Below are 111,152 nucleotides of genomic sequence, written 5' to 3'. Positions count from 1 at the left end.
TCATCATGCTCACCGCGCGCGGCGAGGAGAGCGAGCGGGTGCGGGGACTTGCGACCGGCGCCGACGACTACATCGTCAAGCCGTTCTCGGTGCCGGAGCTTTTGGCGCGCGTGAAGGGCCTGCTTCGCCGCGCCAGTCCTGAGCGACTCGCGACAGTGCTGGCCTATGGCGACATCGAGCTCGACCGCGACAAGCGTCGCGTGGCGCGCTCGGGCCGGCCGATCGATCTCGGTCCGACCGAATATCGCCTGCTGGAGTTCTTCCTGGAGCATCCGGGCCGCGTGTTCTCGCGCGAGCAGCTGCTCGACAGCGTCTGGGGCCGCGACATCTACATCGACGAGCGCACCGTCGACGTCCATATCGGCCGCCTGCGCAAGCTGCTCAATCTCGGCCGCGAGCAGGACCCGATCCGCACCGTCCGCGGCGCCGGCTACGCGCTCGACGATCGCTTCGCGAAGGCGGAGCAGACGTAAGGTTTGCAGGCGTTGGGGTTTGGTGGGCTGCCGCCACATTCTCCGGTGTCGTCCCTGCGAAAGCAGGGACCCATAACCACAGGCAGTGGTTTGGCGAAGACTCGGAGTGACCATCTCGCGCAACAACAGCGCCCTGTGGTTATGGATCCCCGCGTTCGCGGGGATGACACCGAGTTGGTTGAGGCGCCGTCGTGTGACGGCTGCCGTCTTTGCGATCAGCTAAATCCGCTCACCGCGGACCCGGCTTTGCCGGGGCACGCCGGCGATCCGCCGCCGGCTGATACGCCACGCGCGAGTGCTGGGCGCAGTAGGGCAGGCCGGACAGCGCCCTGCCGCCGCAGAAGAAGAAATCCGGGCTGGAGGGATCGCCGACCGGCCAATGGCAGGTGGCCTCGTTCAGCTCGAGCAGCGACAGCCGCTGGCTCATTGGCACCACGTTGTCGTAGGTGACCGGTTCGGCCTCCACCTCGACCTCGAAGGCCTGCGCCAGCGCGGTGTTGCCGCGCGCAATGGGGCGGGTCACCCGCATCATGTGCTGCGCGGGACGCGCCTTGCGCGGCCGGGGCGCTGCCGATGAAGGGCTCTTGGCACGGCCGGACAGACCGAGCCTGTGCACTTTGCCGATCACGGCATTGCGGGTCACATTGCCGAGTTCAGCTGCGATCTGGCTGGCCGAAAGTCCGGCCTCCCAGAGCTTTTTCAGCTGCTCGACGCGATCGTCGGACCAGGTCAAAACCGTCATTGCACCCTTTCCCTCGCTACGCGCCGCCATCCTGGGGCCTCGCAGCGATTGCCTAAGCCTTCAAAAACCCGTGCCGTCAGAATCCCTTAAGGCTCGCCGGGCGCGTGACTGACGCCCGAACGTTTACGCCGGTACATGAGGACTCTTGGGATCAGAACCGCTGCACGAGATGTCGTATCTGACAATCCAAACGCTACAATATGGCGTGACTCCCGCGCAAGAGTCCGCCGACTCGCTTCCACATGTTCCGTGGTGAAAACCCGCAAAATCGGCACCGCAAGACTACGGATTCAGCGTTTCGCGAGGCTTTCCGGGCGGCATTGACACCCGTCTTGCCAGGCATAAGATAGTCGCGCGTGCCGCCCTTAAAAGGCGGCACGTTTCGTTTTCCGGGCCGGTCGATGGTGCGTTGCGCAATGCACGCGTCACACCGTCCGCAACATTCAAGTGACATCATGACTAACAGCGCAGCGCCGCATTTGCTCCCCGTTTTCGCCAGAGCCGACCTCGGCTTCGAGCGCGGCGAAGGCTGCTGGCTGATCGCGACCAATGGCGATCGCTATCTCGATTTCACCTCGGGCGTGGCTGTGAATGCGCTCGGCCATTGCCACCCGCATCTGATCAAGGCGCTGCAGGAGCAGGCGACGAAGCTCTGGCACATGTCGAACCTGTTCCAGAGCCCGGATGGCGAGAAGCTCGCCAACCGGCTCTGCAACGAGAGCTTTGCCGACTTCGTGTTCTTCTGCAATTCGGGCGCCGAAGCGCTGGAGGGTGTGATCAAGCTGGTCCGCCATCATCACTTCTCCAAGGGTCATCCGGAACGTTATCGCATCATCACCTTCGAAGGCGCCTTTCACGGCCGTACGCTGGCGACGCTCGCCGCGACCGGATCTGCAAAATATCTCGAAGGCTTTGGCCCGCCCATGGATGGCTTCGACCAGGTGCCGCATGGCGATATCGAGGCCGTCAAGAAGGCGATCGGCCCGCACACCGCCGGCATCCTGATCGAGCCGATCCAGGGCGAGGGCGGCGTGCGCTCGGCAACGCCGACCTTCCTCAAGGCGTTGCGCCAGCTCTGCGACGAGAAGGGCCTGCTGCTCGCCTTCGACGAGGTGCAGACCGGCATGGGCCGCAGTGGCGATCTGTTCGCCTATCGGCGCACCGGCGTCACGCCGGACGTGATGTCGCTGGCGAAGGCGCTTGGCGGCGGCTTCCCGATCGGCGCGGTGCTGGCGACCGCGGATGCGGCCGCCGGCATGGGCCCCGGCTCGCACGGCTCGACCTTCGGCGGCAATCCGCTGGCGATCTCCGCGGCCAATGCGGTGCTCGACGTCATGCTCAAGCCCGGCTTCTTCGATCACGTGCAGAGAATGTCGCTGCTGCTGAAGCAGAAGCTTGCCTCCGTGATCGACCGTCATCCCGATGTCGTCAGCGAAGTGCGCGGCGAAGGCCTCCTGATCGGCATCAAGGCCGTGGTGCCCTCCGGCGATCTGGTCGCGGCCCTGCGTCACGAAAAGCTGCTCACTGTCGGGGCCGGCGACAATGTCGTGCGTTTCCTCCCGCCGCTGATCGTGACCGAAGCCGAGATCGAGGACAGCGTCGGGCGGCTCGAGCGCGCCTGCGCCGCAATCTCGTCCAGCCAGACCAAGCGGGCGGCAAGCTGATGAGCAAGTCCCCCAATAAAACTCCAAAGCACTTCCTCGATATCAATGAGCTGCCGCTGTCGGAGCTCAAGCGCATGCTTGCAGCTTCGTCCGCGATGAAGGCGAAGCAGAAGGCGCAGCAGCCGGTCAGGCCGCTCGAAGGCAAGACGCTGGCGATGATCTTCGAGCGCCCGTCGACCCGGACACGCGTGTCGTTCGACGTCGCGATGCGTCAGCTCGGCGGCGAGCCCATCATGCTCACCGGTGCCGAGATGCAGCTCGGCCGCGGCGAGACCATCGCCGACACCGCGCGCGTGCTGTCGCGCTATGTCGATGCCATCATGATCCGCATCCTCAACCACGACGCGTTGCTGGAGCTCGCGGCCAACGCCACCGTGCCGGTCATCAACGGCCTGACGCGGCGCTCGCATCCCTGCCAGGTGATGGCCGACCTCATGACCTATGAGGAGCATCGCGGCCCGATCGAGGGCAAGACGGTGGCCTGGACCGGCGACGACAACAACGTGCTGGCGTCCTGGGCTCACGCCGCCGAGCGCTTCAAGTTCCAGCTCAATGTCGCAACCCCGCCGGAGCTCGCGCCGAAAAAAGCGATGCGCGACTTCATCAAGGCGACCGGCGCGCCGATCATGCTCGGCACCGATCCGGAGGCCGCCGTGCGCGGCGCCGACTGCGTCGTCACCGACACCTGGGTGTCGATGGGCGACAAGGAAGGCGAGCATCGCCACAACGTGCTCAAGCCCTATCAGGTCAACGGCAAGCTGATGTCGCTGGCCAAGCCCGACGCGCTGTTCATGCACTGCCTGCCCGCCCATCGCGGCGAGGAGGTCACCGATGAAGTGATCGACGGTCCGCAATCGGTCGTGTTCGACGAGGCCGAAAACCGCCTGCATGCGCAGAAGGGCATTCTGGCCTGGTGTTTTGACGCGGTGAAGTAGCTTCGCTGGAGGCCCGGCGATCACCTCACATACGGTGTCGTCCCGGACAAGCGCAGCTTCTGGCAACGCGTAGCGTTGTCCAGAACGGAGCGCCGATCCGGGACCCATAGCCACAGGACTGAGTTTGGCGAGGACTCGGAGTTGTCAGCTCGCGCCATCACGTCATCCTGTGGTTATGGATCCCGGGCTCGCGCTTCGCGCGCCCCGGGACGACACCGAGTTTGAGGTTGCTTCGTTCAGTTCGACTTGTATCCGGAACATACCACCGCCGCCGCCCCCTTCCATTTCCGCCCTCCGACCCCAGATAACGCCCCATGGTTTCCCAATCCCCTGAGATGAAAGCCGGCCCCGAAGGCCCGGTTCGCGCGCCATCAGCGGTTCCGATCGATGACGCCGTGTTGCCCTACGAGGTCGACGCGCTCGACGTGCGCGGGCGCCTGGTGCGGCTTGGCCCGGCGCTCGACGAGATCCTGACCAAGCACGATTATCCGGCGCCGGTCGGCAAGCTGCTCGGCGAGGCCATCGTGCTGACGACGCTGCTCGGCACCGCGCTGAAATTCGAGGGTCGCTTCATCCTGCAGGCCCAGACCGACGGCCCGGTGTCGTTCCTGGTCGTCGACTACATGGCGCCGGATCGCCTGCGCGCCTATGCGCGTTTTGATGCCGCGCGTCTCGGCGATACCAGGGATTCCGGCACGCTGCTCGGCCGCGGTCATCTCGCCATGACCATCGACCAGGGCCCCGACATGAGCCGCTACCAGGGCCTGGTCGCGCTCGACGGCGGCAGCCTGGAAGACGCCGCTCACGAATATTTCCTGCGCTCCGAGCAGATCCCGACGCGCGTGCGCCTCGCGGTCGGCGAGGAGTGGCGTTCGAACGACGGCGGCAAGCATCGCTGGCGCGCCGGCGGCATGCTGATGCAATTTCTGCCGAAGGCGCCCGAGCGCGCGCGGCAGGCCGATCTGCATCCCGGCGATGCCCCCGATGGCGTCGAGGTGCACAGCGTTGCCGAAGACGATGCCTGGGTCGAGGCGCGTTCGCTGATCGAGACCGTCGAGGACGTCGAGCTGATCGATCCCGAGCTCTCCGGCGAGCGGCTGCTGTTCCGCCTGTTCCACGAGCGCGGCGTACGCGTGTTCAATCCGATGGTGCTCAAGGCGCAATGCTCCTGCTCGCGCCATGCGGTCGCCTCGATGCTGAAGAGCTTTTCGCCCGACGATCGCGCCGCGATGGTGAAGGACGACAAGGTCGTCGTCACCTGCGAGTTCTGCTCGTCGGTGTACGATTTCACGCCGGACGAGGCCGGCGTGGAGGACGCGTAATTCGCAGGCGCTTGGCGAGCTCTCGTAGCTTCGTAGGGTGGGCAAAGCGAAGCGTGCCCACGATCTGCGTGTGACTGGGAGAATTCGTGGGCACGTCGCGCAAGAGCGCGCCTTTGCCCACCCTACGGCACCGCGCGTGTGTCGCCCTCTGTCAATCCTCGTCGCCGAAAATATTCCACTTTGCCGAAATTCGGTTTCGGCGTATGAATTGCGCATCCCGGCTCACCAAGAGGGGCGATCATGTGTCGTCACGCATCGCGAGCCGGGCTTGCGGTGGACGCGGCAGCGTCGGCACGAGAGGTGCGGGCAGGGCGGGTAGTCCCTGTGAGTCCGAGGCTTCGTGCAGACGACGGCGCTGCTAGGCTTCGTCTCGTCTGTAAGTTTCCGGCTTCGTCGACGGGGCCAGGAAAAACTGCGGCGAAATGGCGGGCCGTGCGTACGGCAAAACCGTGTGGTCCTGGCCGTCGTTGCCACGGTCAAGTCTTGCGAAGGTGCGAGCGAGCCCAACCGGGCAGACTGCATCATCCAATTCGCGGGGCGCGGGAGGCCAGAAGGAATGGTCGGCTCCCGGGAGATCACGGCATAAGCCGTCCAGCCACTGCGCAGGGAAGGCCGAGTGTTCGGCACCACCTGTATGCTGCTGTGCGGTTCTTCTTGCGCGTGCATTTCGCGCAGCGGACCGCGGGTGCGAGCCGGCACCCGGTCTTCCCTGCGCCCTCTTGGCTAATGAGGGTGAGCGATGAAGCAAAGCTCGGGCGAATTGAGCCGCGAGGCCGCGAAGGCGTGTCTGCAAGCCGAGCTGCCTGCCACAAGCTCAATCTCGTTCGTGCCCACGTCTTTGTTGCTTATCGATGGAGATCGTGGGCACGGCGCTTAAGCGCCTTTGCCCACCCTACGGCACTGCCGCTGGGATCTGCATTGGAGCATCGCAACGACGACGTGGAGAATGCGTGCGCCACACTCTGCTCTCGTGCCCCGGACGCAGCGCAGCGCTCCCGGTGATGCGAAGCATCGTCCGGTGCGGTGCGCTGCAGAGCCGGGGCCCATCTCGCCGCGTGCCGGGCCGCCCCTGGGTCCCGGCTCTGCGCAGCAACGCTTCGCGTTGCGGCGCGTCCGGGACACGAGCGAGGCCCTAATTCAACACCCGCTTGTTGTCGGGACTATCAAGCGAAAACGCGGGAACGTCGATCTCGAAGCGCTCGCCGCTTTCGGTGACCATCTGGTAGCGGCCGGTCATGAAGCCGGAGGCGGTCGAAAGCGGGACGCCGGAGGTGTATTCGAAGCGCTCGCCGGGGGCCAGGATCGGCTGCTCGCCGACCACGCCCTCGCCCTTGACCTCCTGCTGGCGGCCGGAGGCATCGGTGATGATCCAGTGCCGCGTCTTGAGCTGCACGGTCTCCTCGCCCGAATTGACGATGACGATGGTGTAGGACCAGAAGTAGCGGGAGCGGTCGGCCGACGACTGCTCCGGAACAAAGTTCGGCTCGACGGTCACTTCGATCTGGCGGGTCACGGCGCGGTACATGGTTGCTATCATACCGAAATCCAGCGCTGGAACCAAACGCCGGAGGCGGCTTTGGCGACATCGTCCCGCCAGAATTCGAGGGGAATGACACCCGGACGTGATCCGGCCGCTTTGCGAGACGACGACCGGACCGGTACACTTCTCGACGTCGCGATTTGCGCAAGGGTTTTTAAGCCCCGATGACCATTGCCGACCAAGTGACGGGATCGACGATCGCGGGAACCGCCAAGCCCGCGGGGGCGAAGCCGCGCGCGAGGGCGCCGGCCATCACGCTGCCCGCCATCGGCGAGCGCGAGCTCCGGCTCGACCTGTTCCGCGGGCTGGCGCTGTGGCTGATCTTCATCGACCATCTGCCGCCGAGTCTGCTGACCTGGTTCACGATCCGCAATTACGGCTTCAGCGACGCCACCGAGATCTTCATCTTCATCTCCGGCTACACCGCCGCCTTCGTCTACGGAAGGGCGATGCTGGAGAGCGGCGTCGTCATCGCCACCGCGCGCATCCTGCGCCGGGTCTGGCAGATCTACGTCGCCCACGTCTTCCTGTTCACGATCTTCCTCGCCGAAATCTCCTACGTCGCGACCAGGTTCGAGAACCCGCTCTACACCGAAGAGATGGGGATCATGGATTTCCTCAAGCAGCCCGACGTCACCATCGTGCAGGCGCTGCTGCTGCGCTTCCGTCCCGTCAACATGGACGTGCTGCCGCTCTACATCGTGCTGATGCTGGCACTGCCGCTGATCCTGTGGTCGATGAAATGGCGTCCCGACGTCACGCTCGGCCTCTCGGTCGCGCTCTACGCGGTCACCTGGGAATACGATCTTTACCTGTCGGCCTATCCTAACGGCTTCTGGGCCTTCAATCCCTTCGCCTGGCAATTGCTGTTCGTCTTCGGTGCATGGTGCGCGCTCGGAGGTGCGCGACGGATGTCGCGTATCCTGGCTTCGCCGGTGACGATGTGGATCTCGATCGCCTATCTCGCCGCGGCGTTCTACGTGACGCTGACCTGGTACGTGCCGCAGCTCTCCCAATTCATGCCGAAGCGGGTCGAGCAGTGGATGTATCCGATCGACAAGACCGATCTCGACGTGCTGCGCTTCACGCATTTCCTGGCGCTGGCCGCGCTCACCGTGCGCTTCCTACCCCGGGATTGGCCGGGCTTGAAATCGCGCTGGCTGCGACCATTGATTCTATGCGGCCAGCATTCTCTCGAGATCTTCTGCCTCGGTGTCTTCCTGGCCTTCGCCGGGCATTTCATTCTCGCCGAAGTCTCCGGCGGGGCAGCCATGCATGCGCTGATTAGTCTCTCCGGGGTCCTGATCATGTGGGGCGTGGCCTGGGTGATTTCGTGGTACAAGCGCGTGGCTGACAAGAGCGGTGCGAAAACCAAAAACGCCGTCGGCAACGCCGATCTGGCGGGAGGGGGCTGATGAAGGCGAAGGTTCTCCTGAGCCTGGTCCTGCTATGCGGTAGCCTCGCCGCGCCTGTGGCGCGGGCGGGCGATGCTGCGCCTGGCGCTGCCACCGCGCCCGCGGCGTGCGAATTGCCGTCCTATCTACTTACCAGCGAAAGCCAGCTTCCCAAGGTCGCCGAGGCCATCAAGGCCGGCAAGCCGCTCGAAATCCTGGTCATCGGCAGCCGCTCGACCACGATTCCGTCCTCGGAGGGCAGCTCCTATCCGGCGCGCATGGAAGCGATTCTGAAGGAAAAGCTGCCGCCGTCGGAAGCGGTGCACGTCTCCGTAGAAATACAGAGCAAGCGAACGGCGGAGGAGGCCGCCTCGACCTTCGTTAAGCTGATGGAAGCAAAAACGCCTACTTTGGTCGTCTGGCAGACCGGGACCGTGGATGCCATCCGATCCATCGATCCCGACGAATTTCGCAGCGCAGTCACCGAGGGGGTTATTGCGTTGCAAAAGGCAGGGGCCGACGTCGTCTTGATGAATTTGCAGTACAGCCCGCGTACCGAAACGATGATCTCGGCCCAGCCATTTCTCGACAATATGCGCGTCGTGGCGCAGGAGCATGATATTCCGCTGTTCGATCGCTTCACGATCATGCGGCAGTGGAATGATCAGGGTCAGTTCGACCTGTTCAGCCCGTCCCGCGGGCCCGAACTGGCGAAGCAGGTTCATGATTGCCTTGGCCGGGCGTTGGCACAGTTCGTGATCGACGCAGCCCATCTGGAGCCGGCCCAGCAGCAAAATTGAGGTCTAGCGTTAATGAGTTCTCTCCGCCCTTTTTGCCTGACGGCATGGCTGGCCGCGCCTGCAGCAGCAGTGCTGTTGTTGCTGGCGCCGGCCCCGCAGTCCCATGCGCAGACGCAAGCCGCACAGGCGACGCCCGCACCCGCGCAGTCGGCTGATCCCGCGCCCGCCTCGCCCTCACAGACCAATGTCGCCGCAACCTCTCCCGAACAGCGCGGCATCACCGCGCGCGCCATCGACAAGGTGAAACAGGTCGCCAAATCCGCCGGCGACGTCTTCAACCGCGTGCCCTGCCTGCCGCCGAAGGGCGGCTCCAAGGCGATGGGCTCGCTGCCGCATGTCGCGGGCAAGCTCGTCGCCGGCCAGCCCGTCCTCATCGTCGCGTTCGGCTCGTCGTCGACCGCAGGATTCGGCGCGAGCTCGCCGGAGTTCAATTATCCGAATCGTCTTGCCGCCCAGCTGCGCCGCCATTATCCGACCGCCGACATCACCGTCGTCAATGCCGGCGTCGGCGGCGAGGATGCGCCCGAGATGATGAAGCGTCTCCAGACCCAGGTGATCGACGTGCATCCGGATCTCGTGATCTGGCAGGTCGGCACCAACGCGGTGCTGCGCAATCTCGATCCCGGCGACACCGCCAAAATGGTCGAGGACGGCATCAGCCGCATCCAGGCCGCCGGCGCCGCCGACATCGTGCTGGTCGATCCGCAATATTCGCCGGCCGTCAACCAGCGCGGCGAAAGCGCCGGCAAGATGGTGAAGCTGCTCGGCAAGGTCGCCGAGCTTCGTCACGTCGGCATCTTCCCGCGCTTCGAGGTGATGCGCGACTGGCACGAGAACCAATCGATTCCGGTCGAGAGCTTCGTCATCGCAGACGGCCTGCACATGAACGATTGGGGCTATGCCTGCTTCGCCCAGCTGCTCGGCGACGACATCATCCGCTCGGTGGGGCAGATCAAGCTGGGCGTGAACGTGCCGGGGGATGTGCGGACCTATCGGCCGATGTAGGCACGCTGCCGTAGGGTGGGCAAAGGCGCAAAGCGCCGTGCCCACCACCTCGTCGTTGTAATCGAGAACGGTGGGCACGCTTCGCTTTGCCCACCCTACGATTGCGAATACGTGGCTACGCCTTCTCCAGCGCCGCGGTCAGATCCTCGATCAGATCATCGGCATGCTCGAGCCCCGCGGAGAAGCGGATAAAACCTTCGCTGATGCCGAGCGCGGCGCGGTCCTCCGGCTTCAGACGCTGATGCGTCGTGGTCGCCGGATGCGTGACGAGGCTCTTGGCGTCGCCGAGATTGTTCGAGATCTTCGCCAGCTTCAATTCGTTGAGCACACGGAACGCCGCAGCCTTTCCGCCCTTGACCTCGAAGCCGACCAGCGTCGAGCCGCCACGCATCTGCTTCTTCACCAGCGCTGCCTGCGGATGATCGGCGCGGCCCGGGAAAACCAGGCGCGAGATCTTCGGATGGCTCGCGAGCACGTCGGCGATGCGCGCGGCGGTGTCGGTCTGCGCGCGCACGCGTACGCCCAGCGTCTCCAGGCCCTTGAGCAGGACCCAGGCGTTGAACGGCGAGATCGACGGGCCGGTCTGGCGCATGAAATTGTGGATGTGTTCGGCGATGAAGGCTTCCGACGACAGGATGATGCCGCCGAGGCAGCGACCCTGGCCGTCGATATGCTTGGTCGCGGAATAGACCACGACGTCGGCCCCGAGCGCGAGCGGGCTCTGCCAGATCGGCGTTGCGAACACGTTGTCGACGACGAGCCGCGCGCCGCCCTTGTGCGCGATCTCGGCAATCCCGGGAATGTCGAGCACGTCGAGGGTCGGGTTGGTCGGGCTCTCCAGGAAGAACGTCTTGGTGTTCGGCCTCACGGCGCGCTGCCATTGGTCGAGATCGAGACCGTCGACCAGCGTGGTCTCGATGCCGTAGCGCGGCAGCAGGTCCTGGATGACGTAGAGGCACGAGCCGAACAGGGCGCGGGAGGCCACGACGTGGTCGCCGGCCTTGAGAGGCGCCAGGATCGCCGTCGTCACCGCGGCCATGCCGGTCGCCGCCGAGCGGGCGGCTTCGGCGCCTTCGAGCTCGATCATACGGCGCTCGAACATCGCGATGGTGGGATTGGAGTAGCGCGAATAGATGAAGCCCGGATCCTCGCCCTTGAACCGCGCCTCGCATTGCTCCGCGGTGTCGTAGACGTAGCCTTGCGTCAAGAACAGCGCCTCCGACGTCTCGCCATATTGCGAGCGCAGGGTGCCGGAATGGACCAGGCGGGTTTCGGGACGGTAGTTGGTGGTCGACTTCGACATAGGTACCTCCGACATGACCGTCTCGTCGAAAACGGTCACAAAAAAACCGGCCTGGATATATCCACGGGCCGGGATCACAGAGGTCCCCGGCCTGTTTAGCGACTTATTTAACGTGGCTGCAAGCCGGCCGGCTCAAATCACCACGGGATAAGTGATGCTCATATTCCGCAATGCCCTTTCCGTCAAGGCGTCCATCGGATAGCCGTAAAAGACTTGTATTTCCGGCATGTCCGGATGCATCTGACCCCTGATGAGGACCCCCGGTTGACGTTCACGGTCGCGCCCGACGCCAATGGTATCCTGCCCGACCGCATGATCGCGGCGATGGCGGCGGCGGGTCTCATCCTGCCCGCCTATGACTTCGTCGAGAGCCAGATCCAGCCGGCGAGCCTCGATCTGCGTCTCGGCGACATCGCCTATCGCGTCCGCGCCAGCTTCCTGCCCGGTCCCGGCGCCACCGTCGCCGAGCGCATCGACGAATTGAAGCTGCACGAGTTCAGCCTCGCCGACGGCGCGGTGCTGGAGACCAACTGCGTCTACATCGTGCCGCTGCTGGAGAGCCTCGCGCTGCCGCCGGAGATCGTCGCGGCCGCGAACCCGAAGAGCTCCACCGGCCGGCTCGACGTCTTCACCCGCGTCATCGCAGACGGCACCCGCCGGTTCGACATGATCGGCGCCGGCTATCACGGCCCGCTCTATGCCGAGATCAGCCCGAAGACGTTTCCGGTGCTGGTCAGCGAGGGCTCGCGTCTGTCGCAGGTGCGCTTCCGCACCGGTGACGCCATCCTCAACGCCGACGAACTCGATGGCTTGCATGCCGCCGAGCGCCTCGTCGACATCGACGATGCCGATCTCTCCGGCGGCGTCGCCGTCTCCGTCGATCTCTCCGGCGAGAAAGCGAACGGCTTCGTCGGCTACCGCGCCAAGCGCCACACCGGTGTGGTCGACGTCGATCGTCGCGCCGGCTATTCCGTCGAGGACTTCTGGGAGCCGATCTCGGCCCGCCCGGACGGCAGTCTGATCCTCGATCCCGGCGAGTTCTACATCCTGGCCTCGAAGGAAGCCGTGCAGGTGCCGCCCGACTACGCCGCGGAGATGGTGCCGTTCGATCCGCTGGTCGGCGAATTCCGCGTGCACTATGCCGGATTCTTCGATCCCGGCTTCGGCTATGCCGGCGCGGGCGGGCTAGGATCGCGCGCCGTGCTCGAAGTGCGGTCGCGCGAAGTGCCGTTCATCCTCGAGCACGGCCAGATCGTCGGCCGCCTCGTCTACGAGAAGATGCTGGCCCGTCCCGACGCGATGTACGGCCAACGCATCGGCTCGAACTATCAGGCCCAGGGCCTCAAACTATCGAAGCATTTTCGGGTGTAGCCCGATCCTGTAGCCCGGATGGAGCGCAAGCGTAATCCGGGGCAGTCTCACTCGTGGCACGATCCCGGATTACGCTCCGCTCCATCCGGGCTACATGCGAGGTGACGACATGAGCAACCCATCCGAACTCGACGCAAAGATCGCCGAAGACGTCGCGGATGCGCTGATCTATTCGGACCGCTCCGGCACGATCATGCGATGGAACCGCGCAGCGACGGCCCTGTTCGGCTTCTCCGCGACGGAAGCGCTCGGCCAGAATCTCGACCTGATCATTCCCGAGCATTTGCGCGCCGCGCACTGGAAAGGTTTCGAGGCCGCACTCGCGAGCGGCAGCATGAAGCTTGCGGGCAGGCCGACACTGACCCGCGCGCTGCACAAGAGCGGTCGCAAGCTCTACATCGAGATGACCTTCGCGCTGGTGCGGGATTCCGGCGGCAACGTCCTGGGATCGGTCGCGATGGCGCGCGATGTCACCGAACGGGTCGAGCGAGAGCGCGCGGCCAAGACGCCACCGCAAACTTCGTGATGCGGAATTGGCGGGTGGCCACGCAGGGCGCTCTGCACGGGCGTCATGTTGCCTGCCGGAAGGTGCGGTGACACACTCGATCGCAACATGATCGGGAGCGAAACGAATGACCGCCGCAGCTGACGCCGCGCAGGAAGCTCAATGGAAGCGCTGGCGTGCGGTCGCCGACCTCTACCACGCCTATTTCACCGGCCTCATTCTCACCGTCGTCACGCGGCGCGGCACTGCGGATGCAGCGGAGTTCGTCTTCCGCGTGTTCCGCCGCCAGCAGCAGGAGCGCTTCCTGCCGGGGCTTAGGAAGCTCGGGATCGATCATCTGCCGCCGGCGGTGGCGGCCGCGCAATATCACTATCTCTCGAACTGGATCGGCGGCGTGCATGTCGAATACATGTATGAGAGCGATGCCAAGGCCTGGATCCGCTATCCGCCGCCGCGCTGGATCTGGAAAGGCACGGCGATCTGCGGCGTGCCGGGCGAGGTTTCCCGCGCCATGCTGCGGGGATGGCACGCCAATAATGGCGTCGCGCTCGGCGATCTCAGGCTCGGCTTCGTCTGCACCAAGCAGAGCGTCGACGGCCAGGACGGGCTGGAAGGCTACTACCACCAGTACGATCATCCGCTCGAGCTCGATCAGCGCCTGGTGTTCGCGCGGCATCTGGAAGCGCCGCTGTTCGATGCGAAGACTGCGCCGGCTTTGCCGGTTGCGAGCTGGCCGAAACCGCGCCTTGAAAAAGCCTATCGCAACTATGCGATGGAATATGTGCGCACGGCGGCGCCCGTGATGGTGCAGCTGTTCGGCCCGGAAGACGCCGGCTATCTGCTGCACCTCACCGGCAAGCTGATCGGCATGCAATATTTCGACGAGGTCGCGGCGGCACTGGCGATGAGCCGCGGCGGGGCAAGCGAATTCGCGTCGTTCCTGAACGCGCTGTTCGCGGCGCAGGATGACACGGCCGAGACCTCGCAATCCGAAGGCGCGTTCGAAATCCGCCAGCAGAGCTGGAAACTGATGGACGACGTCGCCGACTATCACGGCGCCTGCGCCAGGGTGCTGGAGGGATTGTTCGAAGGCCTGGCTGCGGGATGCGGGCGGCACATCGGCGTGCGCATGCGCGCTGCTGCTGGCGGCCGCGCGCCGCTGGTCTGGACGATCGAATAGCCTTCATCCATCGAAATGCGCTGCCGCAGGGCACGCCTGCAGCTGGCGCAGGTGGAATCGCTGCGAGCCGTGCTAACAAGCCTCTCGCCGCGCCTTCTGCGCGAAGAAAATAATCGGCACACCTACGCATTGCCGCGCCGCAAATGGCGCCCCCTGCCCCGGAGAGGACATGTCCGACATCGCCGAAATCCCGGTCGATGAGCAAGAGCGTCCGCTGCCGCCGCCCCCGCGGCCGCTACGAAGCGCGCTTGTAGACGGGCCGATCCTGCGCACGTTGCTCTCTCTCGCCTGGCCTAACGTGATCGCGCTCTCGGCCGGCACCTGTACGGTGATCGCGGAGACCTCCTATATCGGCCGGCTCGGCGTCGAGGCGCTGGCGGCGATGGCGCTGGTGTTTCCGACAATCATTCTGACCATGACGATGTCGGGCGGCGCCATGGGTGGTGCGGTGGCTTCCGCCATTGCCCGCGCGCTCGGCGCCGGGAACCGCGAACGCGCCGCCACGCTCGCCGCGCATGCGATCCTGATCGGCATCAGCTTCGGCCTCGTCTTCATGCTGGGCATGCTGATCCTCGGGCCGCGGGTGCTGGAAATGCTCGGCGGCCGCGGCGACGTGCTGACCCACGCTGTCGCCTACACGCAGGTATTTTTCGGCGGCGCCGTGCTGCCCTGGCTGCTCAACACCATGGCCGGCGTGCTGCGTGGCACCGGCAACATGAAGCTGCCGTCGTTCCTGATCCTCAACTCGGCGGCCTGGCAGATCGTGCTCGGCGGCACGCTGGGCCTCGGGCTCGGGCCGGTGCCGCAGTTCGGCATGCGCGGCGTCGCGGCCGGCGCGCTGATCGCCTATTCCATGAACATCGGCATCATGGGCTGGTACCTGTTCTCCGGTCGCGCGCGGGTTACACCGAAGCTGCGCGGCCTGCGCATTCAGTGGGCGATGTTTTTCGACATCCTGAAGGTCGGCGCCATCGCCTGCTTCTCGCCGCTGCAATCGGTGCTGACGATCTCGATCTTCACCCACATGCTGGCGAAGTTCGGCACCACGATTCTCGCCGGCTACGGCATCGGCGCGCGGCTCGAATTTTTGCTGACCTCGATCGCGTTCTCGTTCGGCATCGCCTGTGTGCCGATGGTGGGCATGGCGATCGGCGCAGGCAACATCGCGCGTGCACGGCGCGTCGCCTGGATCGCCGGTGCATCCGCATTCGTGGCCGTCGGCGCGCCGGCCTGCGTCGTTGCGATGTTCCCCGATCTCTGGATCAACATCTTCACCGACAGCGCGGCCGTGCGCGCGGCGAGCCATCAATATCTCTCGACGGTCGGACCGTTCTACGCCTTTTTCGGCATTGCCACGACGATGTATTTCTCCTCGCAAGGCGCGGCCAAGGTGATCGGGCCGGTGCTGGCGCAGACGGCGCGGCTGATCTACATCTCGGCGGCCGGCTGGTGGCTGTCGACACACGGGGCGACCGCGCAGAGCTTCTTCTGGCTGGCCGCAAGCTCGATGGTCGTGCTCGGCCTGCTCTCATTCTCCAGCGTGGTGCTGACGCGCTGGGGACCGCGCGCGAACAAGGCTGCGATCAGGCCGGCTCACTCTCGCGCCGCCGATTAGCGATGCCTGTGGCGGCGATGGCCGCTACCGCCGCCGACATTGGCGAGCCGCATCAATTGCGGGATCATCGCCATCATGTCGCGGCCTCCGGCACCACCGAGCATGCCCATGATGTCGCCGCCACCAACGCCGCCATAACCGGCCGGCATGGTGCCGCCCCCCATCGGGGTGTAGCCGCCGTAATTGGGTGCGCCAAAGCCGCCGCCGAGATGGCCGCCGGACAGGCCACCGAGGCCGCCGCCGCCGTTCTCCATCCTGCGGCTCATCATCGGGCCCATGGTCTGCATCATCATGGCGAAGCGGCGCTTGCCCATCTTCGCCTTCATCATCTCCAGCATCGGGGCCATCTGGGTCATCATGTCCTCGCCGCCGGCACCTCCGCCGCCGAGGAACTGCGCCTTCGCCGGCGAGCTCGCGACTGAAAACAGCAGCAGCACGGCGGCCGCCTGGCAAATCACCTTGTCCGCACCTCGCATGGCATGCTCCTCGCGTGCGTCGCGCCGCCGGGAGAGCGGAGCCAACCGGACGCACGCCGCGATGGTTAAGGCTGGCGAGGGCGGAGCTCTGTGAGAAAACTCACAGAGCCGCGTGGACCGCCGCTAAGCTGCAGCGGGCGGAAACGCTTTATGTATCGCAACGACGGCGTCCTTGGTCTGGCCCTGGACGTAGGCTGCAAGCTCGTTCGGCAGCATGTCGATGATCCACACCAGGCGGCTTCTCCGGTCGCCGTCGGCGATCACCTGCACCGAGGCGCTGTAATGCTGCAGCCGCTCGTTGTTGATGGCATAGACGAGGCGCTGCCGCGCGTCGTCGCAATCGACCAGCACTTCGCGCGCCACCGAACCGTTGGCGAACGTGACGATACGCGCATCGCCGTCGATCGTGCAGGCGGTGACGAAGCCGGGTGCCAGCCGTTCATGCAGCGCGCCGAAATCGCGCACCGCATCCCAGACGTCGCGTGCCGGGGCATTGATGGAGATGTCGTTGTGGATGGAGGCCATCGGGGAATTCCTATGATGTGGAGTTCGTAGGGTGGGCAAAGGCGCGCTCTTCGCGCGCCGTGCCCACCATTCATCGGCGCTCTCGCACGCGATGGTGGGCACGCTACGCTTTGCCCACCCTACGAGTGCTCGTGCGCCGCGGCTTCTACACACAAACCGCCTCGACATTATTGCCATCGGGATCAATCAGGAACGCCGCGTAGTAGGTCGGGCTGTAATCCTTGCGCGGCCCGGCGCCGCCATTGTCGCGGCCGCCGCTCTTCAGGCCTTCGCTGTGGAACGCCTTGACCGCGTCATGATTTCCGGCGCGGAACGCGATGTGCGCGCCGTCGGCCTTGCGGCCCTTGTTCAGGTGCAGCCACAGCCCCGGCTCGCCCTTCGGCCCGAAGCCGGCATAGCCGTCGCCGCTGGAGCACAGGACGTAACCGAGCGGCGCCAGCACCGCGGTGTAGAAGCGCGTCGCGGCGTCGAGATCGGCAACGCGAAGCCCGATGTGGTCGTACATGGTCGTCTCCATTTGCAAAGCGCGCCGAAAATGGCGCGCGCCCGGAGACGACCCTAGTCGGGGTGGAGCGGGCGGCTCTTGGAGAATCTTGCGCTCGGCAGCCGGCTAATTCGCCGGAACCTCCGACTGCCACCGGATCACCCGTTTCAGGTGATAGACGTGAACCCACATGTTCGTTCCGATCACGCTGACCGTTGCGACGATCAGGGCCGTGAGCTTCTGCGGGTCATGAAGGGCGAGGACGAGCAGGAACGCGGACAGGGCCGCCGTGACGCCGAAGCTGAACCAGAGCCCGATGAGGCGTGGTGCAAACCAGGCCGGCTGACCGTCGGTGCCCCATTGCATCGGAATCCTGCGCGAGGTGATCTGGCGGCCATAATAGACGGCACAGCCGGCGATGAAGGCAAGACCAACGGCAAGCGCGATCAGTGTGGCCGCAATCACATCACTCGGGGCACTGTTCATCTGCCGGGTCGCCGCATTTCAAAGAGCGTTGGTTCGCTCTTTGGTTGTAATATCGCGCGGCGTTCCGTAAGCCCAGTACGACGCGCCCGTCTGGTCAACAGACTATTACCCCACCATGCGGCCGACCTGTCTCAGTTGAGGACGAGGCGTTCGGCGAAGACGCTGCGCTCCCCGCGCGAGGCCTGGCGGAATTTGGTCGGCGATACGCCGGCAGCGCGGTGGAAGGTGCGGACGAAGTTGGAGAGATCGCCGAAGCCGACGTCATAGGCGACATCGGTGACCGCAATGTCGTCATCCGTGAGCAGCCGCGCTGCGTGCCGCAGCCGCGACCGCACCAGATATTGATGCGGGGTGACGCCGAGCACGCTCGAGAACTGCCGCAGGAAATGGAACGGGCTGAGGCCCGCCTGCTTTGCGGCCTGTTCGAGATCGACCTCGGCATGCGAATTGTCGTCGATCCAAAGTGCGGCCTCGACCGCGCGGCGGCGGTCGCGCGCGGTGGGGGTGGCCGGCTTGCGCGCCTTGCCCGAAACGACGTCGACAAAACGGCCGGCCAGGATCTGGCCGACCTCGTCGAGGCCAATATCGCTATTGCCATCTGCCGCCGTCTGGGCGAGCTCGCCCAGCACCATCAATTCGGGTAGCGGCGGCGTGGCGCCGACCTGCCAGACCTCGCCCCGCCCGCCGAGGGCATCGACCATGTCCGAGCTGAGGAAGAACGACAGGCAGACATCGCCGCTGACATGCTCATGCGTGCAGGTGTATTCCTCGCCGGGCGCGCCGACCAGCATCGAGCCCGCCACCAGTTCGAAGAAACCGGCGCGGCAATGGCAGCCAAAGCTGCCCGAGCGGACATAGGCGATGGAATGCCCAGTGCGGCATTCGGCAAATGGCGTATCGCCCGGTCCCGCGTCGCAGCGAAACTCGGAAACGATCATCGATTGTGACGTCAGCAGTGTGGTCGCGTCCATGCCGCCTTATCTAGGTGGACGGCCTTGGTGGGGCAACCGGCAGCAGCACCTCGAACAGCGTCTTGCTGGCGACGGGATGGGCGCCCTCGAGTGCCAGGAGCCGCCGCTTGGAGATCACCCCGCCATAAGGAGAGAGCCGATCGGTGTAATTGCCGGCCTCCAGTACCCGGTGGCAGGGCACGATCAGCATGTAGGGATTTCTGGCGATCGCCTGTGCCACCGAATGTGCCGCGCCTGAAGCCCCCAGCGCCTTGGCGACCTCGTGATAGGTGCGCGTCTCCCCGCGCGGAATGGAACAGGCGAACTCGTAGACGCGGCGGTTGAAGCCGGGCACCCCGCCGGCATCCAGGCTGACCTCGGAAAAATCGGGATCGTTGCCCTGCAGCAGGCTCACGATGCCGTCGATCGCAAGCTCGGCATTGTCGGAGGGGCGCTGCTCGCGCGCCTCGGGATGGACCGCAAAGATGCGGCGGCGGGTGTCGATCTCCCGCGCCCCGGGCAATTGCACGGCCACCACGCCGGTGCCGCTCCAGATGATGCCGCAGCGCCCGATCGCCGTGTCGAATATTGAATAGCCACGCCCCACCATGCACACGCCCCACTCAGTGCACGTCTCTCCCCAGACACGAGATCATAACACCGCCACAATCCGGCGCACCCAAAATCTTGCCAAGACGTTAATAACCGGCCGGCTGGCTGCGCCAAACTGCTTGGCGGGAGGCGCCGTCTCGGCTAATCAGGACGGGCGCGCAAGCCGCGCATAAGCGGGCGTAGTTCAATGGTAGAACGGCAGCTTCCCAAGCTGCATACGAGGGTTCGATTCCCTTCGCCCGCTCCAAGCTTCCGATTGAAGTTTTCCATTCCGATCGATCTGGCAGGCGCGACCGCGTATTCGCGCGGTGCGTAAAATTCCAATATATTAGCCGCTGTCTCCGGCGCTTGCTGGTCCCTTGGCCTAAGCTCCTCACGCTTTGGCGGGTGCGGTCTCTGGCCGGGCAACGTTCCATGGACCAGCAAAAACTCGATCGCGCGATCGGGCGCCGCCTGAAGACGCTGCGGACGCAGGCCGGCATGACGTTGAACGAGCTCGCCGCACGCTCCGGCGTCAGCCGTGCCATGATCGGGCGGGTGGAGCGGGCGCAGAGCAGCGCGACGGCTGCGCTGCTGGGACGACTCTGCGCGGCGCTCGACGTGTCGCTCAGCGATGTCGTCGCGCTCGCCGAGAAGCCGCCGGAGCGCTTGGTGCGGCTTGCCGACCAGCCGCATTGGCGCGATCCCGACAGCGGCTATCGCCGCCGGCACGCCTCGCCGACGGATGCGGCGAGCGGCATCGAGATCATCGTCGTGGATTTGCCGGCCGGCGCGCGGGTGCCGTACAGCCCCTGGGGCCGCAACGCCTTCACCCAGCAATTGCTGATGCTGGAGGGCGCGATCGCCGTGCACATCGACGCCAAGGCGGTGCGCCTGCGCGAAGGCGACTGCCTGGATTTCGACGTGATGCGCGCGGTGATCTTCGAGAATGAAACCAAGCAGGACGCGCGCTACGTCATCATCACGCGGCGCGGCGCCTCCTACGGGAAGATGTGAGATCAGGGCAAGCCTGTCATGGCCTGTCGACAAGTCCGGTCAATGCTCAGGCCAATTGCGGCAGCGGCTGGACCCGCTCGCCGGCCCAGGAGCTGAGCATTTTGATGATAGAGCGTCGCGGACTGCCACAGGACGCGTTGATAGAGCCTGCCTTTGTCCGAATCCCTGGCGATATCGCCGCGCGCGCTCATGATCTTGCCGCGAACGCTCGTTGTGGCGCCGTCGGTGAACGGCAACCATAGACAAGGCGGCGGGCCGCGCGTCCAGCGTTCGAGCGAGACGCGGGTCGGGCAGGGGCGTGTCTACGGCTGTGGTTACAACCGTAATTTGAGGCTCGGCGATGACGGTCCTCAAAATGAGTTGCGCACCTCAAAACACCTCTGCTAACCTTCAACGATGGCTGACACCCTCGCCGCGACCGCGCTGACGCTGAAGGACATCGCCCGCGAGGCGGGCGTCAGCCTGGCGACGGTCGATCGCGTGCTGCACAACCGCCCGGGGGTGCGGCCGGACACGGTGCGGCGCGTCAAGGCGGCGATCGAGCGCAACGCGTTCCAGCCGCATGTCGCCGCCGCCGAACTCGCCCGCGGCCGCGCCCGCCGCTTCGCCTTCGTGATGCCGTCGGGGCCGAATCCCTTCATGCAGCAGATCGAGGCCTATCTCGGCGAGATGTCGGCCTGGCTCTCGGTTCGCCGCCTCAACGTCGAGATGGTCGCGACCGACGTGTTTGACCCCTCCGTGCTCGCGGCCTCACTGGAGGCGCTGTCGGGTGACTACGACGGCGTCGCCGTGGTGGCGCTGGACCATCCGGGCGTCCGCGCCGCGATCAACGATCTCGTCGATGCCGGCACCAAGGTGGTGACGCTGGTTTCGGACGTGCCGTCCTCGCGCCGCCACCATTATGTCGGCATCGACAACATTGCCGCGGGGCGCACCGCCGGCGCGCTGGTCGGGCGGCTGGCCGGCCAAAGGTCCGGCAAGGTCGCGATCGTCGCGGGCTCGCAGGGCCTGCGCGACCATGCCGAACGCATCTTCGGCTTCAACCAGGTGATGGCTTCGGAATTCCCCGGCCTCAGCGTGCTGCCGGTGCTGGAGGGGCGCGACGAGGACGATCGTTCCGAACAGGTGCTGGCGCGGCTGCTCGGCAAGCATGCCGACATCGTCGGCCTCTATAACGTCGGCGCCGGCACCCAGGGCGTCGCCAAGGCCTTGAGTGACAAGGCGTTGAGCTATGCCGGCCGCGACAAGGTCGTGTTTGTCGGTCATGACGTCACCGTGCTGACCCGCCGGCTGCTGCTGCAGGGCGTGATGGATGCCGCGATCTCGCAGAACCCCGGACATGAAGCGCGCGCCGCCGTGCGGGTGCTGCTCGCGCTCGCCCGCGGCGAGCCGATCCTGCGCGAACAGGAGAAGATCAGGATCGACATCGTGATGCGGGACAATCTGCCTTAGCGGCAGATGAATATGGAACGGCCTGGCGGGAAGGCGACGCAAGCTCGCGCACCGCAATGGGTAAATGGGAGGACGATTTGTATCTCGGACTGGACATCGGCACCTCCGGCGTGAAAGCGGTGCTCGTGAGCGAAGCCGGCGCGATCCTCGCGACGGCGGCGCGCGAGCTTGCGCTGTCGCACCCGGCGCCGCTGTGGTCCGAGCAGGACCCCGATTCCTGGGTCGATGCAGCCATCGGTGCGGTCGACGATCTCGCCGCCCGCCATCCGCGCGAGGTGGCGCGGATCCGCGGCATCGGCCTGGCGGGCCAGATGCATGGCGCGACGCTGCTCGACGAGAACGGACGGCCGCTGCGTCCGGCGATCCTCTGGAACGACGGCCGCTCGCAGGCCGAATGCGCCGTGCTGGAGCAGCGTTGCCCCTCGCTGCACGCGATGGCAGGCAATCTGGCGATGCCCGGTTTCACCGCCCCGAAGCTGTTGTGGGTCGCGCGGCATGAGCCAAAAATCTTCGCGCGCGTCGCAAAGGTGCTGCTGCCGAAGGCCTATGTGCGCTATCGCCTGACCGGCGAGTTGATCGAGGACATGTCCGATGCGGCCGGCACGCTGTGGCTCGATGTCGGTCTGCGCCGCTGGTCGCCCCTGCTGCTGCATGCCACCGGGCTCGATCTCCACCACATGCCGCGTCTCGTCGAGGGCAGTGAGGCGAGCGCGATGCTCGCACCGGAATTAACGCGGCGCTGGGGCATGGCGAAAGATGTCGTTGTCGCCGGGGGCGCCGGCGATAACGCCGCGAGCGCGATCGGGCTCGGCGCGATCGCGCCGGGCGATGCGTTCCTGTCGCTCGGCACGTCAGGCGTGGTGTTCCGCGTCACCGACCGGTTCGCGCCGGCGCCTGAAACGGCGGTGCATGCCTTCTGCCACGCGCTGCCCGGCCTCTGGCACCAGATGGGCGTGATGCTCTCGGCAGCGGCCTCGCTGGCCTGGCTCGCCGGCGTGATGGAGACGCCGGCCGCAGCGCTGCTGGCGCCGCTCGGCGAGCGCGTCGACGGGCCGAGCCCGATCAGATTCCTGCCCTATCTCGACGGCGAGCGCACGCCGCACAACGATGCCGCGGCGAGCGGCGCCTTCGTCGGCCTGCGCGGTGCGACCGGGCGGACGCAGATCGTGCAGGCCGTGCTCGAAGGCGTGGCATTCGCCGCGCGCGACAATCTGGCGGCGCTGAGCGCGGCGAGCGGGCCTGTTGCCGAGCTCGATCTCGTCGGCGGCGGCTCGCGCTCGCCGCTATGGGCGCAGATCTGCGCCGATGTGCTCGGCATTCCCGTTCACCGCGTCGAGGAGGGCGAGGTGGGGGCGGCCCTCGGCGCCGCGCGGCTCGGCCGGCTCTCTGTGACCGGCGAGACACCGGCAGCGGTCTGCACCCGCCCGCGGCGGCTCGCGAGCTTCACGCCCCGCGCATCCGTCACTGAGGCCTATGACGAGGCCTATCGGCGATGGCGCGCGCTTTATCCCGCATTGAAGGAGTGCTCTTAAGTGAACGCGTCAGCCAAATTCTTCGATGCAACTGCACCTGTCGCCTTCGCCGGCAAGGATGCGGGACAGGCGCCCGCGTTCCGCTGGTACGACAAGGATCGCCTCGTGCATGGCCGCAGGCTGGAGGATCATCTGCGCTTTGCGGTCTGCTATTGGCATTCGTTCTGCTGGCCGGGCGGCGATCCCTTCGGCGGCGAGACGTTCCTGAGGCCGTGGCACCGGGGCGGTGACGCGATGGCGCAGGCGCGGGCCAAGGCCGACGTCGCCTTCGAGCTGTTCCGCCTGCTGGACGTGCCCTACTTCACCTTCCACGACGTTGATGCCGCGCCGGAAGGTAGCTCGCTCGCCGAGTCCGTCGCCAATCTCAATGCGATCGCCGATCTGTTCGAAGCGAAGATGGCCGCGAGCAAGGTGCGCCTGCTCTGGGGCACCGCCAACCTGTTCACGCATCGTCGCTACATGGCGGGCGCGGCGACCAATCCGGATCCGGAGATCTTCACCTACGCGGCAGGCCAGGTCCGCGCCGCGCTGGAGGTGACGCACCGGCTCGGCGGCCAGAACTATGTGCTGTGGGGCGGACGTGAGGGCTACGAGACGCTGCTCAACACCGATCTCAAGCGCGAGCTCGACCAGCTCGGCCGCTTCATCTCGCTGGTCGTCGAGCACAAGCACAGAATAGGCTTCAAGGGGCCGATCCTGATCGAGCCGAAGCCCAAGGAGCCGACCAAGCATCAATATGATTTCGATGTCGCCACCTGCTACGGCTTCCTTGCGCGCTATGACCTCCTGAAGGACGTCAAGCTCAACATCGAGCAGAACCACGCCATCCTCGCCGGTCACTCCTTCCACCATGAGGTGGCGCTGGCCGAGGCGCTCGGCGTGTTCGGCTCGCTCGACGTCAACCGCGGCGACGATCTGCTCGGCTGGGATACTGACCAGTTCGCGATGAACGTCCCGGAGCTGGCGCTGGTGTTTCACGAGATCCTGAACCGTGGCGGCTTCACCACCGGCGGGCTCAATTTCGACGCCAAGATCCGGCGGCAGTCGATCGACCCTGATGATCTGATCCACGCCCATGTCGGCTCGATGGATGCCTGCGCGCGCGCATTCCTCGCCGCCGCCGATATGCTGGACGCCGGCGCCCTCACGGCGCCGCTCACCGAGCGTTACGAAGGATGGGCTGGGACTGAGGGCCGCGCCATTCTCGGCGGCCAGCGTTCGCTCGCCGATCTCGCCGACCGCGCGCTTCGTCCCGGTTTCGACCCGCAGCCGCGCTCGGGCCGGCAGGAATATCTGGAATCCCTGGTCAACCGCTATGTCTGAGCGAGGCTGCTGATGGCAAAGGCTGACGCGACACCGGTCCTCGAGCTGACCGGCATCGGCAAGGAGTTCGGCGCGATCCGCGCGCTGCATGGCGTCGACATGCAGGTCATGCCGGGCGAGGTTGTCGGGCTGATGGGCGACAACGGCGCGGGCAAGTCGACCCTGGTCAAGATCATCGCCGGCAATTTCCGCCCCAGCCATGGCGAGATCCGCTTTGCCGGCAATGCGGTCCATTTCAGCCGGCCGGTCGATGCCCGCGCCGTCGGCATCGAGGTCGTCTACCAGGACCTCGCGCTGTCGGACAATCTCACGGCGGCGGCCAACGTGTTCCTTGGCCGCGAGCTGAAGCGCAGGTTCGGGCCCATCGCATTGCTCGACCACAAGGCGATGGCAGCGCGCGCGCTGGAGCTCTTCGGCGAGCTGCGCTCGGAGACGCGCCCCGACGATCTCGTCAAGCAGATGTCGGGCGGCCAGCGCCAGGCGGTCGCGATCGCGCGGACGCGGCTCTCCAATGCCCGGCTGGTGATGATGGACGAGCCGACCGCCGCGATCTCGGTGCGCCAGGTCGAGCAGGTGCTCGGCCTGATCCACCGGCTCAAGGAGCAGGGTGTCGCCGTGATGCTGATCTCGCACCGCATGCCGGATGTGTTCGCGGTGTGCGACCGCGTCATCGTCATGCGCCGTGGTGAGAAGCGGGCCGACAAGCCGATCCACCAGACCTCACCAGAGGAAGTCACCGCCCTCATCACCGGCGCGAAGGAGGCGGCGTGATGGCCATGCCCATGGAATCCCCGATCAGCTTCACCAATGTCGGCAAGATCAGGTGGTGGCAGCGCGGCATCTTCGCCTCGCAGACTGGTTACGTTCTGCTCGCGCTGGCGGTGCTGCTGGTGATCATGCATTTCGCCAGCCCCTATTTCTTCACCGAAGGCAACATGCAGAACGTGGCGAAGAACTTCTCGTTCATCGCCATCGCGACGCTCGGCGTCACCTTCGTCATCATCACCGGCGGCATCGATCTGTCGGTGGGATCGATGATGTGCTTCTCCGCCATGATCACCTCGATGGTGATGACCGAGCTGTCGGCGCCCGGCTCGCCAGCAGGCGCCTTGTTCGTGCACATGGCGGCCGACGGCAAGACCGTAATTGCCAACGTGTCCGGCTTGATCCTGCTGATCTCGATCCTCGCCGGCCTCGGCGTCGCGCTGATCGCGGGTCTCGTCAACGGCTTCTGCATCGCGGTGCTCGGCCTGTCGCCCTTCGTCACCACGCTCGGCATGCTCTCGATCATGCGCGGGCTCGGCTATGTCGTCTCCAACGGCCGCGGCAGCTTTCCGGGTGGGCCCGACGCCGATCGATTCTACGCGCTCACGTCGGGTGACGTGCTCGGCGTGCCCGTGCCCTTCATCTATCTCGTGGTCCTCGCGCTGACGATGGCCGTGGTGCTGCATCACAGCGCGTTCGGCCGCCACGTCTTCGCGCTCGGCGGCAACGAGAAGGCGGCTGAACTCACCGGCATCCCGGTCGTGCGGGTGAAGATAGAGGTCTATGTGATCTGCGCGCTCGCAGCCGGCCTGCAGGGCATCATCATCTCCGGCTGGCTCGGATCGGCGCCGGCCAACATGGCGACGTCCTACGAGCTCAACGTGATCGCGGCGGCTGTGATCGGCGGCGCCAATCTCGCCGGCGGCATCGGCGGTCCGCTCGGGGCCATCGTCGGCTGCGTGCTGCTGGAGGTGATCCGCAATGGCCTCGTGCTGGCGCAGGTCTCCTCCTACTGGCAGCAGACGCTGGTGGGCGTGATCATCATCCTGGCCGTGCTGGTCGACCGCATCCGCTCGCGGATGAGCTGACGTAACGTCGCTTCGGGAAGACAAATAAAATGTTGCCTGTCCGCTTCCCGGGCGCTTTCGAGAGGATAGGCACCAAACAAGGGTGGAGGAGACAATGAGGAAACTTCTTCTTGCCGGCATCGCCGTCGCAATGATGGCAACGCCGGCGTTGGCCGCGAACTACCGCTTCGTCATCGTGCCCAAGGCGATGAACAATCCGTTCTTCGACTTCGCGCGCGACGGCTGCCTGAAGCGAGCCAAGGAGCTCGGCAATATCGAGTGCATCTACAAGGGACCGGTCGAGCATGAGCCGGCGACGCAGGCCCAGATCATCCAGGACTTCGTCACCCAGAAGGTCGACGGTCTCGCCATCTCGGTCGCCGACGTCGCGGCCATGACCAAGTCGATCGAGGCGGCGACGGCCGCCGGCATTCCCGTCATCACCTTCGATGCCGACGCGCCCGGCTCCAAGCGTATCGCCTATATCGGCACCAACAACAAGGAGTTCGGCGTCGCGCTCGGCAAGCAGCTGGTGAAGATGCGCCCCGACGGCGGCAAATACGCCATGGTCTCGGGCGGCCCCGGCGCCAAGAACCTCGCCGAGCGCGTCGACGGCGTGCGCGAGGCGCTGAAGGGCTCGAAATGGACGGAGGTCGCGGGCTCCCCGACCTTCTGCAACGACGATCCGGCACTCGCGGTCCAGCAGATGACGGATATGCACACCGCGACACCTGATCTCGCCGCCATCGTTCCCATCGGGGGCTGGCCGATGTTCGCGCCCGAAGGCTTCAAGGCCTTCGCCAGCAGGAACAAGAAGGACATCGATTCCGGCAAGTTCACGCTCGTCGTCGCCGATACGCTGAAGATGCAGCTCGAGCTGCTGCGCGACGGCTATGCCAACGCGCTGGTCGGCCAGCGTCCGTTCGAGATGGGCGAGAAGGCGATGGACACGCTGCTCGCCATCAAGAAGGGCGAGAAGGTGCCGGAGATCGTCTACACCGGCCTCGATCTCGTCACCAAGGACAACGTCGCGCAGATGTTGAAGTAGGAGCGTCCGCCAGCCCCGCGCTCCTGCGTGCCTCCCCCGCTTGCGGTTTTTGCAAGCGGGGGAGATGATCTGGACTGTTGGAATGAAGATAAGGCAATGGGAATGAAACGGTCGCGGCTTGGTTCGCTCGACGTCACTTCAATCGGTCTCGGTTCTGCCCCGCTGGGGGGATTGTTCACCCCCGTGAGCGATGCCGATGCTGAAGCCACGATCGCGCGCGCCTGGTCGCTCGGGGTGCGCTTCTTCGATACGGCGCCGCTCTACGGCTTTGGCCTCGCGGAGCGGCGATTGGGGGCCTTCCTGCGGCAACAGCCGCGCGACTCCTACGCCATCTCGACCAAGGTCGGCCGCCTGCTGCGCGCGCCAGATGGCGGCGCCACCGAGGACGAACACTATAAGGGCACGCCGCGCGAGCGGCCGGTGTTCGATTTCAGCCATGACGGCGTGCTGCGCTCGGTCGAGGAGAGCCTGGTCCGTCTCGGGCTCGACCGCGTCGACGTGCTGCTGGTGCACGATCCTGATGATCACTATGACGACGCCGTCGCCGGGGCCTTCCGCGCACTCCAGCGCCTGCGCAGCGAGGGCACGGTGAAGGCGATCGGCGCCGGCATGAACCAGTCGGAGATGCCGGTCCGTTTCGCCGAGGCCGTGCCCGTCGATTGCTTCCTGCTGGCCGGGCGCTACACGCTGCTCGACCAGGGCGCCCTGGATGCGCTGTTTCCGCTCTGCACGGCGAAAGGCATCGGCATCCTGCTCGGCGGCATCTACAACAGCGGCATCCTCGCCAATCCGCACACCAGCGCGAAGTTCAACTATCAGGACGCCGATGCTTCGCTCGTCGCGCGGGCGCTGGAGCTGGACGCGCTCTGCCGCAAGCATGGCACCGAGCTGAAAGCCGCCGCGCTCCAGTTCTGCATGGCGCATCCGGCCGTCACGGTCGCCGTGATGGGCGCGCGCAACGCCGCGGAGGTTTCCGACAACATCGCGATGTCGGAGACAGCGGTGCCGGCTGCCTTCTGGCAGGAGCTGCGGGCTCGAAACCTCGTCGATGCGCGCGCGCCGCTGCCGGGTGGGGCGTAGGCCATGATCATCGATGGGCATCAGCATTTCTGGGACCCGGCGCGCGCGGACTATCCCTGGATGGCAGCGGACGAGTTGACGCCGATCCGCCGCGCCTTCGGTCCGGCCGATCTTGCACCGCTGCTGAAGGCGAACGGCGTCGACGCCAGCATCGTGGTGCAATGCCGCTCCTCTCTGGAGGAGACCGAGGAATTCTTGCGGATAGCGCACGAAAATCCCTTCGTCGTCGGCGTGGTCGGCTGGGCTGATCTGACGGATGGTGCGCTCGGCGAAACGCTCGATCGGCTTCGTGCTTCGCCCGGCGGCGACAAGCTGGTCGGAATCCGCCACCAGGTCCACGACGAAGCCGATCCCGATTGGCTGCTGCGCGAGGACGTTCAGCGCGGCCTCACCGCTGTGTTCGCCCGCGATCTCGCCTACGATTTCCTCGTCCGCGCCCGCGAGCTGCCGTCGGCGATCGCATCCGCGCAGGCCTTTCCGCAAGCGCGCTTCGTGCTCGACCACACCGCCAAGCCGCCGATCGCCGACGGCGGCAGCGAGGTGTGGGCCGATCGCATCGCCGCGCTCGGGGCTTGCGACAATGTCTGGTGCAAGATCTCTGGGCTTGCGACCGAAGCGGTCTGGAATGATTGGGATGCGGAACGCCTGTTTCCGTTCGTCGCGCACGCCGCGAGGTGTTTCGGCGAAGACAGGCTGATCTTCGGCTCGGACTGGCCGGTGTGCTTGCTCGCGGGGAGCTATGGCAAGATCAAGAGCGCGCTGGAGGCTTGTCTGGCGAAGCTTGGCCCGCAGCTGCGGGCCAAGGCTTTTGGTGTGAATGCGACGCGGGCGTATCGGCTGGCTATCGCAAGTTAGCGTCTGAGCGCGCTCTTGCTTCATGCCTCTCCTGGCAAAGCAGAAGAGGGGAAGCAGCGGCGTGCGCTCTTGTCTACTCGGACATCGGCTTGTCGGAGATGTCCCAGTCCTTGCCGGTGAAGGTGGAGATGAAGAGCGTCTTCATCGGCGTGTAGTCCTCGGGCGTGTAGCTGTAGGTGACGCCGTCGAGGAAGTAGGGCGAGTGGAAGCCCGCCAGCGTCGAAGCCTGCTTCAGCACGTTGGCGCGGGTGAGGTCGTCGCCGCAGCGGCGCAGGATCTCGCCCATGGTCACGGCCTGGCCGTAGCCGGCGAAGGCGATGGTGTTGTCGGGGTCGATGGCCGGGGTGTACTTCTTGCGCAATTCCTCGAACGCCATCACGTCGGGGTCCTTCTCCCATTTGGGCAGGCCGACCTCCTTGTTATAGCGGATGGCGACGATGCCGGTGGCGTTCTCGAGGCCCGCGGCATTGAGGATCGAGCGGCCGGTCGAGCCGGCGGAAAGAAGCTGCAGCGGCTTCCAGCCGAGCTCGGCGACCTTCCGGATCGACTGCGACGAGGCCTTGCCGGTCGAGATGTTGTAGAAGACGTCGGCGCCCGACTTCGAGAGGTTGATGAGCTGGGAATCGACGGTCGGCTCGGTGAGATCGTAGGTCTGCTCCATGATCACCTTTGCGGTGCCGCCGGCGTCCTCCAAAACCTTCTTGAAGGGACCGAGGAAGTCGCGGCCGAAATCGTCGTTCTGGTAGAGGATGCCGATCTTGGCGTTCGGCTTCACGCTGACGACGTGACGGGCCAGGATGCGCGCCTCGGTCGGATAGAGCGGCAGGCCCGCCATCGTCCATTTGAACTCTTTCGGATTGTTCCACTTCGACGCGCCGGTGTTGAGCAGCAGCTGCGGCACGCCCTTGGAGTTCAGATATTTGTGCACGGCGGTCTGCGGCGCGGTGCCGAGCGAGCCGTACAGCGCGAGCACCTCCTCCTGCTCGACCAGGCGCCGCGTCGCCTCGACGCATTTCGGCGCGCTGTAGGCATCGTCCATGGTGAGAAACTTGACCTTGCGTCCGTTGATGCCGCCCTTCTCGTTCAGCATCTGGAAATAGGCCTCGCCGATGCGCCCGAGCACGCCGTAGAGCGAGCCGGGGCCGGAATGCGGCACGGTCTGGCCGATCTTGATCTCGGTGTCGCTGGCGCCCGCATCGTATTTCTTCTCCGCAGCCCAGACGTAAGGGGCGGGCAATGTGGATGCGGCGATGGTGGCGAGCGCGGCGGCGCTGAAATCGCGTCGCGATGGATTCTTCGTCATTATTTGTTTCTCCCTGGCGAGGGCATTGTGCTGGCATCGCAGCTTGGCTCGCAAGTGGGAAGTCACGGCTTTGCGACGCAATGACGCTCAAATCACGGGGCGTTAGCGCCTAGACTCAAGTTTTCTCGGCCACGATCACGAGGCCGCGCACCGGCTCGTCATTCTCGATGCGCGGCGAGGCCGGCTCCAACGTCAGCAGCTTGAGGCCCGCCTTGGCGAGGGCGCCGCGCACATATTCCGCGGAGTGGGCATAACGCAGGCCTTCGCCGAGCACGATGCCGCTGCCATCATGCGTCTCCAGCGTGAAGGCGAGCACGCCGCCGGATACGAGCACGCGCCTGGCTTCGCTCAGCACCGGCGCGAGATCGGAGAGATAGACGAAGACATCCGCGGCGACGACGAGGTTCGCGCATCCATCGCCCTTGCTCCGCAGGCCTTCGATCATGTCGGCGACTTCGAGCTCGGCGTAGAGCTCGGTCGCGCGCGCCTCCTTGATCATGCCGGGCGACAGGTCAATGCCGATGAAATGGTCGACCTGCTTCGAGAATGCGGCGGCCGCAAGCCCGGTGCCGCAGCCGAGATCGATGGTGCGTTTGAAGAAGGCCGGCTTCTTCGCGGCGACCCGCGCGGCCACCACCGCCTTGAAGATCAGCGCCGGGGCGCGATAGTCGAGATCGTTGACCAGCGTGTGCTCGAAGCGCGGGGCGTACTGGTCGAACAGCGCCTGCACATAGGCCTTGGGCATCTCCGACATCTCGGCGTCGCCGAGCCGCATCAGATGCAGGCCAGCGCCGTGCTGGTCCTCGGGATCGGACCGCCGCGCTTCTCGAAATGCGGCGATCGCCTTGTCGCGCTCGCCGAGCTGCTGACGGATTTCGCCGAGCGTGAACCAGGCCGAGGTGAAGTTCGGCGCGAGCTCGATCGCCTGCTCTATGAGGTCAGCGGCGGCGGGCAGATCGCCCTTGAGCTGGAGGTCGCGTGCGAACTCGAAGCGGCGGTCGGCGATGAGATCGCCGGAAGTCTGGAACAGGCGGAGCGGCATTGGGAACCATCTCTTCATTGCCGGGCTTGACCCGGCAATCCATCAAAAAGAGGACTCTTTAAGAGGATGGATGCGCGGGTCAAGCCCGCGCATGACGGCTTAATTTGGAGCAGCCCCTTCCTATATGTCTCACATGCGTCCGCAAGACATCCTGCTGCCAGTTGCTGCCGGCCTGTGCTGCAAGCCCGGCGGCTTCCATATCGATCCCGTCCGCCCGGTCGAGCGGGCCGTGATCACCCACGGCCATTCCGACCATGCCCGCGCCGGCCATGGTGCGGTGCTGGCGACGCAGGAAACGCTGGACATGATGCGGCTGCGCTATGGCGAGAATTTCGCCGGGTCGACGCAAGCCATCAGCTATGGCGAGGAGATCCGGCTCGGCGATGTCTGCGTGAAATTCCACCCGGCCGGCCATGTGCTGGGATCGGCGCAGATCGCGGTGACCTGCAAGGACACCTGCATCGTCGCCTCCGGCGACTACAAGGACGCGCCCGATCCGACCTGCACGCCGTTCGAGCTGGTGCAATGCGACGTCTTCATCACCGAGGCGACGTTCGGGCTGCCGGTATTCCGGCATGGCGATGCGAGCGACGAGGTCAAGAAGCTGCTCGCCTCCGTCGCGCTGTTTTCCGAGCGCGCGCATCTGGTCGGCGCCTATTCGCTCGGCAAGGCCCAGCGCGTGATCGCGCTGCTGCGCGCGGCCAGCTATGACGCCCCGATCTATCTGCATGGCGCGATGGAGAAGATCACCGAGTACTATCAGAGCCGGGGCATCGATCTCGGCGAGCTCAAGCCGGTGAAGGGCGTGAAGAAGGCGGCGCTCGCCGGGACCATCACGCTGGCGCCGCCCTCGGCGACCTCCGATCTCTGGACGCGGCGCTTTCCCGATCCGGTCACTGCGTTCGCGTCAGGATGGATGCGCGTGCGCGCCCGGGCGCGGCAGCGCGGCATCGAGCTGCCGCTGGTGATCTCCGACCACGCCGACTGGGACGGCCTCACCGCCACCATCGCCGCGACCGGTGCCGGCGAGATCTGGGTCACGCACGGCCAGGAAGATGCACTGGTGCATTGGTGCCAGAGCAAAGGCCTGAAAGCGCAGCCGCTCGACCTCGTCGGCTATGGCGACGAGGAGGAGAGCGAGACGGCGCTTCAAGACGAGGCCGAAGCATGAACCGCTTCGCCGAGCTGCTGGACCGTCTCGCCTACGAGCCCGGCCGCAACAACAAGCTGCGGCTGCTCACCGGCTATTTCCGCGAGGTCGGTGACCCCGACCGCGGCTACGCGCTGGCTGCGCTCACCGGCGCGCTCAGCTTCAAGCACGCCAAGCCGGCCCTGATCCGCGATCTCATCGCATCGCGTACTGATCCCGTGCTGTTCGGGTTGAGTTACGATTACGTCGGCGATCTCTCGGAGACGGTGGCGTTGATGTGGCCGAAGACGCAAGACAATGCGCAGTCTTTTCCGGGCCCCCCCTCTCCCCCGCCCTCCCCCACAAGGGGGGAGGGAGCGCAGCGGAGTGGGGCGCTGTCAGCGAGCACAATATCTCTTGGCGATTCCCAAAGTGAGGGACGCACGAGCTTCTCCGTTCCCTCCCCCCTTGTGGGGGAGGGGCAGGGAGGGGGGTACTCCGGGCGAGATGCTGATGAGTCCCGTCACGCCCGCAACCACAACAACCCACCGCCGCCGGCCCTAACCGAGGTTGTCACCACGTTGCGCACCCTCGGCAAGACCGAGCTGCCGAAACAGCTCGAGCGCTGGCTCGACGAGCTCGATGAGACCGGGCGCTGGGCGCTGCTGAAACTCGTCACCGGGGCGCTGCGCATCGGCATCTCTGCGCGCCTCGCCAAGACCGCGGCGGCCGCGCTCGGCGACAAGGACCCGCACGAGGTCGAGCTGATCTGGCCGGGGCTCGCGCCGCCCTATCTCGACCTGTTCGCCTGGCTGGAGGGCCGTGGCGAAAAGCCGGTCAACCGCGATCCCGCACCGTTCCGCCCGGTGATGCTGGCGCATGCGATCGAGGACAGCGATTTCGCCGCGCTCGATCCCGCCGACTACATCGCCGAGTGGAAATGGGATGGCATTCGCGTGCAGGCCGTCGCCGGCCGGGACGAGCGCGGCCACACCACGGCGCGGCTCTATTCACGTACTGGCGAGGACATCACGGGGAGCTTTCCGGATCTCGTGCCGTCGCTGCGCCTTCCGGGCGCGATCGATGGCGAGCTGCTGATCCTGCGTGAGGGCCGTGTGCAAAGTTTCAACGTCCTGCAGCAGCGGCTCAACCGCAAGGTCGTCTCGCCCAAGTTGATCAAGGAATTTCCGATTCACCTGCGCGCTTACGATCTGCTCGGCGACGACGAGAACGATTTGCGCGAGCTGCCGTTCGCGGAACGGCGCGAACGGTTGGAGACCTTCATCAAGAAGCTCGGCGATCCCCGCATCGATCTGTCCCCCACCGTTGCCTTCTCCAGCTGGGAAGCTTTGACTGCCGCACGCGCCGATCCCGCAAGTGCCGGTGCCGGCGAAGACGCGGACGCCGTCGAAGGCGTGATGCTGAAGCGACGCGATGCGCCTTATCTGCCCGGACGTCCCAAGGGCCAGTGGTGGAAGTGGAAACGCGATCCGCACATCATCGATGCCGTTCTGATGTATGCGCAGCGCGGTCACGGCAAGCGCTCGTCCTTTTATTCCGACTACACGTTCGGCGTCTGGACCGCGGGCGAGGGCGGCGACGAACTGGTGCCGGTCGGCAAGGCCTATTTCGGCTTCACGGACGAGGAGCTGCTGCAGATCGACCGCTTCGTCCGCCGCAACACCACGGAGAAGTTCGGCCCCGTCCGCCATGTCGTGCACGAGGGCGAAAAGGGCTTGGTGCTGGAGGTGGCGTTCGAGGGCCTGCAGCGCTCGCCGCGACACAAATCCGGTGTCGCCATGCGCTTCCCCCGCATCAGCCGCCTGCGCTGGGACAAGCCGCCGCGCGAGGCCGATCGGCTGGAGACGCTGGAGAGGATGCTGAAGGCGGACGCGGCGGAGGTCGAGGTGTGAGGTGCGTGATCCTGAGCGCACGCCTCGTCCTTCGAGACGACCGCTTCGCGGTCTCCTCAGGATGAGGCTAATCGGCATCGGTGCGCGTTGAAACTGCTGCCGCGCACTCCGTCCTCATCCTGAGGAGCCCGCCTAAAGCGGGCGTCTCGAAGGATGGCGGCCGCGAAAAACTCTCATTGGGCTGCGGGAGAGACAAACCGACCGTCGAATTAAACTCCCGTAACCCGATTGACGCCCTGTTGCGGGTTCCCCATCTGCCTCGCCGTGCCCTATAATGGGTCGAATCCGCCTACAGGAGTTTGAGATGGTCCAAGACGTCAGAGATTTGCCGGCCGGCCGCAACGACGGGCTGAACCGCTTTCTCGGCGGCTCGCCGCTGGCGGTCGCGTTTCGCCTGGTCCTGCTCTCGATCCTGGTCGGCGTCGTGCTCGCGGCGATCGGCTTCGATCCCTGGAACATCCTCACCAGCATTCGCCTGTTGTTCCAGCGTCTGTGGGATCTCGGCTTCGACACCATCAATTGGCTGTGGCGCTACTTCCTGCTCGGCGCAGTCATCGTGATCCCGATCTGGCTGCTCTCGCGCGTGTTCGGCACGCCGCGCCGGTAGAGTTTTGGGAGCCCGCAGCCGATGCAATTGCGCTTTGTCGGCTGCGGCGATGCTTTCGGCTCCGGCGGCAGGCTCAACACCTGCTTCCACGTCTCGGGGCGCGAGGCCAACTTCCTGATCGATTGCGGCGCGTCGGCTCTGCCGGCGCTGAAGCGGCTTGAGATCGCGTGCGAGGACATCGATCTCATCCTGATCACGCATTTCCACGGTGATCATTTTGCCGGGCTGCCGTTTGTCCTGCTCGACGCCCAATTCTCGCGGCGGACGCGGCCGCTGACGATCGCCGGCCCGCAAGGTATCGAGACGCGGCTGCGTGAGGTGATGGAGGTGCTGTTCGAGCACTCCTCGAAGACACAGCAGCGCTTCGAGCTAAATGTCGTCGAGCTCGCGCCCGAGCAAAGCCGGACTTTCGGTGCCGTGACGGTGACGCCCTATCCGGTCGTGCACGGCGAATCCGGTGGCCCCTTCCTCGCCTACCGCATCGAGGCCGAGGGCCGCACGCTCGCCTACAGCGCCGATACCGAATGGACGGAGACGCTCATTCCGCTGGCGCATGGCGCGGACCTTTTCATCGCTGAAGCCTATATGTACGAGAAGGTAGTCAAGAACCATCTCAGCCTGAAGACTTTGGAACAGTATCTGCCGGCGATCGGCGCGAAGCGGCTCGTCCTCACCCATATGAGCGACGACATGCTTTCGCGCCTCGAGGCTCTGCCTCATATGGCGGCCGAGGACGGCATGGTCGTCGTGTTCTGACCATGCACGCGCCCGTCCATCCCAAAGTCGGCACACGTGAAGTGTTCGCCATCGCCGGTCCGGCGATGGTCGCGAACCTGACCACGCCGCTGATCGGCATCGTCTCGACCACGGCGATCGGCCGTCTCGACGATGCCGCGCTGCTTGGCGGCGTGGCGATGGCCTCGGTGATCTTCGACTGCCTGTTCTGGCTGTTCGGCTTCCTGCGGATGAGCACGCTCGCCTTCACCGCGCAATCGCTGGGCGCGGGTGACACGCGCGAGCCGACCGCGATCCTGGCGCGCGGCTTCATCGTTGCCGGCCTGATCGGCGCCGCGCTGATCGTGCTGCAACTGCCGCTGGCCGCTTTGCTGTTCGACCTCATGGGCGGCAGCGAAGGTGTGACGCAGGCCGCGAAGATCTACTTCAAGATCCGGATCTGGTCGTCGCCGTTCGCGCTCGCCAATTACGTCATCCTCGGTTGGCTGATCGGCCAGGCCCGCGCCAATTCAGCCTTGATGCTTCAGGTCGTCATCAACCTCGTCAACATGGCGGCGACGATCCTGCTGGTGCTGGTCTACGACACCGGCATCGCCGGTGCCGCGATCGCCGCGCTGTTGTCGGAAGCGGTCGGGTTCGCCCTCGGCGTGATCGTCTGCCGCCATTATGCCGATGGCGGCTTCTCCGTGCCGTACGCGACCCTGCTCGACCGCGACAAGCTGTTGCGGTTGCTGGCGGTGAACACCGACATCCTGATCCGCACTGCGGCGCTGATCGCCGTATTCCTGTTCTTCACCGCCAAGGGCGCGCAGGCCGGCGACGTCACGCTGGCCGCCAACTCGGTACTCAACAATTTCCTGCTTGTCAGCGCTTTCTTCCTCGACGGTCTCGCCAACGCAGCGCAGCAGCTCTGCGGCCGCGCCGTTGGCGCGCGCGATGCAACGGGCTTTGCGGATTCGACCCGGCTGGTGCTGCTATGGGGCCTCGGCTTCGCGCTGGTGGTGTCGGGACTGTTCGCGCTGTTCGGGCCGCATTTGATCGATTTCATGACGGCGAGTGACGACGTCCGCCGTGCCGCGCGCGAATTCCTGCCGTTCGTCGTGCTCGCGCCGATCCCCGGGGTATTCGCCTTCGGCTTCGACGGCATCTATATCGGCGCGACCTGGGCGCGCGAGATGCGCAACCTGATGCTGGCTTCGCTGCTGATCTTCCTCGCCGCCTGGTGGGCGCTGCAGTCGCTCGGCAATGCCGGACTGTGGTGCGCGCTGATGGCTTCCTACCTCTCGCGCGGTGGCTTGCAGGCCGCACGCTATCCGGCGCAGTTCCGGGCGACGTTCTCGAAATCATAGCTCTCGTGTCCCGGACGCGCTGCAGCGTGAAACGCTGCTGCGCAGAGCCGGGACCCATTCCTCTCGAACTCGCCGTCACATGGGCCCCGGCTCTGCAGCGCACCGCGCCGAAGGCGGCGCGCTGCGCTGCGTCCGGGGCACGAGAGCGCCTTACATCCCCGGCCAGTCTTCCGCCGTGAGGGTCGCCGCATCCGCGCCGACGATCTCGGACAGGGAATCCCGCCCGGTGCGAAGCAGCGTCGAGGTGAGGTCACGCTTGATCTCGTCGACGAGGCCGAGGCCCTTGTAGATCAGCGACGAATAGAGCTGGATCAGGCTCGCGCCGGCGCGGATCTTCGTCAGCGCGGCACCGCCCGAATCCACGCCGCCGACGCCGATCAGCGGGAACGCGCCCTCGACGCGCACATAGGTTTCCGCGACCATGCGCGTCGACAGGCGGAACAGCGGCCGGCCGGACAGGCCGCCTTGCTCCTTGGCGCGCATCTCCTCCCGCAGCGTGCTCGGCCGCGCGATCGTCGTGTTCGACACGATCATGCCGTCGACCCGGCGCGAACGCGCCACCTGCACGACGTCGTCGAGCTGGGCGAGGCTCAGATCCGGCGCGATCTTGAGCAGCACCGGCGTGTCGCCGGCCTTCTGCCTGACACGCTCGCGCGCGTCGATCACCCTTGCGAGGAGATCGTCGAGCAGGGCGCCTTCCTGCAAATTGCGCAGGCCCGGCGTGTTCGGCGAGGAGACGTTGACGGTGAAATAGCTCGCGACCGGCGCAAAGGTCTCGATCAGCTTGACGTAGTCGGCGACGCGGTCCGGCGAATCCTTGTTGGCGCCGACATTGACGCCGACGATGCCGCCGTGCTGCGCGCGCGCGGCAAGCCGGCGCAAGGCGACGTCGGCGCCGTCATTGTTGAACCCCATGCGGTTGATGACGGCCTCGTCGCGCTCCAAACGAAACAGCCGCGGCCGCGGATTGCCGCTCTGCGGCTTCGGCGTCACCGAGCCGATCTCGACGAAGCCGAAGCCGAGCCGCAGCAATGCGTCCGGCACCTCGGCGCTCTTGTCGAAGCCCGCGGCCATGCCGATCGGATTGGGAAAGTTGAGCCCGAAGGCGCGCATCGCGAGCTTGGGATCGTCAGCGCGCGGCTTGACCGGCGGCAGGAAGCGCAGTCCCTGGATCGCGAGGCGATGGGCGTCTTCCGGATCGAGCCAGCGCAGCACCGGCAGCGAAAAGGCGTCGAAAGCGCGGATCACGGCAGCAGCTCCGGAGTGTCGTGGCCGCCGTCCGAGCGGATGTTGAGGTTCATCACCGACAGCACCGCGCCGAGGTCGAGCTCGCCATAGAGATGTGGAAACAGCTCGTCATTGCGCGAGCGCTCCCAGCGCAGCTCGCTGCCGAGTGCGTCGCCATCGACCTCGACCAGGAACAGCGCGCGCTGTCCGACATAGTGCTTGCGCAAGGTCTCGGGAACCTGGGCAGCGGTGGAGAAATGGATGAAGCCGTCGCGCGCATCGTCCGCGCTGCCCCGGTAGACACCTTGCCGTTCCGCCTCGCGCCAGGCCGAGGCCGGACAGATTTTGTAGATCTTGACCACCGCTTGCGCAGCCCTGTTTGCTCTTTGAGTCAGCTCTTTGAGTTTCTTGGGTTTTTTCGCCGCGTGCGGGTCCCCGAAACCCGGGCGCGACCGTAAAGGCCGCCCCTTCCGAACTCAAGGCTTAGAGCCTATTCCGTTCCGATGAAATCGGAACGGGGCTCTAGATTCCTATTTTGGCGCGTTTTTCCAGAGGCGAACCGCTATCCACATCGCTTGAAGGCGCGCCTGCCCACCGCCTCTTGCGCGAAAAACGGAAAACCGGTTGATTTGAGGATAGTTTTCCTGAGTTGCGACGGGCTGGACCTTGCATGGTCAGACAGGCCAAAGCGCAGAGGATACTGACGCACGACCAGATCTGGGTCGCCCTGGATCGGCTGGCGGCGCGCGCCGGTCTGTCGCCGTCCGGCCTTGCCAAGCGCGCCGGGCTCGATCCCACCACCTTCAACAGGTCCAAGCGCGTCACCTCCGACGGCCGCGAGCGCTGGCCCTCGACCGAATCGATCGCAAAGGCACTGGCCGCAGCCGACTCCTCGATCGAGAGCTTTGCGCGGCTGATCGACGATGAGGCCGGCGACGGTCGCTCGGTACCGCTGCTCGGCTTCGCGCTGGCCGGCGCGAGCGGCGCTTTCGATGAGGCCGGCCTTCCATCCGGCAAGGGCTGGACCGAAACCGCGCTTCCCACCGAGGACAGCCACACCTTTGCGCTGGAGATTTCCGGCGATGCGCTGCTCCCTGCCTATCGCGACGGCGACCTCATCCTGGTCTCACCCGGCGCACCGATCCGCAAAGGCGACCGCGTGGTGGTGAAGACCAAAGGGGGCGAGGTGGTGGTCGCGACGCTCGGGCGCCGCACCGCGAAGGCGCTGGAGCTTCAGTCGTTCGATGCGTCGCAGGCCGGGCGCACGATGGCGGCGAGCGATGTGGCGTGGATCGCGCGCATCATGTGGGCGAGGCAGTGAGGGCGAGGGGGCGCTCACATGCAGCGCACTCTACGCATCCACGGAGCTCTCACAGCACTTCGAAGATCTTGTAGGCGACGGCACCTTCGACGAGGTAGCCCTTGCCGACGCAGACGATGTCGTTGAGCCAGGCATAGGTTTGCGAGCCGGTCTCGAACAGCGGATTGGTGCGGAAGTAGTATCCGGCGGGATCGACCTTGGTACGTCGCGCGGGATCCGCCATCTCGGCGCGCAAAGACTGCGGCGTCACCCAGCGGCCGCCATAGGTCATGTAGATCAACTCGCCATCATGCGTCCGCAACGACAGGCGCACATCGAGGGTCATGGTACCATCGGCGCGGAATAACGCCCAGTCACCACCGCCCCGCAGCACCTCGCCGCGCAGGCGTGGCCCTTCGAACGAACCCTTGGCCGCCCCGAACAGCACGCGCTGCCCGATCGGCCCGGCGCCGAAATTGATGCGCGGATCGAGGTCGACGACGATGTCGAAGAGAAGCCTGGTCGCGAGGTCACCGACGGGCTTGATGCGGGGATCGGCCATGGTCTGACGCTCCTGTTTCGTGGATGGTGTTGCGTCGGCGGGCTACGCTGCCTGCGTGGCTTCGCCGAACAGCTTGCGCCTGACCACGTCGGTCGAAACGCCGGATTGAGCGCAGAGCTCGGAGAGATCGAAGACGAAGCGCTCATAAGCGATCTTGTCGTCGCGAAAGGCGAAGGCGATGAACACCGGCAGCTCCGCGCGGCGCCCGTTGGGCTCGGCCCCGAAGCGATCCCCCGTCATCGTCATCCGCGCGGTGCCCCAGCAGACCAGCGTGTCAGCGGAATTGGCGTGGCCGTCGAGGGTGACGTGATAGTCCGGGAAGGACTTGAAGAAGCGCGTCAGGATGCGCTGGTTTTCGGCGAGACCTCGCGCCCTGGTGCCGAAGGCCGGCGTCTCCAGCACCATGTCGGGATGCAGAACCTCCAGCGCCGCTGGGATGTCCTGCCGGCTCTTCGCGATTGCCAGCCTTTCCGCCAGCTCGAACATGCACCTGCCGTCCACGGCTCGTCTCGCAACATTCTAAATGTCTAATACATACATTATGTATGTTATATGCGGTTTGATACCAACGCGTCAAGCTTTAGGTTGCGCGCGATGCGGGCAAAGGATCCTCCGAGAAGTCGTCGGGAAGAGTACAGCGAGGCCACCAGGCAGGCGCTGCTCGATGCCGGCCGCGAGGCGTTTGCCGCCAATGGATTTCAGGCGGCGGGCATGGAGGCGATCTCGCGGGCGGCGCGGGTCACGCGCGGCGCGTTCTACCATCACTTCGCGGACAAGAAGGCGCTGTTCGATGCCGTCGTAGTCGCCATGCAGCGCGACGCGGCCGCCAGAATCGAGGCCGCGGCGCGCAATGAGCGCAAGATCTGGGATCGTCTCAGCGCCGGCATCGACGCCTATCTCGACGCCTGCGAAGAGCCGGACTACGCGCGCATCGTCATCCAGGAAGCGCAAGCCGTGCTCGGCGAGCCGCGCTATCGCGAGATCGAGGAGACCTATCCGACCGCGCTCCTGATCGCGACCCTGCGGGCCCTGAAGCGCGATGGCGAGTTGCACGCGGACGATGTCGATCTGCTCAGCCGGATGATCGACGCCATGATCTGCAAGATCGGATTGCTGCTGCCCCACGCCGACGATTCCAGGAAGCTGCGCAGAAACGGACAGAAGATCGTCGCCGCCGTGCTGGAGACCTTTCGCCAGAAGGTCTGAATCCGCTCCCGGCCCGCGTCGCCCTGCATCGCCATTGCGACTCACCGCCGCTCTCGCATAGGTTGCGGCCGATATTGCCGATCCAATTCATCTTAGGGGGATATGATGAATCGCCGTCACGCATTGAAGGCTCTGGCGGGTCTTGCGCTTTGTCCGCTCTGCAAGCCGGCCTTCGCCGCCGAAGGCGCGCATTGGAGCTATGAGGGCGTCGGCGGCCCGGCCAAATGGGGCGATCTCGATGCGGCCAACAAGGCCTGCGCGGTCGGCCTGCAGCAATCGCCGATCGACATCGAGGGGACGATCAAGTCGCAATTGCCGGTTCTGAAGCTGAACTGGGGCAAGAGCGCCGACACCATCGTCAACAACGGACACACGATCCAGCTCAACTTCGCCGAAGGCAGCACGTTGATGCTCGGCGACGTCAAGTACAAGCTGCTCCAGGTGCACTTCCACCGGCCGAGCGAGCACATGATCGGCGGCAAGAATTTCCCGATGGAGGCGCATTTCGTCCATCGCAACGAAGCCGGCGGCCTCGCCGTGGTCGGCGTGCTGATGGCCGAGGGCAGGCCGAACCCGGCCTTCGGCAAGATCGTCAAGACCATGCCGGCGGCGGAAGGCCCCGCGGTGAAAGCGGATGCGGGCATCGATCCTCACGCCATGCTGCCACCGAGGCTCAGCTACTTCCGCTATCCCGGCTCGCTGACGACGCCGCCCTGTTCGGAAGTGGTCGAATGGCTGCTGCTGACCACCCCGATTCAGGTGTCGGCCGCCGAGGTCGCCGCGTTCGCAAAGCTCTATCCGATGAACGCGCGCCCGGTGCAGAAGGATAACAGGCGCTACGTATTGCGCTCGGCCTGAGCGAGCGCTCCAATGAGCGCTGTCGTCCCGGCGAACGCCGGGACCCATACCGCGTGATCTCTCGGAGAGTGGCGGTCTTCGTACCAACGCAGGCGCAACTACGAATCTTCGCCCAACTTCTCCCTGTGGTTATGGGTCCCCGCTTTCGCGGGGACGACGATGGAGAAAGCCGTGGCCTCACGCGCTCCGCGCCAGCGCGCCGTCGATCATGTTGACCGCGTTCTGCACACCGTACACCGCCACGAAGGAGCCGAAGCGCGGGCCCTTCTCCTGGCCGAGCAGTACTTGATAGAGCATGTTGAACCAGTCCAGCGTGACCCCGGGACGGCCGTCCTTGCCCTTCTTGACCTGATCGAGGAAGGGCTCGCGGCGGCCGATCTCGTAGACGACGTTCTGGATGTCCTCGGCAGATGCGTCCTGCGCAAGCTGTGACAGCGCATCGCGCAGATCCTGCAGTGCGCTGCGCTCGGTGTCCGAGGGCACGCGGAACTGCTTCGTCGGCGCGACGAAGTCGCGGTAGTAATTGATGGCGTAGCCGACCATCGCATCGAGCTTCGGATGCGTCTGCGGCGAAACGCCCGGACGATAACGGCCAATGAAGCCCCACAGCGTCTCGGCATTCTCCGCGTTCGACGACGACACCAGCGTCAGCAGGAGCTGGAAGGTGACGGGCATATCGCCCTGCGGCGGCTTGCCGTTGTGGATGTGCCAGACCGGATTGCCGAGCTGCTGCTTGTCATCCTGCCGGGCAAAGCCGTCGATGAACTGCTGATAGTCGTCGACGTTGCGCGGGATGACGTCGAAATACAGCCGCTTGGCCGCCTTGGGCTCGCGATACATGAACAGCGACAGCGATTCCGGTGAGGCGTAGCGCAGCCATTCGTCGATAGTGAGGCCGTTGCCCTTCGACTTCGAGATCTTCTGGCCCTGCTCGTCGAGGAAGAGCTCGTAGTTGAAGCCTTCGGGCGGCGTGCCGCCGAGCGCCTTGGCGATTGCACCGGAGAGCTTCACCGAATCGATCAAATCCTTGCCGGCCATCTCGTAGTCGACGCCGAGCGCGACCCAGCGCATCGCCCAGTCGGCCTTCCACTGGCATTTTACATTTCCGCCGGTGACGGGCGTCTCCACTTCCTGGTTCGTATCAGGATCGACATAGGTCACCGTACCGGCCACGACATCGCGGCGGATCATCGGCACCTGGAGCACCACGCCCGTGGTCTTGCTGATCGGCAGGAACGGCGAGTAGGTCGCGCGCCGATCGGGGCCGAGCGTCGGCAGGATGATCGCCATCACCTTGTCGTAGGCAGCTAACATCTTGAGCAGCGTCGCGTCGAAGCGGCCTGATGTGTAGTAGTCCGTCGAGCTCGCGAACTCGTAGTCGAAGCCGAAATGATCCAGAAACGCGCGCAGGCGCGCGTTGTTGTGCGCACCGAACGAGGGGTACTCGTTGGAGAACGGATCTGGCACCCGCGTCAGCGGCTTGCCGAGATGCGCGGCCAGCATCTCCTTGTTGGGGACGTTGTCGGGCACTTTCCGAAACCCGTCCATGTCGTCGGAGAACGCCAGGAGGCGCGTCTTGACCTTGTCCTCGGTCAGAACACGGAAGGCATGGCGCACCATCGAGGTGCGCGCGACCTCGCCGAACGTGCCGATATGCGGCAGGCCCGACGGTCCGTAGCCGGTCTCGAACAGCACCTCGTCCTTCGGACTCTTCTTCAGCCGCGCGACAATGGCCTTCGCCTGCTCGAACGGCCAGGCGTTGGATTGTTCGGCGAGCGCACGAAGATCGCTCGGGCTCATGTTGGGATCGATAACGGACATTCAGAAGGGCCTCCGGGCCGCGGAAAATAGCGATTTCCGGGCAGAATGCAAAAGAACGGTTGTTGTCATTCCGGGGCGATGCGCCAGCATCGAACCCGGAATCCCGAGATTCCGGGTCTGGTCCTGCGGACCATCCCGGAATGACAATTCAACGATCTCGAGATTCCGGGTTCGCACTTCGCGCGCCCCGGAATGACGATCGATGGCTAAAACGGGCTCACCGAGAAATACCGCAGCCACAGATCGGTGTAGCGGCCTTTTTCCCAGACGCGGAATAGGGCCCAATTCAGGGCCTGGCGCAGCACGTCGTTGCCCTTGCGGACGGCGATGCCGATGCCTTCGCCGAAGAAACGGCTCTCGACGAAGGGACCGCCGGAGAAAGCGCAGCAATCGCCGGAATCGGTGCCGTTGATCCAGAACGCCAGCGAGATGGCGTCGCCGAAAATGAAATCGACCTCGCCCTTGCGCAAAGCGCTGCGGAGCGCGTCGTCATTGGGATAGCCGTGCAGCTCGGCGTCGGTGAACATCGCCTTGAGATAGGCCTCGTGCGCGGAGCCGGCGATGACGCCGACTTTCTTGCCCTCGAGATATTCCGGGCGGATCTCCGGCATCACCGCGTCCTTGCGCGAGGCGAAGCGCGCCGGCACGCGGTAATAGGGATCGGTGAAGTCGACCCGGGCGCGCAGCTGCGGGCTGACCGCCATCGAGGCGATGATGGCATCGCCCCGGTTGGAGGAGAGCGCATCGACCAGCGTCTCGAAGCGGCGCATCTGCACGGTGCAAGTGACCTTGATCTCCTCGCACAGCGCGCGGGCCAGATCGACGTTGAAGCCGGCCGGGTTGCCGTCGGCGCCGGTGAAATTGAACGGCGGATAGTCGGTCTCGGTCAGGAAGCGGATCACGGTCAGGCGCGACAGGTCCGGCCGCTCCGGTCGCCGCCGCGGATCCCAGAAGCCGGGTACGGCTTGCGGGGCGGCCTGCACCGCCCGAGGTGCGGCTTGTGGCGTCCCCTGTTGTGTTCCTTGGGGCGCCGCTGGAGGCTGCTGGGCCGGGGCCTGCGCGTCGGCGCCGGGAAGGCCTGCGAGCAGGCAGGCGCCGACGGCCAGCCCCGCCAGCAAGATACGGGCAGATTTGGACGATTTCGCCTGTTGCGATGGAGCCATCGGCCGGAAATGAACGAATTTCATTGGGATCGGAGGGCGTTATAGACCATCCCGGCGGGAACGCGAGTGCGGAATGCAGGCAAGGTGAAGGTCTGCTCCCTCTCCCGCAAGCGGGCGAGGTGCACCGCACGAGGCGCGATTGATCCGCCGAACTAGAGATACTTCTTCAAATCCGCTGCAGCCTCTTCCGGTGTGCGCTTCAGGTTGAACGGCGACACGAAGCGGCCGTCGCGGTCCATCAGATAGATCAGCGCGGTGTGGTCCATGGTGTAGTCGCCGTCCTTGGTCGGGACCTTCTTGGCGTAGACCCGGTAGGAGGTGATGACCTTGGCCGTCTCGGCGGGATCGCCGGACAGACCTTCGAGATGCGGATCGAAGCTCGACAGATACTCCTTCATGGTCGCCGGCGTATCGCGCTCGGGATCGACCGAGATGAAGACGGCATTGACCTTGTCGGCGTCCTTGCCCAGCGCGCGCAGCACTTCCGAGATCTCGAACAGCGAGGTCGGGCAGACGTCGGGGCAATGGGTGTAGCCGAAGAAGATCAGGGTCGGCTTCCCCTTGAGGCTCTTGTCGGTGACGGCCTTGCCGTTCTGATCGGTCAGCTGGAACGGGCCGCCGACCGCGGCCGGCTGCGCCACCTTGCTGACCCCGCCCATGGCCCAGAACATGATCAGGAGGCCGATAACGAGGCTTGCGGCGAAGGCGGTCGCGATCACCAGCGGACGGGCGGCGGAGCTCATGAGCGGAAAACTTCCTGTCGTGGATCAGAAGCAGGCGGCGAAACCGGTCCTGATCATCTCGAAGAACATCTGCGTGCCGTAGTGGAACCACAGCGCCAGCGCGCCGAGCACCAGCAATCCGCCGATCCCCGCGCCTGCCAACAGCAGCACGAACGGCGTCCGGCCGGCAGTGGGCGAATTGTCCTGTAGCGGATGCGACGGGTGCAGCGGTTGAGCCATGACAACGATCGGGGGCGAAGGCCCCGGTTTCCAGCCCTCAGATAAGCTTTAGCCCGCCTGCGGGCAAGGCGCCGCCGGCGGGCCGGAACGATCTCGTCAGGCTGGAAGCGTCAGCGCAGGAGCTGGCCGCGGGCGGATTCGATCTGGTCCGTTTGCGGGAGGGGCCTGCGCGACGGCTTGTTGGCCGAGGCTTGCGCGTCCAGGTAGCAGGGCTTGTACATGGCCTGGAGCTGCTTGCCCTTCAGGAAGAGCATGTGCGGGGTGAGGCCGCCCCGCTGGCTGATCCAGCGCTTCACCTGCGACGGATACATCGCGTAGAGCATCTGGGTCGCCTCAGTATTGGTGACGGCGCGGCCATTGCTGCCGAAATCCCAGGCGGCGTGGAAGCCGAGCGTCGCGCTCGACGTCACGCAGATGCGGTCATGCGGGATGGCGCCGAGGACGATGGTGCAGGCGGAGGCGCAGAGGCCGTCGATGATGACGGTGTCACCGGACTGCCGCAGGTCCTGGTATTTGTCGACATAGGTTCCGATCCGGCCACCGCGGTCATCCGCGATCCGAACCACCGCGTGAGAGGCCCCCATGCCAGCGATCAGGAGGACCGCCGCAACCAACCCCGTCAGAAACTTCATTGTCCCCCGCCCCAGTCGAATGCGAATCTGCGTGTTCGGTGGTGATGCGCGACTAGCGTCTGTCGTAACCAAGGTTTTGTCTAGGCAGGCCGGCTCGCTCAAAACAAATTCAAATCCAGTGTTGCGTCCGCGCTGCACCCGATGGGTCTCTATCCCAAAGTGGAACAAGTTAATGATGTCTTATGCGTCACACCCTTGATCTCAGTTACAACCGTTGGCTTCAATCCGGGCGACTACAGGGGGGAACCTGTGGAGGGGGAAACATGGAGGGGGAAACACATGGCTGAAGAAACTGACGCCATCGTTGTCGGCGCGGGACTATCGGGACTGGTTGCCGCAACCGAGATCGCGGATGCGGGCAAGCGCGTGATCGTGGTCGACCAGGAAGGCGAGCAGTCGCTTGGCGGCCAGGCGTTCTGGTCGTTCGGCGGATTGTTCCTGGTCGATTCGCCGGAGCAGCGCCGGCTCGGCATCAAGGATTCCTTCGACCTGGCCATGCAGGACTGGATCGGTGCCGCGGGCTTCGACCGCGACGAGGACTTCTGGCCGCGGCAATGGGCCAAGGCCTATGTGGCGTTCGCAGCCGGCGAGAAGCGGGCCTGGTTGCGAGCGATGGGCCATCGCATCTTCCCCGTGGTCGGCTGGGCCGAACGCGGCGGCTATGACGCGATGGGCCACGGCAATTCCGTGCCGCGCTTTCACGTCACCTGGGGCACCGGTCCCGGCATCGTCGAGCCGTTCGAGCGCCGGGCGCGCGAGGCGATGAAAAGCGGCCGGCTGAGCTTCAGGTTCCGCCACCGCGTCGATGCGCTTTCGATCACCAATGGCACGGTGGATGGCGTCAGCGGCGCCGTGCTCGCCCCCGACACGATCGAGCGCGGCAAGAGCTCCTCGCGGAACGTTGTCGGCGAATTTGCGCTGAAGGCGCAGGCCGTGATCGTGGCGTCCGGCGGCATCGGCGGCAATCACGAACTGGTGCGGCAGAACTGGCCGAAGCGGCTCGGTGATCCTCCCAAATTCATGATCTCCGGCGTGCCCGAACATGTCGACGGCCGTATGATCGGCATCACCGAGAAATCAGGCGCGCGGCTGATCAATCGCGACCGCATGTGGCATTATGTCGAGGGCATCCAGAACTGGAATCCCATCTGGCCGCGCCACGGCATCCGCATCCTGCCCGGCCCCTCCTCGATGTGGTTCGACGCAACCGGCACACGATTGCCTGCGCCGCTATTCCCGGGCTCCGACACGCTCGGCCAGCTCAAATACATCATGTCGACGGGCTATGATTATTCCTGGTTCATCCTGACCCAGAGCATCATCAAGAAGGAGTTTGCGCTGTCGGGTTCGGAGCAGAACCCGGACCTGACCGGCAAGAGCTGGCGCATGACCTTGCGCCGCGCCACCAACAAGGGCGCGCCGGCGCCGGTCGAGGCATTCAAAAGCCATGGTGTCGACTTCATCGTACGCGACAAGATCGAGGACCTTGTTGCGGAGATGAACAAGCTTGCCGGCAGCGACCTCCTCAAGCTCGAGCACATCAGGATGCAGATCGAGGCGCGCGACCGCGAGATCGCCAACGCTTACGTCAAGGATGCGCAGGTGATGAACATTCACAATGCGCGCCGCTATATTGGCGACAGGTTGATCCGCACTGCCTCCCCACACAGGATCCTGGATCCCGCGCAGGGGCCCCTGATCGCGGTCAAGCTCAACATCCTCACCCGCAAGACGCTGGGCGGCTTCGAGACCGATCTCGACTCGCGTGTGTTCGGCGCCGAGGGCAGCGTCATTCCCGGCCTCTATGCGGTCGGCGAAGCCGCCGGCTTCGGCGGCGGCGGCGTGCACGGTTATCGCTCACTGGAAGGCACCTTCCTCGGCGGCTGCCTGTTCTCGGGCCGCAATGCGGGCCGGGCCGCGGCAAAAGCGGTGGGCTAGATCGTGCGGCTGTGGATGCGCATCGGGGCGGTGGTCGCGGCATTGGCCGCCGCGTCGGTCGCATCCGCCGAGACGATCGACGTCAACGGCGCAAAGCGCTCCTACACCGCGCAATTGCCGGCCAGGAAGCCGGCACCGCTCGTGATCGTGCTGCACGGCAAGACCCAGCGCGGCGCCGACATGGTCGCGCGGACGGCGTGGCCGCAGGTCGCGAAGCGCGAGGGCCTGGCCGTGGTCTTTCCGGACGGGCTCAACAATGCATGGGCGGATGCGCGAACCAAGGCGGGGCCTGCCCTGCGTGGACCGCCGGCGGGCACCGACGACGTCGCCTTCCTCGCAAAGCTCGTCGAGAAGCTCGTGGCCGACGGCACGGCCGATGCAAAGCGCGTCTTCATCGCGGGCGTCTCCAATGGCGGCGCCATGGCGATGACCATGGCCTGCGCCCGCGCCGATCTGTTTGCGGCAGGCGCGAGCGTGATCATGAACCTCACCGACGAGGCCGCCGTCACCTGCCATCCGTCAAGGCCGCTGCCGATGCTGCTCATGAACGGCACGGCCGACCTGCTGGTCCCCTACGAGGGCGGTCGCGGATCGAGCTATTTTGCCGCGGACGGGTTCTGGTCGACCGAGGAGACGCTGGCGTTCTGGCGCAAGCTCAATGGCTGTGAGACCGACGATGCCAGCGTGACTGACATGCCCGACAAGGCGCCCGCAGACCAATCGACAGTGACCCGGATCTCATCGCGCTGCCCGAGGGGACACGACGTCGTGCTCTATCGCATCAACCATGGCGGCCACCGCATGCCTGGATTTTCTCCGGATGCCCGCTTCCCGAGGGTCGCAGCCGGCCTGCTCGGGCCGCAGAACGGCGACATCGATGGCGCCGAGACGATCTGGGCTTTTTTCAGTCAGTTTCCGTGAGGCGCACATGCTCGGCGGTGACGGCATGCGTGCGGGGCAACGCATGCGCCGCAGGCAACGCATGCGTGCCCGGGGTGGCACGGCGCGAGGTGCTGGGCTAGACAGGGCCGCCATTCCAGTGAGGAGATCCGCAAATGAGCATTCAGCGTTTCGAAACCGGCCCGCGTATGAGTCAGGTCGTCGTGCACGGCAACACCGTCTATCTCGCCGGTGTCGTCGCCAACAAGGCCGCCGGCGAAAGCGTGACCAAGCAGACCCAGGACATCCTGGCCACCATCGACGGCCATCTCGCCAAGGCCGGCACCGACAAGTCGAAGCTGCTCTCGGCCACGATCTACATCACCGACATGAAGACGTTCGGCGAGATGAACGCAGTGTGGGACGCCTGGGTCTCGGCCGGCAATACCCCCGCCCGCGCCACCGTCGAAGCCAAGCTGGCGGCGCCGCAATACACCGTCGAGATCATGGTCACGGCCGCGAAGTAATCCTCACGACCAATTCGCATGCGAATGGAGCGCGATGACAACATCATCGCGCTCCATTTATTTCGCGCAACGATGACCTGCGAGGTAATCGATCGGCGCGCGCGATCCTTCGATAGTCAGGGACAGCCGAATACGGCGTCATCGAAGGAGAGCACCATGACCGACCCCGTCACCATCGCCCGCCGCTACATCGAGCTCTGGAACGAACGCACGGCCGGCCGGCGCCGCGAGCTGCTCAGCGACAACTGGACGAGCGATGCGAGCTATGTCGATCCCCTGATGAAGGGCGACGGCCGCGACGGCATCGAGGCGCTGATCGCAGGCGTGCAGCAGCGCTTTCCCGATTTCAAGTTCAAGCTGATCGGCGAGCCCAACGGCTACGGCGATCACATCCGCTTTTCGTGGGGACTTGGTCCCGATGGCGCCGACAGCCCGATCAAGGGCACGGATTTTGCCGTGCTGAAGGACGGCCGCATCCGAAGCGTGACCGGATTTCTCGATCAGGTGCCGGCCGGGGCGTGAGACCGCTGGTCCCCCTCGCTCGGGCGGGTAATCGCATCTGAGAGCGGTTCCTGAGGCCATCCTTCGAGACGCCCGCCGTTGGCGGGCCCTCAGGATGAGGGTCGAGTGCGCGGCTGCGGTTTCAACGAGCACCGATGCTGCTTAGCCTCATCCTGAGGAGACCGCGAAGCGGTCGTCTCGAAGGACGAGGCGCGCGCTCAAGTCGCGCAAAATGCCATATGTGATTGTCCTCCTCGTATAGAGGAGGGCAGCACCCCTCGACGAAGCCATCCCTACGGCTTACCTGTCATGCCGTGCCGCCCCGTATCCTCCAAACATCGGCCGAGCCGGCCGCGCTGCTGCCGAGCCGCTTCCAGCAATGGTTCGCAGCCCGCGGCTGGTCGCCGCGCGCGCATCAATTGGCGCTGCTGGAGAAGGCGCGCGAGGACGCTAGCGCGCTGCTGATCGCACCGACCGGCGCCGGCAAGACGCTGGCGGGATTTCTGCCGACGCTGGTGGAGCTTTCGACCGAGGCACCCGAACGGAAGGCGGGTGAGAAACAGAGCCTCGTCTCCACCGGCCGCACGCTGCAGCGTACCGGCGGCCTGCACACGCTCTATATCTCGCCGCTGAAGGCGCTCGCCGTCGACATCGCGCGCAATCTGGAGCGGCCGATTGCGGAGATGGCGCTGCCGATCAAGGTCGAGACCCGCACTGGCGACACGCCGGTGTCGCGGCGGCAGCGGCAACGGCGTTATCCGCCTGATGTGTTGCTGACGACGCCCGAGCAGCTCGCACTGCTGCTGTCCTCGGATGATGCGCCGTTCCTGTTCTCCTCCCTGAAGCGCATCGTGCTCGACGAGCTGCACGCGCTGGTGACGTCCAAGCGCGGCGATCTGCTCTCGCTCGGGTTGGCGCGGCTGTGGCGGCTGGCGCCGCAGATGCGCGCGATCGGCCTGTCGGCAACGGTGGCCGAGCCGGATCAGCTCGCGCGCTTCCTGGTGCCGCAGCCCGGTGGCAAGGAAGCTGCCGCCGACATCGTCATCGCCGGCGGCGCGGCGCCACCTCTGGTCGAGATGCTGGATACGCGCGAGCGACTGCCCTGGGCCGGCCACAGCGCGCGCCACGCGCTCCCTGAGATTTACGAGCTGATCAAGGCGAACAAGACCACGCTGGTCTTCGTCAACACCCGCAGCCAGGCCGAGATGCTGTTCCAGAATCTCTGGAGCATGAATGACGACGGGCTCGCGATCGCGCTGCATCACGGCTCGCTCGATGTCGCGCAGCGCCGCAAGGTCGAGGACGCCATGTCGGCGGGACGCCTGCGCGGCGTGGTCTGCACCTCTTCGCTCGACCTCGGCGTCGACTGGGGCGATGTCGATCTCGTCGTCAATATCGGCGCGCCCAAGGGCTCCTCGCGCCTGATGCAGCGGATCGGCCGCGCCAACCACCGCCTCGACGAAGCCTCGCGCGCGGTGCTGGTGCCGGCCAACCGTTTCGAAGTGCTGGAGTGCCGCGTCGCCATCGATGCCATTGCCGAGAACGCGCAGGACACGCCACCCCTGCGCACCGGTGCGCTCGACGTGCTGGCCCAGCACGTGCTCGGCTGCGCCTGCGGCGAGCCGTTCCTCAGCGATGATCTGTATGGCGAGGTCTGCACCGCCGCGCCTTACGCAGACTTGTCGCGGACGGATTTCGATGACGTCGTCGATTTCGTCGCCTCCGGCGGCTACGCGCTGAAGACCTATGAACGCTTTGCCCGCATCAAGCAGGACAAGCAGGGCCGCTGGCGCGTCGCCAATCCCAAGGTGCGGCAGAGCTACCGGATGAATGTCGGCACCATCGTCGAGGACGACATGCTGAAGGTGCGCCTGGTGCGTTCGCGCCGTGGCGGAGCGGGGTCGACCGGCGTGATCGCGCGCGGGGGGCGGTTGCTCGGCGAGATCGAGGAAGCCTTCATCGAGGGCTTGAGCCCCGGTGACACCTTCGTGTTCTCAGGCGAGGTGGTGCGCTATGAAACCCTGGTCGAGGACCAGGTCTATGTCTCCCGCGCCAACGACAAGGACCCGAAAGTGCCGTCCTATATGGGCGGCAAGTTTCCGCTCTCGACCTATCTCGCCGAGCGCGTGCGCCGGTTGCTCGATGACGGCCGCGCCTGGGGCGGCTTGCCGGAGCAGGTGCGCGACTGGCTGTCGCTGCAAAAGGACGTCTCGCGCGTGCCGGCGGTGCGCGAACTCCTGGTCGAGAGCTTTCCGCGCGCAAACAAGCACTACATCGTTTGCTATCCCTTCGAGGGCCGCCTCGCGCATCAGACCCTCGGCATGCTGCTGACGCGCCGGCTGGAGCGCGCCCGCGCCCGGCCGCTCGGCTTCGTCGCCAACGAATATGCGGTGGCGATCTGGGCGCTCGGCGATCTCTCCTTCATGATCCGCGACGGCCGGATCGACCTCAATGCGCTGTTCGACCCTGATATGCTCGGCGACGATCTGGAGGCCTGGCTCGCCGAATCCGCCCTGATGAAGCGCACCTTCCGCAATTGCGCGATCATCTCCGGCCTGATCACGCGCCGGCACACCGGCGAAGAGAAGAGCCGTCGTCAGGTGTTGTTCTCGACCGATCTCGTCTACGACGTGCTGCGCAAGCATCAGGCCGATCACGTCCTGCTGCGCGCCGCGCGCGCCGATGCCGCCACCGGCCTGCTCGATTTGCGCCGCTTGGGCGACATGCTCGCCCGCATCCACGGCCGCATCACGCACCGGGAACTCGACCGCGTCTCCCCACTGGCGGTGCCCGTGATGCTGGAAATCGGTCGCGAGTCAGTTTATGGCGAAGCTGCAGACGAGCTTTTGGCCGAAGCCGCCGTTGAGCTCGTCAAAGAGGCGATGGGATAGCAGCAGGTTTTGACGTGACGATTGGCGCGCAGGTTTCAGGAGACGTCGACGACATGCGCGTGTCCACAGTCACCATCAGCGATGTGACGTTCGCTGCCGATCTCTCCGGCGCGCTGTTCTGGGAAGAGCAGCGCCTGCTCGTCGTCTCCGACCTGCATCTGGAAAAAGGCTCCAGCTTCGCCGCCCGCGGCGTGCTGCTGCCGCCCTACGATACGCTGGCAACGCTGAGCCGTCTCGCCGCTGTCATCTCCCGCCATGATCCCGGCGTGGTCATCGCCCTCGGCGACAGCTTTCACGATCGCACCGCGCATGAGCGGTTGTCGCCGGATAATCGCGATGCGGTCACAGCGCTCCAGACCGGCCGCGACTGGATCTGGATCTCCGGCAATCACGATCCGATGCTGCCGCGCGATCTCGGCGGCACCATCGCCGACGAGGTCGCGATCGGCCCGATCACCTTCCGTCATGAGCCCACCGGGGCGCGCGGCGAAATCGCCGGCCATCTCCATCCCAAGGCGCGCGTCTCCGCGCGCGGCCGCTCGATGGAGCGTCGCTGCTTCGCCTCCGACGGGATGCGTGCGGTGATGCCGGCGTTCGGCGCCTATGCCGGCGGCCTCAGCATCCGCGACGCCGCCTTCGCAAAGATCTTTCCCGCCAACGGTTTTGTCGCCCATCTGCTCGGCGACCGCCGTGTCCACGCCATCGCGGCCTCGCGCTGCTCCTGAGGCGAAAATTGGGACAGCACTACGTTCAGTAGTTTTCCGGAATCGCACAAGCCCGTCGCCGGTTCTAACGTTAGGCTTGCCGGGGCTGGAATTTCTGATCCCGAACAAGATTGTAACCGGCAAGGGGCCGCTGCGAGGCGGCCCCTTTCATTTCCGGCCATCAAAACTTTCGCGGACCGTTGCCGGGTTCGGAACAAATTAAGAACACTTTAGCAAGTCTTTGATATATCATTGTGATTCGGCACGTTGCCGGCACAATATCTAGCGTCTGTCAGACTTGCGAGGACTACATGTCCCCCATCGCCTTCGATCAATTTGCCCTCACCCGCATCGCCGATTTCGCGCGCTCGCTGTCGCGGCTGCATCAGGCGGCCCGGCGCCAGAGGATCGATGACGACCAGTTCGACCGCGAATTCAACGCGGTGTGCCAGTCGATCTGGGGTTACACCATCGACGACGTCAGCGACGATCTGTTCTCGACCGAGGATCATCTGTTCCTGGACACGCTCGACGAAGCCCATGCGCGCATCTTCGCGGCCGAGCAGGGCTACGATCTCGTCGGCGATCAGGGCATGCTGACGGATTGGTGGGGCTTCTGCTGGATGATCCTGGCCGAGAAGCGCGGCTTGCTGACGCCGGACAACCGCGCCGCCGCGCGCGCGGCGATCGAGGAAAAATACCTGGCGGCGCCGAACGTGATCGGGGTGATTATCGGGAGGTGATCGCCGTGCCCCGGACAAAGCGCAGCGCGCCAAGCGATGCGCTGCAGAGCCGGGGCCCACCTCGCGGCATTCTGGGTCCCGGCTCTGCGTCGCATCGCTTCGCGCTGCGCCGCCGTCCGGGACACGAGATCAATCCAGCCCCGCCCGCTTCGCCGGCTTTGCCGTCTTCGGCACCGTCACGTCGGGCAACGTCTCCCGCACGATCTCCGCAGCGGGCGCATCTGCCGACACCGTCTCTGCCCGCACCGGGGCCACCTTCATCTCGCCGAGGCGGGCGCGGACTTGCGCGGTGAGGCCGGGATAGGAGGCAACCGGGGTGAAGTCGGCGGCCTGGTCGTTGCCGACGCGGATGCCGGTATAGGCGACGAGGCCGTCAGTGGTGGCGATCACGTCGCCGGCTTTCAGCGAGGAGTCCAGCGCGAGATCGACCGGGGCAAGGCCGACCGGCTCGCGGCCGTTGCAGGTGCAGTCGGCGCGCAGCGCCTTGCGATAGGCGAACGCGTTCTCGCTGTCGGCGTAACGTTCGCCGGTCTGCGACGCGGCGCCGTCGATCGAGGAGCCGAAATAGACCTTGGTCGCGCTGGCAGGACAGAACGCCTGACACATCTGGGCCGGCGAGGTGAGGCCGCGCATCAGCGGAAAATATTTGCCATCGCAACTGCGCACGCAGAAGGCCGGGCCCGAGCCGCCAGCCGCCGCCGAACGGGTCGGCGGCACATATTGCGGGGTTGCGGCATTTTGCTGCCCGGTGAAGGGATCGGCGTAGGAGCTCGCCTGTTGCGGCACCTCGCGCTGCGGCCGCTGCTGCTGCATGCCGCCGAAGAAGAAGTCGAACAGGCCTTCGGCCGAAACCGGGGCCGGAGCCGCAAGCAGCGGTGCTCCAAGGGTGGCGGCCACGAGCATCGCGCGACGCCGCCGGCGCGCATGGGACAGGACTGTACGCAACGCTCACTCCACCCGACGCTACTGAACCGGCCGGGACCCCAAGGGGTCTCAGCACATGATTCACCATAAGGCGCGATGGTAAATGAGCAGTTGAGCGGAGGCGGTTTCAAGACGAGGCGGTGGCCTCTTTAGGGCCGGGCGCAGCTTTGGACGGATGGTTGCTTCCGGGGCACACTGAGGCATGACGGCGAGGGATGTTTCGCCGCGTCAGGCCTTCAAGAATTCCGAGGCCTTGTACAGCGAGCGGAATGGCAGGCCGGCCGCACCGAACGTGTCGGTGGCGCCTTCCTCGCGGTCGACCATGGTCAGCACCAGCACCACCTCGGCGCCGGTCTCGCGCACCGATTCCACCGCCTTCATCGCCGAGCCGCCTGTCGTGGTGACGTCCTCGACGATCACGACGCGCTTGCCCTCGAGCGTCTCGCCTCTTGGCAGGCCTTCGATCGCGAGCTTGGCGCCGTGCTCCTTCGGCTTCTTGCGCACGAAGAACGCCGCGATCGGATGGCCCTTGATCCAGGAGATCTGCGCCAGCGCACCGGCGAGCGGCACCGCGCCCATCTCGAGGCCGCCGATGAAATCGAGATTGTCGTCCTTCAGCGCCTCATAGGTCAGCTCGGCGAGCAGGGTCGCCCCCTCTGGGTCGAGCATGGTCGGCTTGAGGTTGAAGTAGAAATCGCTCTTGCGGCCCGACGCGAGCGTCACCTCGCCGCGGCCGAATGAGCGCCGGCGGATGATTTCGAACAGGCGGGCGCGGGAGGCTGATTTCGACACGGCGGTCCCTCGGGAGCGTTTTTAGAGGAGGCGGAATTTATCCGCGACAGCCGCGACATTCCAGAGGGGGCGTCCCTCGTCAACAGGGATCGGCCATCCCCGGCCGCCGGTTGTGGGGGCGCGACGTTCTGGAGTAGGTGGGATGCCAAACCTGTTGGGGAAGGAAGCAAGGAATGACCATCGAGCTGCACACCTGGAACACGCCGAACGGCCGCAAGATCTCGGTCGCGCTGGAGGAAATGGGGCTGCCCTACAAGGTGATTCCGGTGAACATCACCAAGGGCGAGCAGATGGCACCGGGGTTCCTCAAGCTCTCCCCGAACAACAAGATTCCCGCGATCGTCGACCCCGAGGGCCCGGACGGCAAGCCCGTCAGCATCTTCGAATCAGGCGCGATCCTGCTCTATCTCGGTGAAAAGACCGGCAAATTCCTGCCGAAATCGCTGGGTGCTCGGATCCCGGTCTATGAATGGCTGATGTGGCAGATGGGCGGCTTCGGCCCGATGCCGGGCCAGGTGCACCATTTCATCGCGCTCGAGAACGAGCAGGATCGCGCCTACGGCCTGAAGCGCTATATGGCCGAGACCCGCCGGCTCTACGGCGTGCTAGACCATCGCCTGGACGGCCGCGACTTCGTCGCCGGCGACCTCTCGATTGCCGATTTTGCCATCCTGGGCTGGGCCTGGCGTCACCCTCGCCACAAGGTTGAGCTGACCGACTTCCCCAACGTCAAGCGCTGGTACGAAGCCTTGATGGCGCGCCCGGCGGTGAAGCGGGGCATGGAGGCGAAGCTGGATTGATGGGGTCTTGCCCTCTCCCCCTGTGGGAGAGGGTGGATCGACGCGAAGCGGCGAGACGGGTGAGGGGTCTCCATCCTCACGAACAGTCTTGCGAGCGGAGAGAACCCCTCATCCGGCGCTTCGCGCCACCTTCTCCCACAAGGGGAGAAGGAAGAAAGTGCCTCACACCTTCTTCGCTTCCACCGCCATCCGTACCGCGAGCCCGGCCAGCACCGTGCCCATCAGCCAGCGCTGCACCAGCATCCAGCTCGGCCGGTTCGCCAGGAATTGCGCGATCGATCCCGCCGCGAGCGCGATCATCGCGTTGACGCTGACGCTGATCGCGATCTGGATTGCGCCGAGCACTACCGACTGCGTCAGCACGCTGCCGGCGGTGGGATCGATGAACTGCGGCAGCAGCGCGAGATACAGCATCGCGATCTTCGGGTTGAGCAGGTTGGTGACGAAACCCATCGCGAACAATTTGCGCGGACTGTCGATGGCGAGCTGTTTCACCTGGAATGGCGAACGTCCGCCCGGCTTCATCGCCTGCCAGGCGAGCCAGAGCAGATAGCCCGCGCCGGCAAAGCGCAGCGCGTCATAGGCAAAGGGAATGGCGAGCAAGAGCGCCGTGATGCCGAACGCCGCGCACAGCATATAGAACACGAAGCCGAGCGCCACGCCGCCGAGCGAGACGATGCCCGCCGCCGGCCCCTGCGTGATCGAGCGCGAGATCAGATAGATCATGTTCGGCCCCGGCGTGAGCACGAGGCCAAGGCAGACGAGGGCGAAGCCGAGCAGGGCTGAGGTGTGGGGCATGGGTGAACCGGTGCGGGAGATGGCACGGTTCTAATATGCGAGGCGAGGTGGGGCCATCGCGCAATTGCTCGGAGGACAATTCAGGTTCTCGCATGTCACTCCAACGTCGTCCCCGCGAACGCGGGGACCCATACCCCCAGGGAGAAGTTTGACGCGCGATAGTCATGGGCAATCTTCGCCAAACCCGATCCAGTGGCTATGGGTCCCCGCTTTCGCGGGGACGACACCGACCGTGTGGCGTCAGCGAGTGCAAGCGGGAGAGGTAAAGAGCAGCCTCAATGCGCCTCGTCCCAGTTGTTCGCCGCGCGCGCATCGACATGCAGCGGCACCGACAGCAGCACGGCCGGGAACGGTGCGTCCTGCATCACGTGCTGCACGACGGGGAGCGTCGCCTCGACCTCGGCGTCGGGCACCTCGAAGATCAATTCGTCGTGCACCTGCAGCAGCATTTGCGCCGACAGCTTCTTCTCGGCGAGGGCATCCTCCACCCGCGTCATGGCGCGGCGGATGATGTCGGCCGCGGTGCCCTGGAGCCGCGCGTTGATCGCGGCGCGCTCGTTGAAGGCACGCACCGAGGCGTTGGAGGCCTTGATGTCGGGGTAGTGGCATTTGCGGCCGAACAGCGTGGTGACATAGCCATTCTGCCGGCAGAAATCGCGCGTCTCGTCCATGTAGGCGCGGATGCCGGGGAAGCGCTCGAAATATTTCTTGATGTAGGCCGAGGCCTCCTCGCGGGCGATGCCGAGCTGGTTGGCGAGGCCGAACGCGGAGATGCCGTAGATGATGCCGAAATTGATCGCCTTGGCGCGGCGGCGGATTTCGCTCGGCATGCCCTTGATCGGCACGCCGAACATTTCCGACGCCGTCATGGCGTGAATGTCGAGACCGTCGCGGAACGCCTGCTTCAGCACGGGAATGTCGGCGATCTCCGCCAGCAGCCTGAGCTCGATCTGCGAATAGTCCGCGGAGACGAGCTTGTGTCCGGGTGTTGCGATGAAGGCGCGGCGGATTTTTCTGCCGTCCTCGGTGCGCACCGGGATGTTCTGCAAATTCGGCTCGTTCGACGACAACCGGCCCGTCGTGGTCGCGGCCAGCGCGTAGGTCGTGTGCACGCGATGGGTCTGCGGATTGACGTAGGTCGGCAGAGCGTCGGTGTAGGTCGATTTCAGCTTCGAGACCTGGCGCCACTCCAGGATCTTCTTCGGGAAGTCATGGCCCTGCTCGGCGAGCTCGTCGAGCACCTGCGCGGTGGTCGACCAGGCGCCGGTCTTGGTCTTGGTGCCGCCGGACAGTCCCATCTTGCCGAACAGGATGTCGCCGATCTGCTTGGGGCTGCCGACATTGACCGGCTCGCCCGCGATCTCCTGGATCTCGGCCTCGACGCGGGCCGCGGTCTGGGCGAAGTCGCCGGACAGGCGCGACAGCACCTGGCGGTCGATCGAGATGCCGCGCCGCTCCATGCGCGCAAGCACCGCAACCAGCGGCCGCTCCAGCGTCTCGTAGACCGCGGTCATATGCTCGGCGACCAGGCGCGGCTTCAGCACGCGCCAGGCGCGCAAGGCGACGTCGGCGCCTTCCGCCGACAGTGCCGCGGCCTTGTCGATCGGCACCTGGTCGAAGGTGATCTTGCCCTTGCCGCTGCCGAGCAGCTCGCTCTCCTTCAGCATGGCGTGTCCGAACCAGCGCTCGGACAGCGATTCGATCGCGTGCGACCCGCGGCCGGCATCGAGCACGTAGGAGATCAACTGCGCATCGTCGGTGTTGCGCAAGGTGATGCCGTGCTGCGCCAGCATGACGGCGGTGAATTTGAGATCGAAGCCGATCTTGAGAATGCCCGCCGATTCCAGCACCGGCCGCAGGGCGTCGATCGCATCGGCATGCTTGACCTGATCAGGTGCAAGGCCGGCGTCGAACAGGCCGGCCCCGCCGCCAGCTTGCTTGTGCGCCAGCGGCACATAGCAGGCCTCGTTCGGCGCCAGCGCCAGCGCGATGCCGCAGAAATCGGCCTGCATCGGGTCGATCGAGTTTCCGCGGATCTCGACCGCGACATGACCGGTATCGTGGATGCGGGCGATGAAGGCGTTGAGCTCCTCGAGCGACTTGATCGTTTGATATTTGGCGCGATCGACTGGAAGCCTGCGCAGCGCCTCTTCGCGCGCGGCGGCCAGCGAGATCGGCGCGCCCTTCGGGCTCGCAGCCTTGTCCTCCTTGCCCGCTGACCTGTTGGGCTCTTTCGCCCGGGCTTGCGCCGACGTATCGCCGCCCGGCGCAGGCACGACATCGGAGGGCGGCAGCGTCGTGAACACGCTGGCGCCGCTGGCATAGCCAGGGTCGGCATCGACATTGGCGGGATCGATTTGCGAATATTCGGCGACGCGTCGCGTCAGCGTCGTGAATTCCATGGCTTTCAGGAAGGCGATCAGCTTGCGTGCGTCGGGCTCGTGGACCGCGAGGTCGTCCAGCGGCACATCGAGGTCGACCTTGTCGTCGAGTAGCACGAGCTGCCGCGAGATCCGCGCTTTCTCGGCATTCTCGAGCAGCGCCTCGCGCCGCTTGGGCTGCTTGATCTCGCCGGCGCGGAACAACAGTTGATCGAGGTCGCCATATTCGGTGATCAGCTGCGCCGCGGTCTTGATGCCGATGCCGGGCACGCCGGGCACGTTGTCGGTGGAATCGCCGGCCAGAGCCTGTACCTCGACGACCTTGTTCGGCGGCACGCCGAATTTCTCGATCACCTCTGGGATGCCGATGCGGCGATCCTTCATGGTGTCGTACATGGTGACGCAATCGGTGACGAGCTGCATCAAATCCTTGTCGGAGGACACGATGGTCGCGCTGGCGCCGCGCTCGCAGGCCTGCCGCACATAGGTTGCGATCAGGTCGTCGGCCTCGAAGCCCACCTGTTCCAGGCAGGGCAGGTCGAAGGCGCGGACCGCCTCGCGGATCAGCGCAAATTGCGGGATGAGATCGTCAGGCGCCGGCGCCCGGTGGGCCTTGTACTCCGGGTAGATCTTGTTGCGGAACGTGACCTCCGACTTGTCGAAGATGATCGCGAGGTGCGTCGGCCGGTTGTCTTCCGGCATGTCGCGGAGCAGCTTCCACAGCATGTTGCAGAAACCGAGCACGGCGTTGACCTGCAGGCCGTCGGACTTGCGGTTCAGCGGCGGCAGCGCGTGGTAGGCGCGGAAGATGTAGCCGGAACCGTCGACCAGGAAGATGTGGTCGCCCTTGCCGGCCGCCCTTGCTGCAACCGGTTTGGCAGCAGCTGTCGCGGCAGTGGGGGGATCGGCTTTGGCGGAGGTCTTCGGGGAGGTCTTTGGCATGGCCGCAATGTATGAATTTTTGCGGGCTTTGACAGCCTTGGGAGGGGGATTTTTGCCCTCAGCCCACACTCAATTGTCGTCCCGGACAAGCGCAGCTCTTGGCAACGCGTAGCGTTGCCGGGAGCGGAGCGTCGATCCGGGACCCATAGCCACAGGGAGGAGTTTGGCGAAGGCTGGTGGTGACGAGGCCCTGGTACGGAAGCCACGATCCATCGATAGATCACGCGGTATGGGTCCCTGCTTTCGCAGGGACGACAGATTGCTACTCCGCCGCCTGCAACACCGGCCCAGCCTTCTTCGGCGCAATCCAGAACGCCTCCGGCCGCTCGAACAGGAAGTGCGCATTGAGCCGTAACGCGCCCCGCCAGATCGCGAGTGCGCCGAGCACGCCGGCGACGGTGACGATCAGCGATACCGTGCCGATATCGGGAATGATGCCGGTGCGCAGCAGCAGCGTTCGCGTCGCCGCCATCGGCAGGAAGAAGGCGAGATAGATCACGATCGAATGCTCGCCGCAGTAGCGGAAGAAGTTCAGCCATTGCGCGCGCGCGAGCAGCGTGCCCATGGTGATGATGGCGCAGGCACCGGCAAAGCCGAGCACGAGCGAGACGACCTTCCCTTCGCTGGCGCCCGACGCGACGAGGCCGGCATTGACCAGTGCCCAGGTCGCGAGCGCTGCGAGCGCAAGGACGGGATGCTTCCGCGCGCGATCCGACAGCGCGAACACGTAGGGCGCGAACAGATAGCCCGAATAGAAATAGACGAAGCGTGAGCAGAACTCGTCGATCGCGGTCCAGCCGGTCGAGATCCGGGCTGTCTCCAGGGCGGCGGCGACCAGCCAGATCGCGAGCGGCGGGAATTTGCGTGTCAGTTTTGTGACGACGAAGAAGACCGGCAGCAGATAGATAAACCACAGCGTGCCGAACGGCTCGATGAAGGATTCGAGATACAGGAGACCAACGTGATGCCAGCTCGTCTCCGCCGCGAAAGCGGGCGCCTTGAAGCCGAATTGGATTGTCACCCAGACGACATAGAAATAAGCGAAATGCACCACCTTGCGGTCGAGATAGGTTCGCCAGTCCCGATCGATCACCAGTGGCAGGAACAGGCCCGAGATCAGGAAGAAATCCGGCATCCGGAACGGCTTTGCGAAGGCCACGGCGACATGCATGAAACCGGTCTCGCCGGCGGCGAGCTCGACCCCCAGCACCGAATGCATCATCACGACCATGATGATGCAAATGCCCTTGGCGTAGTCGATCCAGTCGACACGCGCGGCAGAAGGGGATTGGCTGCCTCCGCTCCCTGCAATTGTGCCAGATGGTGCCATGGTGTCTCTTTTCGAGGCGCGTTCCGCCCTGTCCTGTTCGGGTGCGAGGCAGTGTGGGGCCTGCACGGTTTCCGACTTCTTTACCGGTTCAATTCCCATGCCGCTTTTTTGCCTGCGGACTGTTCCCTCCCCTCGGGAAAATGCTAAACCGCCCCGTGTCGGGGTTTCGTTAACCAATCTAAAACAGGGATTTTCATGCGCATCGCGATGATCGGCACGGGTTACGTGGGACTGGTGTCCGGAGCCTGCTTTGCTGATTTCGGTCACGACGTCACCTGCGTCGACAAGGACGAGAAGAAGATCGCGGCGCTCCATCGCGGCGAGATTCCGATCTACGAGCCCGGCCTCGACGAGTTGGTCGCGACCAACGTCAAGGCCAAGCGGCTCGACTTCACCACCGATTTGTCCAAGCCGGTCGCCGATGCCGATGCCGTGTTCATCGCGGTCGGCACGCCGTCGCGGCGCGGCGACGGCCACGCCGACCTCTCCTATGTCTACGCCGCAGCGAAAGAGATCGCGCGGTCGCTCACCGGTTTCACCGTCGTGGTGACGAAGTCGACCGTGCCGGTGGGCACCGGCGACGAGGTCGAGCGCATCATCCGCGAGACCAATCCCAAAGCCGACGTCGTGGTCGCGTCCAATCCAGAATTTCTGCGCGAGGGCGCGGCGATCCGTGACTTCAAATTTCCCGATCGGGTCGTGGTCGGCACCTCCGACGAGCGCGGCCGCAAGGTGATGGGCGACATCTACCGTCCGCTGTCGCTGAACCAGGCGCCGCTGATGTTCACGGAGCGTCGCACCGCCGAGATGATCAAATACGCCGCGAACGCGTTTCTCGCGACCAAGATCACCTTCATCAACGAGATCGCCGATCTCTCGGAAAAGGCCGGCGCCAACGTCCAGGAGGTCGCGCGCGGCATTGGCCTGGACAACCGCATCGGCACCAAATTCCTGCATGCCGGTCCCGGGTTCGGCGGCTCGTGCTTCCCGAAGGACACCAAGGCGCTGATCAAGATCGCGCAGGATTACGACGTCTCCTTGCGCATCGTCGAATCCGTGCTGGCCGTGAACGAAAATCGCAAGCGCGCGATGGCGCGCAAGGTCAGCCAGGCGCTCGGCGGCTCGCTGCGCGGCAAGACCATTGCGGTGCTCGGCCTCACCTTCAAGCCCGACACCGACGACATGCGCGATGCGCCGTCGATCCCGCTGGTGACAGGCCTGATCGACATGGGCGCGACGGTCAAGGCGTTCGATCCCGTCGGCATGGAGCAGGCCAAGGGCGAGCTGCCCGATATCACCTATTGCGAGGACGCCTATTCCTGTGCGCAAGGTGCCGACGCGCTCGTCATCGTCACCGAATGGGTGCAGTTCCGTGCGCTCGATCTCGACCGGCTGAAGAGCGTCATGGCGCAGCCCGTGGTCGTCGACCTGCGCAACATCTACCGCCCCGAAGACATGGAAGCCGCCGGCTTCACCTATGACAGCATCGGCCGCCCGCCTGTGCAGGGCTGATCGCCACACACGATTGTCATACCCCGCGAAGGCGGGGTATCCAGTAATCCCGATCTTCGTGATGATCGGGATCTGAGTTGACTGGATCACCCGCCCGGCGCGCAAGGCGGGTGATGACGGATGCGAGATCTTGCCCCGCAGTTTCGACACACCCCTCCCGATCGATGCCGTGCTCGACGACTTGTCGCGCGCGCTGGAGGCCAGCAATGCCGCCGTGCTGGTGGCGCCGCCCGGGGCCGGCAAGACCACGCGCGTGCCGCTGGCCTTGCTCGATGCGCCCTGGGCGAAGGGCAAGAAGATCATCGTGCTGGAGCCGCGGCGTATCGCGGCGCGCGCCAGCGCCGACCGCATGGCCAAATCGCTGGGCGAGCGCGCCGGCGAGACCGTCGGCTATCGCGTCCGGTTCGGCTCGAAGATCTCGCGCACCACGCGCATCGAGGTGGTGACAGAAGGCATCTTCACCCGCCAGATCCTCGACGATCCCGAGCTGTCAGGCGTTGCCGCCATCCTGTTCGACGAATTCCACGAGCGCTCGCTCGATGCCGATATGGGCCTCGCGCTGGCGCGCGATGCGCAGACCGGTCTGCGCGAAGACCTGCGCATCCTCGTGATGTCGGCGACGCTCGATGGCGCGCGCGTCGCAAGGCTGCTTGGGGAAGCGCCCGTCGTCGAGAGCGAGGGGCGGGCCTTCCCCGTCGAGACGCGCTATCTCGGCCGCAAGGCGGATGCGCCCATCGAGCGGCAGATGGCGGATGCGATTGCTTCGGCGCTGCGTGCCGACAGCGGCTCGGTGCTGGCGTTCCTGCCGGGCGCCGCCGAAATCCGCCGCACCCAGAATTTCCTCAGCGAGCGCGTGCAGGACGCCTCGATCGAGATCGTGCCGCTGTTCGGCGCGCTCGATGCCGCTGTGCAGGATCGCGCCATTTCGCCTGCACCCAAAGGCATGCGCAAGGTGGTGCTGGCGACGTCGATCGCGGAGACCTCGCTGACGATCGAAGGCGTACGCATCGTGGTCGATTCCGGTCTTGCCCGCGTGCCGCGCTACGAGCCCGACATCGGGCTGACGCGGCTCGAGACCGTGCGCGCCGCGCGTGCGGCAGTGGATCAGCGCCGCGGTCGCGCCGGCCGCACCGAGCCGGGTGTCTGCTACCGGCTCTGGGACGAGCCGCAGACGGCTTCGCTCGCGCCCTACACCCAGCCGGAAATTTTGAGCGCCGACCTGTCTTCGCTGGTGCTCGATCTCGCGCAATGGGGCGTGAGCGATCCCGCCGCGCTGTCGTTCCTCGATCCGCCGCCGGCGCCCGCGTGGAAAGAGGCAAAAAGCCTCCTCTCCGAGCTCAACGCACTCGATGGCGATGGCCGCATCACCGCAGAGGGAAAAAGCCTGCGTGCACTGGCGCTGCCGCCGCGGCTGGCGCGCATGATCGTGGATTCGCATCGCGCAGGCGAGGGCGAAGCCGCCGCCGAGATCGCGGCCATCATCACCGAGCGCGGGCTTGGCGGCGACAGCGTCGATCTCGAGCATCGGCGCGACCAGTTCCGCCGCGACCGTTCGCCGCGCGCCGCCAGCGCGCGCGATCTGGCGCGGCGCTGGGCCTCGCAAGTGGCGGCGTCGGAGAGGGCCGGGCCGCAGGATGATCTCTCGACCGGCTTGATGCTCGCCTATGCCTTCCCCGATCGCGTCGCACGCAATCGCGGCAATGGCAGTTTCGTGCTGGCCAACGGCCGCGGCGCCGCCGTCGAGCAGACCTCCTCGCTCGCCCGCGCGCCCTACATCGCGATCGGCGAGATGACCGGGACGGCGGCGAGCGGGCGTATCCTGCTCGCCGCGCAGATCACTGAGAGCGAGATCGAGCGGCATTTCGCCGAGCATATCGAGAGCGCCGACGAGATTTCGTTCGACCGCGGCGCGATGGCGCTGCGCGCGCGGCGCAAGCGCGTGCTGCATGCGATCACACTGTCCGAAGCGACACTTGCCGTCTCGCCCTCCGAGGATACCGCGCGTATCTTCGCGGATGGATTGATCGCCGCCGGCCTCGATCGGCTGCCCTGGTCGAAGGCTGCAAAGCAATGGCGCGACCGGGTGATGTTCCTGCGCAAGGCCGAGGGCGACAGCTGGCCCGACCTGTCCGACGAGGGATTGATCGCGCGCCGCGACGACTGGCTGGTGCCGGCGCTCTATGACAAGATCGCGCTCAAGGACATTTCGCCCGGCGATCTCTCCGACGCGCTGATGGCGCTGCTGCCGTGGGAGATGCGCGCGCGGCTCGAGCGCGAGGCGCCGACGCATTTCGAGGCGCCGACCGGAAGCATGCTCGCGATCGACTACGAGGCCGAGCAGGGGCCGACCATCGCGGTGCGGCTGCAGGAATTGTTCGGCCTCAACGCCCATCCCTCGATCGCCGCCGGCAAGGTGCCGCTGGTGCTGGAATTGCTGTCGCCGGCGCAGCGCCCGGTGCAGGTGACGCGCGACCTTCCCGGTTTCTGGCGCGGCAGCTACGCCGCGGTCCGTTCCGACCTGCGCGGCCGCTATCCCCGTCATCCCTGGCCGGACGATCCGGCCAGCGCCGTGCCGACCCGGCGGGCCAAGCCGCGCGGGACGTGAGGGCGCATTAACCGTCCGCTCATCCTTTTCGTCAAAATAGCATCGCTCTGGCCGCAGCAATGCTCGCGGCTTGGTGTGCCGCGTGTTGAAATCGAGCTTTCCGGCTCGGAAGTGGTGTGATGCGTAACATTATGATCATCGCAGCCGTCATGATCGGCCTCGGCACCTTCATGGCGCAGATGGCGGACAGGATGAGCTCCGCCTCCGCAAGCTCGGCGCCGCGCACCACTGTCGCCGTCGCGGCCACTGCGCCCGCCGGGGGCCGCAGCCTCGCCGTTTCCCGCGATGGCCGGGGTCATTTCCAGACCGAAGGCCGGATCGAGGGTCAGCGCATCGGCTTCATGCTCGACACCGGCGCCTCCGTGGTTGCGCTGAATGAGACCTCGGCGGCCCGCTTTGGCCTGCGTCCTTCGCGCAGCGATTACAACGCCACCGTCTCCACCGCCAACGGCACCATCAAGGCCGCGCGCACCCGCATCGCGATGCTCGAGGTTGGCGGTCTGGTCGTGCGCGACGTCGACGCCATGGTGCTGCCCGACGAGGCGCTGTCGGAGAACCTGCTCGGCCTGTCTTTCCTGTCCCGCCTGAAGCGTTTCGAATATTCCAACGGCCAGATGGTGCTGGAGCAGTAGGCGAAGTTCTAATTGGCCTGGAAGGGCCTCCCTTAGGGCCAGCTTGGGTGCTATATTCCGCCCATGGACACCCCAGACGCGATTGCCATCCTCCGACAGTCCGAGCGCGCCCTTCGCGAGCGGGGCGTTTTGCATGCGGCGTTGTTCGGTTCGGTCGCGCGGGGTGACAATCGTCCCGGCAGCGATATCGACATCATGGTCGAGATCGACCCCGACGCGCAGATCACTGTGTTCGACTACGTCGAACTCAAGGACTACATTTCCAATCTGTTTGACGGCCCGGTCGACGTCGTCAATCGCGATGGTCTGAAATCATACGTCGCTCCTGCCGCGACGGCCGATGCCGTCTATGCCTTCTGATCGCATCGACGGGACCCTGCGGGACATCCTGCATCACATCGACTTGGCGACCGAGTTCGTCGGAAGTCTCGATCGCGAGGCGTTCGCGGCGGACCTCCGGGCGGTCTATGCCGTTACGCGATGTCTGGAGATCATTTCAGAAGCGTCTCGCCGCCTGCCAGAGGGTCTGAAGACTAGGCACCCAGCACGACTGCAGAGTTAGCCCATTCCGGTCATACATTTGGTACCGCCCTCGCGGTAACGTTTCTTCGTTACCAAACTGCCGCAATTATCGGCCATAAGCCTTCATTCCCGCCTTCCGCTGCGGCCCTGCATTCGCTAAGGCTGCCTCAATTCCTGCCCTTCACGAGACCGTCTCAATGTTCCCGAAGCCGAAATCCGTCCTTTTGCCCAACACCTACGCCTTCGAATCCGAGCCGATGGTGAAGCCTACGGGCTTTCGCGAATACGACGCGCGCTGGTTGTTCCAGAAGGAAATCAACCTGATGGGGGTGCAGGCGCTCGGCATGGGGCTGGGCGCGCTGATCGCCGAGCTCGGCGTCAAGCAGGAGATCGTCACCGGGCATGATTTCCGTGGCTATTCGGCCTCGATCAAATACGCGCTGATCTCCGGCCTGATGGCTGCGGGTTGCAAGGTGCATGACATCGGTCTTGCGGTGACGCCGATGGCGTATTTCGCGCAGTTCGATCTCGACGTGCCCGCTGTTGCGATGGTGACCGCCTCGCACAACGACAATGGCTGGACCGGCGTGAAGATGGGCGCCAACCGTCCGCTGACTTTCGGCCCCGACGAGATGACGCGGCTGAAGGAGATCGTCCTGAACGCGGAGTTCAAGAACAAGGCCGGCGGCTCCTACCAGTTCCACGAGAACTACCCGGCGCGCTACATTGCCGATCTCACCAATCGTCCGAAACTCAAGCGCAAGCTCAAGGTCGTCGCGGCCTGCGGCAACGGTACCGCCGGCGCTTTCGCGCCGCAGGTGCTGGAGGCGATCGGCTGCGAAGTGATCCCGCTCGACACCGAGCTCGACCACACCTTCCCGAAATACAATCCGAACCCCGAGGACATGGAGATGCTGCACGCGATCCGCGATGCGGTGCTGCATCACAAGGCCGATGTCGGCCTCGGCTTCGACGGCGACGGCGACCGCTGCGGCGTCGTCGACAATACCGGCGAGGAGATCTTTGCCGACAAGGTCGGCGTGATGCTGGCGCGCGACATGTCGGCGATCCACAAGGACGCGCAGTTCATCGTCGACGTGAAGTCGACCGGCCTGTTCGTCACCGATCCGGTGCTGCAGAAGCAGGGCGCGAAGGTCGCCTATTGGAAGACCGGCCATTCCTACATGAAGCGCCGCACCAACGAGACCGGCGCGCTGGCGGGCTTCGAGAAGTCCGGCCATTTCTTCTTCAACAAGCCGTATGGACGCGGCTATGACGACGGCCTGGTGTCGGCGATCGCGATCTGCGACATGCTCGACCGCGCGCCGGGCAAGTCGATGGCGGACCTGAAGAACGCGCTGCCGAAGACATGGTCGTCGCCGACCATGTCGCCGCATTGCGCCGACGAGACCAAGTACGGCGTCATCGACCAGGTGGTGAAGCATTTCGAGGGCTTGCAGGCCAAGGGCGCCAGGATCGGGGGACAGGCGATCCGCGACCTCGTCACCGTCAACGGCGTGCGCGTCACGGTCGAGGACGGCAGCTGGGGCCTGGTGCGCGCCTCCTCGAACAAGCCCGAGCTCGTCGTCGTGGTCGAGAGTCCGGTCTCGGAGCAGCGCATGCACGACATGTTCGAGATGGTGAACAGCGTGCTGCGTACGCATCCCGAGGTCGGTGAGTACAATCAGACGATTTGAGCAGTTTCAGAGATACTGGACGCCGCTATCTCCGCCGTCATGCCCGGGCTTGTCCCGGGCATCCACGCCTCTCCTCTTGCGCGAATGCAAGGACGTGGATGGCCAGGACAAGCCCGGCCATGACGATTGCCGAAGGCCCGTCGTCCTCCGTCGAGCAGCTAAGCCGCCACCACCGCCGGAATCGGCAGCGCCGTCACCGACTTGATCTTCTCCATCGCGAAGCGCGAGGTGACGTTCTTCAGCGGCACGGCGCTGATCAGCTTCTTGTAGAACACGTCATAGGCCTGCATGTCCGCGACCACGACGCGCAGCATGTAGTCGACGTCGCCGGCCATGCGATAGAACTCCATCACCTCGGGCATCGCGCTGACGGCTTCGGCGAATTTCTTCAGCCAGGCGTCGGAATGGTCGGAGCTCTCCACCGAGACGAACACGGAGATGCCGAGCCCGATCTTGTTCTGGTCGACCAGGGCCACCCGCTTCAGGATCACGCCGTCAGCCTCCAGGCGCTGGATGCGCTTCCAGCAGGGGGTCGAGGACAGGCCGACGCGGTCGCCGATCTCGGCGACGGACAGGGAGGCATCCTCCTGCAGCACCATCAGGATCTTGCGGTCGATGGCATCGAGGCGGCGGCTGGTCTCGGGGATCTGGACGGCGAGGTCGGTCATTTGAAGAACTTTGTTCCATTTCAGGGGCTGATTTCCCTGATATAGAGAAAATCTTTCCCCAGCAAGCCCATAATCTCGGCTCATCGATGGAATTGCTCTAGGGCCTCCCTCGCAAAAATCCTTCAACTTCAATACGTTGGGGTGCAGCCATGCCGCCGCCATGGCGGGTGCATTTCAGTGCTGCAGCGGCCGCGGCGAATCGCAGCGCCTCCGGCACCCCCTTACCCTCGGCGAGGCCAAGCGCGAAGGCGCCATGAAAGACGTCGCCGGCGCCGAGCGTATCGACCGCCTGGACCGGGAAGGCCGCCGTCTCTTCCGGCTCGCCTGCCTCGTTCAGCCAGATCGTACCGAGCGGACCGCGGGTCGCGGCAAGGAAGGCCGGCGTCAGCCTGGCCAGGCGTTGCAACGCCTTGGCGTCGTCGGCGATGCCGGCGGTCTCCTGCACCTGCTCGCTGGCGAACAGCAGATGCGAGGCGGCGGTCAGCAGGCCGTCCTGCAACGACATCGCGCGATCGACGCCGACGATGACGGGAATGCTGCGTCGCCGGGCCTCGGCGCAGAGATCAACGCAGAATGAGGCACAGCGACTTTCGACGAGGACCGCACGGCAATCGGCCAGCAATTCGTCGGCATTGGGCAGCTTCACGCGCCACAGGCCGGGATCGCGATAGATCGTGAGCGTCCGCTCGCCCGAGGGATCGATCATGATCGCCGAGACCGGCGTGGTCATATCAGGCATGCGCACGATATGCGTGGTGTCGATGCCCTCCTGCGCCATTTGGTCGAGGATGAAGCCGCTCGATGTCTCCCGCGCATCGCCCATGGGGCCAGCGAAGAAGACGTGACCACCAAGCCGCGCAATCGCGATCGCGGCATTGAGCGCGTTGCCGCCGCAGATCTCGGCGAGGTGGCTGGCGTTGGCCTTGCTGCCGCGCGCCGGCACGGACTCGACCCGAAAGGTGAGGTCGCGCACGGGAATGCCGATGCAGAGCATGCGCGGCGCGATCCCGGATGCAGCCATCGGGCTCAGCTCTTGTCGTGGACCCAGCGGCCGAGCAAATGATGGGCGATGGCGAAGGGATGCGGGCCGGCGAGCCCGTCCGGATGCGTCCGCGTCAGCATCAGAGCTGCCTCCTCGCGCGTGAACCAGCGCGCATCCTCAAGCTCCGAGTGATCGACGATGATGTCCTCGCTCACAGCTCGCGCGCTGCAGCCGATCATCAGCGACGACGGATAGGGCCAGGGCTGCGTCATGTAATATTGCACGTCGGTGCAGCGGATCCCGGATTCTTCCAGGATCTCGCGGCGCACCGCGTCCTCGATGGTCTCGGCGGCCTCGACGAAGCCGGCGAGGCAGGAATACATCCCTGCCGGAAACTGCTTCTGGCGGCCAAGCAGGCACTTGTCGCCGGAGGCGACGTGCATGATCACGACAGGGTCGGTCCGGGGAAAATGCTCGGCCTTGCAAGCCGGGCACTCGCGCTTCCAGCCGCCTTCCTTCATCGCGCTGCGCGAGCCGCAATTGGCGCAATAGCCGTGGCGCTGGTGCCAGCCGACCATCGACTTCGCCATCGCGATCGCCGACAGCTGGTCGGGAGGAATCGCGCCCTGCATCGCCATGCCGCGCAGCTCGGTCACGGTGTAGTCCTCGCGTCCCACCAGCTTCTCGGCGGCGGCCTGCGACAGGCCCATGCCGAACATCGCGGCGCCATCCCGCAGCCCCAGGAAGATCGTGCCGGGATTGGCGCCGCACTTCAGCGCCTCGTCGATCGAGAGCAGCGCGCGAATCTTGTCGCCCTCGCGCTTGACCAGGAGCGAGTCGCGATAAACGACATAGGCGCGCGAGGTCGGCTTCTGCTCCATCGCGAACAGCTTCTGGTCGTCGCGGCGCAGATGCGCGGCGCGATCGAGGATGTTGGTGACGAAGGCCGGCTGTCCTAGCGGAAATGCGTTGAATGCTGACATTATCGTTCTTTCAACCCAACCAGATCTTGCGGCGAAGCGCGCTGATGAAATTCTGAACCTCTGCGGCGTCATGCGCCAATGGCGGCATCACGCCCCAGACCGGCCGCGGCCAGGCCGCGTCACTGGTGCGGCGCGCGATGATGTGAACGTGAAGCTGCGGCACGAGGTTGCCGAGCGCCGCGACATTGAGCTTGTCGCATCTGGTGATCTCCTTCAGCGCGCGCGAGACGCGGGAGATCTCCGTCATCAGCTGCGCCTGCTGCACCTCGTCGAGATCGATGATTTCGACCGCGTCAGCGCGCCGTGGCACCAGCAGCAGCCAGGGATAATGCGCGTCCTTGATGACCAGCACCTTCGACAGCGGCAGATCGCCGATGTCGATGGTGTCCTCTTTCAGGCGGGAGTGCAGCGACCAGGCGGGTTCGGGCATATGCGTTTCCGGATGGCCCGGTGGGTTCGGGCGTGTTGGGCACGACCATACGATAGGGATTCCCTGAGGGGAAGGATGGCGCCCCGCTGTCACCGCATACGCGGTCGTCGTCCCGGACAAGCGAAGCGCAGATCCGGGACCCATAACCACAGGCAGTCGTGTGGCGAAGACTCGTGGTTGCCGGCTCGCGCACCAACCTCGCCCTGTGGTTATGGATTCCGGGCTCGCGCTGCGCGCGCTCCGGAATGACGGAAACTACGCCTCCGCCAGCACCCGCGCATTGGCGCGGACCGAGGCTTCGCTGACGCGAATGCCAAGGCCGGGCCCGTCGGGCACCACGACATGGCCGGCGCGGTTGGCGACGCGCTCTTCCAGCACGTCCTCGGTCAGCACGTGGTGCGGCATGTAGAATTCGCAGCCGAGCGAGATGCCCGGCGTCGCCGCGATCAGCTGCGTGCCGGCGGCTAGCCCAATGCCGCCTTCCCACAGCGTGCCGCCATAGCCGGGCAGCCCGGCGATGTCGGCGATCGCCATGATCGCCTGCGCCTCGAACAGGCCGCCGGCCTTCATCAGCTTGATCGAAACGGCATCGGCGGCTTCGCGGCGCACCACTTCCATCATGTCGCGGCGGTCGAAGCAGCTTTCGTCGGCGAGCACGGGCGTTTCCAGCGCGGCGGTGAGCTGCGCCATCACGTCGAGGTATTTGCGCGGCACCGGCTGCTCGATGAAGGTTGGCGCAAACTCTTCGACATCGCGCAAGATCTTGATGGCGCCGAATGGCGCGAGTGCCTGGTTGTAGTCGACGCGCAGATCGACCTTGTCGCCGAATTCTTTCCGGATCGCCTCGAGATGATCGAGATCCTCGCGGTGCGGTTTCACGCCGGTCTTGACCTTGTAGATGACATTGCCGCCCGGAACCATCTTTCGCATGCGCTCGAGGTCGGCGGCGAAATCCGGATCGGCGATGGAGAAGGAGAGGGGAATCGTGTCGCGCACGCGGCCACCGAGCAGGTCGGCAACCGACAGCCCCGACGATTTGCCGACGATGTCGAGCAGCGCCATCTCGATGGCAACTTTGGCCTCGGCATGGCCGACCAGCGCGCGGTCGAGCTCTGTCATCAGCGCGCGGATCCGGCGCACCGGCTTGCCGAGCACGATGGGACGCAGATAGATGTCGAGCGCGGCGAACGCGGCTTCCGGCGTTCCCGTGAACACCTCCCATGGCGCGGCTTCACCCCAGCCGATCACGCCATCGCTCGCGGTGAGCTCGATCAGCACGCGCTTCACCGTGCCCTTGACGTTGCCGACGCCCTGCAGGCGCGCCATCTTGATCGGGCTTTCGATCAGGAACAGCCTGAGACGTTCGACGGTCGCTTCGCTCATGTCAGGCCTCCATTGACGTGCCAGACCTGGCCGGTGACGTAGGATGCTTTGGGGGATGCCAGGAAGGCGATGATCTCGGCGACCTCTTCTGGTCGCCCGCGGCGGCGCATCGGGATCAGCGCTTCGGTCGCCGCGATCTGCTCGGGCGACAGCCGGCTCTCGCCCGGCTTGTCCTTGATGATGAGGCCCGGCGACACCGCGTTGACGGTGATGCCGTCGCTGGCGAGCTCGATCGCGGTCAGCCTCACCAAGGCTTCCAGCGCGGAACGGCTCGCGGCCGTTGCCGCGAACGGTGCGAATTCGGGCCGGATCGCATGTGCGACGAAGGAGGACACGGCGACGATCCGTGCATCATGCCCCGCGCGCAGCAGTGGGAGCGCGGCATCAACAAGACGCGTGAAGGCCAGCGCCGACTCGTCCATCGCCTGCCGGAACTGATCGGCCGGCGTGCCGATCGCGCTGCCGCGGCGGGCATGGCCGCCGACCAGGATCAATCCGTCGAGCCGGCCGAAGGCGGCTTTCGCGGCGGCGATGGCGACGGCGGCCGCGCTCTCCTCGGCGAGGTCGCCGAGGCATTTTGCGGCCACGGCGCCCTTCGCTTCAATGTCCACTGCGGTGGCTTGAAGACCTTCCGCGTTCGATCGCGTGTGCAGCAGAAGTGCGGTGCCGGGCGCCGCGAGCAGCTTTGCGGTGGCACGGCCGATGCCGCTGGCGGCACCGGTGACGAGATAGACGCGGTTGATATCGGACATCACGATGCCGTTGTGGCCGTCGGCAGCGCGCCGGTGCGGTGGAAATGGCTGAGGAAGGCACGCGTGGCGGCTTCCCTGGGATTGTCGATCACCTGCCGCGCCGGGCCTTCCTCGACCACGACACCGTCGCGCATGAAGATGAGGCGGTCGGCGACCTCACGGGCAAAGGCGATCTCGTGGGTCACGATCACCATGGTCATGCCTTCGGAGGCCAGTTGCTGGATCACGCTCAGCACCTCGCCGACCAATTCAGGATCGAGCGCAGAGGTGGCCTCGTCGAACAGCATCACATCGGGCTCCATCGCCAGCGCGCGGGCGATGGCGACGCGTTGCTTCTGTCCGCCGGACAGCGTCGCCGGATATTGGTCGGCCTTCTCGGCAAGGCCGACCTTGGCGAGCTGGGCACGCGCGAGCGTCTCCGCGTCCGCCTTGGCCATGCGCCGCACCGTAACCGGTCCCTCCATCACGTTCTCAAGCGTCGTCATGTGCGGGAACAGGTTGAAATGCTGGAACACCATGCCGGTGGTAGCGCGGAATTTTGCCAGCGTCTTCACATCAGGCAGTTTTGCACCTTCACCAAATGCAAAGCGCGTGTCGCCGACGCGGACGCTGCCGCCATCGGGCACGACCAGCAGATTGATGCAGCGGAGCAGAGTCGACTTGCCGGAGCCCGACGGGCCGATCAACGCCACGACGCCGCCCTTGGCGACGTCGAGATTGATGTTCTTCAAAACCTCGTTGCTGCCAAAGCTCTTGCGAAGGCTGCGGATCTCGATCTTTTGCGTCTCGCTCATTCGCTGACCGCCAGTCGCTTCTCGCCGCGGCGGACGAGGATGGTGAGCGGGATCAGGATCGCCGCATAGGCGACCGCGACCGCGGTGTAGGTCTCCAGCGGCCGGTAGCTGTCATGGGCGGCGACCTGGCTCTGATAGACGAGGTCGGGCACCGCCAGCACCGAGACCAGCGAGGTGTTCTTGAACTGGATGATCGACTGGTTCATCAGCGCCGGGATCATGCGCTTGATCGCCTGCGGCAGCACGATGCGCCGCATGGTCTGGATCGGCGTCATGCCCAGCGCGGCGCCGGCTTCGGACTGGCCGCGGTCGATCGAGATGATGCCGCCGCGGATGATCTCCGAATAGAACGAGCCGCCATAGAGCGAGAGCGCCAGCGCCGAGGCCGTGATCGGCGTCATCTCGACGCCGGCGAGGATCGGCAGCGCGTAATAGAACCAGATCAGCTGCACCAGGATCGGCGTGCAGCGGAACGCCTCGATGAAGGTGAGCGCGAGAAGACGCAGCGCCTTGAACCGCGACAGGGTCCCGAACGCTCCGAACAGGCCGAACAGCAGCCCGCACACGACGATGACGACGGTGAAGCCGACGGTGACGCCGAGTCCGTTGAGAAACAGCCAGCGATAGCTCCAGAGGATGCCGAAGTCCCACTGATACATGCGTATGTTACTCGTCGTACGCCTTGGCCGCTGGCGTTGTCGTTCCGGGGCGATGCGAAGCATCGAACCCGGAACCTCGAGATTCCGGGTTCTCGCTTCGCGAGCCCCGGAATGACGAAAGTGGAAACTTACAACGAAACGCCCGGCGGAATGTCCGCTTCGGTCACGCCCACCAGCTCCATGTTGGTGATGATCGCGTTGCGGATGAAGCCGAGGCCCTTGTTGAAGTCGATCCAGGTGTTGACGTAATCGCGCCAGGTCTTGTCGGTCTCGCGGCGGAAGCCGGCATTCGAGGTCGTTGCGAAGATCGGCGTCGGCAGCACGAGCTGGCCGAGCGAGGGGTTCTTCTTCAGCACGGTCAGCGACAGCATGGTGATCAGGCACTGCGCATCGACGCGGCCGGTCTGCAGCGCGGCGGTGGCGTCGTCCGCCGTCTTCAGCCGCGTGATCTGCGCTTTCGGCGTCAGGCGGCTGACGACCTGATCGTGCGAGGAGCCCTGGTCGACGGCGATCTTGATGTCGGGCGAGTTCAGCTCGGCCCAGCTCTTCGGCTTGAAGTCCTTCTTGCAGAGGATGGCGAAGGCGTTGTTGAAGACCGGCACCGAGAAGTCGACCACCAGCGCGCGCTTCGGGGTCGGGTTGAGGCCGAAGAAGATGTCGATCTTGTTGGCCTGCAGGTCGAGCACCGAATTGCCCCAGGTCGTCTCGGTGATCTCGAGCTCGGCCTCCATGTCGTCGGCGAGCCCCTTGGCGATGTCGATGTAGAAGCCCTTCCACTGGCCGCTGGAGAGATCCTTCATGTAATAGGGCGCGCCGCCGCCGACCGCGCCGATTCGCATCTTCTTGGTGCGGCGGATGCGGGCGAAGGTCGATTCGTTCGGATCGGCGGTCTGGGCCACGGCCGGCGAAGCCAGCGCGGCCGCGGTCATCGCGCCAAGTCCGACAATCGATGCAACATCACGACGTGTAACCATTGGGATCAATCGCTTTTCTGGTTGGGACAGGTTCCGTCAGGTTCATACCAAGGTCGCACTTTCAGTGAAAGCACAGCCTATCGGCTGGGCAGATCGGGAATTGCCCGGATGCTGGGCAGGCGCCGTCGATCAGGGGCGATAGCCGCTTGCTTTCCGCCCCTTTTGGCCCCAAATAGGGACCGGGAGATTGGCGGTGGACGAGCCACTCGCCAACCGGGTCAGGTCCGGAAGGAAGCAGCCCTAACGAGGTCCGGATCGGGTCGCTCGTCAGTCTCCTACCTGTTTTTCGAGCGAACCAGCGCCGGCGGCATCAGCCGCCAGCGCGTTCCTATCCGCAAAAGCCGGCCAAGAGACATTTCATTGCGGATCGACCGATGAACGACGCTGGCGCCCCTCCCAACCCCGACAGCGCCGGCCCGGCCGGCAATGCGCCGTACCGGGTGCTGGCGCGCAAATACCGTCCCTCCAGTTTCGACGATCTGATCGGCCAGGAAGCGGTGGTCCGCACCGTCTCAAATGCGTTCGAGACCGGGCGCATTCCGCAGGCCTGGATCCTCACCGGCGTCCGCGGCGTCGGCAAGACCACCACCGCGCGCATTCTGGCCCGTGCACTCAACTACGAGATGCCTGATGGTTCGGTAAAGGGTCCGACCATCCACATGCCGACCCTGGGCGTGCATTGCCAGGCGATCATGGAAAGCCGGCACATGGACGTGCTGGAGATGGACGCGGCCTCGCACACTGGCGTTGACGACGTCCGCCAGATCAATGACAGCGTGCGCTACGCGCCGGCCAGCGCGCGCTACAAGGTCTACATCATCGACGAAGTCCACATGCTGTCGACGGCGGCGTTCAACGCCTTCCTGAAGACGCTTGAGGAGCCGCCGGAGCACGCCAAGTTCGTGTTCGCAACCACCGAGATCCGCAAGGTTCCCGTCACCGTGCTGTCGCGCTGCCAGCGTTTCGACCTGCGCCGGGTCGAGGCTGACGTGCTGATGAAGCACCTCGCCAATATCGCGGGGAAGGAAAACGTCGAGATCGAGCCCGAAGCGCTCGGCATCATCGCGCGTGCCGCCGAAGGCTCGGTGCGCGATTCGCTGTCGCTGCTCGACCAGGCGATCGCGCATGCGGCAGGCGCCGTGAAGGCCGATGCCGTCAGGCAGATGCTGGGGCTCGCCGACCGCACCCGCGTCATCGACCTCTTCGATTCGCTGGCGCGCGGCGACATCGCCGCCGCCTTCAAGGAGTTCCGCGACCAGTATGATGTCGGCGCCGATCCCATCGTCGTGCTTTCGGACCTTGCCGAATTCGTCAATTTCGTCACCCGCGTGAAGATCGTGCCGGCGACTGCCGACAACGTCGCCTATGGTGAGACTGAGCGCGTGCGTGCGAAGGATTTCGCCTCAAAGATCTCGATGCGCGTGCTGTCGCGGATGTGGCAGATGCTGCTCAAGGGCATCGCCGAGGTGCAGGCCGCGACGCGCCCGGCTGCGGCCGCCGAGATGGTGCTGGTGCGCATCGCCTATGTCGCCGACCTGCCGACGCCGGACGAAGCGATCAGGATGCTGGAGCAGAACGGCGGCGGCTCGCCGGTCGCGAGCGGCGGCGGTGCTGCACGCAGCGCGCCGGCCGCGCCGACGGCCTCCTCAGCGCCTGTTCGCATGCCGACCTCGTCGCCGCCTTCGTTCGGCGGTGGCGGCGCGCGGCCGCAGATGGCGGCGCCCGCGCCGGATCCGCAAGGGGCGGTGCCCCAGCTGCGCGTCACGAGCTTCACCCAGCTCGTCGCGCTCGCCGGGCAGAAGCGCGACATCATGACCAAGAGCGCGCTCGAGGGCGACATGCGCCTCGTCCGTTTCGAGGAGGGCCGGCTGGAGGTCGCGCTCGAGCCGAACGCCTCCAAGACCATGATCTCCGAGCTCGCCAAGAAATTCGAGCTGTGGACCGGCCGCCGCTGGACGGTGATCGTCTCCAATGAGCAGGGCCAGCCGACGCTGCGCTCGGTGAACCAGGCGGCGAAGCAGGAGCATGCCCGTACCGCAGAGGCCGATCCGCGCGTGCGGGAGGTGATGTCGCGTTTCCCCGGCGCGAAGGTTGTCGAGGTCCGCAGGCTTGCCCCCGAGACGCCGGAAGCCAATATAAACGCTGACTATGGCAGTGACGATCCGCCCGACGGTTCCGACGGCGACGATCTCTGAGCCCATCTTTTTCCAAGGACGAGCACCGATGGCTGATTTTCTCGGCATGATGAAGCAGGCGGCGCAGCTGCAATCCAAGATGCAGGAGATGCAGGAGCAGCTCGCCAACGTGGAAGTCGAGGGCATCTCCGGCGGCGGCCTCGTCGCCGTGCGCATGACCGCGAAGATGGACGTCAAGGGTATCAAGATCGACCCCTCGCTGATGAAGCCGGAAGAGCGCGAAGTGCTGGAAGATCTGCTCGTCACCGCGCTCGGTGATGCGCGCCGCAAGGCGGAGACCGCGATGCAGGAGAAGATGCAGTCGCTGACCGGCGGGCTCGGCCTGCCGCCGGGGTTGTTCGGCCAGTAAGATGGGCGCGGTTGCAGGTCCCGAAATCGAGCGGCTGGTGCAGCTTCTCGCGCGGCTGCCGGGCCTCGGTCCGCGCTCGGCCCGGCGCGCGGCGCTGCATCTGATCAAGAAGCGCGAAGCGCTGATGATGCCGCTGGCCTCGGCCATGCAGGTTGCGCTCGACAAGGTCCAGGTCTGCAAGACCTGCGGCAACATCGATACGCAAAATCCCTGCACCGTCTGCACCGATCCCAAGCGCGATGACGCCATCATCGTCGTCGTCGCCGATGTCGCCGATCTCTGGGCGCTGGAGCGGGCCAATGCGACCCAGGGTCGCTATCATGTGCTGGGCGCGACATTGTCGCCGCTCGACGGCGTCGGCCCGCAGGATCTGACCATCGACGCGCTGGTCGCGCGCGCGCATGATTCTCGGGTGCACGAAATCATCCTGGCGCTGAATGCCACGGTGGACGGCCAGACCACGGCGCACTACATCACCGACCTGCTCCAGGACGCCAACGTAAAAGTAACCCGGCTGGCCCATGGTGTGCCTGTCGGTGGCGAGCTTGATTATCTCGATGAAGGTACGCTATCGGCCGCGATGCGGCAGCGTACCCTGTTCTAGCCATCCAGACTTTACGGAACGGACGACATGACGAAACTTTTCGCCACACGCTTGGCTTTGGTCGCGACGATGATGCTGCTGGCGAGCCCGGCCATCTCCGCGCAGCAGGACGACGGGGCGCCGCCGCCGTCCAAGCCCGGCAAGCCGATCAACGCCGGCGAGGTGTTGTCCGGCGAGTTGAACGCCTTGAAAGTGCGCGACGTCAAGAATGCCGGCAAGCGGGTTGCGACCTACCAGATCACGTCCGAGCCGCGCCGCCTGCCGCCGCCGAACGGGTTGTGCAATCTCGAGACCGGGCCCGAGACGTTCCAGCTCGTTCCGAGCGGCGATGCGCAGGCCGCGCAGCTGAAGACGTTCGTCGGCAAGGAAATCTCGGTCAAGGTCGACGAAGTCGCCTGCGCCAGCGATCCCGGCCAGATGAGCGAAGCCGTGATCACGAAGTGGAGCTTGATCAAGAAGCAGTAGGGGGATCAGATCGAGCTGCCGTAGGGTGGGCAAAGCGAAGCGTGCCCACCGCCTCTGTCGAATGCTTGGAACGATGGTGGGCACGGCGCAAGTGCGCCTTTGCCCACCCTACGAGAGCGTCACACCCTCACCGGCCCCAGCGCTTCGAAATGTCCGCGCTTCTGCAGCCACGCGAGCAGCACCAGGCTCGGGATTGCCACCAGCACGCAGATCACGAAGAACAGCGGCCAGCCCGTGGTGTCCGCGACATAGCCCGCGCTCGACGACAGATATGTTCGCCCCACCGCCGCGAGCGCGGTGAGCAGCGCATATTGCGTCGCCGTGTGCAGCGGGTTCTGGCAGAGCGCCGAGAGGTAGGCCACGAAGATCACGGTGCCGATGGCGCTGGTGAAGTTCTCGGCACAGATCGCGAGCGCCAGCGCCCATTGATTGGTGCCGACCACTGCGAGCCAGGCAAAGGACAAATTGGCCAGCGCCTGCACCACGCCACCGATCCAGAGCGACATTGCCAGCGGATAGCGCCGCGCGACGAAACCACCGGCAAACCCGCCGATCAGGGTGGCGGCGAGGCCGACGCCCTTCACGATCGCCGCATAATCGTTGCGGGTGAAGCCGAGGTCGATCACGAACGGCGCCGTCATCGTGCCCGAGAAGGCATCGGTGAACTTGAATAGCACGACGAAGGCGAGCGCGGCGAGAGCATCCTTGCGCGACAGGAATTCGGAGAACGCGCCGATCGCCGCGCTCAACACACGCGCAAAGGCGGTCTCGGTTTGTGTCGCAGCTTCCGCCTGTGCGGATTGCGCCGGCTCGGTCGCGGCCAGCGCGGTGATCGTGCCGATCAGCACCATCGCGGCCATCACCACATAGCCCCACATCCACGCCGAGGTGCGGGGTATGCCGGTGCCTTCGAAGCCCGAGACGATGAACAGCGCGCCCGCGGTCGAGACCAGCATTCCGATGCGGTAGGCCGCAACGTAAGCCGCCATACCGGCGGCCTGCTCGCTCTCCGGCAGGCTCTCGACGCGGAAGGCGTCGACCACGATGTCCTGCGTCGACGACGTCGTCGCCACCAGCAGCGCGCCCAGCGCGACGTAGAACGGCGAGCGCGCGGGGTCGGTCATCGCCAGCAGCAGGATCGCGACGATCAGCAGCAATTGCGAGAACAGCAGCCAGCCGCGCCGCCGCCCGAACGCGCGGGTGAACAGCGGCACATGCAGCGCATCCACCAGCGGCGCCCACAGGAATTTCAGCGTGTAGGGCGTGCCGACCAGCGCGAACAGCCCGATCGTCTTCAGGTCAACCCCGGCCTCGCGCATCCACACCAGCAGCGTGGAGCCCGACAGCGCCAGCGGCAGCCCCGAGGAGAAGCCGAGGAACAGCACGATCAGCACCCGGGGCTGCAGGTACACGGCAAGGCTGTCGCGCCAGGAGGGCGCAGGGACGGAGGTCGCGGCGGGGGAGGTCGCGTCGGGAGCGGTCATGGGGTGGTGTTAGCAGATTCTGGGGGTGATGCCTCTGCCACAAATCCCGTCATGCCCGGGCTTGTTCCGGGCATCCACGTTCTTGGTGCCGTTGAAAAGTCCGTGGATGGCCGGGACAAGCCTGGCCATGACGAAACGGTGTCACTCCCCCGCCTGGAGCTTCCGCGGAAACAGCTCGCCCGCGCCCGCGACCAGCCGCGGTCCCTCGGCCGGCGCGTCCGCCTTGCTGAAATCGAGCTCCTCGATTCGTCCTGCGCGCTTCTCGATCTTGTCGGCGGAAATCAGGATCTGGCGGACGTCCTCGTTCGCATCGGAAAAATGCTTCTGCAATTTGACCACGCGATCCCTGAGACGACCCAGATCGTCGCCGAGCTTGATCACTTCAGTCTGAATCTGGTCGGCGGCATCGCGCATGCGCGCGTCCTTCATGATCTGCTGCATGACCTGGATCGCCAGCATCAAGAGCGAGGGCGACACCAGCACCACGCGGGCGCGATAGGCCTTCTGGATCACGTCGTCGAAACCGTCATGGATTTCCGCATAGACCGATTCCGACGGCACGAACATCAGTGCCATCTCCTGGGTCTCGCCGGTGACGAGATATTTTTCCGCGATGTCGCTGACATGCTTCATCACGTCGCCGCGCAGCCGCTGCGTGGCAACGCGCTTCTCCTCGTCGGTGCGGGCGTCGTGCAGCGCCGTCATCGCCTCCAGCGGAAACTTCGCGTCGATGCAGAGCGGGCGCTGGTCTGGCAGGAACACGACGCAGTCGGGCCGCTTGCCGGTCGAGAGCGTGAACTGGAACTCGTAGGCGCCCTTCGGCAGACCGTCCTGGACGATCGCCTCCATCCGCGCCTGGCCGAAGGCGCCGCGCGACTGCTTGTTGGCGAGCACGTCGCGCAGGGTCGTCACCTGGGTGGTGAGATCGGTAAGGTTCTTGTGGGCGCTGTCGATGATGCCGAGCCGCTCGTGCAGCGCGCGCAGGCTCTCCATGGTGTTGCGCGTCGAATGTTCCATCGACTGGCCGACGCGATGGGTGACCGAATCCAGCCGCTCGTTGACCGCGCGCGCCATCTCGGCCTGGCGTCCCGCCAGCGCCTGGGTCATGGCGTCGACCCTCCCTGAGGATTCGCTCTGGGCGCGCAGCACCTCGCTCAGGCGCTCCTCGAGCTCGTCGGCCCGGATCGCATGCGCCATCGCGAGTTCCGCGCCGCGCCGGCCCGAGCGGGCGATCACGACGGCGATCGTCACCAGCAGGGTGAGGACAAGGGCGCCGAAGCCGATCAGGGCATCAATCGTGCGCACCGGCCAGTCGGCCAGCATGAAAATGATCTCGTTCATGGGCCCTTCTAGCGCGATTCGCCGACCTTAGCGAACGAAGAGGGAACGGTTATGGTTAATAGCCCCCTAATTTTTATGGTTAACGAAACCTCAAGTTTTATGGTTAGCGAGGGGTTAACGGGGTTCCCGGCCGGATTGACCGCGTCCGGCGCGCGGCTTAAATCGCGGCCATGGCCCTCAGAGAAATCATCATCCTGCCCGACAGGCAGCTGCGTCTGGTCTCCAAGCCGATCGAGAAGGTCACGCCGGAGATTCGCAAGCTTGCCGACGACATGTTCGAGACCATGTACGACGCGCCCGGTATTGGCCTCGCCGCGATCCAGGTCGCGCAGCCGCTGCGGCTGATCACCATGGACCTCGCCAAACGCGACGAGAACGGCGAGACCACGCCGCTTCCGCGCGTCTTCATCAACCCCGAGATCATCGCCTCGTCCGAGGAGCTCTCGGTCTACGAGGAAGGCTGTCTCTCGATCCCCGAATATTACGAGGAGGTCGAGCGCCCTGCGAAGGTGCGCGTGCGCTTCACCGATCTCGACGGCAAGGTGCACGAGGAGGACGCCGAAGGCCTCTATGCCACCTGCATCCAGCACGAGATCGACCATCTCAACGGCGTGCTGTTCGTCGACTATCTGTCGAAGCTCAAGCGCGACCGCGTGATGAAGAAGTTCGAGAAGGCCGCCAAGCGCGCGGAGTAACCACGTTCTCCGCCGTCATACCCGGCCTTGTGCCGGGCATCCACGTTCTGTGCCGCCGCAGGCCGGAAGAACGTGGATGGCCGGGACAAGCCCGGCCATGACGAGTACGTTGCTCGTTTCCGAGGATTGTCTCGCCACATGCCCCTCCGCCTGATCTTCATGGGCACGCCCGATTTCTCCGTGCCGACGCTGCTCGAGCTGGTCGCGCATGGCCACGAGATCGTCGCCGTCTACACCCGCGCGCCGAAGCCCGGCGGGCGGCGCGGCCTGCAATTGCAGCCGACGCCGGTCGAAGAAGCTGCGCGAAAGCTCGGCATTCCCGTGCTGACGCCGAAGACGCTGAAGACGCAAGAGGCGCTCGACGAGTTTAGCACCTTCGATGCGGATGCGGCCGTCGTCGTCGCTTACGGCATGATCCTGCCGCAGGCGATCCTCGATGCGCCAAAACTCGGCTGCTACAATCTGCACGCTTCGCTGCTGCCGCGCTGGCGCGGCGCAGCGCCGATCAACCGTGCGATCATGGACGGCGATGCCGAGAGCGGCGTGATGGTGATGAAGATGGACGTCGGTCTCGATACCGGCGACGTCGCCATGGCCGAGCGCCTCGCGATCACGGACAACATGACTGCACTCGATTTGCACGATCGTCTCTCTCGCCTCGGCGCCGATCTCATGGTGCGCGCGATGGCCGCGCTCGGGCGCGGCGGGCTCCAGCTCAAGAAGCAGAGCGAGGACGGTGTCACCTACGCCGCCAAGATCGACAAGGCCGAGGCGCGCATCGACTGGACCAGGCCGGCGCGTGCCGTGCTGCGTCACATCCACGGCCTGTCGCCATTCCCCGGCGCCTGGGCCGAGCTTGCCGGCGTCAGCGAGAATGCGCGCGTCAAGATCCTGCGGTGTGAATTGGCAAAGGGGTCGGGCGCGCCGGGCGAGGTGCTCGATGACAAGCTCACCATCGCCTGCGGCGAGGGCGCCATCCGCATCATCGAGCTCCAGCGCGAAGGCAAGGGCCGGATGCAGGCCTCGGACTTCCTGCGCGGCGTGCCGTTGAAGGCGGGAGCGAGGTTCAACTGATCAGCGATGCCCCGCTACAAGCTCACCATCGAATATGACGGCGCGCCGTTTTTCGGCTGGCAGGTGCAGGACACGCTGCCTTCGGTGCAGGGCGCGCTGGAGGCGGCCGTGAAGGCGATGACCGGCGCGGATTTGCGGGTGCATGGCGCCGGCCGCACCGATGCCGGCGTGCATGCGCGTGGCCAGGTCGCGCATGTCGATATCGACAAGCAGTTTCCGCCGGGCCGTTTTCGCGACGGGCTCAACGCGCATCTGCGCCCGCATCCGATCGCGGTGCTGGAGGCGGAGATCGTGCCTGACACGTTCGAGGCGCGCTTCTCCGCGGTGAAGCGCCACTACCGCTACCGCGTGATCAACACCCGCGCCAACCTCGCGCTCGACATCGGCCACGCCTGGCGCGTGCCGCGCCGGCTCGATGCGGATGCGATGCATGCGGCGGCACAGCGTCTGCTCGGCAAGCACGATTTCACCACGTTCCGCGACACCGAGTGCCAGGCCAAGTCACCGGAGAAGACGCTCGACCAGCTCGACGTGCTGCGTGACGGCCGCGAGATCACCATCGTCACCTCGGCGCGCTCGTTCCTGCACAGCCAGGTGCGCTCGATGGTGGGCTCGCTGATCTGGGTCGGCGAGGGCCGCTGGACCGCCGACGACCTCTCCGCAGCGTTAGAGGCGCGCAACCGCGCCGCCTGCGGCATCGTCGCCCCGCCGGACGGGCTGTATCTGATGAAGGTGGATTATTAGCGCGTGATGCCGCCACTTCCGTCATGGCCGGGTTTGTCCCGGCCATCCACGATCTTTCTTGCTGGGACTGAAGTACGTGGATGCCCGGGACAAGCCCGGGCATGACGGCGGAATACTTGGCAATGACCGCACCTACCCGAAATACCGCGTCAAAATCCCGCGATAGACCTGCGTCAGCTTCTCCAGATCCTTGACGGGCACCCGCTCGTCGACCTGATGCATGGTCTGGCCGACCAGACCGAACTCGATCACCGGGCAGTAGCTGGAAATGAACCGCGCATCCGACGTGCCACCTGATGTCGACAGCTCGGGCTTGCGGCCCGTCACCTCCTCGATCGCGGAGACCGCGAGATCGGTGAACGGGCCCGGCTTGGTCACGAACACGTTGGAGTTCGAGGGCTCCCAGACGATGCGGGCCTTGATGCGGTTGCCGCAGGCTTTTGTCAGCCGCGTCTCGACCAGCTCGCGCAACGAGGCCTGGGTGTGGTTGTCGTTGTAGCGGATGTTGAACTTGGCGCGGGCCTCGCCGGGGATGACGTTGCTCGCTTTGTTGCCGACGTCGACCGAGGTGAATTCGAGATTGGAGGCCTGGAATTGCGCGCTGCCATGGTCGAGCGGCTCGTCGGAGATCGCAACGATCAGCCTGGAGATGTCAGGCACCGGATTGGAGGCGCGATGCGGATAGGCGACATGGCCCTGCACGCCGTCCACGTACAGCGTGCCGGATTGCGAGCCGCGGCGGCCGACCTTGATGGTGTCGCCGAGCGCCTCGACATTGGAGGGCTCGCCCAGCACGCAATGGTCGAATTTCTCGCCGCGCTCGGCCGTCCATTTCAATAGCTTGATGGTGCCGTTGATGGAGACGTCTTCCTCGTCGCCCGTAATCAGGAACGAGATCGAGCCCTTTCCGTCGTTGCGCGGCTTGCCGTCATTGGCGGCGAGATGCTCCAGCACCGCGGCGACCGAGCAGGCGATGCCGCCCTTCATGTCGACCGCGCCGCGGCCGTGCAGGATGCCGTCCTTCACCTCACCGGAGAACGCACCGATGCTCCAGGCGCTCTCGTCACCGGGTGGCACCACGTCGGTATGGCCGGCAAAGGTGATGTGCGGGCCTTCGGTGCCGATCCGCGCATAGAGATTGTCGACGTCGGCGGTGCCGGGCTCGCTGAAGGTCACGCGGTGGCAGGCGAAGCCGGCGGCGGTGAGGGCTTTTTCGAGCACCCCGAGCGCACCGGCATCTTCAGGGGTTACCGAGGGGCAGCGGATCAGATCGCGGGCAATGGAGAGAGCATCGGTCATGCGCCCCGCTTAACATGCATGCCGCCGGGTGGGCTAGCGCGGGGCGGGACAATTTCGATCTCGCGGCTCTGGTCCCAGCCTTTCGCAGGGGAGGCGGCGGATGCCGAACTGTCCTCGATATCGAGGAGCGGATCAGGGCCGAACCGGTTGTGGCCCGAGGTGCCGGACCGGCAGAACATTTCGACGAGGCCCCACAGCCACAGCAGTGCGGCAGTCAGGTTGAGCGAAAATATCCAGCTTGATTTGGGCAGCAGGTCCGCGAACTGGCTGAACAGGCCGGGCAAGAAGAAGAACGGAACGATCCACCAGCCGCTCTTGTCGCGGTCATGGAGTCGCTTGATCGCCGTCGCGAGATAGATCCAGAAGAACAGCGCCATGCCGGACGCCTTGAGGATCGAGCCCGCGAGATCGGCCGATGCCAGCGCGTGGGAGACGCGGGGGTCGACCAGCTTGAAGAGGCCGTCGAGACCGAAGTCGAAATCGAGCTCAATTCCGAGCTTCAGGGTGGACCTCGTCCCTCCGACGATCCCGATGACTTGACCGGCAATCTCCAGCAAGCCCGCCAGCAGCGCGACCATCAGCAGCGCCTGCCACAGCAACGCGCGGTTGATGCGGCCGTCGAAGCGGAACAGATACCAGGTCCAGTCCATGCGAACGGCTCCGGGCGGTCGAGGCCGCCCGATATTTGGTCGCGATGGAGAGGGGGTGGGTTCGATAGGGCTCCGGTGTCGTCCCGGCGAAGGCCGGGACCCATACCGCGTGATCTATCGACAGTAGAAGATAGTCGTACCGAACGACGAGTCTTCGCCAAACCACGGCCTCGGAGTATGGGTCCCGGCCTTCGCCGGGACGACAGCGGTGTGCGCCGAACTCAATCCCGCAGCAACTCGTTGATGCTGGTCTTGGAGCGCGTGCGCTCGTCGACGCGCTTGACGATGACGGCGCAGGCGGTGCTCGGGCCGATCTGGCCGTTCTTCATCGGCTTGCCGGGCAGCGCGCCGGGCACCACGACGGAATATTCGGGCACTTCGCCGATGAAGACCTCGCCGGTCTCGCGGTCGACGATCTTGGTCGAGGCGCCCAGGAACACGCCCATCGCCAGCACCGCGCCCTTGCGCACGATCACGCCCTCGGCGACCTCGGAGCGCGCGCCGATGAAGCAATCGTCCTCGACGATCACGGGCTCGGCCTGCAGCGGCTCGAGCACGCCGCCGATGCCGGCGCCGCCGGAGATGTGCACGCGCTTGCCGATTTGCGCACAGGAGCCGACGGTGGCCCAGGTGTCGACCATGGTGCTCTCATCGACATAGGCGCCGAGATTGACGAAGGACGGCATCAAGACGACGTTCTTGGCGATGAAGGCCGAGCGGCGCACCACCGAGCCGGGCACGGCACGAAAACCGGCGTCGCGAAAACGGTTCTCGCCCCAGCCTTCGAACTTCGAGGGCACCTTGTCCCACCAGGTCGCCTTGCCGGATCCGCCGGGAATGACGCCCATGTCGTTGAGGCGGAACGACAGCAGCACGGCCTTCTTCAGCCACTGATTGACCTTCCACTTGCCGTCGCTGCCGCGCTCGGCAACGCGCGCCTCGCCCTTGTCCAGAATCTCCAGTGCTTGGTCCACGGCCTCGCGCACCTCGCCCTTGGTCGAGGTCGAGATGCCGTCGCGCGCGTCGAAGGCGCTGTTGATGGTGGATTCGAGGGCTTGGAGGGACATCGGGATTTCCTCTGGGGAAGCAGGAATTTGACGGATTGGGGCGCTTTTTCGGGATTTGGGCGGGCGGAGTCAAGGCATACTCCGCCGTCGTCCATACTCCGCTGTCGTCCCGGACAAGCGCAGCGAAGCGGAGCGCCGATCCGGGACCCATAGCCACAGGGAGTGGTTTGACGAAGATTCGGAGTTACCAATCCGGCGCGACAACCAAATCCTGTGGCTATGGGTCCCGGGTCTGCGCTTACGCTTGCCCGGGACGACGGCGGTTATAGGGGCGAGAGCCCCGCCAAAAACCCCGTCAGATCATCCGTGACGTGGTCGACATGGGCGGCATCCCGGCCTTCCAGTTCCCAGTCCTCCCGCACCACCTCCTTCGTTCCGTCAGGCACCACCAGCACGGTGGTCATGCCGAGCTGGTGCGGGACGGTGAGGTTGCGGGCGAGGTCCTCGAACATCGCGGCTTTGGTCGGATCGACCGCGTGGTCGGCGAGGAATTTCTGATAGGTCTGCGCCGCCGGCTTCGGCTCGAACTGGGCGGCGATGATGTCGAACACGCCGTCGAAATGCGTTGCCAGGCCGAGACGCGCCAGCACCGCATCGACATGGTCGACCGAGCCATTGGTCAGGATCAGCTTGCGCCCCGATAAGTTTGCGATGGCTTCGCCGAGCGCCGGGTTCGGCTGCAGCGGTGAATGGTCGATCTTGTGGACATAGGCGAGATAGTCGTCGGCGGACACGCCATGCAGGGTCATCATGCCGCGCATCGTGGTGCCGAAGCGCAGGTAATAATCCTTCTGCAGTTTTCGCGCCTCCGCCGGCGTCACCTGCAGCCAGCTGGACACGAACTCGGTGATCCGCACATCGACCTGCTGCCACAGATTGACGTGATGCGGATACAGCGTGTTGTCGAGGTCGAACACCCAGGTGTCGACATGAGCAAAGGTGCGGGGTTGGTTCATATCAACATTCTCAGCTCGTCGTCCCGGGGCGCGCGAAGCGCGAGCCCGGGACCCATAACCACGGGGAGGAGTTCGGCGAAGAGTCGGGGTGGCCAGCTTCGCGCCACAACCACTCCCTGGGGTTATGGGTCCCCGCCTTCGCGGGGACGACAGCGGAGCTTGTAGGCGCTTGCGTGTTGATCATGACGCCAATTTCACGGCACCGCAAAGCGGAGCGTCTTGCCGCCGCTCGACATGTCCACCGCGCCAAATCCCGTCATCGCAAATCCGCGCGCGCCGCAATCGGTCTGCTCAACGGTCTCGAACTTGGTCTCGCGCGTGCAGAGCTGCCTGTCGCCGCCCCAGTTCAACGGCCGGTCCTTCAGCTTGACGGCGCGGTTGTCGGCGTCGACGGCCTCCGCGAAGCTGAAGATCTGCTTGGGCTGGCCGGTCACATCAGGGTGCAGGCAGGTCTTGGGATCGATGCGATACCAGCCGCGGCTGGTCACGGACTTGCCGTCGTCGGTCGCGATCGCCGCCATCACCTTGTGCGGCGTGTCGTTGCACCAGGTGAGGCCGGTCGGGGACGGCGTCTGCACCGCATCGACCATGGTCTTGAAGAAGTTTTGCGAGCCCACGATGTCCGACGACAAGCCGCGGCTCTTCAGGAACGCGGCCAGGGCTGCCTGCGTCTTCGGCCCGTCGACGCCGTCGATCGGCGCGGCGTCGTAGCCCGCGATCACCAACAGCCGCTGGATGCCGGCGAGGCGGGCCTGCTCGTCGTCATATTCGGAATCCTCGGCGAGATAGGCAATGAGGTTGCCGTCGGCTCCTTGCGCCGGCGTCACTTGCGTAAACGCAGCCTGGGTCTGGCCGCTGCGGCATTGCCGGGCCGCCGCGATGACGAAATTGTCCTGCGCGACACAGAGCATGTCGCTGCCGTTCTGCGGAATCGGGGAGGCGCCATAGACGCCGAGCGCGCGGGCGTTGAGCAGGATGCGATCGGCGGTCAGCGTGCCCTGCACCACCACGCGGCAGGTGGCGGGATCGACCCTGAACCAGCCGCGCGTCGCGGTCGCCGCCTTGTCGTCGATGCCGATCGCGGCCTCGACGACATAGGACATGCGGTTGCAGATCTTCAGATCGGCGAGGGCCGGCACTGAGGAGAAGACGAACGAGACGGCCGCGGCCGGCAGCGCCATCAGGAAGCGGGTCAGGGGTGAGCGGCGGGGGCGCTGAGCCCTCCGCCCGTCATGCCCGGGCTTGTCCCGCCTGCGAGGCCAAAGCCTCTTCGGCGAGGCGAAGGCCCGGGCATCCACGTTCTTGGCGCGGATCGAAAGATCGCGGATGGCCGGGACAAGCCCGGCCATGACGGTTTTCTTTGTCCGCTCGTCCCTCACTTGTGGATCAGCGTTCCCGTGCCCTGGTTGGTGAAGAGTTCAAGCAGCACCGCGTGCTGCATCTTGCCGTCGATGATGACGACGCCCTCCACGCCCTGCTCCAGCGCATAGATGCAGGTCTCGACCTTCGGGATCATGCCGCCGGAAATGGTGCCGTCGGCGATCAGCTTTCGCGCGTCCTTGACCGACAATTGCGGGATCAGCTTCTTCGACTTGTCGAGCACGCCAGGCACGTCGGTGAGCAGCAACAGGCGCTTGGCCTTCAGCGCGCCGGCAACCGCACCGGCAAAAGTGTCGGCGTTGACGTTCAGCGTCTGGCCTTCCTTCGAGGTTGCGAGCGGCGCCAGCACCGGGATCAGCTCGTAGCCGATCAGCTGGTTGAGCAGCGTGAGGTCCACCTTCTCGGGATCGCCGACGAAGCCGAGATCGATTGCCTTCTCGATGTTCGAGCCCGGATCGATGATGGTCCGCGTCGTCTTCGACGCCTTCACCATGTTGCCGTCCTTGCCGGACAACCCCACGGCCTTGCCGCCGGCTTCGTTGATGTAGCCGACGATCTGCTTGTTGACGGAGCCGGCGAGCACCATCTCGACGATCTCGATGGTCGCCGCATCGGTGATGCGCAGGCCGGCTGCGAATTCCGAGACGATGCCGAGGCGCTTGAGCATGGTCGCGATCTGCGGGCCGCCGCCATGCACCACCACCGGATTGATGGCGGTCTGCTCCAGCAGCACGATGTCGCGGGCAAAATTCTTCGCGGTCTCCTCGTCGCCCATGGCATGGCCGCCATATTTGATGACGATGGTTTCCTCGTCATACTGCTGCATGTGCGGCAGCGCTTCCGACAGGATGCGGGCCTGGTCGAGCGGGGAGATGTCGGTCATGTCGCGGATCTCGCTGGCGGGACTGGAGCGGCCTGCGTTCTATCCGATTGGCGGGCGTGGCGCAAAGTGGTCTTCGTGCCCCGGACGCAGCGCAGCGCTTCTTCAGCGGTGCGCTGCAGAGCCGGGGCCCATGCGGCTTGCTGGGTCCCGGCTCTGCGGAGCGTCACCATAGCGCGTCGAAGACGCGCGTAAACGCGCTTTAGGTGCCGCACCGCGTCCGGGACACGAGACCTATTTCCGCGCCACCACCGCGGCCAGCGTCACGGCCAGCCAGCTCGCGATCATCACCGTCCCGCCCGTCGGCGCTGCGTATGGAAACAGCGAGTGCCCGGCATATTGCCGCAAGGTGAGGTCGCCCGCGAACAGCACGGCGCCGATCACGAAGCCGAATGCACCGATGAGGCCAATTCCGCCGTGCAGAAGGCCGCGCGCCAGCAGGGCGACAGCTGCAAGTATGGCAGTTGCATGAAACAGCAGCATCGCGCTGGCCGAGGCCAGCCGGCTCGCATCGCCGCCATGCGCCGAGGCGGCGGCCAGCGCGACGCCGGCGGCGCCCATCAAACCGGCAAGTCCGATCAGCAGGCGCTGCGCCACCATCACGTAGCGCGCTCTTCCAGCAGTTTCGCCATCGCGGCGCGCAAGCTCTCCATGCCGGTCGAGCTGCGTGACGAGGTCGCGAGCACGTTCGGGAACGAGGCCGGATGCCTGGCCAGCGCCGCCTCGGTTTCGGCGATGCGCGATTGCAGCTCGGAGGCCTTCACCTGGTCGGCCTTGGTCAGCACGATCTGGTAGCTGACCGCGGAGCGGTCGAGCGTCTTGAGGACCTCGAGGTCGACCTCCTTGAGGCCATGCCGCGCGTCGATCAGCACGTAGACGCGCGCAAGCGAGGCGCGTCCCAGCAGGAATTTGTGGATCAGCTCGGTCCAGGACGCCACCTGGCTCTTGGGCGCCTTGGCATAGCCGTAGCCGGGCATGTCGACCAGGCGCAGGTCGGTCTTGCCGGGGACCTCGAAGAAGATCAGCTCCTGGGTGCGTCCCGGCGTATGCGAGGTGCGCGCCAGCGCGTTGCGCCCCGTCAGCGCGTTGATCAGGCTCGACTTGCCGACATTGGAGCGCCCGGCAAAGGCGACCTCCAGCCCCGCCATCGGCGGCAGCGTCTGGATCGAGGGCGAGGCCCAGATGAACTGCCAGTCGCGCGCGAACAGCTTCCGCCCGGCCTCGATCAGCTTGTCGTCTGATTTATCGGTCATCTGGAAAGTCTATCCTCGCGTCTTGGCCGGGCAAAAGCGCGAAGCGCGTCTTCCCATTCAAATGTCCCGGCCATCCACGTCTGTCTGCGCGGTACCCTCCAAAACGTGGATGCCCGGGACAAGCCCGGGCATGACGCTGTGGAGGCATTTGCGCCCGCATGACCGGGCACGCTTCGTGTGCAGCTACGTCGCCTTCTTCGCGAACGTCGCCTTGAGATTATCGAACAGCTCCACCTTCACCCCGTTGCGGCGCATGATGTAGCTCTGCTGGATCACCGAGAGCAGGTTGTTCCAGGCCCAGTAGATCACGAGGCCCGCCGGGAAGCCCGCCAGCATGAAGGTGAAGATCAGCGGCATCCAGTTGAAGATGATCTGCTGCGTCGGGTCCGGCGGTGTCGGGTTCAGCTTCATCTGGAACCACATCGTGATGCCCATGATGATCGGCCAGATGCCGAGCGCGAGGTAATGGCCGAACACCGGGATCGTGGTCGGATCGAACGGGATCAGCCCGAACAGGTTGAACAGGTTGGTCGGATCCGGCGCCGAGAGGTCCTTGATCCAGCCGTAGAACGGCGCGTGCCGCATCTCGATGGTGACGAACAGCACCTTGTAGAGCGAGAAGAACACCGGGATCTGGATCAGCACGGGGAGACAGCCGGCGACCGGATTGATCTTCTCCTTGCGGTAGATCTCCATCATCTCCTGCTGCTGCTTCACCTTGTCGTCGGGATAACGCTCCTTGAGCGCCTGCAGCTGCGGCTGAACCGACTTCATCTTCGCCATCGAGGCGTAGGACTTGTTCGCCAGCGGGAAGAACAGCAGCTTCACGATCACGGTCACGAGCAGGATCGAGATGCCGAAATTGCCGAAGAAGCGGTAGAAGAAGTCGAGGCCGAGGAACATCGGCTTGGTGATGAAGTAGAACCAGCCCCAGTCGATCAAGAGATCGAAATGGTTCAGCCCCAGCTCCTTGTTGTAGCCGCCGAGGCCGGCGAACGGGAACACGCCGACCACGCCGGCTTCCTTGGCGCCGGCGAACAGCCGCGCGTTCGCCGTCGCAGTGCCGCCGATCGCGACGGTGACGGGGTCGAGCAGATAATCGGTCTGGTAGGTGTGGACGTTGCCGGATGGGTTCGACGAGAAGCGCGCCTGCAGCTGGGCATTGGTATCCGGCAACAGCGCCGAGGCCCAGTACTTGTCGGTGATGCCGAGCCAGCCGTTGGTGACCTTGAAGTCCACCTTCTTGCTTTCGTCGATCTTCTTGTAGGCATATTCCTGCAGGCCCTGGTCGCCGAGATAGCCGATCAGGCCTTCATGCAGGATGTAGTAGCCGGAGACCTGCGGCGCACCGTGGCGCGAGATCAGCGCGAACGGATAGAGCGTAACCGGCGCATTGCCGACATTGCTCACCTCGTCCTTGATGGTGAAGAGATAATGGTCGTCGACCGCAATGGTGCGGCGGAAGGTGAGACCATCGTCATTCTCCCATTTCAGCACCACCGGCGTCGTCGGCGTCAGGCTGCCGCTGCCGTCCTGCTGCCAGACGGTCTGGGCATCAGGCATCTTCGCCGTCACGCCCGTCGCCGCCACCCAGCCGAATTCGGCGTAATAGGGCTCCGCGGTGCCCGAGGGCGAATAGAGGATGATCGGCGGCGACTTCGGATCGACCGTTTCGCGGAATTGCACCAGCGCGATGTCGTCGATGCGGCCGCCCTTCAGCGCGATGCTGCCGGCAATCCGCGGCGTGTCGATCTTCACGCGCGGGCTGGCTGCAATCGCGGCCTCGCGCGCCACCACGGGCTGGGCCTGCTGGGTCGCGCCCGGCGTTGCCGGCTGAGCGGCGTTGCCCGGCTGCTGCGGCGCCGCGCCCGGCGTCGCGGAGGCCGACGGCTGCGGCGTGGTCTTCTGGAGCTCGGCCTGCGTCTGCTGCTGGGCGCGCTGCTTCTCCATCGCCGGCACATTGTAGAAATACTGCCAGGCGATCAGGACGAGGCCCGACAGAATGACGGCGAGGATGGTATTGCGATTGTCGGTCATCTCTGGGGTCTCGTCATCATTCCGGTTTGCGGCTGGCAGCAGGAGCGGGGCGGGGCCCGGTACGGTCAGTCCTCGGGCTGCGTCCATTCGCAGGTCCCTTGGCCGTATGCCGCGCCGGCTTCGTGAACGCCATGCGCAGATCGTCGAGCATGGTGGCGAAGTCGCGCGAGAGCGCGCCGCTTCGTCCGACCAGGACATAATCATGATGGGGCTGCATCGACACCGGATCGAGCCGCTTCACCAGTTCGCGAAGCCGGCGCCGGATACGATTGCGCGCGGGGGCGTTGCCGTTCTTTTTGGTAACGGTGAAGCCGATACGGATCGGGCCGCCGTCATCGCGGGGGCGGCTTTGCAGGACGAACGCGGGACTGTTCACCCGCGCGCCATTGGCAACGGCGAGGAAATCCGCCCGCTGCCTCAGCCGATCCATGATGAAATCCCGGAAAAGGGGGTCCGGCTCAGGCGCTCAGACGCTTGCGGCCGCGAGCGCGGCGGGCGGCGAGAACCTTGCGGCCGCCGGCAGTGGCGAGACGGGCACGGAAGCCGTGACGGCGCTTGCGCACCAGTTTGCTGGGTTGATAAGTCCGCTTCACGGGTTTTTCTCCGCTGACCGGGCAATTTGCCTGTAGAATTGATGGTAAAGTCCCGAAGATGCGGCCCAAAACGGGCCGTTTCCGGCCCCAAGAGAGCCGCTCCCGGTGTCGCACCGGGTCATCGCGGACAATTTGGCCGGCTTATAAGCGAGCGCCTTGTTTTCGTCAACGCCGCACAAGCGCACGATTCCGGTGAATATCGCTGTTTGTGCGGGGTTTTTAACCCTTGAGGTGGCGACTCGCGATATCAGCGCTTACATCCCACCTCGGCAGATTAGCGATCCGTAATTTGACCGGACCGAGGTCGGGCCGCATCTTCATACTGCCAATCCTTCATCCGCCAAAGGCGAGGGCGACTTTCGTGGCAACGACAGACCTCCAGCCGGTCCAGGATCAGGATCAGCCGGACCCGCCGGCGATGCGCCCCCGTGGGACGCGCGGGCTCGGGCTGTCAGGCAAGTTGTTGCTGCTCACGGTCCCCCTGGTGATGATCGCGGCCGTGCTGCTCTATGTGCCCGCCATTGCCAACTTCTGGGTCAACCGGCTCAACGACCGCGTCGCCGCCGCCAACACGGCGGCGCTGGTGCTGGATGCGGCGCCGCTCGGCATGGTTCCCGATTCGCTGTCGCGCCAGATCCTGAAAAGCATCAATGCCCGCGCCGTCGCCATCAAGATGGGCCAGCAGCGCCGATTGCTCGCCAGCGACAACATTCCGGCCGCCATCGAGCATGACATCGACCTGCGCGACATGACGGCCTGGGACGCGATCACTGGCTCGTTCCGGATGATGCTGGAGACCGGCAACCAAGCCATCCGCATTGTCGGCCCCGGCGTCGGCACGGCCCAGTTCATCGAGATCGTGACCGACGAATTGCCGCTGCGGCAGCAGATGTACCGGTTCTCCCGCAACGTCGTGGTGGTCGCGCTGATCATCGCCGCGCTGACCGCGGGCCTCGTCTATCTGGCGCTTCATTATCTCTTCGTCCGCCCGATGCGGCGGCTGACCGCGAGCCTGGTCGGCTTCCACGAGAACCCCGAAAGCTCGGCGGGGATCATCGTGCCGAGCCAGCGCAGCGACGAGATCGGGGTCGCCGAGCGCGAATTGTCGGACATGCAGCGCGATTTGATGTCGATGCTGCATCAGAAAAGCCGGCTCGCCGCCCTTGGCCTCGCCGTGTCCAAGATCAACCACGATCTGCGCAATCTGCTGGCCTCGGCCCAGCTGCTGTCGGATCAGCTCGCCAGCGTGCCGGATCCGCGGGTGCAGCGCTTTGCGCCAAAGCTGGTGCGCTCGCTCGAGCGTGCCATCGCCTTCTGCCAGTCGACGCTGTCCTACGGCCGCGCCCAGGAGGCCGCACCGGACCGCCGCATGATCCTGATCGAACCTGTCGTGCTGGAGGTGCGCGAGACCGCGGGCCTCGCCTCCGACGCCTCGATCGCCTGGGTCGCCGCGATCGATCGCGGGCTTGCGGTCGATGCCGATCCCGATCAGCTGTTCCGGGTGCTGCTCAACCTCGTCCGCAACGCCGCCCAGGCGCTGGAAAGTCACGCCTCCGGCGAGGGTGGGGTGCAGCAGATCCGGATCACGGGAAAACGCGAGGGCGCTGTCGCAATTCTCGAGGTTTCCGACACCGGCCCCGGTGTCCCCCAGAAGACCCGGGAGCACCTGTTCGAGGCGTTCCAGACCTCCGGCCGCCCCGGCGGCAGCGGCCTTGGCCTCGCCATCGCCGCCGAGCTGGTCCGCGCCCATGGCGGCGACATCCACTTGGTCGAAGGCACCATCGGCGCCACTTTCCGTATCGTCATCCCCGACCGCCCCGTCGAGCTCCTCTCCATCCGCAACGAGCGGCAGAGGGCGTAAGTCGGCCAAAGGCCGAGTTCTTCCGTCATTGCAGGGTCTGGAGCACTCATCTATCCGTCATTCCGGGGCGCGACGACGTCGCGAGCCCGGAATCCATAGCCACCAGCCGGGGTTATGGATTCCGGGCCTGGCCCATAAGGCCATGCCGGAATGACACCGACCCCCGTCATTTCCTTGCAAAATCTCCCCATCCCGGACCTTGCCAACCGCGGCAAGAGCGGTTAGTCAGAGCGCTCTTTCGCACCCCTCCGGCGCTGTCCGGAGGCTGCCTGCGGGCTTAGGTCCGCACTGTTCGCGAAAAACGCGCCCGTAGCTCAGCTGGATAGAGCATCAGACTACGAATCTGAGGGTCGGACGTTCGAATCGTTCCGGGCGCGCCATTCTTCGCCGAAAGGTCAGGACCTAGCAGCATCTGGTCGCCAGACGGGCCCGAGACCGGATGGCGATGCCGTGTGAGGAGCGGAATGAAGATATCGCAGGCGTTCAAGTTCGAGGCGGCGCATCGGCTGCCGAACGTGCCCGAGACCCACCGATGCCGCCGGCTGCACGGTCATTCCTACCGGGTCGAGGTCCAACTGGACGGGCCGGTCGATCCGCACACCGGCTTCGTCGCGGATTTCTTCGACATCGAAAAATGCTTCGCCGACATCTTGGGCGCGCTGGATCACCACTGCCTGAACGAGGTCAAAGGCCTCGAGAACCCCACCGCCGAGAATATCGCGATCTGGATCTGGGACCGGTTGAAGCCGAGCCTTCGACAGCTGTCGGCGGTCCGGGTCTATGAAACGGCGGATTGCTGGGCCGAATATAACGGGCAGTGACGACGGCCCTGCTCTGACTTGGCCGGGCCATCCGCTCGATAGAGCATCAGGCGACGGATCTGAGGGGCGGACGTTCGAATTGTTCCGGGCGCGCCGTTTCGGTAGTAAGTACGTCCCATGCGTACCATCGATCGTCTGTTCTCCTGCCTCGTTCTGTTCCTTGCAATCGCAGCCGTCCCGGTGCTTCCCGCGCGCGCGGCCGAAACCTGCCCGTTCATCAGCGCCCAGGATCTCGCCCGTGCGATGCCGGCGCTCAAATGGTCACTGATTTCAAATCAGGACGGCCGCGGCTGCATCTACCAGGCCGGGCGCGGCGACACGATGATGCTCTCCGTGTTCCGCAATCCCGACAAGGACCGCGCCAGGGAATTGTACGCGACCTTCGTCAAGACGCTTGGCGAGCGCATGCCGCTCAACGCAGTCGCGGGGATCGGCGACGAAGGCCAGGGCGGAACGAGCGCGGCCGGCGCGGAGCGCCAGGAAGCCTCGGTCGTCGCCTTGTCAGGCGATTACATTCTGCAGATCACCGTCTATCCGATCGGCCGGCGCGCTGATGAAGCGCTGCTCGGGCCGGTCACCGAAGCCGCGCGCGTGGCCATAGGCAGCGTGAGCAAGAGCAGCGAACGGTTCGGCAATTGCGAGTGGCTCACGGCCGCGGATGCCGACGGCTTTCTCGACAAGAGTACCCTTACGGTGCAGCGGACCGGCGCGGGCAGCTGCATGATGTTCGATCGTGAGGCCAACACCATGACCGTCGCGGTGATCGCGACCTCGCGCGACACCGCCATCGGCATGATGAAACGCGCAGGCCCCTGCAAGCACACGGCGATACAAGAGCTCGGCAGTGAAGCGTTCGGCGAGTATTCCTGCACCAAGGGCAACGGCAACGCCGTCACCATCTATGTCTGGAAGAACGGCAGGCAGGCTTCGATCCTGTTCGCGCCGGTCAAGCCGCATCCGGAGTCTGGCTCGGTCGAGCGCCTGAAGGCGGTCGCCGGGCGGGTCTATGGGAAATTGTAACGGCGCCGGCCTGCTTCAACCGCCCGCCAGCGCCTCCTTGCACTTGGCCGCGAAGGCGTTGAGGTAGGCGCCGATCTCGCTGGCCAGCGCCTCGGACCGATCGACATTCTGCAGGCTCATGTTGAGCGCGTAGACCGGAAGCCCGGCCAGCACGATGGGCGTGGCAACGGCGAGAACGCCGGGTTGCCACGACACCGCGCAATAGCCGTTGCGTTCGACCGAGCGAATCGATGTCCTGACGTCCGCAAGCAGCGCCTTGGCGGCCGCAGTGCTGCGCCGCTTGAACAGTTTCAGCAATCGCTCGCGCTCGGCCTCGGCAATGCCGGCCAGATAAGCGCGACCGAGCGACGTCAACTCCATCGGGACCTGCTGGCCGGCGACCACGTTCCGCAGTGCCGCGCGCGGGCTGTAGCGGATCGACTCCAGATAAACCATCATGGTGCGATCCGCGGTCGCGAGCCCCACGTTGAGCCGGCGCTTGGCCGATTCGGCCCGCATCATCGGTCCGATCGCGTTGAGCACCGGTGATCCCGTCCGCATCGCGTGACCGATGCTGATGACGGATGCGGCAAGCCGGTAGGTCCGCTGGTTACGGACCTCGTCGAGCATCCCGGAATTGACCAGCGTTCGCGTCAGCCGGCTGACCGTCGATCGCGGCAATCCTGTTCGCTCCGAAATCTCGCCGTTGCCAAGCGTGTCGACGCCGGGCCGGAACGACCGGAGGATCTCGATGCCCCGTTCGAGTGAGCGGTTGCCGTCAACCCCGCCCGCATATCTGCGCGCCTGCGCCACATCCAGCCTCCGCCGCGATTTCCACTTAGTGGAATTAAGGGGATGTTTCGGGGTGCGCAAGCCGCTATCAACACGGCGAAGAAGAATGCCCGGCCGCGCTGGGGCTCAACGAGGAAACGGCACGGCCGAAATCGGCTCGACATCCGCAATGCGTCGCGGCGATCGATCCGACTCCAGCCAGGGAGCTCGCCATGTCCTATAAGCTCATCGAATTCTCCGTCGAGGCCGGTGTCGCGACGATTGCATTCAACCGGCCGGACCGGCGCAACGCCATGAGCGACGACATGCGTTCAGAGTTCGTCGGTGCGTTCGAAACCGTGGCTCGCGACAAAGCGATCAAGGCCCTGGTGCTGACGGGGCGCGGCAGTGCGTTTTGCGCCGGCGGCGACATCAGCGGAATGAAGCGCCGGCTCGCGGCGCCGCAGGACGAAGTTGCATTCAACGGATGGAGCCGTCAGCAAGGCGTGCATCACGTGCAATCGTTCCTGCTCGGGCTGCCGAAGCCGACGATCGCCGCCGTCAACGGCGCTGCGGCGGGCCTCGGTGCGGACACCGCGCTGGCCTGCGACTTCGTCATGGGCACGGAGCGATCGAAGTTCACCTGGTCCTACATCAAGCGCGGTTTGATCCCCGACGGCGGCGGCCTGTATTTCCTGCCGCGCCGGGTCGGGCTTCCCAGGGCGAAGGAGCTGATCTTCACCGGACGCGTCGTCGAGGCCGACGAAGCGCTCGCGCTCGGCATCGTCGATCGCAAGGTGACCTCGAGCGAGCTCCTGTCGGCCGCGCAGGCCTGGGCGGTCGAACTGGCTCAGGGCTCTCCCACCGCGTTGGCGTTGGGCAAGAAGATCCTGAACGAGACGTTCGAGCATTCCGCGCACGACATTTTCAGTCTCGGCAGCCAGGCGCAGGCCATCTGCTACACCAGCGCGGAGCATCGCGACGCCGTGACGGCGTTCCTTGCGCAATCCGCGTCGAAGGATTGAGCCATGGATGCGATCGAACGCCTGATCCGGCCGCGTAGCGTCGCTGTCATCGGTGCATCGGCGGACCCGAGCAAGACGTCGGGGCGCCCGGTGTCCTATCTCCGGAAGCATGGCTTTGCGGGTGCGATCTTTCCCGTCAATCCGAAGGTCGCGGACATCGGCGGTCTGACCTGCTACCCCGACGTCGCCTCGCTGCCCGATGTGCCTGATGTCGGTCTTGTCCTGCTCGGCGCCGAGCGCGCGCACATCGCGGTGCGCGAATTGTCCGAGCGGGGGGCTGCCGCCGCGATCGTTCTCGCCAGCGGTTTCACCGAAGCCGGGGCGGAAGGCGCCGCGCGCCAGCAACAGCTCATGCAAGCCGCCGGCTCCATGCGGATCCTCGGGCCGAACACGATCGGCCTCGTCAACCTCACCGACAATATCGTGCTGTCGGCGTCGGGCGCGCTGGCGATGGATGACTTCCCGGCGGGATCCATTGGGTTGATCTCGCAGAGCGGGGGTATTCTCGGAGCCTTGCTGTCGCGCGCTGCGGCGCGCGGTGTCGGGCTGTCGAAGCTCGTGTCGACCAGCAACGAAGCCGATCTCGAACTCGCTGATTTCATCGACTTTCTCGCCGGCGACAGCGCAACCAGCGTCATTGCGCTCTATGTCGAGGCGATCCGCAATCCATCTCGCTTTCGCGAGTCGGTTCTGAAAGCGCGACGCGCCGGCAAGCCAATCGTCGCTTTCAAGATCGGTCGATCGGAGGCAGGCGCACAAGCGGCCGTCTCGCACACCGGCGCGCTTGCCGGCTCGGACCGCATGTATGACGCCTTGTTCAGGCAACTCGGCGTGATCCGCGCCAAAACCTTCGAAGACCTGCTCGACATTCCCGCAGCCCTTGGTGCGGGACGGAAGCTGTCCGGCCGGCGTGTTGCGATTCTCACCTCGACCGGCGGCGCCGGCACGATCGTATCAGACAGTCTCGGCGTCGCCGGCTTTGCAACGCCCGCCCCCGACCCTGAGACTGCCGCGCAATTGCGCGCCCTGCAGTCGGGACCGCAAGCCAATCTCGATCGCAATCCGATCGATGTGACCTTGGCCGGTCTGCAGCCGGATCTGCTTCGTGCCGCGATCCGCATCCTGCTCGCAAGTCCCTCCTACGATGCGCTGGTCGTCATTGCCGGCTCGTCAGCGGTGGGATCGCCGGGCCTGATGGCCGATGCCATCCACGACTGCCTGCCGCTCAGCGACAAGCCCGTCATTGCCTATGTGAGCCCCTACGCGCCCAAGGTGGTTTCCGTCCTCACCCGCCGAGGCGTCCCGGCCTACACCTCCGCCGAGAGCTGCACGGCTGCGCTCGACGGGCTCTTGCGGGCCGGAGCGCCGGAGCAGGTCCAGACACCCACCTCGCCCCTGACGGCGGTCGATGTCAGCGACTTCCCGGCGGGATCGCTCGACGAAGCACAGGCCAAAGCGCTGTTCGCCCGCTTTGGTGTTCCGGTCGTGGCAGAGAAAGTGGTCGCGACGGCGCGCGAAGCCGAGCAGGCGGCGCGCGACCTCGGCGGCCGGGTCGTGCTCAAGATCCTCTCGCGCGAGATCGCGCACAAGAGCGATGTCGGCGGCGTCGCGGTCAACCTGACCGCCGAAGCCATCGGCAGCCGCCTGATGAAGATGGCGGACGAGGTCGAGGCCAAGGTCGGGACGCGGCCCGCCCAATTCCTGGTTCAGGAGATGATTTCAGGCGGCGTCGAGATCATTCTCGGAATGCATCGCGATCCCCTGGGAACGGCCATCCTCCTCGGAATGGGCGGCGTCACCGCCGAACTGTTCAAGGACACGACGATGCGCCTGCTGCCAACGGGTGCCGGCCTCAGCCATGCCGACGCCCTCGCGATGGCGCGCGATCTCGTCACATGGCCATTGCTGGACGGTTTTCGCGGCCGGCCGAAATGCGATGTCGAAGCGCTCGCGGAAGCGATCGTCGCTTTCTCGCGCCTGGTTGCGCAACTGGGCGATCACCTCGTCGAGGCCGAAATCAATCCGGTCTTCGTGCTGCCGGCGGGCCGGGGCGTGAAGGCGGCAGACGGATTGGTTGTTCTCGATGCCTGAACAAAATCGGATGGAGTTCCAGATGGCCAGTGGCGGAATCATCAATCACGACGGCGCGCGCGGGAACGGCTTCGCCGTGCGGCGCTGGCTGAACCTCGCCATCCTCGCTTGTGCCGTCGTGCTGGCGGTCGCCGGGCTGGGCGCCTCGCCGGCGCGCGCGGAATATCCCGACAAGATCATCAAGATCGTGGTGCCCTTCGCAGCCGGCGGCGGGACCGACATCATCGCGCGAACGACGGCGCAGGAAATCCAGACGGACCTCGGCAAGTCCGTCATCATCGAGAACAAGCCGGGCGCCGGGACCATCATCGGGACCCAGACGGTGGCCACCAGCGAGCCCGACGGCTATTCGCTGCTGATGGCGACCTTCGCGCACGCGGTCAACCCGAGCCTGTACAAGAAGCTGCCGTTCGATCCGCACACGGATTTCGCGGCGGTCTCGCTGATCGCGCGGTCTTTCAATATCGTCGTGGTCAATCCGGCCTCCAAGATCAACTCGATCTCGGATTTGATCGCTGAAGCCAAGGCCAATCCCGGCAAGCTCAATTTCGGAACGTTCGGCACCGGCACCTCGGCTCATCTCGCGGGCGAACTGTTCAATGCGATGGCGAAGGTCAAGATGACCGCTGTGCCCTACAAGGGCGCGGCGCCTGCGATCAGCGATCTCCTAGGGGGACAGATCGACGTGATGTTCACCACGGTGGCGAGCGCGGCCTCGCTGGTGGCTGCAGGTCAGCTCCGGGCGCTGGCTGTCACGTCCGCCGAACGTTCGGCGGCATTTCCGCAATTGCCTGCAGTCGCCGAGGCCGGGGTTCCCGGCTACGCCGCCGAATCCTGGTACGGACTGTACGCTCCGGCCAAGACGCCCGCTCCGGTGATTGCGCGTCTCAATCAGACGATCGCAAAGGCGGTTCAGTCCGGTGCTTTCAAGAAGCTGGAGGCCAACGAAGGCCTCATCATGGTCGGCGGCGCTCCGGAACAGCTCGATCGCTATGTCGGGCAGGAGGAAGAGCGCTGGCGCAAGCTGGTCAAGGACGCCAACATCGAGGTGCAATAGGACAGCAGGAGGGTGCCTGCGCATCGCGAAACATTGCGCAAGCACGCTCCGCTTCTATCTGGCCTCGCTAGAGTGTTCTGCTCGGTCGGATGACAGCCCTCATTCGGAGACGGCCAGAACGGTCAGCCCCCTGGTGCGCTTGTCCGGCGTCTCGAACTCGATCCGCTGCCCCACCGAGAGGCCGATCAGGGCCGCGCCAACAGGCGTCAGGATCGAGACCCGGTTGAGTTCGATGTTCGCCTCGTGCGGATAGACCAGCACGATCTCCCGGCTGGCACCTTTCTCGTCATCGCGATAGGTTACTTTGGAGCCCATCCTGACCACGCCGCGCAAATCGTTCTCTGCGGCGACCGACGCGCGCTCCAGTTCGCGCGCCAGAAACTGCGCGACACGGGGAAACAGATCCATGGTCGAATTCGCCAGCGAGCTCAGACGTCGCGATTCGTCTTCCGTGATCTTGATCGGTGGCAACGCCGGCTGGTCGCGCCAAATCTCGGCTTCGAAGTTGTGCATTTGAAATCTCCTATGCTGCAGTTGGTCCGGGATCGTCATCGCGCGGCTTGCTGCGCCGATGAGCCCGGAAGAGCGGGACGACGTTGGGGCTTGATTGGGTGACGTTCTGAACCCTGACGACGTTCAGGCAGCCGGCGAGGATGTATGGCATTTGGTCGCCGACCCGCAGGCCGATCAAGGCAGCCCCCAATGGTGTCAGGACCGAAATGCGGGCGGGATCCGACCAACACTCCTCGGGCCAGGCCAATTGCACGATGCGACGCGGAACGCCCCAGTTCGTGCAACAGGTGACCCATGATCCCACGGTCACGCGCGAACGGAGATCGTCCCAATCGTTCGGCACGATGTCGGCGCGGTTGATCTCACTGATGAGGAATATCCCGTCCAAATCGCCTTTTTGGGCGGCAAGGCGGGCAAGCCGTTCGAGTCGCGGATAGTCCGATGCGGCGAGCGCGATTTTTGGAAGAGGCAGCACGGCACACTCCTTCTGCTTCAAGACGACCTCTCAGGGCGAGGTCACGAAAGCTGGAAAAGAGCCCGGACGGCGCAAGCACCGTCCGGCTAACCGCCTGCTTGGAGGCGGCCGGCGTGAAGACCAAAGCGCGCGGTGCGCGCATCTATGTCGACGACATATGCCATGACATCCTGACTATAGTGATTCATTTCACGGCGACCATTGCGGCGAAACCGCACAGCCGCGAGCGATCGAACCGTCGCCGGCAGTCTATGATTTGGATTTGGCGGCGATGCGAGCTTCAGAGTCCACGGCTCTGCTGCCAGCAACGGAACCTCCGCCGGCGGCTGACGGTCTCGTCTCAGGATTCCCCATCATTGATCTGAAGCAATGATGATCTCGACCACCAATGCTAGAACGACTCGCAAGTCGCGACTCAGGGCTCCCCGGCCAGTCGCGGCAATCGCAGCGCGTGTTGGAATCTGAGGGCTCAATGGGACGACTACTGAATATCGTGACGCCGCTGCATACGGCGACGAAGCGCGACTACATGGGCCGCATGAACGACGACAAGATCGGCTGCTCGCTGAAAGCGCGGGAATACGAGGCCGACTATTGGGACGGCGACCGCCGCTTCGGCTATGGCGGCTACCGCTTCATCGAGGGGCGCTGGGCGCCGGTCGCCAAGGCGCTGATCGAGACCTATGGCCTGAAGAACGGCTCCAGCGTGCTCGACGTCGGCTGCGGCAAGGGCTTTCTGCTGTACGAGATGCAGAAGATCCTGCCGGGTTTGAAGGTCGTCGGCTTCGATATCTCCAAGCACGGCCTCGAAAATGCACACGAGCAGGTGAAGCCCTACCTCTTCAACTATCGCGCCCAGGACATCTACCCCTATGGCGACGACAGTTTCGATCTCGTCATCTCGCTCGGCACCCTGCACAATCTTCGGCTGTACGAGCTCGAAGCGGCGCTCAAGGAGGTCGAGCGGGTCGGCAAGAACAAATACGTCATGGTCGAGGGCTACCGGAACGTCGCCGAATTGCACAACCTCGAATGCTGGGCGCTGACGGCGGAGTCGATCCTGCATACGTCGGAATGGATCTGGCTCTACGGCAAGCTCGGTTACACCGGCGATTACGAATTCATCTATTTCGAGTGATCGGGCGCTCCTCATGGACATCAAGACTGCCAAGGCGGCCATTCTCGTCGAATCCGGCAAGCCGCTGATCGTCGACGAGTTCACCTTGCCCGACAGGCTCGAACACGGCCAGGTGCTCGCGCACGTGCACACGTCGAGCATCTGCGGCGCGCAGATCAACGAGATCGACGCCGTCAAAGGCGTCGACAAGTTCCTGCCGCATCTTTTGGGACACGAAGCGCTCGCCACGATCGTCGAAACCGGACCCGGCGTGGTCTCCTGCAAGCAGGGCGACACCGTCGTCATGCATTGGCGGCCCGGCAAGGGCATCCAGTCCAATACGCCGGCCTATTCCTGGCGCGGCAAGCGCCTCAATGCGGGCTGGGTCACCACCTTCAATGAATATGCCGTGGTTTCGGAGAACCGTGTCACGCCCGTTCCCGCCTCGATCGACCGCACCAGCGCGCCACTGCTCGGCTGCGCGGTGACGACCGCACTCGGCGTCGTCAACAACGACGCGCAGATCGCCATCGGCGAAGCCGTCGTCGTGTTCGGCGTCGGCGGTGTCGGGCTGAACATCGTGCAATTTGCCGCGATGGTCGGCGCCTATCCCGTCATCGCGATCGACCGCCTCGACAACAAGCTGGCGATGGCGAAGGATTTCGGCGCCACCCACACCATCAACTCCGAAGCGGTCAAGGATGTCGCTGCCGCGGTTCGCGCCATCACCGGTTCGGACGGGCCCGACAAGGTGGTAGAGACGACGGGCGTCAAGAATCTGATCGAGCTCGCCTACGAGATCACGGCCAAGAAAGGCCGTTGCATCCTGGTCGGCGTTCCCCGCGAGAAGGCCGAGATCTACACGCTGCCGTTACATTTCGAGAAGGTGCTGAAGGGCTCGGAAGGCGGGCAGTGCCAGCCGGCGCGCGATATCCCGCGTCTCGTTCGCCTGAGCGATGCCGGCAAGGTGAGCTACCGCGGGATCGTGACCCACGAGTTCGCGCTCGACGACGTCAACGACGCGCTGGATTTGATGCGCAGCGGCACATCGGGGCGGATCCTGCTGAACATCAGCTGAGCGCGGCGGCGACGACGCCGACAACATGCCGACGCTGGCGCTGCAGCAGCCAGGCTGCGATCGCCATGTTCACGATGTTCCAGGCGATGCCATTGACCAGCGCCGAAGCGTAGGAGCCGGTCCAGTCGTAGGTCGCCCCGGCCATCCAGGCCCCCAGCGCCATGCCGGCGAGCGTGACCGAGATGGCGAGGCTGACGCGGAAGCCGGCTTCCCGCGCCGGGAACAGCTCGCGGACGATCACCGCATAGCTCGGCACGATGCCGCCCTGCGCCAGGCCGAAAATGGCGGATACGACGTAGAGTGAGACCAGCCCGTTGAACGGCAGATAGAGCGCGAGTGCCATGGCCTGCATCGCCGAGCCCAGCAGCAAGGTCGGCAGGCCGCCGATGCGGTTCAACAGCCAGCCGAAAACAAAGCGGCTCGCCACGCTGAAGCCGAGCATGACCGCCAGCATTTCGGCACCGCGCGCAGAGCCGTAGCCGAGGTCGCCGCAATAGGCGACCAGATGGACCTGCGGCATCGCCATGGCGACGCAGCAGCAGATGCCGGCTAACGCCAGCAGGCCCTGGGTGACGGAAGGGGGCAGGCCGATGGTCTGCATCGTGCTGCCGCTGCCCGCGGCTTCGCGTGCGGCCATGCGGGCGAGGGGTCGCTGCAGCAAAATCAGAGACAGCGGCAGCATCGTCGCCAGGCAGAACAGGCCGATGCCGATATGGGTCTGCCGCCAGCCATACGCGGCGATGGCGTGCTGGACGATCGGTGGCCAGACCACGCCGGCCAGAGAGCTGCCGGCCATCGCCAGGGAAACGGCAAGGCCGCGGTGCTTGTCGAACCACAGCGAGACGTCGGCGACCAAAGGCGCGAAGCTGGCCGCGCCGCCGAGGCCGATCGTGAGACCTGAGATCAGCGCGAACACGAACAGGCTCGGTGCGAAGGCGGTGAGGACGTAGCCGAGGCTCATCAGGACCGTGCCGCCGGCCAGCGGCGGCAGGATGCCGAAGCGATCTGTCAGGCGGCCGATGACGATGCCGCCGATCATGAAGCCGATGATGGCGAGCGTGTAGGGCAGCGTTGCCTCGGCGCGGGGCGCGTTGAAATCGGCCTGCACCGCCGGCAATGCCACGACCAGCGACCACATGCCGACGCAGCCCAGGGTGCTGAGTGCCATGGAGACGGTGAGGCGAATCCAGGAATAGAAGTTTTCGATCGACGGCGTTTCGGGTGGCACTGCGACAGGTTTCCTCGGGCTGGGCTAGGATCGGCCCTGGGGTATCGCTCGCCGTCAGCGGCGACAAAGCAGGATTTCTCTTTTGTCGAGCGAGCGAAACTCATGCATCCTGCCGGCTTCCCGCATCGCCCGGAGCCGGCCATGACGTATCTGCTGCCGCCACTCAATGCCCTGCGCGCCTTCGAGGCCGCCGCCCGCCATCTCAGCTTCAAGCAGGCCGCTCACGAGCTGCACGTCACGGCCGGTGCCGTCAGCCAGCAAGTCCGCCTCTTGGAGGAGCGGCTGGGGGTGCAGCTGTTCGAGCGACGGACACGGCAGATCATTCTGACCGCTGCCGGCGAAACCTATCTGGCGCGGGTCCGGGAGGCGTTTCGCTGTCTTGCCGAGGCCACCGCCGAGCTCAAGCCCGAGGGCGTCACAAGCCTGCTGCATATCGGGCTCCACGCCAGTCTTGCGATCGATGCGTTGCGGGCGCGCCTGGCGCAGTTCCGCCGGGCCGAGCCCCAGCTCGCCATTCGCATCAGCCAACCGGCGGGGCTGCACGAGCTGCTCGAAGGCAAGGTCGACGTCGTGATTGCGGACAGGGTGCAGCGCTGTCCCGGCTACAGGTGCGAGCCCCTGCAGAGCGGCTTCCTGATCGGGCCGCTTGGCACTGCCGATTGTCCGGAGATCGAAACCTTGCGGTCCTGCCTGCTTGGCGATGTCGAGCGCGCGCGGCCGGCCACGCCGAGGGCGCCGCTGGCTGCCAGTGCGGCAGGCCCGGCACGCAGACCATCCAAGCCGTTCTTTTCCGCCTGAACGGGCCGGTTCGCAGGCATTTGCCATGACGGCTTCGCGCGCCGGCCGTAACCGCCGGTTAACCATGGATATTTACGGTGTCGAAAGCCTCTGAACTGTGACTGTCAGTTGATTTCGAGTCGAGCCCATGGCGTTCGGTAGCCGCGCAACTCCGCGAAGCATCGCCCCGACGGAGCCTGCGGCTTCGTGGGAAGCGCCGC

At 65.3% G+C, this 111,152-nt stretch carries 110 protein-coding genes, 2 tRNA genes, 1 other RNA gene and 1 riboswitch (2 of these 114 running past the window's edge); of the genes, 62 read left to right on the top strand and 51 right to left on the bottom strand.

Going from position 1 to position 111,152, the window contains the following annotated elements; genetic code table 11:
* Positions 1–473, top strand: partial view of a phosphate regulon transcriptional regulator PhoB gene (gene phoB, locus XI04_RS34605; protein WP_018316913.1) — the 3' portion only. The gene continues 235 nt to the left of window position 1, outside the view; only the last 473 of its 708 coding nucleotides appear in the window; its start codon lies beyond the left edge, outside the window; the stop codon is at positions 471–473.
* A gap of 229 nt (positions 474–702) precedes the next feature.
* On the opposite strand, the gene XI04_RS34600 is transcribed toward phoB, so the two are convergent.
* Complete coding sequence (locus tag XI04_RS34600; protein ID WP_028139786.1) at positions 703–1,215, bottom strand: GcrA family cell cycle regulator; 513 nt, start codon at positions 1,213–1,215, stop codon at positions 703–705.
* A gap of 455 nt (positions 1,216–1,670) precedes the next feature.
* Between XI04_RS34600 and XI04_RS34595 the strand changes: the two genes are divergently transcribed.
* From XI04_RS34595 to XI04_RS34585, 3 genes are all read left to right on the top strand, one after another.
* The gene (locus tag XI04_RS34595; RefSeq protein ID WP_028139787.1) at positions 1,671–2,879 is read left to right on the top strand and encodes an aspartate aminotransferase family protein; all 1,209 of its coding nucleotides are present in this window, start codon (positions 1,671–1,673) and stop codon (positions 2,877–2,879) included.
* Entirely contained in the window at positions 2,879–3,814 is a 936-nt protein-coding gene (gene argF, locus XI04_RS34590; RefSeq protein WP_028139788.1) for an ornithine carbamoyltransferase, read from the top strand. Before XI04_RS34595 ends, argF begins: the two co-directional genes overlap by 1 nt.
* A gap of 314 nt (positions 3,815–4,128) precedes the next feature.
* A complete protein-coding gene (locus XI04_RS34585) occupies positions 4,129–5,136 on the top strand; it encodes an Hsp33 family molecular chaperone (RefSeq protein ID WP_028139789.1) in 1,008 nt (335 codons plus the stop codon).
* A gap of 1,132 nt (positions 5,137–6,268) precedes the next feature.
* On the opposite strand, the gene apaG is transcribed toward XI04_RS34585, so the two are convergent.
* Entirely contained in the window at positions 6,269–6,661 is a 393-nt protein-coding gene (gene apaG / locus XI04_RS34580) for a Co2+/Mg2+ efflux protein ApaG (protein WP_026202434.1), read from the bottom strand.
* Positions 6,662–6,840: 179 nt separating this feature from the next.
* On the opposite strand from apaG, the gene XI04_RS34575 reads away from it, so the two are divergent.
* From XI04_RS34575 to XI04_RS34565, 3 genes are read left to right on the top strand one after another with little or no spacing between them, the layout of a single operon-like run.
* Positions 6,841–8,091 (top strand): OpgC domain-containing protein, encoded by a 1,251-nt coding sequence (locus XI04_RS34575; RefSeq protein ID WP_028140907.1) that lies wholly within the window; start codon positions 6,841–6,843, stop codon positions 8,089–8,091.
* Positions 8,091–8,870 carry an SGNH/GDSL hydrolase family protein gene (locus tag XI04_RS34570; RefSeq protein ID WP_271609654.1) on the top strand — a complete coding sequence of 260 codons (780 nt, stop codon included), beginning with the start codon at positions 8,091–8,093 and terminating at the stop codon, positions 8,868–8,870. Before XI04_RS34575 ends, XI04_RS34570 begins: the two co-directional genes overlap by 1 nt.
* Positions 8,871–8,882: 12 nt before the next feature.
* Positions 8,883–9,875 (top strand): SGNH/GDSL hydrolase family protein, encoded by a 993-nt coding sequence (locus XI04_RS34565; protein WP_271623892.1) that lies wholly within the window; start codon positions 8,883–8,885, stop codon positions 9,873–9,875.
* Between the two features lie 115 nt (positions 9,876–9,990).
* On the opposite strand, the gene XI04_RS34560 is transcribed toward XI04_RS34565, so the two are convergent.
* Entirely contained in the window at positions 9,991–11,178 is a 1,188-nt protein-coding gene (locus tag XI04_RS34560; RefSeq protein WP_028140904.1) for an O-succinylhomoserine sulfhydrylase, read from the bottom strand.
* A 74-nt stretch (positions 11,179–11,252) separates the two neighbouring features.
* A riboswitch (SAM riboswitch) is annotated at positions 11,253–11,332 on the bottom strand.
* Positions 11,333–11,412: 80 nt separating this feature from the next.
* Between XI04_RS34560 and XI04_RS34555 the strand changes: the two genes are divergently transcribed.
* From XI04_RS34555 to XI04_RS34540, 4 genes are all read left to right on the top strand, one after another.
* Positions 11,413–12,549: a 2'-deoxycytidine 5'-triphosphate deaminase gene (locus tag XI04_RS34555; RefSeq protein WP_370125603.1), complete on the top strand. Its 1,137-nt coding sequence runs from the start codon at positions 11,413–11,415 to the stop codon at positions 12,547–12,549.
* A 109-nt stretch (positions 12,550–12,658) separates the two neighbouring features.
* On the top strand, positions 12,659–13,075 hold the full coding sequence (locus tag XI04_RS34550; protein WP_028140902.1) for a PAS domain S-box protein: 417 nt from the start codon (positions 12,659–12,661) through the stop codon (positions 13,073–13,075).
* Between the two features lie 106 nt (positions 13,076–13,181).
* Positions 13,182–14,234, top strand: a complete 1,053-nt coding sequence (locus tag XI04_RS34545) for a hypothetical protein (protein WP_028140901.1) — start codon at positions 13,182–13,184, stop codon at positions 14,232–14,234.
* A 169-nt stretch (positions 14,235–14,403) separates the two neighbouring features.
* The gene (locus tag XI04_RS34540) at positions 14,404–15,849 is read left to right on the top strand and encodes an MATE family efflux transporter (RefSeq protein ID WP_271609653.1); all 1,446 of its coding nucleotides are present in this window, start codon (positions 14,404–14,406) and stop codon (positions 15,847–15,849) included.
* Here the strand turns inward: XI04_RS34540 and XI04_RS34535 are convergent.
* The 6 genes from XI04_RS34535 to XI04_RS34510 form a co-directional block, all read right to left on the bottom strand.
* Positions 15,846–16,325 (bottom strand): hypothetical protein, encoded by a 480-nt coding sequence (locus tag XI04_RS34535; RefSeq protein WP_271609652.1) that lies wholly within the window; start codon positions 16,323–16,325, stop codon positions 15,846–15,848. The two genes, XI04_RS34540 and XI04_RS34535, sit on opposite strands and share 4 nt — an antisense overlap.
* Positions 16,326–16,448: 123 nt before the next feature.
* Positions 16,449–16,850, bottom strand: coding sequence for an SRPBCC family protein (locus XI04_RS34530; protein WP_028140898.1), 402 nt, complete (start codon positions 16,848–16,850; stop codon positions 16,449–16,451).
* A 145-nt stretch (positions 16,851–16,995) separates the two neighbouring features.
* Positions 16,996–17,355: a VOC family protein gene (locus XI04_RS34525; RefSeq protein ID WP_028140897.1), complete on the bottom strand. Its 360-nt coding sequence runs from the start codon at positions 17,353–17,355 to the stop codon at positions 16,996–16,998.
* 105 nt (positions 17,356–17,460) lie between these two features.
* Entirely contained in the window at positions 17,461–17,820 is a 360-nt protein-coding gene (locus tag XI04_RS34520) for a hypothetical protein (protein WP_038947289.1), read from the bottom strand.
* A gap of 131 nt (positions 17,821–17,951) precedes the next feature.
* Positions 17,952–18,791 (bottom strand): helix-turn-helix transcriptional regulator, encoded by an 840-nt coding sequence (locus XI04_RS34515; RefSeq protein ID WP_028140896.1) that lies wholly within the window; start codon positions 18,789–18,791, stop codon positions 17,952–17,954.
* 10 nt (positions 18,792–18,801) lie between these two features.
* Positions 18,802–19,380 carry a methylated-DNA--[protein]-cysteine S-methyltransferase gene (locus XI04_RS34510; RefSeq protein WP_038947291.1) on the bottom strand — a complete coding sequence of 193 codons (579 nt, stop codon included), beginning with the start codon at positions 19,378–19,380 and terminating at the stop codon, positions 18,802–18,804.
* Between the two features lie 175 nt (positions 19,381–19,555).
* On the opposite strand from XI04_RS34510, the gene XI04_RS34505 reads away from it, so the two are divergent.
* The 10 genes from XI04_RS34505 to XI04_RS34460 all read left to right on the top strand — a co-directional run bounded on the left by XI04_RS34505 (position 19,556) and on the right by XI04_RS34460 (position 29,500).
* A tRNA-Gly gene (locus tag XI04_RS34505) sits at positions 19,556–19,629 on the top strand.
* 167 nt (positions 19,630–19,796) lie between these two features.
* Entirely contained in the window at positions 19,797–20,378 is a 582-nt protein-coding gene (locus XI04_RS34500) for a helix-turn-helix domain-containing protein (protein ID WP_271609651.1), read from the top strand.
* 396 nt (positions 20,379–20,774) lie between these two features.
* A complete protein-coding gene (locus tag XI04_RS34495; RefSeq protein ID WP_271609650.1) occupies positions 20,775–21,830 on the top strand; it encodes a LacI family DNA-binding transcriptional regulator in 1,056 nt (351 codons plus the stop codon).
* 77 nt (positions 21,831–21,907) lie between these two features.
* Positions 21,908–23,362 carry a xylulokinase gene (xylB, locus tag XI04_RS34490; protein ID WP_271609649.1) on the top strand — a complete coding sequence of 485 codons (1,455 nt, stop codon included), beginning with the start codon at positions 21,908–21,910 and terminating at the stop codon, positions 23,360–23,362.
* Complete coding sequence (gene xylA, locus XI04_RS34485; RefSeq protein WP_271609648.1) at positions 23,363–24,685, top strand: xylose isomerase; 1,323 nt, start codon at positions 23,363–23,365, stop codon at positions 24,683–24,685. It abuts the gene before it with no gap.
* Between the two features lie 12 nt (positions 24,686–24,697).
* Positions 24,698–25,456, top strand: coding sequence for an ATP-binding cassette domain-containing protein (locus XI04_RS34480; RefSeq protein ID WP_028140890.1), 759 nt, complete (start codon positions 24,698–24,700; stop codon positions 25,454–25,456).
* A complete protein-coding gene (locus XI04_RS34475; protein WP_271609647.1) occupies positions 25,456–26,538 on the top strand; it encodes an ABC transporter permease in 1,083 nt (360 codons plus the stop codon). The genes XI04_RS34480 and XI04_RS34475 overlap by 1 nt, the downstream gene beginning before the upstream one ends.
* A 94-nt stretch (positions 26,539–26,632) precedes the next feature.
* Positions 26,633–27,565, top strand: coding sequence for a sugar-binding protein (locus tag XI04_RS34470; RefSeq protein ID WP_271609646.1), 933 nt, complete (start codon positions 26,633–26,635; stop codon positions 27,563–27,565).
* Between the two features lie 102 nt (positions 27,566–27,667).
* A complete protein-coding gene (locus XI04_RS34465) occupies positions 27,668–28,645 on the top strand; it encodes an aldo/keto reductase (protein ID WP_271609645.1) in 978 nt (325 codons plus the stop codon).
* 3 nt (positions 28,646–28,648) lie between these two features.
* Positions 28,649–29,500: an amidohydrolase family protein gene (locus XI04_RS34460; RefSeq protein ID WP_212428759.1), complete on the top strand. Its 852-nt coding sequence runs from the start codon at positions 28,649–28,651 to the stop codon at positions 29,498–29,500.
* 73 nt (positions 29,501–29,573) lie between these two features.
* On the opposite strand, the gene XI04_RS34455 is transcribed toward XI04_RS34460, so the two are convergent.
* Complete coding sequence (locus tag XI04_RS34455; protein WP_028140885.1) at positions 29,574–30,803, bottom strand: ABC transporter substrate-binding protein; 1,230 nt, start codon at positions 30,801–30,803, stop codon at positions 29,574–29,576.
* A gap of 115 nt (positions 30,804–30,918) precedes the next feature.
* Entirely contained in the window at positions 30,919–31,845 is a 927-nt protein-coding gene (locus XI04_RS34450; protein ID WP_271609644.1) for a class I SAM-dependent DNA methyltransferase, read from the bottom strand.
* Positions 31,846–31,978: 133 nt separating this feature from the next.
* Between XI04_RS34450 and XI04_RS34445 the strand changes: the two genes are divergently transcribed.
* The 5 genes from XI04_RS34445 to XI04_RS34425 all read left to right on the top strand — a co-directional run bounded on the left by XI04_RS34445 (position 31,979) and on the right by XI04_RS34425 (position 37,578).
* Positions 31,979–33,016: a ligase-associated DNA damage response exonuclease gene (locus XI04_RS34445; protein WP_271609664.1), complete on the top strand. Its 1,038-nt coding sequence runs from the start codon at positions 31,979–31,981 to the stop codon at positions 33,014–33,016.
* A complete protein-coding gene (locus XI04_RS34440; RefSeq protein ID WP_271609643.1) occupies positions 33,013–34,887 on the top strand; it encodes an ATP-dependent DNA ligase in 1,875 nt (624 codons plus the stop codon). The genes XI04_RS34445 and XI04_RS34440 overlap by 4 nt, the downstream gene beginning before the upstream one ends.
* Before the next feature lie 304 nt (positions 34,888–35,191).
* The gene (locus XI04_RS34435) at positions 35,192–35,494 is read left to right on the top strand and encodes a DUF6460 domain-containing protein (RefSeq protein WP_028140881.1); all 303 of its coding nucleotides are present in this window, start codon (positions 35,192–35,194) and stop codon (positions 35,492–35,494) included.
* Between the two features lie 21 nt (positions 35,495–35,515).
* Positions 35,516–36,250: an MBL fold metallo-hydrolase gene (locus XI04_RS34430; protein WP_038973202.1), complete on the top strand. Its 735-nt coding sequence runs from the start codon at positions 35,516–35,518 to the stop codon at positions 36,248–36,250.
* Between the two features lie 2 nt (positions 36,251–36,252).
* Entirely contained in the window at positions 36,253–37,578 is a 1,326-nt protein-coding gene (locus XI04_RS34425; RefSeq protein WP_152102264.1) for an MATE family efflux transporter, read from the top strand.
* A gap of 150 nt (positions 37,579–37,728) precedes the next feature.
* Here the strand turns inward: XI04_RS34425 and XI04_RS34420 are convergent, their stop codons facing one another.
* Complete coding sequence (locus XI04_RS34420) at positions 37,729–38,826, bottom strand: quinone-dependent dihydroorotate dehydrogenase (protein WP_028140878.1); 1,098 nt, start codon at positions 38,824–38,826, stop codon at positions 37,729–37,731.
* Entirely contained in the window at positions 38,823–39,167 is a 345-nt protein-coding gene (locus tag XI04_RS34415; RefSeq protein ID WP_018320827.1) for a DUF952 domain-containing protein, read from the bottom strand. Before XI04_RS34415 ends, XI04_RS34420 begins: the two co-directional genes overlap by 4 nt.
* Before the next feature lie 308 nt (positions 39,168–39,475).
* Between XI04_RS34415 and XI04_RS34410 the strand changes: the two genes are divergently transcribed.
* On the top strand, positions 39,476–40,126 hold the full coding sequence (locus XI04_RS34410) for a S24 family peptidase (protein ID WP_028140877.1): 651 nt from the start codon (positions 39,476–39,478) through the stop codon (positions 40,124–40,126).
* 49 nt (positions 40,127–40,175) lie between these two features.
* Here XI04_RS34410 and XI04_RS34405 read toward each other — a convergent pair whose 3' ends face one another.
* Positions 40,176–40,667 (bottom strand): DUF3237 domain-containing protein, encoded by a 492-nt coding sequence (locus tag XI04_RS34405; protein ID WP_038947311.1) that lies wholly within the window; start codon positions 40,665–40,667, stop codon positions 40,176–40,178.
* Between the two features lie 42 nt (positions 40,668–40,709).
* Positions 40,710–41,168, bottom strand: coding sequence for an ester cyclase (locus XI04_RS34400; RefSeq protein WP_152102266.1), 459 nt, complete (start codon positions 41,166–41,168; stop codon positions 40,710–40,712).
* A gap of 93 nt (positions 41,169–41,261) precedes the next feature.
* Between XI04_RS34400 and XI04_RS34395 the strand changes: the two genes are divergently transcribed.
* A complete protein-coding gene (locus XI04_RS34395; protein WP_049801938.1) occupies positions 41,262–41,873 on the top strand; it encodes a TetR/AcrR family transcriptional regulator in 612 nt (203 codons plus the stop codon).
* Between the two features lie 105 nt (positions 41,874–41,978).
* A complete protein-coding gene (locus XI04_RS34390; protein WP_028140874.1) occupies positions 41,979–42,731 on the top strand; it encodes a carbonic anhydrase in 753 nt (250 codons plus the stop codon).
* Positions 42,732–42,908: 177 nt separating this feature from the next.
* Here the strand turns inward: XI04_RS34390 and XI04_RS34385 are convergent, their stop codons facing one another.
* The 5 genes from XI04_RS34385 to XI04_RS34365 all read right to left on the bottom strand — a co-directional run bounded on the left by XI04_RS34385 (position 42,909) and on the right by XI04_RS34365 (position 47,309).
* On the bottom strand, positions 42,909–44,552 hold the full coding sequence (locus tag XI04_RS34385) for a lysine--tRNA ligase (protein WP_152102268.1): 1,644 nt from the start codon (positions 44,550–44,552) through the stop codon (positions 42,909–42,911).
* Between the two features lie 206 nt (positions 44,553–44,758).
* Positions 44,759–45,715: a transporter substrate-binding domain-containing protein gene (locus tag XI04_RS34380; protein WP_028140872.1), complete on the bottom strand. Its 957-nt coding sequence runs from the start codon at positions 45,713–45,715 to the stop codon at positions 44,759–44,761.
* Positions 45,716–45,867: 152 nt separating this feature from the next.
* The gene (locus XI04_RS34375; RefSeq protein WP_028140871.1) at positions 45,868–46,458 is read right to left on the bottom strand and encodes an SCO family protein; all 591 of its coding nucleotides are present in this window, start codon (positions 46,456–46,458) and stop codon (positions 45,868–45,870) included.
* Positions 46,459–46,482: 24 nt separating this feature from the next.
* Entirely contained in the window at positions 46,483–46,677 is a 195-nt protein-coding gene (locus XI04_RS34370) for a hypothetical protein (protein WP_028140870.1), read from the bottom strand.
* A gap of 110 nt (positions 46,678–46,787) precedes the next feature.
* Positions 46,788–47,309, bottom strand: coding sequence for a hypothetical protein (locus XI04_RS34365; RefSeq protein WP_028140869.1), 522 nt, complete (start codon positions 47,307–47,309; stop codon positions 46,788–46,790).
* 279 nt (positions 47,310–47,588) lie between these two features.
* On the opposite strand from XI04_RS34365, the gene XI04_RS34360 reads away from it, so the two are divergent.
* The 7 genes from XI04_RS34360 to XI04_RS34330 all read left to right on the top strand — a co-directional run bounded on the left by XI04_RS34360 (position 47,589) and on the right by XI04_RS34330 (position 55,492).
* On the top strand, positions 47,589–49,247 hold the full coding sequence (locus XI04_RS34360) for an FAD-binding dehydrogenase (protein WP_152102269.1): 1,659 nt from the start codon (positions 47,589–47,591) through the stop codon (positions 49,245–49,247).
* Between the two features lie 3 nt (positions 49,248–49,250).
* Entirely contained in the window at positions 49,251–50,168 is a 918-nt protein-coding gene (locus XI04_RS34355; RefSeq protein ID WP_028140867.1) for an alpha/beta hydrolase family esterase, read from the top strand.
* 134 nt (positions 50,169–50,302) lie between these two features.
* On the top strand, positions 50,303–50,653 hold the full coding sequence (locus tag XI04_RS34350; RefSeq protein WP_018320814.1) for a RidA family protein: 351 nt from the start codon (positions 50,303–50,305) through the stop codon (positions 50,651–50,653).
* Positions 50,654–50,809: 156 nt separating this feature from the next.
* The gene (locus XI04_RS34345) at positions 50,810–51,175 is read left to right on the top strand and encodes a nuclear transport factor 2 family protein (RefSeq protein WP_038973207.1); all 366 of its coding nucleotides are present in this window, start codon (positions 50,810–50,812) and stop codon (positions 51,173–51,175) included.
* 293 nt (positions 51,176–51,468) lie between these two features.
* Positions 51,469–54,045, top strand: coding sequence for a ligase-associated DNA damage response DEXH box helicase (locus tag XI04_RS34340; RefSeq protein ID WP_271609642.1), 2,577 nt, complete (start codon positions 51,469–51,471; stop codon positions 54,043–54,045).
* A gap of 53 nt (positions 54,046–54,098) precedes the next feature.
* Entirely contained in the window at positions 54,099–54,770 is a 672-nt protein-coding gene (gene pdeM, locus XI04_RS34335; RefSeq protein ID WP_049801939.1) for a ligase-associated DNA damage response endonuclease PdeM, read from the top strand.
* A gap of 290 nt (positions 54,771–55,060) precedes the next feature.
* Positions 55,061–55,492, top strand: coding sequence for a hypothetical protein (locus XI04_RS34330; protein WP_095425058.1), 432 nt, complete (start codon positions 55,061–55,063; stop codon positions 55,490–55,492).
* Positions 55,493–55,621: 129 nt separating this feature from the next.
* Here the strand turns inward: XI04_RS34330 and XI04_RS34325 are convergent, their stop codons facing one another.
* Both XI04_RS34325 and pyrE read right to left on the bottom strand, forming a co-directional pair.
* Positions 55,622–56,395: a DUF2865 domain-containing protein gene (locus tag XI04_RS34325; protein ID WP_161966515.1), complete on the bottom strand. Its 774-nt coding sequence runs from the start codon at positions 56,393–56,395 to the stop codon at positions 55,622–55,624.
* 249 nt (positions 56,396–56,644) lie between these two features.
* Positions 56,645–57,208 carry an orotate phosphoribosyltransferase gene (gene pyrE, locus XI04_RS34320; protein ID WP_008136514.1) on the bottom strand — a complete coding sequence of 188 codons (564 nt, stop codon included), beginning with the start codon at positions 57,206–57,208 and terminating at the stop codon, positions 56,645–56,647.
* A 173-nt stretch (positions 57,209–57,381) separates the two neighbouring features.
* Between pyrE and XI04_RS34315 the strand changes: the two genes are divergently transcribed.
* The gene (locus XI04_RS34315; protein WP_095425059.1) at positions 57,382–58,008 is read left to right on the top strand and encodes a glutathione S-transferase family protein; all 627 of its coding nucleotides are present in this window, start codon (positions 57,382–57,384) and stop codon (positions 58,006–58,008) included.
* Positions 58,009–58,170: 162 nt separating this feature from the next.
* Here the strand turns inward: XI04_RS34315 and XI04_RS34310 are convergent, their stop codons facing one another.
* The 3 genes from XI04_RS34310 to XI04_RS34300 form a co-directional block, all read right to left on the bottom strand.
* Positions 58,171–58,806, bottom strand: a complete 636-nt coding sequence (locus tag XI04_RS34310) for a LysE family translocator (RefSeq protein ID WP_038947327.1) — start codon at positions 58,804–58,806, stop codon at positions 58,171–58,173.
* A 275-nt stretch (positions 58,807–59,081) separates the two neighbouring features.
* Complete coding sequence (gene polA, locus XI04_RS34305; RefSeq protein WP_038947328.1) at positions 59,082–62,129, bottom strand: DNA polymerase I; 3,048 nt, start codon at positions 62,127–62,129, stop codon at positions 59,082–59,084.
* A 262-nt stretch (positions 62,130–62,391) separates the two neighbouring features.
* Positions 62,392–63,459 (bottom strand): acyltransferase family protein, encoded by a 1,068-nt coding sequence (locus XI04_RS34300; RefSeq protein ID WP_028140858.1) that lies wholly within the window; start codon positions 63,457–63,459, stop codon positions 62,392–62,394.
* 195 nt (positions 63,460–63,654) lie between these two features.
* On the opposite strand from XI04_RS34300, the gene XI04_RS34295 reads away from it, so the two are divergent.
* From XI04_RS34295 to XI04_RS34270, 6 genes are all read left to right on the top strand, one after another.
* Positions 63,655–64,971, top strand: coding sequence for a UDP-glucose dehydrogenase family protein (locus XI04_RS34295; protein WP_028140857.1), 1,317 nt, complete (start codon positions 63,655–63,657; stop codon positions 64,969–64,971).
* Between the two features lie 130 nt (positions 64,972–65,101).
* A complete protein-coding gene (hrpB, locus tag XI04_RS34290; RefSeq protein ID WP_028140856.1) occupies positions 65,102–67,576 on the top strand; it encodes an ATP-dependent helicase HrpB in 2,475 nt (824 codons plus the stop codon).
* A 119-nt stretch (positions 67,577–67,695) separates the two neighbouring features.
* The gene (locus XI04_RS34285; protein ID WP_028140855.1) at positions 67,696–68,208 is read left to right on the top strand and encodes a TIGR02281 family clan AA aspartic protease; all 513 of its coding nucleotides are present in this window, start codon (positions 67,696–67,698) and stop codon (positions 68,206–68,208) included.
* 63 nt (positions 68,209–68,271) lie between these two features.
* Positions 68,272–68,568: a nucleotidyltransferase family protein gene (locus XI04_RS34280; RefSeq protein ID WP_271609641.1), complete on the top strand. Its 297-nt coding sequence runs from the start codon at positions 68,272–68,274 to the stop codon at positions 68,566–68,568.
* Positions 68,549–68,770 carry a HepT-like ribonuclease domain-containing protein gene (locus tag XI04_RS34275; RefSeq protein WP_333916405.1) on the top strand — a complete coding sequence of 74 codons (222 nt, stop codon included), beginning with the start codon at positions 68,549–68,551 and terminating at the stop codon, positions 68,768–68,770. Before XI04_RS34280 ends, XI04_RS34275 begins: the two co-directional genes overlap by 20 nt.
* A 157-nt stretch (positions 68,771–68,927) precedes the next feature.
* Positions 68,928–70,427, top strand: coding sequence for a phosphomannomutase/phosphoglucomutase (locus XI04_RS34270; RefSeq protein WP_152102271.1), 1,500 nt, complete (start codon positions 68,928–68,930; stop codon positions 70,425–70,427).
* 158 nt (positions 70,428–70,585) lie between these two features.
* On the opposite strand, the gene XI04_RS34265 is transcribed toward XI04_RS34270, so the two are convergent.
* From XI04_RS34265 to XI04_RS34225, 9 genes are all read right to left on the bottom strand, one after another.
* Positions 70,586–71,095, bottom strand: coding sequence for an Lrp/AsnC family transcriptional regulator (locus XI04_RS34265; protein WP_011090847.1), 510 nt, complete (start codon positions 71,093–71,095; stop codon positions 70,586–70,588).
* Positions 71,096–71,192: 97 nt separating this feature from the next.
* A complete protein-coding gene (locus tag XI04_RS34260; RefSeq protein WP_271609639.1) occupies positions 71,193–72,116 on the bottom strand; it encodes a sugar kinase in 924 nt (307 codons plus the stop codon).
* A gap of 5 nt (positions 72,117–72,121) precedes the next feature.
* The gene (gene nudC, locus XI04_RS34255) at positions 72,122–73,060 is read right to left on the bottom strand and encodes an NAD(+) diphosphatase (protein ID WP_028140851.1); all 939 of its coding nucleotides are present in this window, start codon (positions 73,058–73,060) and stop codon (positions 72,122–72,124) included.
* Positions 73,061–73,070: 10 nt separating this feature from the next.
* On the bottom strand, positions 73,071–73,490 hold the full coding sequence (locus tag XI04_RS34250; RefSeq protein WP_028140850.1) for an HIT domain-containing protein: 420 nt from the start codon (positions 73,488–73,490) through the stop codon (positions 73,071–73,073).
* A 255-nt stretch (positions 73,491–73,745) separates the two neighbouring features.
* Complete coding sequence (locus tag XI04_RS34245; RefSeq protein WP_028140849.1) at positions 73,746–74,873, bottom strand: muconate cycloisomerase family protein; 1,128 nt, start codon at positions 74,871–74,873, stop codon at positions 73,746–73,748.
* Positions 74,870–75,625 carry an SDR family NAD(P)-dependent oxidoreductase gene (locus XI04_RS34240; protein WP_028140848.1) on the bottom strand — a complete coding sequence of 252 codons (756 nt, stop codon included), beginning with the start codon at positions 75,623–75,625 and terminating at the stop codon, positions 74,870–74,872. Before XI04_RS34240 ends, XI04_RS34245 begins: the two co-directional genes overlap by 4 nt.
* Positions 75,625–76,419 (bottom strand): amino acid ABC transporter ATP-binding protein, encoded by a 795-nt coding sequence (locus XI04_RS34235; protein ID WP_028140847.1) that lies wholly within the window; start codon positions 76,417–76,419, stop codon positions 75,625–75,627. The genes XI04_RS34240 and XI04_RS34235 overlap by 1 nt, the downstream gene beginning before the upstream one ends.
* Entirely contained in the window at positions 76,416–77,078 is a 663-nt protein-coding gene (locus XI04_RS34230) for an amino acid ABC transporter permease (protein WP_028140846.1), read from the bottom strand. The genes XI04_RS34235 and XI04_RS34230 overlap by 4 nt, the downstream gene beginning before the upstream one ends.
* 128 nt (positions 77,079–77,206) lie before the next feature.
* Positions 77,207–78,052: a transporter substrate-binding domain-containing protein gene (locus XI04_RS34225; RefSeq protein WP_028140845.1), complete on the bottom strand. Its 846-nt coding sequence runs from the start codon at positions 78,050–78,052 to the stop codon at positions 77,207–77,209.
* 182 nt (positions 78,053–78,234) lie between these two features.
* On the opposite strand from XI04_RS34225, the gene ffs reads away from it, so the two are divergent.
* The 5 genes from ffs (at position 78,235) to XI04_RS34200 (ending at position 81,665) form a co-directional block, all read left to right on the top strand.
* An RNA gene (gene ffs / locus XI04_RS34220) (signal recognition particle sRNA small type) lies at positions 78,235–78,331 on the top strand.
* Between the two features lie 95 nt (positions 78,332–78,426).
* Entirely contained in the window at positions 78,427–80,247 is a 1,821-nt protein-coding gene (locus XI04_RS34215; RefSeq protein WP_028140844.1) for a DNA polymerase III subunit gamma/tau, read from the top strand.
* Positions 80,248–80,275: 28 nt separating this feature from the next.
* Positions 80,276–80,596, top strand: coding sequence for a YbaB/EbfC family nucleoid-associated protein (locus XI04_RS34210; protein WP_028140843.1), 321 nt, complete (start codon positions 80,276–80,278; stop codon positions 80,594–80,596).
* Between the two features lies 1 nt (position 80,597).
* Positions 80,598–81,200 carry a recombination mediator RecR gene (gene recR / locus XI04_RS34205; RefSeq protein WP_018320788.1) on the top strand — a complete coding sequence of 201 codons (603 nt, stop codon included), beginning with the start codon at positions 80,598–80,600 and terminating at the stop codon, positions 81,198–81,200.
* Between the two features lie 27 nt (positions 81,201–81,227).
* Complete coding sequence (locus XI04_RS34200) at positions 81,228–81,665, top strand: hypothetical protein (protein ID WP_018320787.1); 438 nt, start codon at positions 81,228–81,230, stop codon at positions 81,663–81,665.
* Positions 81,666–81,784: 119 nt separating this feature from the next.
* On the opposite strand, the gene XI04_RS34195 is transcribed toward XI04_RS34200, so the two are convergent.
* Together XI04_RS34195 and XI04_RS34190 are read right to left on the bottom strand one after the other, a co-directional pair.
* A complete protein-coding gene (locus XI04_RS34195; RefSeq protein WP_028140842.1) occupies positions 81,785–83,149 on the bottom strand; it encodes an AmpG family muropeptide MFS transporter in 1,365 nt (454 codons plus the stop codon).
* A 141-nt stretch (positions 83,150–83,290) separates the two neighbouring features.
* A complete protein-coding gene (locus XI04_RS34190; RefSeq protein ID WP_095425067.1) occupies positions 83,291–84,490 on the bottom strand; it encodes a DNA recombination protein RmuC in 1,200 nt (399 codons plus the stop codon).
* Between the two features lie 170 nt (positions 84,491–84,660).
* Here XI04_RS34190 and def point away from each other — a divergent pair, with 170 nt between their 5' ends.
* The 3 genes from def (at position 84,661) to truA (ending at position 87,003) form a co-directional block, all read left to right on the top strand.
* Positions 84,661–85,185, top strand: coding sequence for a peptide deformylase (gene def, locus XI04_RS34185; protein WP_028140840.1), 525 nt, complete (start codon positions 84,661–84,663; stop codon positions 85,183–85,185).
* A 138-nt stretch (positions 85,186–85,323) separates the two neighbouring features.
* Positions 85,324–86,259: a methionyl-tRNA formyltransferase gene (gene fmt / locus XI04_RS34180; RefSeq protein WP_271610231.1), complete on the top strand. Its 936-nt coding sequence runs from the start codon at positions 85,324–85,326 to the stop codon at positions 86,257–86,259.
* A 6-nt stretch (positions 86,260–86,265) separates the two neighbouring features.
* Positions 86,266–87,003 (top strand): tRNA pseudouridine(38-40) synthase TruA, encoded by a 738-nt coding sequence (gene truA, locus XI04_RS34175; protein WP_271610230.1) that lies wholly within the window; start codon positions 86,266–86,268, stop codon positions 87,001–87,003.
* A gap of 132 nt (positions 87,004–87,135) precedes the next feature.
* On the opposite strand, the gene dapE is transcribed toward truA, so the two are convergent.
* The 11 genes from dapE to rpmH form a co-directional block, all read right to left on the bottom strand.
* Positions 87,136–88,302: a succinyl-diaminopimelate desuccinylase gene (gene dapE / locus XI04_RS34170; protein ID WP_095425070.1), complete on the bottom strand. Its 1,167-nt coding sequence runs from the start codon at positions 88,300–88,302 to the stop codon at positions 87,136–87,138.
* Entirely contained in the window at positions 88,299–88,952 is a 654-nt protein-coding gene (locus XI04_RS34165) for a DUF805 domain-containing protein (RefSeq protein WP_212475046.1), read from the bottom strand. Before XI04_RS34165 ends, dapE begins: the two co-directional genes overlap by 4 nt.
* Before the next feature lie 221 nt (positions 88,953–89,173).
* The gene (gene dapD, locus XI04_RS34160; RefSeq protein WP_028140835.1) at positions 89,174–90,019 is read right to left on the bottom strand and encodes a 2,3,4,5-tetrahydropyridine-2,6-dicarboxylate N-succinyltransferase; all 846 of its coding nucleotides are present in this window, start codon (positions 90,017–90,019) and stop codon (positions 89,174–89,176) included.
* A 263-nt stretch (positions 90,020–90,282) separates the two neighbouring features.
* On the bottom strand, positions 90,283–90,975 hold the full coding sequence (locus XI04_RS34155; RefSeq protein ID WP_028140834.1) for a pyrimidine 5'-nucleotidase: 693 nt from the start codon (positions 90,973–90,975) through the stop codon (positions 90,283–90,285).
* Between the two features lie 194 nt (positions 90,976–91,169).
* Entirely contained in the window at positions 91,170–92,156 is a 987-nt protein-coding gene (locus XI04_RS34150; protein ID WP_038947346.1) for a DUF1036 domain-containing protein, read from the bottom strand.
* Positions 92,157–92,350: 194 nt separating this feature from the next.
* The gene (gene argB, locus XI04_RS34145; protein ID WP_028140832.1) at positions 92,351–93,238 is read right to left on the bottom strand and encodes an acetylglutamate kinase; all 888 of its coding nucleotides are present in this window, start codon (positions 93,236–93,238) and stop codon (positions 92,351–92,353) included.
* A 231-nt stretch (positions 93,239–93,469) separates the two neighbouring features.
* Positions 93,470–93,835 (bottom strand): DUF423 domain-containing protein, encoded by a 366-nt coding sequence (locus tag XI04_RS34140; RefSeq protein ID WP_038974805.1) that lies wholly within the window; start codon positions 93,833–93,835, stop codon positions 93,470–93,472.
* The gene (gene yihA, locus XI04_RS34135) at positions 93,835–94,488 is read right to left on the bottom strand and encodes a ribosome biogenesis GTP-binding protein YihA/YsxC (RefSeq protein ID WP_038947348.1); all 654 of its coding nucleotides are present in this window, start codon (positions 94,486–94,488) and stop codon (positions 93,835–93,837) included. Before yihA ends, XI04_RS34140 begins: the two co-directional genes overlap by 1 nt.
* Before the next feature lie 183 nt (positions 94,489–94,671).
* Positions 94,672–96,525, bottom strand: coding sequence for a membrane protein insertase YidC (gene yidC / locus XI04_RS34130; RefSeq protein WP_271610229.1), 1,854 nt, complete (start codon positions 96,523–96,525; stop codon positions 94,672–94,674).
* A gap of 16 nt (positions 96,526–96,541) precedes the next feature.
* Positions 96,542–96,955: a ribonuclease P protein component gene (rnpA, locus tag XI04_RS34125; RefSeq protein ID WP_028140828.1), complete on the bottom strand. Its 414-nt coding sequence runs from the start codon at positions 96,953–96,955 to the stop codon at positions 96,542–96,544.
* Positions 96,956–96,983: 28 nt separating this feature from the next.
* Complete coding sequence (gene rpmH, locus XI04_RS34120) at positions 96,984–97,118, bottom strand: 50S ribosomal protein L34 (protein WP_008542748.1); 135 nt, start codon at positions 97,116–97,118, stop codon at positions 96,984–96,986.
* 361 nt (positions 97,119–97,479) lie between these two features.
* On the opposite strand from rpmH, the gene XI04_RS34115 reads away from it, so the two are divergent.
* The 4 genes from XI04_RS34115 (at position 97,480) to XI04_RS34100 (ending at position 100,820) form a co-directional block, all read left to right on the top strand.
* A complete protein-coding gene (locus tag XI04_RS34115; protein ID WP_038947352.1) occupies positions 97,480–98,979 on the top strand; it encodes an ATP-binding protein in 1,500 nt (499 codons plus the stop codon).
* A 303-nt stretch (positions 98,980–99,282) separates the two neighbouring features.
* A tRNA-Arg gene (locus XI04_RS34110) sits at positions 99,283–99,359 on the top strand.
* A gap of 84 nt (positions 99,360–99,443) precedes the next feature.
* A complete protein-coding gene (queD, locus tag XI04_RS34105) occupies positions 99,444–99,800 on the top strand; it encodes a 6-carboxytetrahydropterin synthase QueD (RefSeq protein WP_028140825.1) in 357 nt (118 codons plus the stop codon).
* A gap of 117 nt (positions 99,801–99,917) precedes the next feature.
* Positions 99,918–100,820, top strand: coding sequence for a hypothetical protein (locus tag XI04_RS34100; protein ID WP_028140824.1), 903 nt, complete (start codon positions 99,918–99,920; stop codon positions 100,818–100,820).
* A 15-nt stretch (positions 100,821–100,835) separates the two neighbouring features.
* Here XI04_RS34100 and XI04_RS34095 read toward each other — a convergent pair whose 3' ends face one another.
* Positions 100,836–101,612, bottom strand: coding sequence for an IclR family transcriptional regulator (locus XI04_RS34095; protein ID WP_038972258.1), 777 nt, complete (start codon positions 101,610–101,612; stop codon positions 100,836–100,838).
* A 191-nt stretch (positions 101,613–101,803) separates the two neighbouring features.
* Here XI04_RS34095 and XI04_RS34090 point away from each other — a divergent pair, with 191 nt between their 5' ends.
* From XI04_RS34090 to XI04_RS34080, 3 genes are read left to right on the top strand one after another with little or no spacing between them, the layout of a single operon-like run.
* Complete coding sequence (locus XI04_RS34090; RefSeq protein WP_038972257.1) at positions 101,804–102,595, top strand: enoyl-CoA hydratase/isomerase family protein; 792 nt, start codon at positions 101,804–101,806, stop codon at positions 102,593–102,595.
* A 3-nt stretch (positions 102,596–102,598) separates the two neighbouring features.
* Positions 102,599–104,686, top strand: a complete 2,088-nt coding sequence (locus XI04_RS34085; protein WP_271610228.1) for an acetate--CoA ligase family protein — start codon at positions 102,599–102,601, stop codon at positions 104,684–104,686.
* A gap of 22 nt (positions 104,687–104,708) precedes the next feature.
* The gene (locus tag XI04_RS34080; RefSeq protein ID WP_038972267.1) at positions 104,709–105,743 is read left to right on the top strand and encodes a tripartite tricarboxylate transporter substrate binding protein; all 1,035 of its coding nucleotides are present in this window, start codon (positions 104,709–104,711) and stop codon (positions 105,741–105,743) included.
* Between the two features lie 99 nt (positions 105,744–105,842).
* On the opposite strand, the gene rnk is transcribed toward XI04_RS34080, so the two are convergent.
* Together rnk and XI04_RS34070 are read right to left on the bottom strand one after the other, a co-directional pair.
* On the bottom strand, positions 105,843–106,256 hold the full coding sequence (gene rnk, locus XI04_RS34075) for a nucleoside diphosphate kinase regulator (RefSeq protein WP_049801940.1): 414 nt from the start codon (positions 106,254–106,256) through the stop codon (positions 105,843–105,845).
* Between the two features lie 10 nt (positions 106,257–106,266).
* Entirely contained in the window at positions 106,267–106,731 is a 465-nt protein-coding gene (locus XI04_RS34070; RefSeq protein ID WP_240536439.1) for a GreA/GreB family elongation factor, read from the bottom strand.
* Between the two features lie 472 nt (positions 106,732–107,203).
* On the opposite strand from XI04_RS34070, the gene XI04_RS34065 reads away from it, so the two are divergent.
* The gene (locus XI04_RS34065) at positions 107,204–107,869 is read left to right on the top strand and encodes a class I SAM-dependent methyltransferase (RefSeq protein WP_028140817.1); all 666 of its coding nucleotides are present in this window, start codon (positions 107,204–107,206) and stop codon (positions 107,867–107,869) included.
* A 13-nt stretch (positions 107,870–107,882) separates the two neighbouring features.
* Positions 107,883–108,926, top strand: coding sequence for a zinc-binding dehydrogenase (locus XI04_RS34060; protein ID WP_038947359.1), 1,044 nt, complete (start codon positions 107,883–107,885; stop codon positions 108,924–108,926).
* Here XI04_RS34060 and XI04_RS34055 read toward each other — a convergent pair.
* Positions 108,919–110,094 (bottom strand): MFS transporter, encoded by a 1,176-nt coding sequence (locus tag XI04_RS34055; RefSeq protein WP_271610237.1) that lies wholly within the window; start codon positions 110,092–110,094, stop codon positions 108,919–108,921. The genes XI04_RS34060 and XI04_RS34055 overlap by 8 nt on opposite strands.
* A 201-nt stretch (positions 110,095–110,295) precedes the next feature.
* Between XI04_RS34055 and XI04_RS34050 the strand changes: the two genes are divergently transcribed.
* Positions 110,296–110,952 carry a LysR family transcriptional regulator gene (locus XI04_RS34050; protein ID WP_271610227.1) on the top strand — a complete coding sequence of 219 codons (657 nt, stop codon included), beginning with the start codon at positions 110,296–110,298 and terminating at the stop codon, positions 110,950–110,952.
* A 127-nt stretch (positions 110,953–111,079) separates the two neighbouring features.
* A protein-coding gene (locus XI04_RS34045; RefSeq protein ID WP_271610226.1) for an exopolysaccharide transport family protein crosses the window boundary here: on the top strand, positions 111,080–111,152 show its start. The gene runs 2,084 nt beyond the window's last position; the window shows 73 of its 2,157 coding nt (coding positions 1–73); it begins with the start codon at positions 111,080–111,082; its stop codon lies beyond the right edge, outside the window.

Source organism: Bradyrhizobium sp. CCBAU 11430, assembly GCF_028128855.1.
Classification (GTDB): domain Bacteria; phylum Pseudomonadota; class Alphaproteobacteria; order Rhizobiales; family Xanthobacteraceae; genus Bradyrhizobium; species Bradyrhizobium ottawaense.
The sequence above is the reverse complement of the archived record's forward strand: the minus strand, read 5'-3'. Positions and strand labels throughout refer to the sequence as shown.

What these genes read in the sequence shown, in the direction of transcription:
- XI04_RS34515 (WP_028140896.1), bottom strand. Translation starts at nt 18,791, where the DNA reads ATGGACGCGACCACACTGCTGACGTCACAATCGATGATCGTTTCCGAG.
- XI04_RS34465 (WP_271609645.1), top strand. Translation starts at nt 27,668, where the DNA reads ATGAAACGGTCGCGGCTTGGTTCGCTCGACGTCACTTCAATCGGTCTC.
- XI04_RS34565 (WP_271623892.1), top strand. Translation starts at nt 8,883, where the DNA reads ATGAGTTCTCTCCGCCCTTTTTGCCTGACGGCATGGCTGGCCGCGCCT.
- XI04_RS34150 (WP_038947346.1), bottom strand. Translation starts at nt 92,156, where the DNA reads ATGGCGCTGCCGGCCGCGGCCGTCTCGTTCGTCTTCTCCTCAGTGCCG.
- XI04_RS34445 (WP_271609664.1), top strand. Translation starts at nt 31,979, where the DNA reads ATGCGTCCGCAAGACATCCTGCTGCCAGTTGCTGCCGGCCTGTGCTGC.
- XI04_RS34545 (WP_028140901.1), top strand. Translation starts at nt 13,182, where the DNA reads ATGACCGCCGCAGCTGACGCCGCGCAGGAAGCTCAATGGAAGCGCTGG.
- XI04_RS34550 (WP_028140902.1), top strand. Translation starts at nt 12,659, where the DNA reads ATGAGCAACCCATCCGAACTCGACGCAAAGATCGCCGAAGACGTCGCG.
- XI04_RS34500 (WP_271609651.1), top strand. Translation starts at nt 19,797, where the DNA reads ATGGACCAGCAAAAACTCGATCGCGCGATCGGGCGCCGCCTGAAGACG.
- XI04_RS34395 (WP_049801938.1), top strand. Translation starts at nt 41,262, where the DNA reads ATGCGGGCAAAGGATCCTCCGAGAAGTCGTCGGGAAGAGTACAGCGAG.
- XI04_RS34090 (WP_038972257.1), top strand. Translation starts at nt 101,804, where the DNA reads ATGTCCTATAAGCTCATCGAATTCTCCGTCGAGGCCGGTGTCGCGACG.
- XI04_RS34425 (WP_152102264.1), top strand. Translation starts at nt 36,253, where the DNA reads ATGCACGCGCCCGTCCATCCCAAAGTCGGCACACGTGAAGTGTTCGCC.
- XI04_RS34280 (WP_271609641.1), top strand. Translation starts at nt 68,272, where the DNA reads ATGGACACCCCAGACGCGATTGCCATCCTCCGACAGTCCGAGCGCGCC.
- XI04_RS34600 (WP_028139786.1), bottom strand. Translation starts at nt 1,215, where the DNA reads ATGACGGTTTTGACCTGGTCCGACGATCGCGTCGAGCAGCTGAAAAAG.
- XI04_RS34595 (WP_028139787.1), top strand. Translation starts at nt 1,671, where the DNA reads ATGACTAACAGCGCAGCGCCGCATTTGCTCCCCGTTTTCGCCAGAGCC.
- XI04_RS34370 (WP_028140870.1), bottom strand. Translation starts at nt 46,677, where the DNA reads ATGGCTCAACCGCTGCACCCGTCGCATCCGCTACAGGACAATTCGCCC.
- XI04_RS34140 (WP_038974805.1), bottom strand. Translation starts at nt 93,835, where the DNA reads ATGGTGGCGCAGCGCCTGCTGATCGGACTTGCCGGTTTGATGGGCGCC.
- def (WP_028140840.1), top strand. Translation starts at nt 84,661, where the DNA reads ATGGCCCTCAGAGAAATCATCATCCTGCCCGACAGGCAGCTGCGTCTG.
- XI04_RS34435 (WP_028140881.1), top strand. Translation starts at nt 35,192, where the DNA reads ATGGTCCAAGACGTCAGAGATTTGCCGGCCGGCCGCAACGACGGGCTG.
- dapD (WP_028140835.1), bottom strand. Translation starts at nt 90,019, where the DNA reads ATGTCCCTCCAAGCCCTCGAATCCACCATCAACAGCGCCTTCGACGCG.
- XI04_RS34200 (WP_018320787.1), top strand. Translation starts at nt 81,228, where the DNA reads ATGACGAAACTTTTCGCCACACGCTTGGCTTTGGTCGCGACGATGATG.
- XI04_RS34455 (WP_028140885.1), bottom strand. Translation starts at nt 30,803, where the DNA reads ATGACGAAGAATCCATCGCGACGCGATTTCAGCGCCGCCGCGCTCGCC.
- XI04_RS34360 (WP_152102269.1), top strand. Translation starts at nt 47,589, where the DNA reads ATGGCTGAAGAAACTGACGCCATCGTTGTCGGCGCGGGACTATCGGGA.
- XI04_RS34295 (WP_028140857.1), top strand. Translation starts at nt 63,655, where the DNA reads ATGCGCATCGCGATGATCGGCACGGGTTACGTGGGACTGGTGTCCGGA.
- XI04_RS34165 (WP_212475046.1), bottom strand. Translation starts at nt 88,952, where the DNA reads ATGGACTGGACCTGGTATCTGTTCCGCTTCGACGGCCGCATCAACCGC.
- XI04_RS34535 (WP_271609652.1), bottom strand. Translation starts at nt 16,325, where the DNA reads ATGCGAGGTGCGGACAAGGTGATTTGCCAGGCGGCCGCCGTGCTGCTG.
- XI04_RS34225 (WP_028140845.1), bottom strand. Translation starts at nt 78,052, where the DNA reads ATGGTTACACGTCGTGATGTTGCATCGATTGTCGGACTTGGCGCGATG.
- XI04_RS34155 (WP_028140834.1), bottom strand. Translation starts at nt 90,975, where the DNA reads ATGAACCAACCCCGCACCTTTGCTCATGTCGACACCTGGGTGTTCGAC.
- recR (WP_018320788.1), top strand. Translation starts at nt 80,598, where the DNA reads ATGGGCGCGGTTGCAGGTCCCGAAATCGAGCGGCTGGTGCAGCTTCTC.
- argF (WP_028139788.1), top strand. Translation starts at nt 2,879, where the DNA reads ATGAGCAAGTCCCCCAATAAAACTCCAAAGCACTTCCTCGATATCAAT.
- rnpA (WP_028140828.1), bottom strand. Translation starts at nt 96,955, where the DNA reads ATGGATCGGCTGAGGCAGCGGGCGGATTTCCTCGCCGTTGCCAATGGC.
- XI04_RS34440 (WP_271609643.1), top strand. Translation starts at nt 33,013, where the DNA reads ATGAACCGCTTCGCCGAGCTGCTGGACCGTCTCGCCTACGAGCCCGGC.
- XI04_RS34365 (WP_028140869.1), bottom strand. Translation starts at nt 47,309, where the DNA reads ATGAAGTTTCTGACGGGGTTGGTTGCGGCGGTCCTCCTGATCGCTGGC.
- XI04_RS34585 (WP_028139789.1), top strand. Translation starts at nt 4,129, where the DNA reads ATGGTTTCCCAATCCCCTGAGATGAAAGCCGGCCCCGAAGGCCCGGTT.
- XI04_RS34405 (WP_038947311.1), bottom strand. Translation starts at nt 40,667, where the DNA reads ATGGCCGATCCCCGCATCAAGCCCGTCGGTGACCTCGCGACCAGGCTT.
- XI04_RS34325 (WP_161966515.1), bottom strand. Translation starts at nt 56,395, where the DNA reads ATGCTCGTGGCCGCCACCCTTGGAGCACCGCTGCTTGCGGCTCCGGCC.
- XI04_RS34460 (WP_212428759.1), top strand. Translation starts at nt 28,649, where the DNA reads ATGATCATCGATGGGCATCAGCATTTCTGGGACCCGGCGCGCGCGGAC.
- yidC (WP_271610229.1), bottom strand. Translation starts at nt 96,525, where the DNA reads ATGACCGACAATCGCAATACCATCCTCGCCGTCATTCTGTCGGGCCTC.
- dapE (WP_095425070.1), bottom strand. Translation starts at nt 88,302, where the DNA reads ATGACCGATGCTCTCTCCATTGCCCGCGATCTGATCCGCTGCCCCTCG.
- XI04_RS34060 (WP_038947359.1), top strand. Translation starts at nt 107,883, where the DNA reads ATGGACATCAAGACTGCCAAGGCGGCCATTCTCGTCGAATCCGGCAAG.
- XI04_RS34195 (WP_028140842.1), bottom strand. Translation starts at nt 83,149, where the DNA reads ATGACCGCTCCCGACGCGACCTCCCCCGCCGCGACCTCCGTCCCTGCG.
- pdeM (WP_049801939.1), top strand. Translation starts at nt 54,099, where the DNA reads ATGCGCGTGTCCACAGTCACCATCAGCGATGTGACGTTCGCTGCCGAT.
- XI04_RS34050 (WP_271610227.1), top strand. Translation starts at nt 110,296, where the DNA reads ATGACGTATCTGCTGCCGCCACTCAATGCCCTGCGCGCCTTCGAGGCC.
- XI04_RS34300 (WP_028140858.1), bottom strand. Translation starts at nt 63,459, where the DNA reads ATGGCACCATCTGGCACAATTGCAGGGAGCGGAGGCAGCCAATCCCCT.
- XI04_RS34315 (WP_095425059.1), top strand. Translation starts at nt 57,382, where the DNA reads ATGACCATCGAGCTGCACACCTGGAACACGCCGAACGGCCGCAAGATC.
- XI04_RS34575 (WP_028140907.1), top strand. Translation starts at nt 6,841, where the DNA reads ATGACCATTGCCGACCAAGTGACGGGATCGACGATCGCGGGAACCGCC.
- XI04_RS34555 (WP_370125603.1), top strand. Translation starts at nt 11,413, where the DNA reads ATGCATCTGACCCCTGATGAGGACCCCCGGTTGACGTTCACGGTCGCG.
- yihA (WP_038947348.1), bottom strand. Translation starts at nt 94,488, where the DNA reads ATGACCGATAAATCAGACGACAAGCTGATCGAGGCCGGGCGGAAGCTG.
- truA (WP_271610230.1), top strand. Translation starts at nt 86,266, where the DNA reads ATGCCCCGCTACAAGCTCACCATCGAATATGACGGCGCGCCGTTTTTC.
- XI04_RS34520 (WP_038947289.1), bottom strand. Translation starts at nt 17,820, where the DNA reads ATGAACAGTGCCCCGAGTGATGTGATTGCGGCCACACTGATCGCGCTT.
- XI04_RS34235 (WP_028140847.1), bottom strand. Translation starts at nt 76,419, where the DNA reads ATGAGCGAGACGCAAAAGATCGAGATCCGCAGCCTTCGCAAGAGCTTT.
- XI04_RS34285 (WP_028140855.1), top strand. Translation starts at nt 67,696, where the DNA reads ATGCGTAACATTATGATCATCGCAGCCGTCATGATCGGCCTCGGCACC.
- polA (WP_038947328.1), bottom strand. Translation starts at nt 62,129, where the DNA reads ATGCCAAAGACCTCCCCGAAGACCTCCGCCAAAGCCGATCCCCCCACT.
- XI04_RS34100 (WP_028140824.1), top strand. Translation starts at nt 99,918, where the DNA reads ATGCGTACCATCGATCGTCTGTTCTCCTGCCTCGTTCTGTTCCTTGCA.
- XI04_RS34250 (WP_028140850.1), bottom strand. Translation starts at nt 73,490, where the DNA reads ATGCCCGAACCCGCCTGGTCGCTGCACTCCCGCCTGAAAGAGGACACC.
- nudC (WP_028140851.1), bottom strand. Translation starts at nt 73,060, where the DNA reads ATGTCAGCATTCAACGCATTTCCGCTAGGACAGCCGGCCTTCGTCACC.
- XI04_RS34245 (WP_028140849.1), bottom strand. Translation starts at nt 74,873, where the DNA reads ATGAGCGAAGCGACCGTCGAACGTCTCAGGCTGTTCCTGATCGAAAGC.
- argB (WP_028140832.1), bottom strand. Translation starts at nt 93,238, where the DNA reads ATGACCGACATCTCCCCGCTCGACCAGGCCCGCATCCTGTCGGAAGCG.
- XI04_RS34345 (WP_038973207.1), top strand. Translation starts at nt 50,810, where the DNA reads ATGACCGACCCCGTCACCATCGCCCGCCGCTACATCGAGCTCTGGAAC.
- XI04_RS34230 (WP_028140846.1), bottom strand. Translation starts at nt 77,078, where the DNA reads ATGTATCAGTGGGACTTCGGCATCCTCTGGAGCTATCGCTGGCTGTTT.
- XI04_RS34375 (WP_028140871.1), bottom strand. Translation starts at nt 46,458, where the DNA reads ATGAGCTCCGCCGCCCGTCCGCTGGTGATCGCGACCGCCTTCGCCGCA.
- XI04_RS34385 (WP_152102268.1), bottom strand. Translation starts at nt 44,552, where the DNA reads ATGTCCGTTATCGATCCCAACATGAGCCCGAGCGATCTTCGTGCGCTC.
- XI04_RS34570 (WP_271609654.1), top strand. Translation starts at nt 8,091, where the DNA reads ATGAAGGCGAAGGTTCTCCTGAGCCTGGTCCTGCTATGCGGTAGCCTC.
- XI04_RS34265 (WP_011090847.1), bottom strand. Translation starts at nt 71,095, where the DNA reads ATGACCGACCTCGCCGTCCAGATCCCCGAGACCAGCCGCCGCCTCGAT.
- apaG (WP_026202434.1), bottom strand. Translation starts at nt 6,661, where the DNA reads ATGTACCGCGCCGTGACCCGCCAGATCGAAGTGACCGTCGAGCCGAAC.
- XI04_RS34495 (WP_271609650.1), top strand. Translation starts at nt 20,775, where the DNA reads ATGGCTGACACCCTCGCCGCGACCGCGCTGACGCTGAAGGACATCGCC.
- queD (WP_028140825.1), top strand. Translation starts at nt 99,444, where the DNA reads ATGAAGATATCGCAGGCGTTCAAGTTCGAGGCGGCGCATCGGCTGCCG.
- XI04_RS34210 (WP_028140843.1), top strand. Translation starts at nt 80,276, where the DNA reads ATGGCTGATTTTCTCGGCATGATGAAGCAGGCGGCGCAGCTGCAATCC.
- XI04_RS34260 (WP_271609639.1), bottom strand. Translation starts at nt 72,116, where the DNA reads ATGGCTGCATCCGGGATCGCGCCGCGCATGCTCTGCATCGGCATTCCC.
- XI04_RS34530 (WP_028140898.1), bottom strand. Translation starts at nt 16,850, where the DNA reads ATGGCCTCCATCCACAACGACATCTCCATCAATGCCCCGGCACGCGAC.
- XI04_RS34055 (WP_271610237.1), bottom strand. Translation starts at nt 110,094, where the DNA reads ATGGCACTCAGCACCCTGGGCTGCGTCGGCATGTGGTCGCTGGTCGTG.
- XI04_RS34540 (WP_271609653.1), top strand. Translation starts at nt 14,404, where the DNA reads ATGTCCGACATCGCCGAAATCCCGGTCGATGAGCAAGAGCGTCCGCTG.
- XI04_RS34080 (WP_038972267.1), top strand. Translation starts at nt 104,709, where the DNA reads ATGGCCAGTGGCGGAATCATCAATCACGACGGCGCGCGCGGGAACGGC.
- XI04_RS34240 (WP_028140848.1), bottom strand. Translation starts at nt 75,625, where the DNA reads ATGTCCGATATCAACCGCGTCTATCTCGTCACCGGTGCCGCCAGCGGC.
- fmt (WP_271610231.1), top strand. Translation starts at nt 85,324, where the DNA reads ATGCCCCTCCGCCTGATCTTCATGGGCACGCCCGATTTCTCCGTGCCG.
- XI04_RS34390 (WP_028140874.1), top strand. Translation starts at nt 41,979, where the DNA reads ATGAATCGCCGTCACGCATTGAAGGCTCTGGCGGGTCTTGCGCTTTGT.
- XI04_RS34480 (WP_028140890.1), top strand. Translation starts at nt 24,698, where the DNA reads ATGGCAAAGGCTGACGCGACACCGGTCCTCGAGCTGACCGGCATCGGC.
- XI04_RS34475 (WP_271609647.1), top strand. Translation starts at nt 25,456, where the DNA reads ATGGCCATGCCCATGGAATCCCCGATCAGCTTCACCAATGTCGGCAAG.
- XI04_RS34560 (WP_028140904.1), bottom strand. Translation starts at nt 11,178, where the DNA reads ATGTCGAAGTCGACCACCAACTACCGTCCCGAAACCCGCCTGGTCCAT.
- XI04_RS34085 (WP_271610228.1), top strand. Translation starts at nt 102,599, where the DNA reads ATGGATGCGATCGAACGCCTGATCCGGCCGCGTAGCGTCGCTGTCATC.
- XI04_RS34410 (WP_028140877.1), top strand. Translation starts at nt 39,476, where the DNA reads ATGGTCAGACAGGCCAAAGCGCAGAGGATACTGACGCACGACCAGATC.
- XI04_RS34380 (WP_028140872.1), bottom strand. Translation starts at nt 45,715, where the DNA reads ATGGCTCCATCGCAACAGGCGAAATCGTCCAAATCTGCCCGTATCTTG.
- XI04_RS34450 (WP_271609644.1), bottom strand. Translation starts at nt 31,845, where the DNA reads ATGCCGCTCCGCCTGTTCCAGACTTCCGGCGATCTCATCGCCGACCGC.
- XI04_RS34275 (WP_333916405.1), top strand. Translation starts at nt 68,549, where the DNA reads ATGCCGTCTATGCCTTCTGATCGCATCGACGGGACCCTGCGGGACATC.
- XI04_RS34510 (WP_038947291.1), bottom strand. Translation starts at nt 19,380, where the DNA reads ATGGTGGGGCGTGGCTATTCAATATTCGACACGGCGATCGGGCGCTGC.
- XI04_RS34430 (WP_038973202.1), top strand. Translation starts at nt 35,516, where the DNA reads ATGCAATTGCGCTTTGTCGGCTGCGGCGATGCTTTCGGCTCCGGCGGC.
- XI04_RS34330 (WP_095425058.1), top strand. Translation starts at nt 55,061, where the DNA reads ATGTCCCCCATCGCCTTCGATCAATTTGCCCTCACCCGCATCGCCGAT.
- XI04_RS34065 (WP_028140817.1), top strand. Translation starts at nt 107,204, where the DNA reads ATGGGACGACTACTGAATATCGTGACGCCGCTGCATACGGCGACGAAG.
- XI04_RS34215 (WP_028140844.1), top strand. Translation starts at nt 78,427, where the DNA reads ATGAACGACGCTGGCGCCCCTCCCAACCCCGACAGCGCCGGCCCGGCC.
- XI04_RS34350 (WP_018320814.1), top strand. Translation starts at nt 50,303, where the DNA reads ATGAGCATTCAGCGTTTCGAAACCGGCCCGCGTATGAGTCAGGTCGTC.
- XI04_RS34525 (WP_028140897.1), bottom strand. Translation starts at nt 17,355, where the DNA reads ATGTACGACCACATCGGGCTTCGCGTTGCCGATCTCGACGCCGCGACG.
- XI04_RS34470 (WP_271609646.1), top strand. Translation starts at nt 26,633, where the DNA reads ATGAGGAAACTTCTTCTTGCCGGCATCGCCGTCGCAATGATGGCAACG.
- XI04_RS34310 (WP_038947327.1), bottom strand. Translation starts at nt 58,806, where the DNA reads ATGCCCCACACCTCAGCCCTGCTCGGCTTCGCCCTCGTCTGCCTTGGC.
- XI04_RS34270 (WP_152102271.1), top strand. Translation starts at nt 68,928, where the DNA reads ATGTTCCCGAAGCCGAAATCCGTCCTTTTGCCCAACACCTACGCCTTC.
- rnk (WP_049801940.1), bottom strand. Translation starts at nt 106,256, where the DNA reads ATGCACAACTTCGAAGCCGAGATTTGGCGCGACCAGCCGGCGTTGCCA.
- XI04_RS34190 (WP_095425067.1), bottom strand. Translation starts at nt 84,490, where the DNA reads ATGAACGAGATCATTTTCATGCTGGCCGACTGGCCGGTGCGCACGATT.